This is a genomic window from Acidovorax sp. JHL-3 (assembly GCF_000526295.1).
GTDB classification, from domain to species: Bacteria; Pseudomonadota; Gammaproteobacteria; order Burkholderiales; family Burkholderiaceae_C; genus Acidovorax; species Acidovorax defluvii.
In genome coordinates this window covers 2,835,172-2,950,514 of sequence record NZ_JAFU01000001.1, presented here as the reverse complement: position 1 = coordinate 2,950,514, position 115,343 = coordinate 2,835,172, and the positions used below count along the sequence as shown (strand labels likewise).

Here is a 115,343-nt window from a genome sequence, read left to right as displayed (position 1 = left end):
CCTTTTGCACCGACTCGAAAGCGTTGTTGGCAGCGGCCACGGCGCTCTTCATCACAGCGACGGCAGTTTCAGAGCCGGCGGGGGCGTTCTTTGCAGCGCTGTCCACCAGGGTGGTAAATGCCTTTTGGGCATCGGTGGTTTGCGATTCGAGGGCCTTGCCGAACTCGGCGCCGGTGCCAGAAGCGATGTCATACAGGTGACGGCTATAGGCGGCGGTCTTTTCAGCCAGAGGCTGGAACAGGCCAGCTTGCAGTGCCAGCAGTTCTTGTGCGTCTTTCACGCCCAAGACAGCCTGGGTGTGCTGGGCGGCTTCCGACAGGGCAGCGCGCGAAGCGGTCACGTTCAGTTCAACCAGCTTTTCCACGCCTTCGAACGCCTTGGTGGTCAGGCCGAACAGGGTTTCGATGTTGGCTTTGTGGGATGCCAGGATTTGTTCTGCGGTCAGCGACATGTCATATCTCCTAAAAAATGGAACCCGGATGGGTCAGGGTGGCTTACAGACATCTGCGCTGACCTTGACTCGGTAAAGCCATGTTGCAGTGCAGCATGGGTTGAATTTTAGGGGCTCACCGTTCAATTGCAAGCATTTTTTGTTGCAATGCAGCATATTAGGGGCTACTCCCCAGCGCGGGCGGGATTGCCACAATCGTGTCATGCATGCCTATTACGCAGACCATTTTGTGTTGCCCCTGCCTGATGGGCACCGCTTTCCCATGGCGAAATACCGCCTGCTGCGTGACCGGCTGGAGCAGCAATTGCCTCAGGCGCTGCTCCAGGTGGCTCCCCCCGCATCAGATGCCGAGCTGGCCCTGGCCCACACGCCAGGCTACATCCAGGCGATCGCTGCCGGCACCCTGCCTGCAGCGGCACAGCGAGAGATCGGTTTTCCGTGGTCCGAGGAGATGGCCGAGCGTGCCCGGCGCTCGGTGGGCGCCACCATTGCGGCGTGCCGCGTGGCCCTGCGAGAAGGGTTGGCGGGCAATCTGGCCGGCGGCACGCACCACGCCTATGCCGACAAAGGCAGCGGATTTTGCGTGTTCAACGACGTTGCGGTGGCCGCACGCCTCATGCAGTCCGAATGGCAGCGTGCGTGCGGCGCTGGCACGGCGCAGCCGCTGCGCGTAGCGGTCATCGACCTGGACGTGCACCAGGGCAACGGCACGGCGCATATCTTTCGCGGCGATGCCAGCGTGTTCACGCTGTCGCTGCACGGGGCGCGCAACTTTCCGTTTCGCAAGGAGGCGGGCGACCTGGATGTGGAATTGCCCGATGGCTGTGCGGACGATGAATACCTGCAGGCGCTGGAGCAGTCGCTGGATTTGCTGGACCAGCACTTTGCACCCGGGCTGGTGCTGTATCTGGCGGGTGCTGATCCCCATGTGGGTGACCGGCTTGGCCGCCTTGCCCTGAGCCACGACGGGCTGGAGGCCCGTGACCGCCGGGTGTTCGACTGGGCGTGGCAGCGCCGCGTGCCACTGGCCTTCACGATGGCCGGGGGCTATGGCCGTGACATGGCCGACACCCTGCAGGCGCAGCTGGCCACCTGGAGGGTGGCCCTGCAATACCACGCGCGCTGGCAGAATGGGCGGCCATGACCACTGCCACCACTTCCCTGGCTGCTCAGCCTGCCCAGCCAGCGCGCCCTGCGCCGCAACCGCGCAGCGCCTATCGGGCCTTCCGCCCCATCAGCACCCGCTGGATGGACAACGATGTCTACGGCCATGTGAACAATGTCGTGTATTACAGCTGGTTCGACACGGCCGTTAACGCCCACTTGATAGAGCAGGGCGTGCTGGACATCCACGCCGGTGAAACCATTGGCCTGGTGATCGAAACCCAATGCAATTATTTTGCCCCACTGGCGTTTCCGCAGACGGTGGAGGCGGGCATCCGTGTGGCGCGGCTGGGGGGCTCCAGCGTGCGTTATGAGGTGGGGTTGTTTGCCCAGGGCGAGCCGTTGTGCGCCGCCGCCGGGCATTTCATCCATGTTTATGTGGACCGCGCCACGCGCCGTCCTGTGCCGGTGCCCGACCCGCTGCGTGCCGTGCTGCAGGCGCTGGTGGTTGCCGTTTGAAAAAATTGCTATATAAAGCATAGCTGCTTGCGCTTTATGTGCAAGCGCTAGAGGCATCTTTGACACATATCTGGCAACCGGGGGCGTTCAGTGTCTCTGAAGGGTGGCTGTACGCGCCTGATGGCCTACACTTTGGGCTCCCTGGTCTCACCAGCGATGGTTTCTGCACCCCCGGGCCGCCCCGCCGTGGCCCCGTTCCACCATGATCATTACCAGCCTGCTCGACACCGATCTGTACAAGTTCACCATGATGCAGGTGGTGCTGCACCAGTTTCCGGGGGCGCAGGTTGAATACAAATTCAAGTGCCGCAACCCCGGCGTGCAGCTGGCGCCTTTTGTGGCCGAGATTCGGGCAGAGATCCGGTCGCTGTGCAGTCTGCAGTTTCAGGATGACGAGCTCGCTTACTTGCGCTCGCTGCGTTTCATCAAGAGCGATTTTGTGGATTTTCTCGGCCTGTTCCGGCTGAACGAGAAATACATCACCGTCACGCCGCAGCCCTCGGGTGAGATCGACATCACCATCCGCGGGCCCTGGCTGCACACCATCCTGTTCGAGATTCCGGTGCTGGCCATCGTGAACGAGGTGTACTTTCGCAATACGCAAAAGGTGCCTGATTTCCCCGAGGGCCGCCGGCGCCTTGACACCAAGATTGCGCAGCTGCAAGCCGAGGGCCTGGCCGACCTCAAGATTGCCGACTACGGCACGCGCCGGCGCTTCAGCCGCGCATGGCACGAGGAGCTGCTGCGCGTGCTGGTGGCCCGCCTGGGCACGGGCGACCGCCGCCCGGGGGCACCGCCTGGTCCGGGCCAGTTTGCGGGCACCAGCAATGTGCTCTATGCCATGAAGCTGGGCGTGACGCCGCTGGGAACCATGGCGCACGAATACCTGCAGGCCTGCCAGGCGCTCGGCCCGCGCCTGCGCGACAGCCAGGTGTTCGGCTTTGAAATGTGGGCCAAGGAATACCGGGGCGACCTGGGCATTGCGCTGTCCGACGTGTATGGCATGAGCGCCTTTCTGCGCGACTTCGACCTGTATTTCTGCAAGCTCTTTGACGGCGCCCGGCATGACAGCGGCGACCCGTTTGCCTGGGGCGAGCGCCTGCTCGACCACTACCGCAAGAACCGCGTGGACCCGCTGACCAAAACACTGATCTTCAGTGACGCCCTCACGGTGCCGCGCACCATCGAGCTGTACCAGCAGTTCCGGGGGCGCTGCCAGCTGGCGTTTGGCATTGGCACCAACCTCACCAACGACCTCGGTTACGAGCCGCTGCAGGTGGTCATCAAGATGACGCGCTGCAACGACCAGCCGGTGGCCAAGGTGTCTGACGCGCCCGGCAAGGGCATGTGCGATGACGAAAAATACCTGGCCTACCTGCGCCAGGTATTCGAGATTCCCTCGGTGCCCTGATGACGTAAAACACGCTGCCCACTCCGTGCGTGGCCAAAGCCCACGCTCAACAAGAACGAAAGAAGGAGACAAATCCATGAAGATTTCACGCTGGTTGACCTCGATCGCCCTGTTCGCGTTGCCTGGCCTGGCCTTTGCCGCCGACCTTGATGGCGGCAGCATTTCGATGTTGTGGGGCGTGCCGTTTGCCGGCCTGTTGCTGTCGATTGCGCTGGTGCCCCTGTTCGCCCCCATTTTCTGGCACCACCATTTTGGCAAGGTGGCGGCGGCCTGGGGGCTGGCGTTTCTGGTGCCGTTTGCCGTGGTGTTTGGCCCCGGGGTGGCTGGCGCCAGCTTCGTGCATGCGCTGCTGGCCGAATACATTCCCTTCGTCATTTTGCTCACCGCGCTGTTTGCGGTGTCGGGTGGCATCTACATCCGCGGCAACCTGCATGGCAGCCCGGGGCTCAACACGGCCATCCTGGCCATTGGCGCCGTGCTGGCCAGTTTCATGGGGACTACGGGGGCATCGATGCTGCTGATTCGCCCCCTGATCCGCGCCAACGACAACCGCAAGCATGTGGCCCATGTGGTGGTGTTCTTCATCTTCATCGTGTCGAATGCGGGTGGCTCGCTCACGCCGCTGGGTGATCCGCCGCTGTTTCTGGGCTTTTTGAAAGGCGTGGATTTCTTCTGGACGGTAGGGCACATCTACCAGGAGACGCTGTTTCTGGTAGGCGTTTTGCTGGTGCTGTTTTATGCGCTTGACAGCTGGTACTACCGCCGCCACAAAGAGGTGACACCGCAAGACCCGACGCCCGACACCCGCGATATTGGTTTTGATGGCAAGGTCAACTTTGCCTTGCTGGGTGGGGTTGTGGCGCTGGTGCTGCTCAGCGGATTCTGGAAGTCGTCCGTGGTGTTCAACATCGCGGGTACCGAGGTGGGATTGCCCGGCATCGTGCGCGATGTGGGCCTGGTCATCGTCACGCTGGCCTCGCTCTGGCTCACGCCGAAAAAAGTCCATGCCGACAACCAGTTCGGCTGGGGCCCCATGCAGGAGGTGGCCAAGCTGTTTGCGGGCATCTTCCTGACCATCATTCCCGTGATCGCCATGCTCAAGGCGGGCCTCAACGGGCCGTTTGGCGCCATCGTGGCCGCCGTCACGCGGCCTGACGGATCGCCCGATCCGGCGATGTATTTCTGGGCCACCGGTGCGCTGTCTTCGTTTCTGGACAACGCCCCCACTTACCTGGTGTTCTTCAATACCGCCGGGGGCGATCCGGCCGTGCTCATGACCACGCTGGCCCCCACGTTGGCCGCTATTTCGGCAGGCGCCGTGTTCATGGGCGCCAACACCTACATCGGCAACGCGCCCAACCTGATGGTCAAAGCCATTGCCGAAGACCGCGGCGTGAAGATGCCCAGCTTCTTTGGCTACATGCTGTGGTCCGGTGGCATCCTCGTGCCCTTGTTCATTGTCATGACCTTCATCTGGTTCAAGTGAAGTACATCCCCCTGAGCGACTTTGCCGCTTCCCCCTTCTCTCGCATCGCTACGCGCTGCGGGAAGGGGGACGCCGCCCTCGCTGCAGGGCGGCCCTTGCTCGGCGGCCCCGGCCTGGATCGCGCCAGTTTCATCAGCTGTGATTGACGCACAACACATTGGAGAAGAAAAATGAGCAAGCCCCGCATCCTGGTTGCCCGCGCGATTTTTCCTGAGGTGGTGGAGCGCCTGGCGCAGCATTTCGAGGTCGAATCCAACCCCGATGATGTGATCTGGTCTCCCCACGAGCTGGCCGCGCGGCTGGCCGACAAGGACGGCGCCTTCACCACCGGCAGCCAGCGCATCGACGCCGCCCTGATCGCTGCCGCGCCGCGCCTGAAAATCGTGGCGAACATGGCTGTGGGCTACAACAACTTTGATGTAGATGCCATGACCGCCGCCGGCGTGCAGGGCACCAACACCCCCGACGTGCTGACCGAAACCACGGCCGACTTCGGCTTTGCGTTGCTCATGGCCACGGCCCGCCGCCTGACCGAGAGCGAACATTTCCTGCGCGCCGGCAAGTGGACCACCTGGCGCTACGACATGTTTGCGGGCAGCGACATCCACGGCAGCACGCTGGGCATCATTGGCATGGGCCGCATCGGGCAGGGCATTGCCAAGCGCGGGGCGCACGGCTTTGGCATGAACGTGGTCTATCACAACCGCTCGCGCCTCGCGCCCGCGCTGGAAGCCGAATGCAAGGCCCGCTATGTCGAAAAAGACGAGCTGCTGCGCACGGCCGACCATGTGGTGCTGGTACTGCCCTACACCCCCGCATCGCACCACACGATTGGCGCGGCCGAGCTCGCGCTGATGAAGCCCACGGCCACGCTCATCAACATTGCGCGCGGCGGTATCGTGGACGACGCGGCCCTGGCCGTGGCGCTGCGTGAACGGCGCATTGCGGCGGCGGGCCTGGATGTGTTCGAGGGCGAGCCCAGCGTGCACCCCGATCTGCTGACGGTGCCCAATGTGGTGCTCACGCCGCACATCGCCAGCGCCACCGTGCCCACGCGCCTGGCCATGGCCAACTTGGCGGCCGACAACCTGATCGCCTTCTTCGCCGGGCGCGGCCCGCTCACGCCGGTGAACCAGCCGGCTGCGATGCGATCTGCCTGAAATTTGAATCAAATTGGCCTCTAGCGCTTATGGGATAAGCGCAAGATGCTATAAATATAATAGTGAATGCCTTGACTGCTGACACGCTTGTTTTGTTGGCCGCGCTGGCCCTGGTGCTGCTGCTTTTGGTGCTGCTGCTGGTGCGCCGCCCCCGTGTGGACCTGCCGCCCGAGTGGCTGGCACGGCTGCAGGCCCTGGAGCAGACTGGCCAGGCCACCCAGCTGGCAGTGGCCAAGAACGATGGCGCCATGGATGCGCTGGCCCACCAGATCAGCGGTTTCACGCAAACCACGCAAACCACGCTGGAAACCCTGCGCCACGCCGTGGACGAGCGCCTGGCCCAGGCCGTGACCGAATCGCGCAACAGCCGCGCCGAACTGCTCGCGGCCTTCGGGGTGTTTGAAGGGCGGCTGGAACAGCGCCTGTCGGCGTTCGACGCGGCCCTGAGCCAGCGGCAGACAGCGCTCGATGCCTCGCTGGCCCAGCGCTTCGATGGCCTGCAGCATGCCGTAGCGGGGCGCCTGGAAGAAAGCAGCAAGGCGCTGCTGGCCCACCTGGCGCAAGGCCAGACCGATGCTGCAACGGCGCGCACCGAGCTGTCGGCCACGCTGGTGGGCTTTCGCACCGAACTCACTACCACCACGGCGGCGCTGGCTGCCGAAAGCGTCAAGTCGCGCGAGGCCATGGGCGAGGGCGCGGCGCTGTTTGAAAAGCGCATTCAAGAGCGTTTCGAGGCACTGACGGCGTCCACGCGCCTCACGCTCGACTCGCTCAAGACCGACATCCAGGCCCAGCTGGGCACCATGTCGAATGCGCTCAAGGACCAGCTCGAAGGCAACAGCTACCAGATCAAAAACCAGTTCTCGGTGCTGCAAGACGCTGTGTCGCAGCAGCTCACCGGCCTGGTGCAGGGCAGCCAGCACAACGCCGAACAGCTGCGCACCGCGCTCAACGAGCGGCTTGGCGCCATCCAGGCTGACAACGCGACCAAGCTCGAAGAAATGCGCCGCACCGTGGACGAAAAGCTGCACGCCACGCTGGAGCAGCGCCTGGGCGAATCGTTCAAGCTGGTGAGCGACCGGCTGGAGCAGGTGCACAAGGGCCTGGGCGAGATGCAGACCCTGGCGGGCAGCGTGGGCGATTTGAAGCGCGTGATGACCAACGTGAAGTCGCGCGGCACCTGGGGCGAGATGCAGCTCGGGGCCATCATCGACAACGTGCTCACGCCCGACCAGTTCGCGCGCAACGTCAAGACCGTGCCGGGCAGCGACGAACTGGTCGAATTTGCCATCCGCCTGCCGGGCAAAAACGACGAGCATCCGGTGTGGCTGCCTATTGACTCCAAGTACCCCGTGGAGCAATACCAGCGCCTCATGGATGCGCAGGACGCCGCCGACAAGCTTGCCATTGTGTCGGCGGGCAACGCGTTCGAGACGTCGATCAAGCTCGAAGCCAAGAAGATCTTTGCCAAATATGTGTCGCCCCCGCACACCACCGACTTTGCCGTGCTGTATTTGCCCACCGAAGGCCTGTTTGCCGAAGTGATGCGCCGCCCCGGCCTGGTGGAGGCCGTGCAGAACGACTGCCGCGTGATGATCACCGGCCCGGCCAACCTGGCCGCCATGCTCAACAGCCTGCAGATGGGCTTCAAGACGCTGGCGATTGAAAAGCGCTCGTCCGAGGTGTGGAGCCTGCTGGGCATGGTCAAGACCGAGTTCGCCAAGTTTGGCGATGTGGTCGAGGCCACCAAGAAATCGATCGACGCCGCCGCCAAGAAGTTTGACGAGGTGGGCGTGCGCACCCGCGCCATCCAGCGCAAGTTGCGCGATGTGCAGGACCTGCCCGCGCCCGACACCACCGTACCGCTGGCGGGCGCCAGCACGGCGGCATTGCCCGCGCTGGACCCTGAGGACGATCTGCCCTGAGCCAACCCCGGCACGCGGGGTGGCGACCGAAGATCAGAGCTTGTAGAAAGCCTTGATCAGACCCCAGGCTTCCTGCGGGTCGTCGGTGTAGTGAAACAGTTGCAGGTCTTTGGCCGAGATGGTGCCTTCTTCCACCATGGCGTCAAAGTTGATGAGGCGCTTCCAGTAGTCCACGCCAAACAGCACGATGGGCACCGGCTTGGCCTTGCGGGTTTGCACCAGCGTGAGCACCTCGAACAGTTCATCAAGGGTGCCAAACCCGCCGGGGAAAGCCACCAGGGCCTTGGCGCGCATCATGAAGTGCATCTTGCGCAGGGCAAAGTAGTGAAACTTGAAGCTCAGCGAGGGCGAGATGAAGCGGTTGCCGCTTTGCTCGTGCGGCAGGCCGATGTTCAGGCCCACGTTCAGCGCGCCCGCCTCGTGGGCGCCCCGGTTGGCGGCCTCCATGATGCCGGGGCCGCCGCCCGTGCAGATGTAGATGCGGTCCGCCGGTCGCTGGCGTTCGCTGTGGTCGGCCACCAAGCCGGCAAACTGGCGGGCAAGGTCGTAGTAGCGCGCGTTGCGCACGGCACGGCGCGCGCGCTGCATCTGTTCTTCGTCGCCGCTGGCCTCGGCTTCGCTGAGTAGGGCGGCCGCCTCGTCGGGTGCCACAAAGCGGGCGCTGCCATACACCACCACGGTGTTCTCGATGCCTTGCTCGGCCTGGCCCAGGTCGGGCTTGAGCATTTCCAGCTGGAACCGGATGCCGCGCGTTTCACGGCGGAACAAGAACTCGGGGTCGGCAAACGCGAGGCGGTAGGCATCGGCGTGCAGGGGGTTGTCGTTGTTGGCGTGCGCGTGCAGCTCGGCCCAGGCATCGGCCAGGCGGCGTTCGTTGAGTTGGGTGTTGGCTTCCATGGGGATTCCAGACGTCGCGGCGGGGGCCGGACTGAGAGAGTAGGGTTGTGACAGGGGCCAGCCATTGGAGCGGCGGGCCTTGCAGGATTTTAGGGCCAACAGTGCTGTTGCGCTTTACAGACGTGCGTCATAAGCTATTAAAAAGATAGTAACTTATTGCGCTGCAGGTCAAAATGACCGGGAGGCCGGGTGCGCGCCGCGCTGTGGGCTGGCCCAACGGTCAGGGGCGGCTGGCCAGCGCCAGTGCCACCGTCTGCAGGCCCAAGAGTGTCATGAGCAGCGAGCCCCCCAAGTGCAGCCCGGTGGTGCCGGCTGCCAGCAGGTAGCGCTGCTGCTGCAGCATGGTCACCACCTCGGCCGAAAAGCTGGAAAACGTGGTCAGCGCCCCCAGAAACCCCGTGACCAGCGCCAGGCGCCAGGCGGGGTCGATCTGCGGCAGGGCCTGGAAAGCCGCCACGCACACGCCGATGAGGTAGCCGCCGAGCAGATTGGCCGCCAGGGTGCCCCAGGGCAGCAGCGCGCCGGGCCCGCTGAGCCACACGCCCAGGCGCCAGCGGGCCAGGGCGCCGAGGCTGGCGCCGATACAGATGGACAGAACATGCAGCATGGCGCCATTGTCCACATCCGGGGCGCGCGCCCAGGGTTCTTGCTTTGGTGACATGGGCCCATGGAAGACGAAGGCGCGGGTTTGGTATCGTTCCTTTCGTGTCCATCGTGTGCCATTCAGCGCGGTTTTCTTGCGATGGAGGGCCTCACGCCAATGCATCCTGTGCTCTGATGGACCGATCTTTTTTCTCTGGCTGCGCTGCGCGCTCTAATTGATATAAAAAGTGGCTTTTGCGCATATATGGCAAGCGCTCATAGCTATTAATACGGTAGCAAATCATGACGATTGAACCTTCTTTCTCACCCCGCTGGCAGTTCTGGGTTGATCGGGGCGGCACCTTCACTGACATCGTGGGGCGCCGGCCCGATGGCGGGCTGGTCACGCACAAATTGCTGTCTGAAAACCCTGGGCAGTACCGCGATGCCGCGGTGGCCGGCATTCGCCACCTGCTGGGTCTGAAGCCCGGCGAAGCCGTGGCGCCCGCGCAGGTGGAGTGCGTGAAGATGGGCACCACCGTGGCCACCAATGCGCTGCTGGAGCGCAAGGGCGAGCCCACGCTGCTCATCACCACCAAAGGCTTTCGCGACGCACTGCGCATTGCCTATCAGAACCGCCCGCGCCTGTTTGACCGGCACATCGTGCTGCCCGAGCTGCTTTACAGCCGCGTGATCGAGGCGCAGGAGCGCGTGGGCGCGCACGGCGAGGTGATCGAGCCGCTGGATGAGGAGCACCTCAAAGAGCGCCTGTGGGCCGCCTACGATGCGGGCCTGCGCAGCGTGGCCATCGTGTTCATGCATGGCTGGCGTTACACCGCCCACGAGCAGGCGGCCGCCCGCCTGGCCGAGCAGGCGGGGTTCACGCAGATCAGCACGTCGCACGCCACCAGCCCCATGATGAAGTTCGTGAGCCGGGGCGACACCACGGTGGTGGATGCTTATCTGTCGCCCATCCTGCGCCGCTATGTGGCGCAGGTCGCGGGCGAGATGCCTGGCGTGCCGCTGTTCTTCATGCAGTCCTCGGGCGGGCTGACGGACGCGCACCACTTTCAGGGCAAGGACGCCATCCTCTCGGGCCCGGCGGGCGGCATTGTGGGCATGGCCCGGACTGCGCAGTTGGCGGGGCACGATCGCGTGATCGGCTTCGACATGGGCGGCACCAGCACCGATGTGAGCCACTATGCGGGCGCGTTCGAGCGCGAGTTTGAGACACAGGTGGCTGGCGTGCGCATGCGCGCGCCCATGATGGGCATCCACACGGTGGCGGCCGGTGGCGGCTCGGTGCTGGGCTTTGACGGCGCCCGCTTTCGTGTCGGCCCCGAGAGTGCGGGCGCCCATCCCGGCCCCGCCAGCTACCGCCGGGGCGGCCCGCTGGCCGTGACCGATGCGAATGTGATGGTGGGCAAGATCCAGCCGGCGCATTTTCCGCAGGTGTTTGGCCAGGCGGCCAACGAATCGCTGGATGCTGACGTGGTGCGCGCACAGTTTGGTGCGCTCGCCGTGCAGACCGGGCGAGCGCCTGAGGAAGTGGCCCACGGTTTCATCCAGATCGCCGTGCAGCAGATGGCCAATGCCATCAAGAAGATCAGCGTGGCCCGCGGCTACGACGTGACGCGCTACACCCTGCAGTGCTTTGGCGGCGCGGGCGGCCAGCACGCCTGCCTGGTGGCCGACGCACTGGGCATGGCGCAGGTTTTTGTGCACCCGCTGGCGGGCGTGCTGAGCGCCTATGGCATGGGCCTGGCCGATCAGAACGTGATCCGCGAGCAGACCGTGGAATGCACGCTGGCGCCCGAGGCACTGGCGGGCATCGAAGCCACGCTGGATGCGCTGGCCAGCACGGCGCGCGCCGAGCTGCAGCGCCAGCAGGCGGGCGCTGGCGCGGCGGTGGTGCATCGCCGCGTGCATGTGCGCTACGAGGGCACCGATTCGGCCCTGGTCGTGCCGTTTGGCACCCAGGCCGAGATCACCGTCGCATTCGAGAACGCCTACCGCCAGCGTTTTTCGTTTCTCATGCAGGGCAAGAGCCTGGTGGTGGAGGCCGTGTCGGTCGAGGCCGTGTTGCCCGGCGATGCCCCCATGGAGCCGCGCCACGCAGTGCACCCGCCGCGCGAGGTGCCGCGCCGCAGCACCGTGCGCATGTACACCGTGGGCACCAGCGGTGCCCCCGCCTGGCACGATGCCGCACTGGTGGTGCGCGAAGATCTGCGCCCTGGCGACGTGATCCCCGGCCCGGCCATCATTGCCGAGAAGAATGCCACCACGGTGGTCGAACCCGGCTGGCAGGCGCAGCTGACCGACCTTGACCACCTGCTGCTCAACCGCTGTGCGGCGCGCGCCGTGCATTGCGCGGTGGGCACTACGGCCGACCCCGTGCTGCTGGAGCTCTTCAACAACCTCTTCATGAACATCGCCGAGCAGATGGGGCTGCAGCTGCAAAACACGGCCTACTCGGTCAACATCAAGGAGCGGCTGGACTTCAGCTGCGCACTGTTTGACGCAGCTGGCCACCTCATCGCCAATGCGCCGCACATGCCCGTGCACCTGGGCTCGATGGGCGAGAGCATCAAAACCGTGATCCGCGAGAACCGCGCCACGATGCAGCCCGGCGATGTGTATGTGCTCAACGACCCCTACCACGGCGGCACGCACCTGCCCGACATCACGGTGATCACGCCGGTGTACCTTGCCGACGGCGCGCAGCCCAGCTTTTACGTGGGCAGCCGGGGCCACCACGCCGACGTGGGCGGCATCACGCCGGGCTCGATGCCGCCGTTTTCCACGCGCATCGAGGAAGAGGGCGTGCAGATCCGCAACTTCAAGCTGGTCGAGCGCGGGGTGCTGCGCGAGGCCGAAATGCTGGCCCTGCTCCAAAGCGGTGAATACGCCTCACGCAACCCGCAGCAGAACCTGGCCGACCTGAAAGCGCAGATTGCCGCCAACGAAAAGGGCGTGCAAGAGCTTGGCAAGATGGTGCAGCAGTTCAGCCTGCCCGTGGTGCAGGCCTACATGGGCCATGTGCAGGACAACGCGGAGGAATCGGTGCGCCGCGCCATCACGCGCCTCAAGGACGGCGCGTTCACGCTGCCCCTGGACAACGGCGCGCAGATCAGCGTGGCCGTGAAGGTGGATGCGGCCAGCCGCAGCGCCACCATCGACTTCACCGGCACCAGCGCGCAGCAGAGCAACAACTTCAATGCGCCCACGGCGGTGTGCATGGCGGCGGTGCTGTATGTGTTTCGCACGCTGGTTCAGGATGACATCCCGCTGAACGCCGGGTGCCTGAAGCCGCTGAATGTGATCATCCCGCCCGGCTCCATGCTCAACCCGCTTCCACCGGCCGCGGTGGTGGCGGGCAATGTGGAAACCTCCACCTGCATCACCAATGCCTTGCTGGGAGCGCTGGGCGTGATGGCGGCCAGCCAGTGCACCATGAACAACTTCACGTTCGGCAACGCCAGCCACCAGTATTACGAAACCATTTCGGGCGGCAGTGGTGCGGGCGGCGTGTTCGACGATGCGGGGGCCCTGGTGGGCGGCTTTGGCGGCACCAGCGTGGTGCAGACCCACATGACCAATTCGCGCCTGACCGACCCGGAGATCCTGGAGTTCCGTTTTCCGGTGCGGCTGGACAGCTTTGCCATCCGTGCCAACTCGGGCGGTGGCGGCCGCTGGGCGGGGGGCAACGGCGGGGTGCGCCGCATCCGCTTTCTTGCGCCAATGACGGCCAGCATCCTCTCCAACGGCCGCCACCATGGCGCGTTTGGCATGGACGGCGGCAAGGCCGGAGTGCCGGGCGTCAACAAGGTGGTGCGTGCCAATGGCCGCGTGGAGTTGCTCGACCACATCGGCCAGGCCGAAATGCAGCCGGGCGATGTGTTCGAGATCCACACACCTGGTGGCGGAGGTTTTGGCGCTGCCGCAAGCAAATTTTGATGAAATATGCCGATAGCCCTTGATGGTAAAGCGCTAGCAGCTATAAATTCAGGAGCATTGTGGTGCCGCCTGGCCGCGGCCGCCTGTCACGAATCGCGCTCGATCGAATCGGTGGTGCGGCTCAGGCTCGGGGGCACATCGTTGCCCGCCCGCCGTGCGCGGAACAAGGCCGCGCGCATGAGGAAAATGTTGGTCACGGGCACCGTGATGGCTACGAACAGTGCGATCAGCAGGGCGTGTAGCGCCAGGCCTTGCCCCTGCAGCGAGAAGTAAACGATGGTGCCGTGCATGATGCACCAGCAGCCCATGGTGGCAATGATGGACGGCGCGTGCACGCGCTCGAAATAAGTTTTAAGGCGCAGCAACCCCCACGAGCCCAGCAGCGCAATGGTTGCGCCCGTCAGCACCAGCGCCGCAATGGTGATTTCTGCCCACAGCGGCAGGGCAGCCCCGGTCATTCGATCACCTCGCCGCGCAGCAAAAATTTGGCCATGGCCGTCGTACCGACAAAACTGAACAACGCAATCAGCAGCGCCCCCTCGAAATACGCGTTGCTGCCGTAGTGAATGCCCAGCACCAGCGCCAGCAGCATGCCATTGAGGTACATGCAGTCCAGCGCCAGCACACGGTCTTGCGCCGAGGGGCCCTTGAGCAGCCGCACCAGCGCAAGCACCATCGCCAGCACCAGCATGCTCAGGGCAATGGGCAGGGCCCAGGAAAGGATGGGGTAGGTCATTCAAAAATCTCCATCAGCGGGCGCTCGTAACGCTGCTTGACGTGGTCGATCAGGGTTTGCGGATCGTCCACCTCCAGCGCGTGCAGCATGAGCATGGAGCGGTCCAGCGACAGCTCGGCCCAGGCGGTGCCGGGTGTGATGCAGACGATCATGGCCAGCACGGCCAGCGCATTGGGGTCGCGCAGTTCCAGGGGGATGTGCACAAAGGCCGCAGCATGGCGTGGCCGCCTGGGAGCCAGCAGCAGGCGCGCCACGGCCAGGTTGGACGCCACGGTGTCGGCCACCACCGTCAGACCCAGCCGCAGCACCGTGCCGGGGCGGCGAATGCGCACCGGCAGGGGCCGCAGCCCGCGCGTGAGCAGGGGCACCAGCCACGCCACCACCAGTGCCAGCAGCAAATTGCCGGGGCTGAGCGACTGGTTCAGCAACAGCCACAGCACGAACAGCGCGGCCGACAGCAATGGCGCGGGCAGCAGGCGTTTCATGGGGCCTCCTTGGGCGGATGGGCATTGCCCGGCGTGGTCGGGCCGGGGATGGGTTGTGCCTGCATCACGGCGCGGATGTAGGTTCCTGGCGAATGCAGCGCATCGGCCGTGGCCTGCGTGAACTGCATCAGGGGGCCCGCCATCACGGTCAGCGCGACGCACAGGGCCAGCAGCACGGCGATGGGCAGCCCCTCCAGCACACGCAGCTGGGGTGCCACGCGAACGTGGGTGGACCAGAAATGGCGAATGCCGACCCGCGTGAGGGCAATCAGTGCCAGCAGACCGGTGGCAATCATCAGCACAAACAGCGTCCAGCCCGGCGCGCCCGGCTGGGTGCCGGCCGAAGCGGTCAGGCCCAGCGGGTTGAGCAGGGCGCTGAGCATGGCGAACTTGCCCACAAACCCCGACAGCGGTGGCAGACCGGTAATGACCAGCGTGCAGACGATAAAGGCCAAGCCCAGCAGGGCGGCAGCGGCGGGGATGACACGGCCAATCAGCACCTCTTCGTCTTCGTCGAGGTTCAGTCCCTCGGTGGGAACGAGCTCGGCGTTGAGAAAGGGCGCGTTGTCGCTTCGCTCGAACGGGGCGTAGCTGGCACCGTCATTGCGCCAGCGGTCGATCAGGTCAGCCGTCAGGAAAAGGGCGCTGACGGCCAGCGTGGAACTGGGCAGGTAATACAGCAGCCCGGCCGTGAGCAGGTTCTGGCCAAATCCCGCCGCGGCCAGCAGGGTGCCTGAAGAAAGGATGGCGGCAAACCCGGCCAGATGCGTGAGGCGCTGCGAGCCCAGCATCCCCACGGCGCCAAACGCCATGGTGACCATGCCGCCACCAATCAGCCACAGGCTGCCAAACAGTGCGGAGGCGCCGGCTTCGCTGCTGAACAGCAGGGTCCACAGCCGCAAAATCGTGTAGACACCCACCTTGGTCATCAGCGCAAACAGCGCGCCCACGGGCGCCGTGGCGGCACTGTAGGCTGGCACGAGCCAGAAGTTGAGCGGCCACACCGCCGCCTTGATGAGAAAGGCCGTCGCCAGGATGGCGGCGGCGGCGTGCAGCAGGCCACGGTCGGCGGTGGCCACCAGTGGAATGACCTGCGCCAGATCGGCCATGTTCAGCGTTCCGGTGATGCCGTACAGCATCGACACGCCCACCAGAAACAGCGAGGACGCCGCCAGATTGATGGCGATGTAGTGCAACCCCGCCTGCACGCGCTGCCGACCCGATCCATGCAGCAGCAGGCCATAGGAGGCCGCCAGCATGATCTCGAAGAACACGAACAGATTGAACAGGTCGGCCGTGAGAAAAGCGCCCGCCAGGCCCATGAGCTGGAACTGGAACAGCGGGTGGTAGTGCACACCAGCACGGTGCCAGCGGGCCCCCGCAAACACGATGGAGGCCAGCGCAACCACGCTGGTCAGCACCAGCATCATGGCCGACAGGCGGTCCAGGGCCAGCACGATGCCGAACGGCGCCTGCCAGTTGGCCGCCAGGTACACACCCATGCTGCTGGTGGCGCCGGGCTGGTTGGCCCACAGCAGCAGCGCCAGCGAAACCAGCAGCCCGAGCGCCGTGGAAAGCACATTGACGACGAGCTTAAGGAGCCGCTGTTCCTCGCGCATCAGCAGCATGAGCGCACCGGTGAGCAGTGGCAGGGCAATGGGGGCGAGCATCAGGTGCGGCATCAGCGCCGAGGCGCCTTGCTCCACCAGTGTGATCAGGCCCTGGCTCATCGGACGGCCCCGGTGCACAGGGCTGCCGCCAGGGCATGGCGCGGCGCGGGCGGGCAGCGCGAAAGGTGGGGCAGGATGGTGCTCATGGCATTTCCTGCACATCACGCGCGCTGTGGCCGTCCACATGGTCGGTGCCCGACATGCCGCGCGAGGCCAGCAGCACCACCAGGAACAGGGCTGTCATGGCAAAGCCGATCACGATGGCGGTGAGCACGAGCGCCTGCGGCATGGGGTCGGCATAGTGCGCCAGATCGTGCGGCAGGCCGGGCTGGAGCACCGGCTCCTTGTCGATCGCCAGGCCCAGGCGCCCCATGCTGAAGATGAACAGATTGACGGCATACGACAGTAGCGACAAGCCCATGATGACCTGGAAGGTGCGCGGGCGCAGCAGCAGCCACACGCCCGAGCCCGTGAGTACGCCAATGGCAATGACCAGAACGATTTCCATCAGCGGTTGACCTCCGGTGGGGGTGGGTGGGCGCCATCATCTTGCTCCGCCTCTTCTGCCAGGCGGGCGTGGTAGCGGTGGCCGCGCACCGATTGGTGGGCAATGGCCGTCAGGATCAGCAAGGTGGACCCCACCACCAGCGTGAACACGCCGATGTCAAAAAACATGGCACTGGCGATGTGGATGTCGCCCAGCAGCGGCAGGCTCAGGTGAAAGGTGTGGCTCGTGAGAAACGGGTAGCCCACCACGATCGCCCCGAGCCCTGTGGACAGGGCGAACAGCAGCCCGGTGCCGATCCAGCGCCGCGGGAGTAACGGCATGTGGGCCTCTACCCAGTGCGTGCCCGAAATGATGTATTGCAGCAGCAGCGCCACCGAAAGCACCAGGCCCGCCACAAACCCCCCACCGGGCTGGTTGTGCCCGCGCATGAACAGGTAAAACGACACCACGGCTGCAAAGGGCAGCAAAAGCCGCACCAGCACCGCGGGCACCATCAGATAGCCCACGGCGGTGTCGGTGGCGTGGCGTGGGTTGAGCAGGTCGGTCTGCAGATCGGCGGGCATGAAGCGCTGCTGTTCGGGCAGGTCCATGGTTTCGCGCGCGGGGCGAAAGCGCCGCAGCAGTGCATACACCGTGAGGGCCACCACGCCCAGCACCACGATTTCGCCAAAGGTGTCAAAACCACGGAAATCCACCAGCATCACATTGACCACGTTGGTGCCACCGCCCTGGCTGAGTGCGTTTTCCAGGAAGAACGTGGATGTGCTGTCGGGAAAAGGGCGGCTCATCATGGCAAAGGCCAGCCAAGCCATGCCGCCCCCTGCCGCCAGCGCCAGCGCCATGTCGCGCTGGCGGCGCCACCGGGTGGTGGCCTGCTCGGCGGAGGTGGCAACGCGCAGGGTTTCATCGCGTTTGGGCAGCCAACGCAGGCCCAGCAAAATGAGCACCGTGGTCACGATCTCGACCACCAGCTGAGTCAGCGCCAGGTCGGGTGCCGAAAACCACAAAAACGTGATGCTGGTGCAAAGCCCTGCTCCGCCCGCCAGTGTGAGCGCTGCCAGGCGGTGGTATTTGGCCTGCCAGGCGGCTGCCACGGCGCATACCATGCCCACGCCCCAGAGCAGCACGAACGCGGGCGATAGCGGCAACATGCTTCGTTGGCCCAGTTGCATGCCCTGGCTCCACAGGGGCAGGGCGCCAGCAACCAGCGCTGCGCCAACCAGCCACAGCATCTGCCATTGCAGGCGCTGGGTAGACAGCATGCGCCGCCCATGGCGCCCCATCTGCGTAATGAAAGCCAGCGAACCATCAAACAGGCGCCGCCCCCGGATGTGGCGCATGAGGGGTGGCGCATCCACCCGGCCGGCAGCGCGCAGCGCCCGCAACGCCGTATACATTGCGATCCCGCCGCCCAGGGCCAGCAGGCTCATCACGAAGGGGGTGTTGAAGCCATGCCACACGGCCAAGCTGAAGGCTGGAAGCTCTCCGCCCACCACAGGCCTTGCGGCGGCATCCAAGAATCGGCCCACCGACCAGGCAGGCAGCATGCCCACCACCAGGCACACCAGCACCAGCAACTCCACCGGCACGCGCATCCAGTGCGGCGGTTCGTGCGGTGTGCGCGGCAGGTCGGTGGCTGGTGGGCCAAAGAACACATCGACCGTGAAGCGCAGCGAATACGCCACGCTGAACATGCCCGCCAGGGTGGCGGCAATTGGCAGCATGAAGGCCACCAGCGGTGTGGCATCCAGGAACACCGTCTCGGTGAAGAACATCTCCTTGGACAGGAAGCCATTGAGCAGCGGCACCCCCGCCATCGCGGCACTGGCCACCATGGCCAGCGTGGCGGTGACCGGCATCATGGATCGCAGGCCCGACAGGCGGCGGATGTCACGCGTGCCGCTTTCATGGTCCACAATGCCGGCGGCCATGAACAGCGACGCCTTGAAGGTGGCGTGGTTCATGATGTGAAAGACCGCCGCCACGGCGGCCAGCGGGCTGTTCAGGCCCAGCAGCAGGGTGATGAGGCCCAGGTGCGAAATGGTCGAGTAGGCGAGCAGCCCCTTCAGGTCGTTGTGGAACATTGCCGCATAGCCACCCACCAGCAGCGTGGCCAGGCCGGTTCCGCCCACCAGCCAGAACCACGGCTCCGTGCCACCCATCACGGGCCACATGCGGGCCAGCAAAAAAACACCGGCCTTGACCATGGTGGCCGAATGCAGATACGCCGACACAGGCGTGGGCGCGGCCATGGCATGTGGCAACCAGAAATGGAACGGAAACTGCGCGCTCTTGGTGAAAGCGCCCAGCAGCAGCAATACAAGGGCCGTGAGGTACAGCGGGTGATCGCGCACCTGCTGGCCGGCAGCAAGCACATGATCGAGGTCGTAGCTGCCCACAATGTGGCCGATGACCAGCATGCCCCCCAGCAGGCACAGGCCGCCCGTGCCGGTGACGGTGAGCGCCATGCGCGCGCCGCGCCGCGCATCGCGCCGGTGGTGCCAGTAGCCGATCAGCAAGAACGAAAACAGGCTGGTCAGTTCCCAGAAGAACGCCAGCTGAATGATATTGCCCGCCAGCACCACGCCCGCCATCGCACCCATGAAGGCCAGAAAAAACGAGAAGAAGCGCGGCACCGGATCGGCGGGCGACATGTAGTAGCGTGCATACAGCACCACCAGCGTGCCGATGCCCAGCACCAGCATGCAGAACATCCACGCAAAGCCATCCATGCGGATGACCAGGTTCAGGCCCAGAGCGGGCAGCCATTCAATTTCCTGGCGCAGCACGCCGCCGTCGGCGATCTGGGGAAAGTAGAGCGCGGTCTGCACAGTACAGAACAGCGCAATCAGCCCTGCCACGGTCGATTCGGTGTTGCGGGCGTTCGCAGGCAGAACCGCCGCAAGGAAGCTGCCGATGAAGGGGAGAAGAATGAGGGTGATCAGGGGCATGCGCCGGCAATTTTACGGGGCGGTCTGCGCCGGTCGTTGAAAAGACCATGCCTGCCCGGGCGTTTGTCCGGGGTGCCGGTCCCAAAAAGAAAACCCGCCGCAGCGGGCTTGGCGTATGCGTGGGGTGCTTATTTTTTGGGAGCGCTCGCAGCCGCTGCGGCAGGTGCAGGGGTGGGGGTGGGGGTGGGGGTGGGGGTGGGGGTGGGGGCGGGCGCCTTGAAAGTGCGGCCATTCACCCTCATGCCCTCGGCAGAAAATTTGCCAGCACTGGTTTCGCCCACGCCGCGCACCCGTTGGATGAAATCGTCCCAGTCCTTGAACGCACCGTGTTTGCGCTCTTCGATGATTTTTCCGGAGAGGCCGGGCCCGATGCCTTTGATGCCGTCCAGTTCTGCGGCCGTGGCCTTGTTCACATCGACCGCTGCAAACGAGGCGGCGGCATACAGCATGACAAGGGTGGTCAGTATTTTTTTCAGCACGGATGAACTCCTGGTAGTTGATGCGACGCGATGAAATCGCCCAGGCATCATAGCGAGGCAACTGCGGCTTTACGTGCGGCCTGCCGGCACCTGCGGGTCAGATAGTGAACCCTTTGCGTTCTCAGAGTTCTTCCACCCGGCGGGCGGGGTAGCTGTCCCAAGTCTGGCAGCCCGGGCATTGCCAGAAATGCTGGCGTGCCTCGAAGCCGCAGGCGGCGCAGCGGTAGCGCGTGAGCGGCTTGACGGCGTGGTCCAGCGCCCGCTGGATCTGCGGATGGAACTCTTCGTGCTCGAGTTTTTCTTCTGCCAGCCACTTGGCTGCTGCCACCAGGGATTGCTCTTTGTCCAGATGCCGGACATACCATTGCCGTGCCGTGGCCGCATCGGTGGGGTTCAGTGCCTGTAAGGCCACGATGCCCTCCAGCACATCCAGCGATGGCGCCTGGGCGTAATGCGCTTGCAGCAATGCCTGCATCTCCGGCGCCTGGCCCGCTGCGATGGCGGTTTCCAGCATCAGGGGAGTGGCCAGGGGCACTGCGGCAGGGGCCTGCCGGCTGAGCGCCTGGAGTGTGCCCAGGGCGGCACCACTGTCGCCCATCATGTGCTGCAGCCGGGCAAGGTCGATGCGGGCGCGCGCCGCCTCGGGCGCGGTGGCCACCGCCTGGTTCAGCAAGGCCAGCGCGCCGGGGCGGTCGTTGTTGGCGATGCAGGCTTGCGCCTGCTCGCACAGGTAGTGCGCCTGCCGGGTGCTGAAATCACCTTGATGTGCATCGTGCATCTTGCGGGCAATGCCTGCGGCATGGGGCCAGTCGCGCGAGCGCTCGTAAATGGCCAGCAAGGCAAGGCGGGCCTGGCCCTCAAACGGTGTGCCTTCCAGCTGGCTCAGGGCTGCTTCGGCCCGGTCCAGCAGCCCCGCTTTCAGAAAATCGAGCGCCAGGGCATATTGGGCACGCTCCTGGTCCGCACGGGACAGGTCGCCGCGGGACAAAAGGTGCTCATGCACCCGCACCGCACGGTCGTATTCGCCCCGCCGACGAAACAGGTTGCCCAGCGCAAAGTGCAGTTCGGATGTATCGGGATCGTTCTGTACCGCTTCAATAAAGGCATCGATGGCCTGGTCCTGCTGCTCGTTGAGCAGAAAGTTCAGCCCCTTGAAATAGGCCTTGGGAGCACGGCGGTTTTCCGCACGCAGCTGGCGCAGGTCAAAGCGGGAGGCGAGCCAGCCCAGCACAAAGGCCAGGGGCAGGCCCAGCAAAATCCAGCTGATATCAAATTCCATGGGGTGGCAGCAATTCGGCAGACGATGAGGCAGCCGCTGGAGCGGGCGCGGTGGGCGCGGGCGACAGCTTGGTTGAACTATCGGCGCGGCGCGCTGCCCGGCGGTGCTTCCACCAGCGGGGCACCATGCCCAGTACGCCCACCACCAGGCCGGCAGAAAACGCGGTCAACACCACCAGCACCAAAGGCGCCCGCCACTGCGTGCCAAAGAAAAAATGCACGGTGGCGTCTTGCTGGTTGTTTAGTGCGAACGCAAACAGCGTAAAAAAAATGGCTGCCTTGAGCAGCCACAGGAGGTATTTCATGGAGCTCCCCGGTGGTGGGGAGATTCTAAGAGCTTGGCAGTACGGCCCAGCCGTAGCAGCGCTGTGCGTGGTTCATTCATTGATTTGCATGATTTATGCCGTCAGCCCTTATGTATAAAGCGCTAATAGCTATTGAACTAATAGCAACCGGTATTCAAAGACTTGTTTCCAGCTCGGCGGTTCGCTGGTCTACCGCCTCGCGAAGTGCCTTGCCCGGTTTGAAATGCGGCACGCGCTTTTCCGGAATGGCCACGGCTTCGCCGCTGCGCGGGTTGCGGCCCATGCGTGGCGGACGATGGTTGACCGAGAAACTGCCAAAGCCCCGGATCTCGATGCGGTGCCCATGCACCAGGGCATCGCCCACCGCGTCCAGTATGGTCTTGACGGCGAATTCGGCATCGCGGTGCGTGAGCTGACCAAAGCGGGCGGCCAGTTCTTCGACGAGGTCGGAGCGGGTCATGGAGTCTTGGGGCATGGCAGGAGAATCAAAGGCTGAAAGAGAAGCGGGCGCACAAGGCGCCCGCTGTCTGACCGTCTAGGGAGCCTCTGCACGAGTCATCGCGTCGTGTGCATCTGCGGACTCGGGCGGTCTGCGTTGTCGCAAATGCTCGCAATAGCCAGGCTATTGCTGCGCTTTGCGCCTAGCAGGCCACCGCGATCCGCAGCGCACACTTGCCGCTCGATTCGAGCAGATGCTCCCGGGTCAGTGCTTTACTTTTCCGAGTTGTCCAGCTTGGCGCGCAGCAGGGCGCCCAGGCTGGTCGTGCCGGCGCTTTCGCGGCTCGACTGCTGGCTCAGGTTGGCCATGGCGCCTTGTTCGTCGGCCATGTCCTTTTGCTTGATCGACAGCTGGATGTTGCGGGTCTTGCGATCCACATTGACCACCACAGCGGTGACTTCGTCGCCTTCCTTGAGCACGTTGCGGGCATCTTCCACGCGGTCGCGGGAGATTTCCGAAGCGCGCAGGTAGCCCACGATGTCTTCGCCGAGGTCGATTTCAGCGCCACGGGCGTCCACGGTCTTGACCTTGCCGGTCACCGTCTGGCCCTTGTCGTTCACGGTCACAAACGTGGTGAACGGGTCGCCATCCAACTGCTTGATGCCCAGGGAGATGCGCTCGCGGTCCACGTCCACGGCCAGCACGATGGCTTCGACTTCTTGGCCCTTCTTGTAGTTGCGAACAGCGGCTTCGCCGGTTTCGTTCCACGACAGGTCGGACAGGTGCACCAGGCCGTCGATGCCGGCAGCCAGACCCACGAACACGCCGAAGTCGGTGATCGACTTGATAGGACCCTTGACGCGGTCGCCGCGCTTCGTGTCCTGTGCGAATTCTTGCCATGGGTTGGCCTTGCACTGCTTCATGCCCAGGCTGATGCGGCGCTTGTCTTCGTCGATTTCCAGAACCATGACTTCGACTTCGTCGCCCAGCGAAACCAGCTTGGCGGGAGCGATGTTCTTGTTGGTCCAGTCCATTTCAGACACGTGCACCAGGCCTTCGATGCCGGGTTCGAGTTCGACGAACGCGCCGTAGTCGGCAATGTTCGTGATCTTGCCGAACAGACGGGTCGATTGTGGGTAGCGGCGGTTCACGCCCATCCATGGGTCGTCGCCCATCTGCTTCAGACCCAGCGAGACACGGTTCTTTTCGGTGTCGAACTTCAGGATCTTGGCAGTGATTTCCTGGCCAGCAGTCACCACTTCGGATGGGTGACGCACGCGGCGCCATGCCATGTCGGTGATGTGCAGCAGGCCGTCAATGCCGCCCAGGTCCACGAACGCACCGTATTCGGTGATGTTCTTGACCACGCCCTGAACGATGGAGCCTTCCTTGAGGGTTTCCATCAGCTTGGCGCGCTCTTCGCCCATGGAGGCTTCCACCACAGCGCGGCGGCTCAGCACCACGTTGTTGCGCTTGCGGTCGAGCTTGATGACCTTGAATTCCATGGTCTTGTTTTCGTACGGCGTCAGATCCTTGATCGGACGCGTATCGATCAGCGAACCGGGCAGGAATGCGCGGATGCCGTTGACCAGGACCGTGAGGCCGCCCTTGACCTTGCCGCTGGTCGTGCCAGTGACGAATTCGCCGGATTCGAGGGCCTTTTCCAGGCTCATCCACGAAGCCAGACGCTTTGCGGTGTCGCGCGACAGGATGGTGTCGCCGTAGCCGTTTTCGATGGAGCCAATGGCCACCGACACGAAGTCACCCACTTGGACTTCGACTTCGCCCTTGTCGTTCTTGAACTCTTCCAGCGGCACGTATGCTTCGGACTTGAGGCCGGCGTTGACCACGACGAAGTTGTGCTCGACGCGCACAACTTCAGCGGTGATGACTTCGCCTGGGCGCATTTCCGTGCGCTGCAAGGATTCTTCAAAAAGGGCGGCAAAAGATTCGGACATGTGTTTCCTTGCCACAAACAGGATTCCAGTAGCACCATTGCTACTGTTTTTATAGCTGCTTGCGGTGGTTTTTTGCGGTAAAACCGCGGGTTAGGTTATCGATCCAGGCAACCTGTGCGCTGGCGCGCGAGAGGGGTTGCATGGGCCTGTTGCAAGGCCTTGCAGTCTTGCCTGCGGGGCCCCTTTTTTAGGAAGGCCCCACACGTTTCAGCGTTGCGCAGTCACTGCGAAAGGCTGGCGCTCTTGCCACCATGACAACACCTGGTTGACGGCTTCATCAATCGTCAAGGTGGAGTTGTCCAGGACCAGAGCATCTTGCGCAGGCTTGAGGGGTGCAACGCTGCGGGAGCTATCCCGGGCATCACGCGCCTCCAGATCTGCGCGAAGGTCGTCAATACTAGCCGAAAAACCCTTTGAAATCAACTGTTTATGGCGGCGTTCTGCGCGGCAGGAAGCACTGGCCGTCAAAAACACCTTCAAAGGAGCGTCCGGGAAGATCACGGTGCCCATGTCCCGGCCATCGGCCACCAGCCCCGGCAGGCGCTGGAAGCCGTGCTGCAGGTCGACCAGTGCGGCGCGCACGGCAGGCAAGGCGGACACGCGCGAGGCGTTCATTCCGGCTTCTTCGGTGCGTATAGCGTCGGTCACGTCGTCGGCCCCCAGCAGTATGCGGCCTGCCTCAAACCGCACGGGGAGGCTGCGTGCAAGCGTGGCAATGGGCGCTTCGTGGGCGGCATCAATGCCCAGTCCCGCCCGCAGCGCAGCCAGCGCGGTGATGCGATACATGGCACCGGAGTCCAGGAATTCGTAGCCCAGGCGCTTGGCCACGGCCTCGGCCACCGTGCCCTTGCCGGAGGCCGTTGGGCCATCGATGGTGATCACGGGAACATGGCGGGGCAGGGCGTGGACCACCGAGAACAAAGCCTCGAAGTAGTCCGGAAACGTTTTGGCCACGCATTTGGGATCTTCGATGCGCACCGGCAGGTCGGCCGGGTTGAAGGCTGCCAGTGAGAAGCACATGGCCACGCGGTGGTCGTCGTAGGTGTGGATGCTGGCGGCTTTCCAGCCGGATGGCGCCCCCGCGCTCCCTGCTGAGGATGGTTCGCTTCCCCCCGAAGAAGCGCTAGCACATCGGGGCGGCCCGGCGGTGCCCGTGCCCGTTGTCGGCGGCGTAACCCGGATGAAGTCCGCACCTTCTTCCACCGTGGCACCGAGCTTGCGCAGCTCGGTGGCCATGGCGGCGATGCGGTCGGTTTCTTTCACACGCCAGCTGGCGATGTTGCGCAGCGTGGTGGTGCCTTCAGCATAGAGCGCCATGACGGCGAGTGTCATTGCGGCATCCGGGATATGGTTGCAGTCCAGATCAATGGCCTTGAGGGGCCATGCACCGCGTTCGATCTGCAGCCAGTTGGGGCCGCCCGTGACCACGGCTCCCATGGCCCGAGCTGCATCGACAAAGCGTATGTCGCCCTGGATCGAATCCAGGCCAACCCCCTGAATTTTGATGCCATTTTGGCCTTCAGTGCTTGATACAATTGCGCCAAGCGCTATGAAATAGCTAGCGGATGATGCGTCCGCTTCTACATGGATGTCGTCGGGAGACTGGTAGCGGCTGCCTGCAGCAATCGTGAACCGCTGCCAGTTCTGGTGTTCGACCACGATGCCAAAGCGCGCCAGCAACTGCAGGGTGATGGCGATGTAGGGCTTGGATATCAGCTCCCCCACCACGTCGATCGCGATGCTGTGCGTGCCAGCCGCCAGCGGCAGCGCCATGAGCAGGGCGGTAAGGAACTGGCTCGATACGTCGCCGCGCACGCGGATGGGCGAGGCAAGCGCCAACGCAGGCACGCCGTCCGCATGGGCGATGCGCAGTGGCGGATAGCCATCGTTGCCCAGGTAGTCAATATGGCAGCCCAGCTGACGCAGCGCATCGACAAGATCGCCAATCGGGCGCTCGTGCATGCGCGGCACCCCGGACAGCTCGAACTCGCCGCCCAGCAGCGCCAGCGCTGCCGTGAGAGGGCGCATGGCCGTGCCGGCATTGCCCATGAAAAGCTGAGCGGGCGATTGGGGCGATCGGTCACCCAGACCCGTGATGCGCACGGTGCTGCCTGCATCTTCGACCGTGCAACCGATCTGACGCAGCGCATCAAGCATCACGCGCGTGTCGTCGGAGGCCAGCAGGTCGTGCACGGTGGTGGTGCCACGGCTTAGCGCAGCCAGCAGCAGCACGCGGTTGGAGATGCTTTTGGAGCCGGGAAGGTGCACGCAGCCCCCGGCAGTGTCGAGCGGGGGCAGATCGAGAAAGGCGGTGCTGAACATCTATCGGTTTCTGGACGTGCGCTGTGCGCCCATGCGCCAGTGGGCGCGGGTTTCGCTGGCCAGGGTGAGCATGTCTTCCAGTCGCTGTGCATCGCCTTTTTCCATGGCCTGCTCAAAGGTGTGCAGGGCCTGCTGGAACAGGCGCGACTGGGCCAGCAACTCTTCACGGTTGGACAGCAAAATGTCGCGCCACATCTTGGGGTCGCCCGCAGCGATGCGGGTGAAGTCGCGAAACCCCGGACCTGCCAGCGACAAAAAATCATCGCCGTTTGATTGCCCGGTGATGCTGTTCATCATGGCAAACGCCAACAGATGCGGCAGGTGACTGATGGCCGCAAAGGCCGCATCGTGGGACTCGGGGGACATGCTGGTCACCCGGCAACCCAGCGCGGTCCAGACTTCTTCGGCTTTCTGCAACTGCGCTGTGAGGGTTCGCTCTATAGGGGTGAGGATGACCTGACGGCCACTGTAAAGCTCGGCGTCGGCGTGTTCCACACCGGAAACCTCGCGCCCTGTAATAGGGTGGGCCGGCACAAACGATCCCAGCTGGTCGCGCAGCGAGCGCCGGGCCGCCTGCACCACGTCGGCCTTGGTGGAACCCACGTCCATGATCAGCATTTGCGGAGTGACAAGGTGCTTGATGGCCTTGAGCGTGGCCTCCGTGGCGGCGACTGGCACGGCCAGCAGCACAATGTCGGCCCCTGCCACTGCCAGCAAGGCCGATGGCGCCTCGACGTCAATCACGCCCAGCTGGCGGGCGCGGTCGGTGGTGGAGGGCGATTTGCTGTAGCCCACCACCCGTTTGACGAGGCCTGCCTTTTTCATTGCCAGAGCGAAAGAGCCTCCCATGAGGCCGCAGCCGATCAGTCCGAGTTGTTCAAACATGGCGGCCTCTCATGCTGAAACGGGGTAGGTTCCCAGAACCTTGTAGAACGCGCACAGACTGCGCAGCTCTTCCAGAGCCCGCGCCACATGGGGGTGTGCGGGATGCCCGTCGAGGTCGATGTAGAAGTAATACTCCCACTGGCCGGTGCGCGCGGGGCGCGACTCAAAGCGTGTCATGGAGACACCATGGGTCTTGAGCGGCACGAGCAAGTCATGCACGGCGCCGGGCCGGTTGGGAACCGACACGATCAGGCTGGTGCAGTCCTTGCCGGAAGGCGGCGGAGTCTGCAGCGTGTCGGGCAGGCAGATGATGGCGAAGCGCGTGCGGTTGTAGGCGTCGTCCTGTATGGCGTGGGCGACGATGTGCAGGCCAAACTGCTGGGCCGCGCGCTCGCTGGACAAGGCGGCCCACGCGGGGTTGGTGGTGGCCAGGCGCGCGCCCTCGGCATTGCTGGAAACCGGGCGTCGCTCGGCATGCGGCAGGTGCTTGGACAGCCAGGCCTGGCACTGTGCCAGCGCTTGCGGATGGGCCAGCACCACGTCGATCCCGTCGAGCGAATTGCTCGTGCGCAGCAGGTTGTGGCGCACCAGCAAGCTCACCTCGCCGACCACATGGGTGGGCGTGTGCAGGAACATGTCGAGCGAGCGCGTGACCACGCCTTCGGTGGAGTTTTCGACACCCACCACGCCATATTGGGCGCTGCCGGCGGCAGTGGCATGAAAAACTTCATCGAAGTTGGCGCAATACATCAGGTCTGCGGCGCCGCCAAAGAACTCGATGGCCGCCTGTTCGCAGAACGTGCCTTCCGGGCCCAGCACGGCCACGCGTTGCGGCGATTCAAGCGCCAGGCAGGCGGACATGATTTCGCGCCAGATGGCGGCCACGTGGGCGCCCTTGAGCGGCCCGGGGTTGGCGGTCTGGATCTTCTCGATCACCTGCGCCACGCGGTCAGGGCGGAAGAAGGGCGTGCCTTCGCGTTTTTTGATTTCACCCACCCGCTCTGCCACCAGTGCGCGCTGGTTCAGCAGCGTGAGCAGTTGCTGGTCGATGTTGTCGATCTGCACGCGCAGGCTGGCGAGTTCGGGTGAGGCTTGCGGATTGTTCATGAATGACTGAGGCGTTCGCGGGGCGTGCGTCTGAACGGGTGTTCAGGCGTTTTTTTGTTCAAATTCTCGCATGTAGTCCACCAGCGCCTGCACGCCTGCCAGCGGCATCGCGTTGTAGATGCTGGCGCGCATGCCGCCGACCGACTTGTGCCCCTTGAGCTGCAGCAATCCGCGCTCCTTGGCGCCTGCCAGGAAGGCATCGTTGCGGCTTTCGTCCCGCAGGAAGAAGGGCACGTTCATGCGCGAGCGGCAGTTGGCCGCCACCTTGTTCACGTAGAACTGCGACTGGTCAATGGTGTCGTAGAGCAGGCGAGCCTTGGCGATGTTGCGCTGCTCCATTGCCGCCACACCGCTGTGGCTGCCTTCGCGCTGGCGCTTGAGCCACTGGAAGGTCAACCCCGCCACGTAGATGCCCCAGGTCGGGGGCGTGTTGTACATCGACTGGTTGTCGGCCACGGTTTTGTAGTCGAACGCGCTGGGGCACGAGGGCAGTGCGTGGCCCAGCAGGTCTTCGCGCACGACCACCAGCGTGAGGCCTGCGGGTCCCAGGTTCTTCTGGGCCCCGCCGAAGGCCAGGCCCACGCGCGACCAGTCCACGGGGCGCGAGGCCACATGGGACGAAAAATCGATCACCAGTGGGGCATCGCTGCCCAGCGCCTTCAGATCGGGCAACTGGTGGAATTCGATGCCATTGATGGTTTCATTGCTGCAGATGTGCAAATAGCTCGCTCCGCGGCTGATTTTCCATGCAGCCGGATCGGGCAGGGTCGTGAAACCAGCATCTTCCCCCGATGCGATCACGTTCACTTCAGACGCGTATTTGCGCGCTTCCTTTTGCGACTTATGGCTCCAGCTGCCGGTCACCACAAAATCGACGGCCCCAGCGCGCGACAGATTCATTGGCACGATGGCGTTTTCAGCCAGGCCGCCGCCTTGCATGAACAAAATCTTGAAATTGGCAGGCACCGCCAGCAGTTCGCGCAGGTCGGCTTCGGCCTGTTCGTAGATGGACAAAAACTCCTTGCCGCGATGGCTCATCTCCATCACGCCCATGCCGCTACCGTTCCAGTCCAGCATTTCGGCTGCAGCTTGTTCGAGGACTTCGTTGGGAATGGCGGCAGGGCCTGCCGAGAAGTTGTACGGGCGTGTCATTAAATATAGGTCAAAATGGCTGCTAGTGCTTACCAGTTAAGCGCTAACAGCTATTGTTTTTGTAGCATTCAATGCGCGACGAATCGTGCGCTGCTGAAATCAAGCGTCTGGCGAATCTGGAGCTTCGGGCGCAGCGGTGGCGCCACCGTCCGCGCCAGCGTCTCCATCAGTTTCGGCATCGGCCATGTTCGCGTCGTTTTCGACAATGCGCTGCAGGCCGCTGAGCTGGGAGCCCTCGTCCAGCGCAATCAGCGTCACGCCCTGCGTGGCACGGCCGAGTTCACGGATTTCGGACACGCGGGTGCGCACCAGCACGCCCTTGTCGGTGATCAGCATGATCTCGTCGTCGGCATGCACCAGCGTGGCGGCCACGACCTTGCCGTTGCGCTCGCTTTGCTGGATGGCAATCATCCCCTTGGTGCCACGGCCGTGGCGGGTGTATTCGGTGATGCTGGTGCGCTTGCCGTAGCCGTTGATGGTGGCCGTGAGCACACTTTGGGTTTCGTCTTCGGCCACCAGCATGGCGATCACGCTCTGGCCGTCTTCGAGCATCATGCCGCGCACGCCACGCGCCTGGCGGCCCAGCGGGCGCACGTCGTTTTCGTCGAAACGTACGGCCTTGCCACCGTCGGAAAACAGCATCACGTCGTGCTGGCCATCGGTGAGCGCAGCGCCGATCAGGTAGTCGCCGTCATCCAGGTTGACGGCAATGATGCCGCCCTTGCGCGGGTTGCTGAATTCGTCCAGCGCGGTCTTCTTCACGGTGCCCATGCTGGTGGCCATGAACACGTAGCGGTCGGCCGGGAAGGTGCGCATGTCGCCAGTGAGCGGCAGCACCACGTTGATTTTTTCACCGTCTTGCAGCGGGAACATGTTGACGATGGGGCGGCCACGCGATCCGCGCGAGCCGGCGGGCACTTCCCACACCTTGAGCCAATACAGGCGGCCCCGGTTGGAGAAGCACAGGATGTAGTCGTGCGTGTTCGCGATGAAGAGCTGGTCGATCCAGTCGTCTTCCTTCGTGGCTGTGGCCTGCTTGCCGCGCCCGCCGCGCTTTTGCGCGCGGTATTCGCTCAAGGGCTGGCTCTTGATGTAGCCGGTGTGGCTGAGCGTGACCACCATGTCGGTGGGGGTGATCAGGTCTTCGGTGGAGAGGTCCTGCGCGCTGTATTCCACCACGCTGCGGCGGGCGCCCAGCTTGTGCTGGCCGAATTCCTGCTTGATGGCGGTGAGTTCGTCGCCAATGATGACCGATACGCGCTCGGGTTTGGCCAGGATGTCGAGCAGGTCTTCGATGACCGCCATGACTTCCTTGTACTCGGCCACGATCTTGTCCTGCTCCAGACCGGTCAGGCGCTGCAGGCGCATTTGCAAAATTTCCTGGGCCTGCGTGTCCGACAGGCGGTACAGGCCGTCCTGGCCCATGCCGAATTCCTTTTCCAGGCCCTCGGGGCGGTAGTCATCGGCGTTGATCATCCCCCCATCGGCGCGGGTGCGCGTGAGCATTTCGCGCACCAGCTTGCTGTCCCACGAGCGTGTCATCAACTCCGCCTTGGCAACGGGCGGCGTGGGCGATTCGCGGATGATGCGGATGAAGTCGTCAATGTTCCCCAGCGCAATGGCCAAGCCTTCAAGCACATGGCCACGATCGCGCGCCTTGCGCAGTTCGAACACGGTGCGGCGCGTGACCACTTCGCGGCGGTGCTGCAGAAAGACACTGATCAAATCCTTGAGATTGCACAGACGCGGCTGGCCGTCGATCAGCGCCACCATGTTCATGCCGAAGGTGTCCTGCAGCTGCGTCTGCTTGTACAGGTTGTTGAGTACCACCTCGGGCACTTCGCCGCGCTTGAGTTCGATCACCAGGCGCATGCCTGATTTGTCCGACTCGTCCTGGATGTGGCTGATGCCTTCGATCTTTTTCTCATGCACCAGCTCGGCCATGCGCTCTTGTAGCGTCTTTTTGTTGACCTGGTAGGGCAGTTCGTCAACGATGATGGACTGGCGCTGGCCGCGGTCGATGTCCTCAAAGTGGCAGCGCGCACGCATCACCACCTTGCCGCGACCGGTGCGATAACCGTCCTTTACGCCATTGATGCCGTAGATGATGCCCGCAGTGGGGAAGTCTGGCGCGGGAATGATCTCCATCAACTCGTCGATGGTGGTTTCGGGGTTGCGCAGCATGTGAAGGCAACCATCCACCACCTCGTTGATGTTGTGCGGCGGAATATTGGTGGCCATGCCGACGGCAATACCTGCCGAGCCATTGACCAGCAGATTGGGCAGTTTGCTGGGCAGTACCAGCGGCTCTTTCTCGCTGCCGTCGTAGTTGGGGCCGAAATCGACGGTTTCCTTGTCGATATCGCCCAGCATTTCGTGCGCGATTTTCGCCAGGCGAATTTCGGTATATCGCATGGCTGCAGCGCTGTCACCATCCACCGATCCGAAGTTGCCTTGGCCATCTACCAGCATGTGGCGCAGCGAGAAATCCTGGGCCATGCGAACGATGGTGTCATACACCGCAGAGTCGCCGTGCGGGTGGTATTTACCAATCACGTCGCCCACGATACGGGCCGACTTTTTGTAGGGTCGATTCCAGTCGTTGTTGAGCTCGTGCATGGCAAAGAGCACGCGCCGGTGTACGGGTTTGAGGCCATCCCGTGCATCGGGCAAAGCTCGCCCCACGATAACGCTCATTGCGTAGTCGAGATAACTGCGCCGCATTTCCTCTTCGAGGCTGATCGGCAGGGTTTCTTTGGCAAACTGGGTCATTGGGAGGCGGCGGTGACGGCAAAGGAAAGCCATTTTAGGGGCAAGAGCGTGTAGCGCCTTAGCAACATATCGTGGCAATTGGGCTTTTGTCCTACGGAACCTAATGCACAGCCCCCGCACTTGCCCTGTTACGTATGGCACAATCGATTGAACGTTTTTGGTGATGGTCACCGATGACGTCCTGATTCGCAGCGCGGCTGCGGCTTTTTCCCCAAGAGGAGAACCATGAAGAAACTGAACAAAGTGGCGATGTTGTTTGCCTCCGCAGCGCTCGCAACCGCCGCTGGCGCACAAACCGTTGACAACTGGAAGAATGGCTCCGGCGAGCTGGTCTGGAAAAACGGCACCAATGAGTACTGCTGGCGCGATGCCTTCTGGACGCCCGCAACGGCTGCTCCAGGATGCGACGGTGCGTTGGTTGCTGCTCCTGCTGCTGCTCCTGTCGCTGCTGCACCCGCAGCTGCTGCACCTGCTGCCAAGCCTGCTCCAGCACCCGCCGTGGCCACCAAGGTGACCTACGCTGCTGACGCATTCTTTGACTTCGACAAGTCCGTGCTGAAGCCCGAAGGTAAGGCCAAGCTGGATGACCTGGCCTCCAAGGTCAAGGACATCAACTTGGAAGTCATCATAGCCGTGGGTCACACCGACTCCGTCGGTTCTGACGCCTACAACCAGAAGCTGTCCGTGCGTCGTTCCGAAGCAGTGAAGGCCTATCTGGTCTCCAAGGGCATCGAAAAGAACCGCGTGTACACCGAAGGCAAGGGTGAAAAGCAGCCTGTGGCTGACAACAAGACCAAGGAAGGTCGCGCCAAGAACCGCCGCGTCGAAATCGAAGTGGTTGGTACCCGCGCTACCAAGTAATCTTCGGATTGCTCAGAAAAAGGCCCCGAGATCGGGGCCTTTTTTTACGTCTGTCCGTTCGTTCTCCGTGGCTTGATGGAAAATGGCGATCATGAGTGAAACTGTGAATGCTGATCCCGCCGAATTGGCTAAATTTTCTGAACTAGCCCATCGATGGTGGGACACTGACAGCGAATTTCGTCCGCTGCACCAGATCAATCCGCTTCGACTCGGCTGGATTGATGGCTTGGCAGGCCTGTCTTCCAAGGTGGTGCTCGATGTGGGTTGTGGCGGAGGCATTCTGTCAGATTCCATGGCACGCAAGGGGGCCAATGTCACCGGCATTGATCTCTCCACAAAAGCACTGCGCGTAGCCCGGCTGCATGCTTTGGAGGCGCAAACTTCCAACCTCCAGTTCCGGGAAGTGAGTGTTGAAGCCTTGGCAGCAGAACAGCCGGCCAGTTTCGATGTTGTGACATGCATGGAAATGCTTGAGCATGTGCCAGACCCCGCGTCCGTCGTTAAGGCTTGCGCGCAGCTGGTTAAACCGGGGGGATGGGTCTTTTTTTCTACCATCAACCGTAACCCGAAGGCATTTGCGCTGGCCATCGTGGGGGCTGAGTACATTTTTAACATGCTGCCACGCGGTACGCATGAATACGCCAAACTGATTCGTCCAAGTGAACTTGCTGCCAGTTGCCGCGCAGCTGGTTTGGACGTCACGCACACCTGCGGCCTGGAGCACAATCCGCTCACGCGTCGCTATTGGCTGGGTAATGACACTAGTGTCAACTACATGTTTGCCACACGCCGTGGTGTTTGAAGCGCTGTATGTTTTCTGACGTTCGTGCCGTGTTGTTTGACTTGGATGGCACCTTGATCGACAGCGCACCTGACCTCGGTGCTGCCGCAGACAAAATGCGCACCGACCGGGGGATGCCCTCGTTGCCAGCAGAGCGTTATCGCCCAATGGCTGGTGCTGGGGCGAGGGGCATGCTGGGCGAGGCTTTTGGCATGACGCCCGAGCACCCAGACTACGAAGCATTGCGTGAAGAGTTTTTCGTCAATTACGAAACTCGAATGACCCATCTGACCACTGTTTTTGATGGCGTCGGTCATCTGATTGTGCAGTTGCTTCAGCGGCAACTGATGTGGGGCGTGGTCACCAACAAATCGGCCCGTTTTACGGAGCCGCTCACGTTTGCCATGCCGCTGTTTGCTACTGCTGGGGCGGTTGTGAGTGGAGATTCAACACCTCACGCCAAGCCGCATCCTGCTCCGCTCCTGGAAGCTGCATCGCGTCTGGGATTGAATCCTGACCGCTGTATTTATGTGGGCGACGATCACCGAGATATCGTCGCGGGGCTTGCTGCCGGAATGGGAACCGTAGCGGCGACGTATGGATATCTGGGGGATAGGGCTGATCCCCTGCAATGGGGCGCCCACGCGGTAATTAATTCACCGCTTGACCTCTTGCAATTGCTTGAGAAGGCCTAAAATACGCTTTGTAGGGGCTGTCCTGGTTTCGACGTGGGTTCGGAATCGGTGTGGTGCATGTCGAGCTTGAGTCACGCTCGTAAATCTCGATTTAAAAAACTAACTGCAAACGACGAACGTTTCGCACTCGCTGCTTAATTGCCAGTGAGCCTTGCAACAGTTGGCCGATGGGCTGGGCAAGGGGGTTCTGAGCAATCAGCGCCTCCCGGCTGCAAGGATAATTACATGGGCTGGCTCTGATCCGGGTACCTTGGGTTGGGGTGAGAAAATAGGGTGCTGGCGGCCGGTGTAGCGTGCGACTGCGCGACAAAGGTGGCGAGACTTAAATCAGACCGCTAAACATGTAGATCTGCCCGATGAAGGCTTGCGGACGCGGGTTCAATTCCCGCCAGCTCCACCACTATTTGAAAAACCAACCGTTCTCGGTTGGTTTTTTTTCGCCCGTTCCCCCCAGTGTTGGCGCGGGTTTGGGCCTTGCTGCGACGGACGCTGCCGCCCCGGACAGCCCCGTTTCGGGCGGTTTTTCGTTCTCAGTTCCCGCCCATTCTCTGTTTCTGCGAAGGACGTCGCCGCGCCCGAGCAAGCATTGACGCGGGTTTCTGGCTCCTTGTTCGTCACGAAAACCGCCTTCACGCTGGCGACTCGACCCCAGACCGCGCTACCCGTTCACGATGGGACGAACCTCCCAGGTTACAGCGATCTCCGGTCGGTAGACCGCCTCGTTGCCGTGCTTGATGGAGTCCTTCAGGTGTTGGGCCAGCGGCTTGTCGTACTTGTCGATCTGCTTGATGGCCCGGTCGACGGCGTTGCGGAACGCGTCGCGGACGTTTTTTCTCCTGTCGGCGACCTTGCGCAGCTTGCCTCCCTTACCTTGGGCTCCCGTCACTGCCGCCACGAGTTGGGCCATTTCGATCTGGATTTCCTCGAGGCGCTCATGGTCGCCGTCTGCCTCGGCATCTGCCTTTTCGCTGACCAGTTCGTTGAATCTGCCACGGTACTGCTGGATCGCCTTTCTGTCGGCCACCACGCCTGCATCACCCAGCGGCACCCCGACAGAGACTTGATACCCCTCTTCGATGTCGTCGTGATCCAGTCCGGTGTTCGCAGCGGACTCAATGATCCCGATTTCGCTCCCGCAAACGACCTCAAAAACCGAGGTCTCTCGGGCGGGATGTGCAAGCAACAGGTTGATGTACTCGGCCCCTTTGTCCACGCCCTGGATCAGGATGGGGTGTCGCCCACGCCCTTGGAAACGTGCCTCCCAGACGTTGCCGCGCTTTCGGAAGATGTTGTCCGGCATCTTTTCTGCCGACGCGACGGCGGGTACCGAGATCACAGAACCTGACTCGTAGACCGTCCGAAGCAGACAGTCACCCGGGAGCGTGCGTTCCCGAATCGCGGTGATGTTCCGGGAAACCAACTCATCAAGGGCCCCGGTCACCTCGGTGGCGTGCCGCTTGTACAGGTCGAACACGCGTTGCGCCGCCTGAGCTGTGCTGCCGTCGAGGTACCGAAAAACCCGACTCACCTCGGCGTAGCTGCTGATGAACTGGGTCACATCGGTCAGCGACTTCACCTGATTGGCCCGTTCGAGGTAGGCCGCCGCCATGATCTTGTCGTCGCCCTTGTTGCGACTCTGAGTAAAAACGTCGACCTTGTAGTGGTCAGCAGGGTCGTACTGGTCGGCCTTTGCCGCGACCACGGCAAACCGGCGGTCGATGCACTGCGAGCAGCCGCCGCAATGGGTGTGCTGGTTCGTCATCTCCCAGGTGTGGGTGCAGGTCATCGAGTGCGCGATCAGATCGGCGCATCCAGCCTTGGTGATGACCTCGACGACATCTGCCTTGGTCTTCCAGATGAACGGGTTCTCGATGGTGAAGGGCTCGCCCGCCACCAGGGAGATGATCTCTTGGAAGCCCTTCATGACCTTGGGGTGCGTCGTTCGCGTGGCGCGGCCACCGGCGACTTGGGCGCACACCGGCAGATTCAGGCTGATGACCCCGTTTTCGTAGAAGCGAACGCTCTTGAGGCCGAGCATCTTGGCGATGGTTGCGCCAATCGACATGTACAGGAAAGATCGGCTGCGCTGGGTGTACTCGTGGTTCAGCCCTTTGGTCTTGTGAACACGGACGCTGATGTGGTGTGGCGCGTTGTCCCCGGCCTTCGCCGCCAGCAGCGTTTCCATATTTCGGTGGCGGTTGTTCAGCTTCGGTGTCGACTTGTGCGTCACCAGCACCACACGGCGCTTCTGCGTCAGGATTTCCTCAATCGCGCCACCCAGGGAGTCCAGGCCACCGGAGAACATCACCACCTGCTCGGGACGCCCGAATAGCTGCTGGGTGTCGTTGAATTCAAGGTATTCCTGGATCGTGTGATCCTGATCCATCTGGACGAAGTCGAACTGGTAGTTGTCGTCGGACAAAAAGCCCAAGGTCGACCGCAACGTTGCAAGGACATTCTCAGAGCGCCAGAACTCAAGATTGCGGACAGGTACTGTTGGCGCCGATTCAAAATTGAGCCACCGTGCCGATTGAATTTTGAGCCAGGGCTAATGGCCAACCTGTGAAGGTCGGCTGTGGATAAGTGTAGTGCCTTGGGTCGGTTTTGGTCTCCTTGGTGATCGAGCTCGGTGGTCGTCCGTTGAGGGCAAGCCGCGCAGGGCGAAGCCCGTAGCGGCTTGCCCTTGAACCGCTCAGAACGGCTCAGCCTTCTTGGCCTGTTCGCGTGCCTTGATGCGTTTCTTGGCCACGGCTGTGCTGTGCATGAACCTGTGGGACTCGTTGCCCGTCTCGACGATGTGGCAGTGGTGCGTGAGTCGATCCAGCAGTGCCGTGGTCATCTTGGCGTCGCCGAACACGCTGGACCATTCCTTGAAGTCCAGGTTGGTGGTGATCATCACGCTGGTCTGCTCGTAGAGCTTGCTCAGCAGGTGGAACAGCAAGGCGCCGCCTGCCTGGCTGAAGGGCAGGTAGCCCAGCTCATCAAGGATGACCAGGTCCATGCGCTGCAAGCTCGCTGCGATGCGGCCTGCCTTGCCTTGGGCCTTCTCCTGCTCCAGTGCGTTGACCAGATCCACCGTGGAGTAAAACCGCACGCGTGAGCCATGGCGCGTGATGCCCGCCACGCCGATGGCCGTGGCCAGATGCGTCTTGCCCGTGCCGGGGCCACCCACTAGCACCACGTTGTGCGCCTGCTCGGTGAACGCCATGCTGGCCAACTGCTCGATGAGCTTTTTGTCCACGGGCGAGCATTCGAAGTCGAAGCCCGCCAGGTCGCGGTGCACGGGGAACTTCGCCGTGTGCATCTGGTAGCTCACTGAGCGCATGGCCCTGTCCGTGACTTCCGCTTGCAGCAGGTGCTCCAGCAGCCAGCGCGAGCTCTCCAGCGTGGCGTGGCCGCGTTGCTTGACCAGGTCCTCCCAGGCCCCGGCCATGCCGTACAGGCGCAGCTCTTTGAACTCCTTGTCCAGCTCACGCATGATCGGCCTCCTGCATGTCGCTGCCAGCGCGCAGGCGGTCATAGCGCGCCGTGTCGGCCAGGGGTGTCTGGCTCACTTGCAGGTTGGTCGCAACCGTCTCGGGCAGGGGCTGCGCTTGCAGGCGGCCGAGCACGTTGATGACGTGCTCGGTGCTCACCCGCCCCGATGGCGGCGCACTCTCCAGGGCCAACTCCACCGCCACCAGCACGGCGTCCAGCCCTTGCTTGGGCACCTCGGCCAGTACCTGCGCCATCACCCTGTCGCCCCCCTCCTGGTGCAGCAAGCCTTTGCGCATGCGCTGCAATGGCTCGGGCAGGTCTGCAAAGGGCGCGCCGTTGCGCAGCGCGCCCGGCTTGCGCTCGATCAGCGGCACGTAATGCTGCCAGTCGTAGCGGGTCTGGTTGCGATCGCTCAGGCGCTCGTGCGTGGCCACCATAGCATCGCCGGCCACCACCACGATCTGCGCCGGGTACAGGTGTGTGCTGACCATTTGCCCCGCCCATTCGCAGGGCACCGAGTAGCGGTTGCGCGCCACCGTCACCAGGCAGGTGCTGCTCACCTTGGCCGGGTTCTCAACATAGCCATCAAAGGCCACCGGCATCGGCATCAGGTGGCTTTGCTCCAGCTCCAGCATCTCGGCGATGCTGAACGCTTTGTGCTGCGGGTGGCGCAGCTCTCGCCACAGAGCCCGGCAGCGCTCGCCCAGCCACGCATTGAGCTCGGTAAAGCTGCCAAAGCGCCGTTGCCCCGCCTCCACCCAGATGCGACGGCGGCTGTCTTGCACATCCTTCTCCACGCGCCCCTTCTCCCAGCCGCTGGCACGGTTGCAAAAATCAGGGTCGAACAGATAGTGCGCGCACATGGCTGCAAAGCGCGCATTGACCACGCGGCCTTTGCCCTTCTTGACTTTGTCGACCGCCGTCTTCATGTTGTCGTAGATGCCACGGCGTGCCACGCCACCCAGCGCTGCAAAGCTGCGGGTGTGCGCATCGAACAGCATCTCGTGGCCTTGGCTGGGGTAGGCCACCAGCCAGAAGGCCCCACTGGCACACAGCTTCATGTGCGAGACCTGCATGCGGTAGTACACCCCGCCCACCAGCAAGCCGTCTTCGCTCCAGTCGAACTGGAAGGCCTCGCCAAGCTCGAAGGTCAATGGCACGAAGGCCTTGCAGGCCGCCTGTTGGCCTTCACCTTGGCGCCACTTGCGGATGAAGTCCGTCACCCGCGTGTAGCCACCTTCGTAGCCCGCTGCCTTGATCTGCGTGAACAAGGCCTTGGCCGTGCGCCGCTCCTTCTTGGGCCGCTTGGCATCGGCCTTCAAGGCTTGCTTGAGCTCCGCCTCGTGCGCCGACAGCTTGGTCGCCTTCGCCGCCTCCCGGCGGTACTTGGGCTCGACCGGCTGCGCCTCGTCCAGCCACTTGGCCACCGTGTTGCGAGACAGGCCCGTGGTCCTCGATATCTCCCGCTTCGTCTTCTTGTCCCGGCGGTGCATCCGCCGTATCTTGCCAATCATGTCCATGGTGATCACCCTCTTCATTCCCTTGCTGCACAAAACAGCAGGGTAGGTAAAACACCTGGCTCAGTTTTAGGTCGGCATCACACCAAAAAGTGGCTCAGTTTTCGGTCGGCGTCAACAGCACCCTCCAGCAGTACGCCGGGCGCCTGCACCGTGAGCACGCCTCCAAGGCCGACGTGCGGATTATTGACTTCGTGGACACCGGTCACCCGGCGCTTCTGAGGATGTGGGACAAGCGGCAGGCCGGTTACAAGGCGATGGGATACCGATTGGGTCGTGACATGGCTGTGACTGAATGACGGCTGCAAATTTCCTCTCAAACCCGCAGCAACCCGCACCAGTGCTCATAAGCTCGGGAGGCCAGTCAGCAGGTGGTCAACCGTCCGCCACCATAATTTGAAATCCCAACCCTTATCGGTTGGGACTTTTTTGCGCGTGCCCTTTGTGGTGGCGCGGTTTCGCGCTTTGGTCTCTTGGGCATCGCCCTCAGGAAGCCGTCGTTCCGGGCATGTAATCTGCCGTTTTTCTCGCTGAGTTCTCCGTTGCCTTCTTGAGAAATTTTTTCTGTAACCGTTACTTTTGGGGCTTCCGTTCTGCGCAGTGCTCTCGGGGGTGCTAGGATTAAAAGCTCCCTCCATTTGGGAGGGCGGTGCCAATCATGCAGACAGCGGGGGGAGCCGCATACGATGAGCGATGCGGTTTACTACTACATGCCCCTTTTCAAGCAGGGTGTGTCCGTTCAGTTTGGGCAGAGCCGGGAGACGGTAAGCCATGTTGTGATCCGGCGCAATGCCATGCGCGTCTATCTGGTGGGCCACGAGACTCCCGTGCATCCCGACATGTTGACCCTGGAGCCCACCGCGTTTTCGCTCACGCGTGTCCTGGATAGCTTCTGAAGGAGTGCTTTCACTGTTGGAGTGGCGTCAATATTGCTCGAAGTGCACCTGCGGTTTATTGGCGCTGGGCCATAGATTCACCTAGTTGAATAGGTCGTGCCGCGGCCCAATGGGCGTTGAACTGCAGCGGCCCCTTCGGAAATAGCATCACCACGGTAGATCCCAGTAGAAAACGACCCATCTCTTCGCCTTGCCGCAGGGCCACCTGACCTGGCGTGTAGCCCCATTGACGCAGCTGACCAGTGCGCGGAGGATTTACTTGGCCATGCCACACGGTGGCCATGCTGCCCACGATGGTGGCGCCCACCAGCACCAGCACAAATGGCCCATGTGCCGATTCAAAAACGCACACGACGCGCTCATTGCGTGCGAACAGGCCAGGCACGCCACGCGCAGTGGTGGGGTTCACAGAAAATAGGTCACCCGGCACATGCACCATGCGCGTGAGCTGACCCGCGCAGGGCATGTGAATACGGTGGTAATCGCGTGGGCTCAGGTACAAGGTGGCGAAGTGGCCGTGGTCAAAGCGCGCTGCAAGCAGCGCATCACCACCGATCAGCGCTGTTGTGGAATAGCGGTGGCCTTTGGCCTGGAAAACCTGGTCTTTATCGATGCTACCGAATTGGCTGATGGTTCCGTCCACCGGGCAGATCAGATCGGCCGATGCCAGCGGACGTACGCCAGGTTTCAAAGAGCGTGTGAAGAAGTCGTTGAACGACGCATAGCTGGCGACGTCGGGGTTGGCAGCCTCCGCCATGTTCACGTCGTAACGTGCCACAAAGCGGCGTATCACTGCCGTGGTCAAACTTCCTAAATGTGCAGAGGCAAATTTGCCAGCCAGGGTGGTGAGGGCCCGCTTGGGCATGATGTATTGCGGCAAAACTGCCAAGCGATCAGACACGGACGAACCCTCAAGGACGAAAGCGGCTGATTCTATCGGTCGCATGCCGTGGCATGTTGTGCTGCGCACCCACCGACTGTGGCGGATGCAGCAAGAGAGGGATTTGACCTTTGCCGGGCGGTCTGTCTTGGCGACATAGGCAGGACGGGGACATCGCGCTACAATTGTCAGGCTCATGCACAGCGCCTCGCCTGTCCATTGAAGCCGTCTCACCGGCCTCTTTTCTGATCTGCACCCCGGGTGCAGCGACTCCCCCGCCCGCAAAGCACCGTGCTCCGAGCCCCCAGAAGGCACGGTGACGGCGGTTGTGGATGCACGATGTGCCGGCGCATCAACCACAGAATATTTGTTTTTAAGAGATACACATGGCCAAAGAAGAACTGATTGAAATGCAAGGCTCCGTGACGGAAGTTTTGCCCGACTCGCGTTTTCGCGTAACCCTGGAAAACGGCCATCAGTTGATTGCCTACACCGGTGGAAAGATGCGCAAGCACCATATCCGCATTCTGGCGGGTGACAAGGTCTCGCTGGAACTGTCGCCTTACGATTTGACCAAGGGCCGCATCACTTTCCGCCATCTGGCCGGTCGTGGCCCTGGTCCTTCGAGTCGTTGATTCTTTGCCGGTGACCTCAGTGGCTGGAGAGATGTAAAAAAAGAAATGCATCAGACTCCAAACAGCTCTGAATTCCGGGATAGAATACGAGCTGTCGGAGCGTAGCGCAGCCTGGTAGCGCATCTGCTTTGGGAGCAGAGGGTCGCGAGTTCGAATCCCGCCGCTCCGACCATTGTTCAAAGGACTTGCAGCAAACGCTGCAAGTCCTTTTTTGTTGCCTGTCAGATACCCAACTTGGCAGACTGAGCGCTATGTTGCGATTCGGCGCAGCTATGCTGCCGAGTGCAATGCCGCGACACCCATGACCGTTCATCACCCGCTCTCCACCGCCACCAGTCCCCACGCTCGCTATGACAGCGTGGATGCCCTTCGGGGCTTTGCCATGCTGTGGATGACTGTTTTCCACTTTTGTTTCGATCTGAGCCATTTTGGCTATTGGCCACAGAGTTTTCGTGCTGATCCTTTTTGGACTCTGCAGCGCACCGCCATCGTGAGCCTCTTTCTTTTCTGTGCTGGTCTCGGTCAGGCCATCGCCTTACAGCAAGGGCAGGGGTGGGTGCGGTTTGGTCGGCGCTGGCTCCAGATTGCTGGCTGCGCCGTGCTGGTGACGGTCAGTTCGTGGGTGATGTTTCCGCAAAGCTTTATCTATTTCGGTGTGCTGCATGGCATGGCGGTCATGCTGGTGGTGGCCCGGTGCACCGCGGGCTGGGGGCGCTGGCTTTGGCTGGCGGGAGCCATTGCACTGGCGCTGCCGTGGTGTGCAAAGCTGCTCCTGTCGGGTGTGGATGCTGAGTGGGCGCCGCTGTTGAATGGGCGCGCTTTGAACTGGCTTGGCCTGGTGTCCCGCAAGCCGTTTACAGAGGACTACGTGCCGGTGCTGCCCTGGCTGGGAATCATCTGGTGGGGTCTGGCTGCTGGGCAGTGGATGCTGTCCCGACCGGTATCGTTGGTGCCGCTGGGTGTGCCGTTGTTCTTGCGGCCACTGGCATCTCTCGGGCGGTGGAGTCTGAGCTACTACATGGTGCATCAGCCAGTCATGATCGGTGGCCTGATGGTGCTGGGCTGGGTGCTCAAGAGATAAGGCCCTGCGAGGCGCGCTGATTTCCAAGGGAAGCGCGAAAGGCGCTTTCACCATAAAAAAACGCGGCCTGGACCGCGTTTTTCTATTGTGGAGCCTGCGTTCAGTGCGAACGCATTCAGGCACTTTTTATTCGACCTTGGCCTTGGCGCGCAGTTCTTCCTGGAACTTGGCCAGCTTTTGCTGCTGCAGTTGCTGCGCAACTTGCGGCTTGACCTCGTCCAGCTTGGGCAACTGGGCTTGGCGCATGTCGTCCAGGCGGATCACGTGCCAGCCAAACTGGCTCTTCACAGGGGTCTCGGTCATCTTGCCCTTGCTGAGCTTGATCAGGGCTTCCGTGAATTCGCTCACATAGCTGGCGGGGTTGGCCCAGTCCAGATCGCCGCCCTTGGCGCCAGAGCCTGGGTCTTTGGACTGCTTCTTGGCGATATCTTCAAACTTGGCACCCTTTTTGATGGATGCAATGATGGCTTTGGCATCCGCTTCCTTGTCCACCAGGATGTGGCTGGCCTTGTATTCCTTGCCGCTGTTGTTGGCCACGAACTTGTCGTACTCGGCCTGGATTTCAGCGTCGGTCACGGGGTTGTTCTTCTGGTAGTCGGCGAACAGTTCGCGGATCAGGATGGTTTGGCGGGCCAGCTCCATTTGCGTTTTGTAGTCGGCAGATCCTTCGAGGCCGCGCTTTTGGGCTTCCTGCAGGAAGATTTCGCGGGCGATCACTTCTTCCTTGATCTGACCTTCCACTTCAGGGGTGACGGGGCGGCCGGACCGCTCTACCTGCTGGCGCAGAACTTCGGCGCGCTCTTTGGGCACGGCCTTGCCATTCACGATGGCAAGGTTCTGGGCGGATACGGGCAGGGCCATCGTGCCCAGCACGGCAGCGGCCACGAGGCCGGACAGGAGCTGTTTCTTCATGCGGAATCCAAAAAGTGAGAAAGTGATTACAGGCCGAAGGCCGGCAACAGTAAAGATGGGGGCCGGGTCAGAGAACTTCAATGACGATGGCGTGAACGCCCTGGTCAATAAATTCTTGCAGCGCATCATACACAAGGCGATGCTGCGCAACGCGGCTTCTTCCGGTAAACAAAGGTGACGCAATGCGCACCCTGAAATGGGTGCCGAAACCCGTGCCGTTGGCGCCCGCATGGCCTGTGTGGGCGGCACTTTCATCTACTACCTCCACCACGGTGGGGTTGAGCTTTTCAGCCAGGCGCTGCTGCATGACCTGGGCCAGGGCGGGAAGCGGGATCGTGGTCATGCTTGTGGCCCCTTGGTGTCTTCGGTGTCCTTCATGTAGCGGCTGAGATACAGCGCTTGCGCCAGCACAAAAACAAACATCAGCCCCATGCCACCGAAAAGCTTGAAGGTGACCCAGGTGTCGGTATCAAAGTTGTAAGCCACCCAGAGGTTGAGCACGCCCATGACGGCAAAGAAGCCCGTCCAGCTCCAGTTCATGGTGCGCCATGCTGATTCCGGCAAGTCCATCTGAGCGCCCATCAGGGACTTGAGCAGGTTTTTGCGGAAAAACAGCTGGCCGCCCAGCAGTGCGCCACCCATCAACCAATAGAGCACGGTGGGCTTCCACTTGATGAAGGTGTCGCTTTGCGACAGCAGCGTGGCGCCTCCGAAGAGCACGATCACCCCGAGGCTGAGCCATTGCATGGGTTCGACCTTGCCGTGCTTGAAATGCAGGTAGCCGATCTGCACCACCGTGGCGGCAATGGCCACGGCTGTGGCGATGTAGATACCCCAGATCTTGAATGCCGCGAAGAACAGGAAGATGGGAAAGAAGTCGATCAGTAGTTTCATGTCGCCAGAGGTTGGGGTGACGGCCTGGGCCGGTTCAAGGGGTCTTCTGTGTGAAGTCGAGTGAGGCGGAGTTCATGCAGTAGCGCAGGCCTGTTGGTGCCGGGCCGTCTTCGAAGACATGGCCCAGATGCGCCCCGCATTGTGCACACACGGTTTCGGTGCGCACCATGCCGTGGCTGCGATCGACGATGTCTGCAATGGCTCCGGGCACTGCCTGCGAAAAGCTCGGCCAGCCGCAGCCGGCATCAAACTTGGTGCCCGCATCAAACAACTTGGCGCCGCAGCAGATGCAGTGGTAGGTGCCGTCTGCCCAGTGTGCTTCGTATTTGCCGGTGAAGGGGCGCTCGGTGGCCGCATGGCGTGTAACCTGCAGCGCGCCGGGCTCGGCACCCTTTTCCTGGAGCAGCGTTTGCCATTCGGCGTCGGTTTTCTGGATGGGGTAGCTCATGATGAACAGCTGATCTCGATGGATGAGGCCCAGTCGGGCGGGAAGTCTGCCCAGGCGTCGTGGCCGGGATGCTCGTCAAACGGACGCTCCAGCAGGCGCTGCAGGGTTTGGAATTCGGAGAAATCACCAAGTTTCGCAGCCCGGATGGCCTGCTCGCCCAGGTGGTTGCGCAGCACGAACTTGGGATTGTTGTTTAGCATCAAATCGGCCGCTATCCCTTTATTTGTAAGTGCAGTTAGCTCACTATATGATAGCAACCACTGGTCCCAGCCCGCACGGTCGGCAAACAGGTCGCGCACCAGTTCAAAATGGTTTTGCGCGACGGCGTGCGACAGGCGGCGCCAAAAGATGGTGTAGTCCACTCCGTTTTCTGCCAGCAGCAGCAAGATCCCGTCGATCAATTCGGCATCGTCGGCACGCTCGCCGGCAAGGCCCAGCTTGGCGCGCATGCGGGCCATGAAGTCGGTGGAAAAAACGGTTTTGTACGACGCAAGGGCCTCCCGGGCCAACTCTTCGTCGCCGATCAGCGGCATCAAGGCCTGGGCCAGGCAATGCAGATTCCAGTAGGCCACGTTGGGCTGGCGGTTGAAGGCATATCGGCCCTGGGTGTCGCTGTGGTTGCAGACGTGGCCGGGCGCAAAGGCATCCAGAAACTGAAAGGGGCCGTAGTCGATGGTCAAACCCAGAATGCTCATGTTGTCGGTGTTCATCACACCATGACAAAACCCCACGGCCTGCCAGTGCGCCATCAGGGTTGCCGTGCGCTCGCTCACGGCCTGCAGCAACGCTGCATAGGCGTTGCCACCAGGCTGCCCGGTGGTGCGGCGGGCCGGGTAATACCGGTCGATCACATAGTCGGCCAGCGCGCGCAGCTCGTCCACCTTGCCACGGGCGGCGAAATGCTCGAAATGGCCGAAACGGATAAAACTCTGCGCCACCCGGGTCACCACGGCAGCGGTTTCAATTTCTTCGCGGCGCACGGGCGCCGGTGACCCTGTTAAGCACAAGGCCCGCGAGGTGGGGATGCCGAGCGCGTGCATGGCTTCGCTGCACAGGAATTCGCGGATGCTCGAACGCAGCACGGCGCGCCCATCGCCCATGCGCGAGTAGGGGGTTCGGCCGCTGCCTTTGAGCTGCACCTCCAGCCCGCCCATGGTTTCGCCCAGCAGGATGGCCCGCCCGTCGCCCAGCTGCCCGGCCCACACGCCAAACTGGTGGCCGCTGTAAACGCTGGCCAGGGGGCTGCTGCCGGGCAGGCGGGCATTGCCCGTGAACGCATGCAGCGCTTCGTCCGACGCCATCCAGTCTGCATCAAGCGCCAGCAGTTGCGCCACGCCGGTGCTGGTGCCTATCCAGTGCGGTTGGGGCAGGGGGGTGGGCTCCAATGCGGTGAAAAACGTGGGCCCCAGGCTGGCGAACGCACCCTGGCTGGTCCATTCCAGAGGCGAGGTGGCAGTGCTGGTGGCAAGCGGGTTCATCGGTGCATTGTCTCGCAGCCACGATGCCCCGGCCCTTGCAGGGCCATGCCCGCGCAGCGGATTTGGCGTTGGGTGGCGCAGCCCTTCAATGGGCCTTGTGACTTGGGGGAGGCTTCATCTGCGTATTGTGTGACTTGGCGTCTGACACAGCGACTCAGGCAGCACGATCTGAAAAATGGGCAAGCAGCCTGAGGCGCTGGCCCCGCCCGCCAACTGTCTGGCGCGCGACAGGTGTTGGCGCGAAGAAGGCAACGCTGCACACTGTGGCCCAGGCCGTGGGGCGCGCGAGGCCTTGCATCCATCTCAATCGGCAGCGGGCACCTAGGCGGCGGGCGATCGGTTGCAGGGCCGCGCACTGAGCCGGTTTGCGCACACTGGCCACGGTAGGATAAGGATTCCAATCAACATGATATTCAAGGAGCACACATGCTGGGCCTGATGCAAAGTCAACCACTGCTGATTTCTTCGCTGATCGAGTTTGCCGAACGGCACCACGGCGATGCAGAAATCGTCTCACGCAGGGTGGAAGGGGATATTCATCGCTACACCTACCGTGACCTTGCACGCCGTGCCAGGCAGCTGGCGAATGTGCTGGACGGCATGGAGCTGCAGTTCAGCGACCGCGTGGCCACGCTGGCGTGGAATGGCTACCGCCACATGGAGATGTACTTTGGTGTGAGCGGATCAGGCCGTGTGCTGCACACCGTCAACCCGCGACTGCATCCTGATCAGATCGCCTGGATCGTCAACCATGCCGAAGACCAGGTGATGTGCTTTGACATCACCTTCCTGCCGCTGGTGCAGGCGGTGCACGCACGCTGCCCCACGGTGAAAAAATGGGTGGCGCTGTGCGATGCCGACAAGCTGCCAGCCGACTCGGGAATCCCGGGTCTGGTGAGCTACGAGACATGGATTGGCGGCGCATCCACCGACTACGCCTGGCCCGTTTTTGACGAAAACTCGGCATCCAGCATGTGCTACACCAGCGGGACCACCGGCAACCCCAAGGCGGCGCTCTACAGCCACCGCTCGACCACGCTGCACGCCTATGCCGCAGCGTTGCCCGATGTGATGAACCTGTCCGCGCGCGATGCCGTGCTGCCCGTGGTGCCCATGTTTCACGTCAATGCCTGGGGCATTCCCTATTCGGCACCGCTCACCGGCTGCAAGCTGGTGTTTCCGGGGCCGGCCCTGGATGGCAAGTCGGTGTATGAGTTGATCGAATCGGAAGGGGTGACCTTTGCCGCAGGTGTGCCCACGGTCTGGCAGATGTTGCTGAACCACGTCAAGGCAGGTGGTTTCAGGTTCAGCACCCTCAACCGCACGGTGATTGGTGGTTCGGCATGCCCACCCGCCATGATCCATGCATTCCAGGATGAATTTGGCGTGTCGGTCCTGCACGCCTGGGGCATGACGGAGATGAGCCCGTTGGGTACGCTGTGCACGCTCAAAAACAAGCATCAGGCATTGCCGCGGGATGAACAGATGAAGGTCCTGCAAAAGCAGGGGCGCGCCATTTATGGCGTGGACATGAAGATTGTGGACAGCTCCGGTGCCGAGCTGCCCTGGGATGGCAAGACCTACGGTGACCTGCTGGTGAAGGGGCCATGGATCGTGGCCGATTACTACAAGAGCGAAGGCGGCAGCCCCCTGATCGCGGATGCGCAGGGGCGTGGCTGGTTTCCCACCGGTGACGTGGCAACCATCGACGCAGATGGCTTCATGCAGATCACCGACCGCAGCAAGGACGTCATCAAGTCTGGCGGCGAGTGGATCAGCTCCATCGACATCGAAAACATCGCCATGGCGCACCCCGCCATTGCCATGGCGGCCTGTGTCGGCATGCCGCATCCCAAGTGGGATGAGCGTCCGATCGTCGCGGTGGCCCTCAAGCCCGGCGCCGAAGTGAGCCGCGAGGAACTGCTGGCCTTTTACGAAGGCAAAACCGCCAAGTGGCAGATTCCTGATGACGTGGTGTTTGTCGATGCCATTCCCATCGGGGCCACGGGCAAGATGCTCAAGGCCAAGCTGCGCGAGCAGCTCAAGGGTTACAAGCTTCCCGGCCTTTGATTTCGGGCGGGTGTGGCGCTCGGGGGAGCGCTGCATCCGCGGCATGCCAGTCGCATGGGTGATAGCTGCTAGGGGCAATCCCTGAGCGGTGGTTGGTGGCAACGCGGTACGCTGCGTTCGGTTGATTCAACAGGAGACAAGACAATGAAATTTGCTATCAAAGCAGTAGCTGCATCCGTTATTCTGGCAAGCGCTGGTGGCGCTTTCGCCCAAAAAGGCGAAACCGTCAAAATCGCCTGGCTAGACCCGCTCTCGGGCCTGATGGCTGCGGTGGGTACGAACCAGCTCAAGAGCTTTCAGTTTCTGGCGGAAGAGTTCAACAAAAAGAATGCAGCCGGCGTCAAGTTTGAAATCATCGGCATCGACAACAAGCTGAGCCCGCAGGAAACCACCAGCGCCCTGCGTTCCGCAATGGACCAAGGTGCCCGCTATGTGGTGCAGGGCAATGGCTCTGGCCCGGCTTTGGCCATCATTGACGCGCTGGAAAAGCACAACGCCCGCAACCCTGGCAAGGAAGTGCTGTTCCTCAACTATGCCGCGGTGGACCCGGACCTGACCAACAGCAAGTGCAGCTACTGGCACTTCCGCCTGGATGCCGACACCTCCATGAAGATGGAAGCGCTGACCACCTACATGAAAGACCTTCCTGAAGTCAAGAAGGTCTACCTGATCAACCAGAACTACTCGCACGGCCACCAGGTTTCCAAGTTCGCCAAGGAAATCATGAAGCGCAAGCGCCCCGACGTGCAGTTTGTCGGCGACGACCTGCACCCGTTGGCACAGGTGCGCGATTTCTCGCCCTACATCGCCAAGATCAAGGCCTCGGGCGCCGACAGCGTGATCACCGGCAACTGGGGCTCCGACCTGGCGCTGCTGATCAAGGCCGCCAACGACGCGGGCCTGAACAACGTCAACTTCTACACCTACTACGGATCCGTATCCGGCAGCCCGACTGCCATGGGCGCTGCCGCTGCTGGCCGCGTGTACATGGTGGCTTATGCCCACATGAACCTGCCAGGGCCCCTGAACCAGATCGTGGTGGACTACAAGAAGAAGTTCAATGACGACATGTACACCGGCGCCGTGTACCACGCCTTCTCCATGCTGACGGAAGCCTTTGCCAAGACCAAGTCCACCGACCCGGTGAAGGTGGCGGCCACCCTGGAAGGCATGAAGTTCAAGAGCTTCAACGGCGAGGTGGAGATGCGCAAGACCGATCACCAGCTGCAGCAAGGCCTCTTCGTCTCGAAGTGGGAGAAGACGGGTGGCAAGTACACGATCGACTCTGAAAACACGGGCCACACGTTTGTTCCTGTGAAGTACTACGAGCCCTATGTGGCCAGTACGCCCACTTCGTGCCAGATGAAGCGTCCTTCCTGAGACCACTTTTTGAACGCAGGAGGCCCGACGTCCCTCGGGCCTCTTTTTTTGACCCAGAAATGAAGAATTTCAATGAATCTTGAGTTTTTCGTGATCTCTTTGCTGAACGGCGTCAGCTACGGGCTGCTGCTGTTCATGCTGAGCTCAGGCCTCACGCTGATCTTCAGCATGATGGGTGTGCTCAACTTTGCGCACACCAGTTTTTACATGCTGGGCGCCTATTTCGCCTACACCATTTCCAGCGTGGTGGGGTTCTGGCCCGCGCTGCTGCTTGCTCCCCTCGCAGTAGGCGCCCTGGGGGCCATTTTTGAACGCTACAGCCTGCGCCGTGTGCACAAGTTCGGCCATGTGCCCGAGCTGCTGGTGACGTTCGGGTTGTCTTACCTGATTCTGGAGCTGGTGCAACTGGTGTGGGGGCGGTCCACGGTCCCTTACGGGTTGCCCACGCAGTTGCAGGGGCCCTTGTTCACGCTGTATGGCACGCAGTTTCCCAAGTCGCGATCGTTCGTCATGCTGGTGGCCCTGCTGATGCTGGTGTCGGTGTGGCTACTGCTGACGCGCACCCGCATTGGTCTGGTGATTCAGGCCGCGCTCAAGCACCCCGAAATGGTGGAGGCGCTGGGCCACAACGTGCCCCGTGTGTTCATGCTGGTGTTTGGCGGCGGTGCGGCCCTGGCGGGGCTGGCCGGGGTGATTGGCGGCAACACCTATGTCACCGAGCCGGCCATGGCAGGCTCCGTGGGTTCCATCATCTTCGTAGTGGTGGTGGTGGGTGGCATGGGATCGCTGGCGGGTGCGTTTTTGGCGTCGCTGCTGATTGGCCTGGTGCAGACGTTTGCCGTGGCTATTGATTACTCGGTGGCATCTGCACTGCAAGGCATGGGCGTGGCGGTGTCTGAAAGCACCTTTGGCTGGCCTTTGCTCAAGCTCACGGTTTCGCAAGTGGCGCCCATCCTGCCGTATCTGTTCCTGGTTCTGATTTTGATTTTCCGCCCCAAGGGTCTGCTGGGAACACGGGAAGACTGAGGCTATGAAGACCACCACATCATCTATTTCTCCGGCCACGCAATACCACCGGTTCAAGCCGTGGAACGTGGGCCGCTTGGTCATCTGGAGCCTGTTTGCGGTCATGCTCATCGTTGCGCCCATGCTGTTTCGCAGCGGCCTGGCGTTGACCATGCTCTCGCAGATCGGTTATCTCATCATCATCTGCCTGTCTTACAACATGCTGCTCGGCCAGGGGGGCATGCTGAGCTTCGGTCATGCGGTGTATACCGGCCTGGGGTCGTTTCTTGCCATTCACGCGATGAACCTGGCCGGCGAGGGTGCGCTGCCTGTGCCTCTGGTGCTGATTCCTCTGGTGGGCGGCCTGGCGGGCATGTTCTTTGCCATCCTGCTGGGGTTCGTGACCACCAAGAAATCGGGAACCACCTTTGCCATGATCACGCTGGGCATCGGTGAGCTGGTGGCTTCGATGGCGTTGATGTTCCCCGAGTTTTTTGGCGGCGAAGGTGGCATCACCACCGACCGGGTGTATGGCAAACCGTTCTTTGGCATCACGTTCGGCCCCGCCATTGAGGTGTATTACCTCATCGCCGTGTATTGCTTTGTCTGCACCGCTGCCATGTTCGCCTTCACGGGCACGCCGCTGGGGCGCATTCTGAATGCCGTGCGCGACAACCCCGAGCGCGTGGAATTCATTGGCTACAACACCCAGCGCGTGCGCTATTTCGCGTTCATCATTGCGGGCTTCTTTGCCGGCATCGGGGGCGGGCTGGCGGCGATCAATTTCGAGATCGTCACGGGGGCCGACAGCGTAAACGTGCTTCGCTCGGGTGGCTACCTGCTGTTCACCTTTCTGGGCGGTGCCACGTTCTTTTTCGGGCCCATCATCGGCGCAGTCTTGCTGGTGTTTGCGTCGGTGCTGCTTTCTGAGCTTTCCAAGGCCTGGCTGCTGTACCTGGGGCTCGTCTTCCTGTTCATGGTGATGTATGCGCCCGGCGGCATTGCCAGCCTGATCATGATGAATCTGCGCCTGGCGAAGTTCGGTAAGTTGCGCGGCCTGTGGCCCTCTTATCTTGCGCTGGGCGGCACCGCACTGGTGGCCGTGCTGGGTGCGGCCGCCATGGTGGAGATGACCTACCACCTCCAGCTCAATGCCGCCTTGGGGCCTGATCTCAATTTCCTCGGGGCCACCTTGCAGGCCAACTCGGTGGGCAGCTGGTTTGGCGCAGGGTTTGTGTTGCTCACAGGGCTTGGGTTGTTCGAATTGTGTCGGCGCCAGTTTGTGCAGCAATGGGGGGCGATCCAGGAAGAGATCGAACACGAAATCAAGCGGGGGGAGGCGCTGTGAACATGGCGACAAACGCACCTTGTGCGCTCGAACTGCGTGATCTGCGCAAGAGTTTTGGCAAGACAGAAATCATCCGTGGCGTGAACCTGGCCGTGCAGCCTGGCGAACGGGTCGCCATCATCGGCCCCAACGGCGCGGGCAAGTCCACACTGTTCAATCTGATCAGCGGGCGCTTTGGCCCTACCAGCGGCGAAGTGCTGCTCAATGGCCAGCGCATTGATGGCAAGGCGCCTTACGAGATCAACCGCATGGGGTTGTCGCGCAGCTTCCAGATCACCAACATCTTCCCCAAGCTGAGCGTGTTTGAAAACCTGCGCTGCGGAGTGCTCTGGAGCATGGGCTACAAGTACACCTTTTTGCGGTTTCTTTCGAACCTTGACGACGCCAACGAGCGCGCCAAGCAGCTCATGGAAATGATCAAGCTCGACAAGAAGCGCGACACCCTGGCCGTCAACCTCACTTATGCCGAGCAACGCGCGCTGGAGATCGGCGTCACCATTGCCGGTGGGGCCAACGTGGTCTTGCTGGACGAGCCCACGGCCGGCATGAGCCGCAGCGAAACCACGCGCTTCATTCACCTCATCAAGGAAGTGACCGAAGGCCGCACCTTGCTCACGGTGGAACACGACATGGGTGTGGTGTTCGGCCTGGCCGACAAGATCGCCGTGGTGGTGTACGGCGAGGTCATCGCCTTTGACACCCCCGACAAGGTGCGCGCCAATGCGCGCGTGCAGGAGGCCTACCTGGGCTCCGCCGTTGCCGATGCGCAGGCGGGAGGACACTGACATGCTCACCATTGAAAACCTCCACGCCTACTACGGCAAAAGCCATGTGCTGCATGGTGTCTCCTTTGATGTCCAGCCCGGTGAAATCGTGGCCCTGCTGGGGCGCAACGGTTCGGGGCGTTCCACCACAGCCAAGGCCATCATGGGGCTGGTGGACTGGGAAGGCTCGGTGCAATGGAAGGGGCAGTCGCTCACCGGCAAGAAAGCCTACGAGATCGCCCACCTGGGCATTGGTTATGTGCCCGAAAGCCGAGACATATTCCCCAACCTCACGGTTCACCAGAATCTGCTGCTCGGGCAAAAAGGCAAGGGCAAGGGCAGCCGGTGGTCTTTTGACGACATGTACGGCATGTTTCCTCGCCTCAAGGAGCGCCAGCACACTGAAGCCGGCGTGATGTCGGGCGGCGAGCAACAGATGCTGACGCTGTGCCGCACGCTCATGGGTGACCCCGATCTCATCATCATCGATGAACCCACCGAGGGTCTGGCTCCCAAGATCGTCGAGTTGGTGGGGCAATACCTGCAGACCATCAAGGCACGCGGTATCTCGGTGCTGTTGATCGAGCAAAAACTCACCATCGCCATGACCATTTCTGACCGCACGCTCGTCATGGGACACGGGAGCATCGTTTTTCAGGGCACACCAGAAACCTTGCGGGCTGACAACTACGTCCGCAAAGAGTGGCTTGAGGTCTGACGCTCGTATCGGCAGGGCAGCAGGGTGGCTTGCACGAGGTTGCCGTTGATGTGCACTGCGCCCTGTTCCGGTGGCTGGTTTTGCCTTGGCGTGGAGGGCTTGTGCTCTTTTGTCCCGCCCGGGACAAAAGAGCACAGCCAATGCCGGCAGAACTCTCTACAATCAAAATCGCACGACCGTTCTTTTTCTAATTTCCAAGGAACAACAGCATGACCGCTGAATACAAAGTCCACGGCCCCGTTGCCGTGATCACCCTGGCCAATCCTCCCGTCAATGGCCTCGGCCTGTCCACCCGTCAGGGCATTGTGGACGGTCTGAACCGTGCCAATGACGATGCTGCGGTGACGTCCATCGTCATCACCGGCGCGGGTGGTGCGTTTTCTGGTGGCGCCGACATCAAGGAGTTTGGTACCGACAAATCCCTGCAAGAGCCCAACCTGCACTCCGTGATTGCTGCGGTAGAGAATTCGCCCAAGCCCGTGGTGGCCGCAATTCACTCGGTCTGCATGGGCGGTGGGCTTGAGCTGGCCCTGGGCTGCCACTACCGCGTGGCTGCTCCCGGTTGCAGCGTGGCACTGCCCGAAGTCAAGCTGGGCATCCTGCCTGGCGCTGGCGGCACGCAGCGCCTGCCCCGCGTGCTGGGCGTGGAAGCGGCTTTGAACATGATCGTCAGCGGCGAAGCCATCAAGAGCGAAATGATCGGCATGCTGCCGGGCCAGAAGCTGTTCGACAAGCTGGTGGCCTCGCCCGAAGAGCTGGCCGCCGAGGCCTTGGCCTTTGCACAAAGCGTGGCCGATGTGCGCCCGCTGCCGCTGGTACGCAACCTCCCTTGCAAGCACCCCCAGGGCGACGCGTACTTCCAGTTCGCGCGCAACATGGTCAAGGGCATGAGCAAGAACTTCCCTGCACCCGCCAAGTGCGTGGACGCCGTCGAGGCTGCCACCAAGCGCAAATTTGCCGATGGCCTGCTGTTCGAGCGTGAGCTGTTCATCAACCTGATGTGGACGCCCGAGTCGCGCTCGCTGCGGCACCTGTTCCTGGCCGAGCGCGCTGCGAGCAAGATCCCTGATGTGCCTTCGGATACCCCCAAGCGCGATATCAAGGCCGTGGCCGTGATCGGCGCCGGCACCATGGGCGGCGGCATTGCCATGAACTTCCTGAACGCCGGCATCCCCGTGAAGATGCTGGAGATGAAGCAGGAGGCGCTGGACCGTGGCATCGCCACCATCCAAAAGAACTACGAAACCCAGGTCAAGAAGGGCAAGCTCAAGCAGGATAAATACGAGCAGCGCATGGCCCTGCTGAGCACCACGCTGAGCTACGACGACCTCAAGGACGCCGACCTCGTGATCGAGGCCGTGTTTGAAGAAATCGGCGTCAAGGAAGCCGTGTTCAAGGAGCTCGACCGCGTGATGAAGCCCGGCGCCATCCTGGCCTCCAACACCTCCACGCTGGACGTGAACAAGATTGCCCATTTCACCAAGCGTCCGCAGGACGTGGTGGGCCTGCACTTCTTCAGCCCCGCCAACGTGATGAAGTTGCTCGAAGTGGTGCGCGGCGATGCCACCGCCAAGGACGTGCTCGCCACCGTGATGGCTATTGCCAAGAAGATCAAGAAAACCGCCGTGGTGTCCGGCGTGTGCGACGGCTTCATCGGCAACCGCATGATCGAGCAATACGGCCGCCAGGGTGGCTTTTTGCTCGACGAAGGCTGCACGCCCGAGCAGGTGGACAAGGCGATGGAAAAATTCGGCATGGCCATGGGCCCGTTCCGCATGGGCGACCTGGCCGGCAACGACATCGGCTGGGCCATCCGCAAGCGCCGCTACACCGAAAAGCCCGACATGAAGTACAGCAAGACCGCTGACCTGCTGTGCGAGAAGGGCCGTTTCGGCCAGAAGACCGGTGCGGGCTGGTACGACTACGTGCCCGGCAAGCGCGACGCCATCCCGAACGCCGAAGTGGTCAAGATGATCGAGGACCACCGCGCTTCGCTCGGCATCACGCCCCGCAAGATTTCCGACGAAGAAATCGTGCAGCGCCTGGTGTTCGCCCTGGTCAACGAAGCCGCCTACATCCTTGAAGAAGGCATTGCCAACAAGGCCAGCGACATCGACGTGGTCTACATCTTTGGCTACGGCTTCCCGGTGTACCGTGGCGGCCCGCTGAACTACGCCAACGAAGTCGGTCTGTTCAACGTGGTGCAGGCCATGAACCGCTTTGCCAAGAACCCGCTGGACGACGCTGCGTTCTGGAAACCCGCCCCGCTGCTGGCCAAGCTGGCCGCTGAAGGCAAAACCTTCAACTAAGCGACCAGCCACACCACCGAACAAGGATCCAACATGACATCCGCAGTAATCGTATCGACCGCACGCACCCCCCTGACGAAGAGCTGGAAGGGCGCCTTCAACATGACCCACGGCGCCACACTGGGCGGCCACGTCATCGAGCACGCCATCCAGCGCGCCGGCATTGACGCAGCCGAAGTGGACGACGTCATCATGGGCTGCGGCACCCCCGAGGGTGCCAGCGGCGCCAACATCGCCCGCCAGGCCGCCCTGCGCGCCGGCTGCCCCATCACCGTGTCGGGCATGACGGTGAACCGCTTCTGTTCGTCCGGCCTGCAGACCATTGCCCTGGCGGCGCAGCGCATCATCGCCAACGAAGGCGATGTGTACGTGGCCGGTGGCCTGGAAACCATCTCCTGCACCGCGCAGGAAATGAACATGCACATGCTGCAGGAAACCTGGCTGATGAAGAACAAGCCCGAGGTGTACTGGTCGATGCTGCAAACGGCCGAGCAGGTCGCCAAGCGCTACAACATCAGCCGCGAAGCCATGGACGAATACGGCGCCTCCAGCCAGCAAAAGGCCAGCGCAGCGCTCGAAGCCGGTCTGTTCAAGGACGAAATCGCTCCCATCACCGTGACCATGGGCGTGGCCGACAAGGTCATGGGCCTGACCACCAAGCAGGTCACCGTGAGCGACGATGAAGGCATCCGCGCCGGTACCACCTACGACGGCATCAAGGGCCTGCGCTCCGCCTTGCCCGGTGGCCTGATCTCGGCGGGCAACGCCAGCCAGTTGTCGGACGGCGCCGGTGCCGTGGTCGTCATGCACGAAGACCTGGCCGCCAAGAAGGGCCTCAAGCCCCTGGGCCGCTTCCTGGGCTTTGCCGTGGCCGGTTGCGAGCCCGACGAAATGGGCATCGGCCCCGTGTTCGCCATCCCCAAGGTGCTCAAGCGCCTGGGCCTCACGATGAACGACATCGACCTGTGGGAGCTGAACGAAGCCTTCGCCGTGCAGGTGCTCTACTGCCGCGACAAGCTGGGCATTCCTGCCGACAAGCTCAACGTCAACGGCGGCGCCATCGCCGTGGGCCACCCCTTCGGCATGAGCGGCCAGCGCCTGACGGGCCACGCCCTCATCGAAGGCAAGCGCCGTGGTGCCAAAAAAGTCTGCGTGACCATGTGCATTGGTGGGGGCATGGGTGCTGCCGGCGTGTTTGAAGTGCTGTAAGCGCTGACGACGGCAACGCTGAAAACAGAACGCCCCGCGCAGGCCGCAAGGTCTGCGCGGGGCGTTTGCTATTGAGCTGATAGCTTGTCGCGCTTGTTGGACGGGCGTCAGAGGCCTAAAACACTGTATTTTTGGCTGAATTGGTCTATCCGAAAGCACCAGAGTGGGGCGAACTCTGCAAAACCGATCTCGGATGCCAAGGCATGAATGACAACCGCCGTCTGGCTCTATGAGCGTTAGCGTACAGAGCAACTGCAGCGCAGCCGCTAAGGTAGGGCTGCGGGTCAGCGCCTCCCTGGCGATGCACCGCCATTCATCCCATTCACGCGAAGGAAAATCCCATGAACAGCATCATTTACATCGTCGGCCTGGTCGTTGTCGTGCTTTTCGTCTTGTCCTTTTTCGGCCTGCGCTGAGACATCGATAGGCTGGCCGCAGCAGCCAACAGGAGCACGGACAGGAGATTCAGCAGCTTGAGCCATGGTCTCAGAATGATTCGGGTCGTGCGGACGCCCGGCGAGACGGGTTGCCAGTGGACGGCCCGGAGGTGACAACACCCCCGGCCGCGTCGCGCAGCTGACATGCACGACCGGGTGCCCCATCCATAATTTGGGCATGACGACCTCCCTGCGCTCCACCCTCGATTTCCTGCTTTACAACTGGCTCCAGGCCGAATCGCTCAGCGCGCGCGAGCGCTTTGCCGACCATTCGCGCGAGACGTTTGATGCGGTGCTCGACACCTGCGAGCGCATTGCGCGCGAGAAGTACGCGCCGTTCAACCGCACGGTGGACACGCAGGAGCCGCATTTCGACGGCGAGCGCGTCACGCTGCCGCAGGCCACCAAGGATGCGTACGACGCCTACGCTGCCTCGGGCATGCTCAGCGCCGCGCAGGATTACGACATTGGTGGCATGCAGTTGCCCTACACGGTGGATGCGGCGGCCAATGCTTTTTTTGCCGTGGCGTCGATCAGCATCAGCTCCAGCCTGCTGAGTGTGGGCAACGCCAACCTGCTCATGGTGCATGGCACCGATCTGCAGAAGAAGGTGTTTGCGCTCAACGAGTTTTCGGGGCGCTTCTCGGGCACCATGTGCCTTTCTGAGCCGCAGGCGGGTTCCAGCTTGAGCGACGTGGCCACGCGCGCAGTTCCTGACGAGGCCCCTTCGGTAGCCGCGGACGGCTCGGTGCCTTGGGATCAAGAGCCACTGGGTCCGCGCTACCGCCTCACGGGCAACAAGATGTGGATTTCGTCGGGCGAGCATGACCTGTCGGAGAACATCGTCCACCTCGTGCTGGCCAAGATTCCGGGGCCGGATGGCAAGCTGGTGCCGGGCACGCGCGGTATTTCGCTGTTCATCGTGCCCAAGAAGCTGGTGGATACCGAAGGCAACCTCACCGGCGTGCGCAACGACGTGGCGCTGGCGGGCCTGAACCACAAGCTGGGCTGGCGCGGCACCACCAACACGCTGCTCAACTTTGGCGAAGGCAAATACCCGGTGGAGGGCAGGGCGGGGGCCGTGGGCTACATGGTGGGCCAGCCGGGCAAGGGCCTGGCGTGCATGTTCCACATGATGAACGAGGCACGCATCGGCATTGGCATGGCGGCCACCATGTTGGGCCTGGCGGGCTACTACGCCAGTCTCGACTACGCCAAAAACCGCCCCCAGGGCCGGCCCGTGGGGCAGGGCGGCAAGGATGCCGCGCAGCCCCAGGTGCGCATCATCGAGCACGCCGACGTCAAGCGCATGCTGCTGGCGCAAAAGAGCTATGGCGAAGGCGCGCTGGCGCTCAACCTGTTCTGCGCCCGTCTGGTGGACGAGCAGCACACGGGCGCGCCCGAGGCCGCCGACGAGGCGCGCCTGCTGCTGGAAGTGCTCACCCCCATCGCCAAAAGCTGGCCGAGCGAGTTCTGCCTGGAGGCCAATTCGCTGGCCATCCAGATCCACGGTGGCTACGGCTACACGCGCGATTTTCCGGTGGAGCAGTATTGGCGCGACAACCGCCTGAACATGATCCACGAGGGCACGCACGGCATCCAGGCGGCCGACCTGCTGGGCCGCAAGGTGCTGATGGAGAACGGCCGGGGCATGCAGCTGCTGTCCGCGCGCATGCAGGCCACCATGGCGCAGGCTGTCGCCGTGCCTGAATTGGCAGCCTATGCGGCGCAGCTGGGCGATGCCTTGCAGCAGGTGGGCGCTGCCACGCAGGCCGCCTGGGCCACCGGCAACCCGGCTGAGGCACTGGCCAATGCCGTGCCCTACATGCAGGCCTTTGGCCACACCGTGCTGGCCTGGGTGTGGCTGGATGTGGCGCTGGCCACGCTGCGTGCAGATGCTACGCTTTCAATAGCTGCTAGCGCTGGTCGAATGGGCGCTGCACGCTATTTCTATCATTATGAGCTGCCAAAAATTGGCGCCTGGCTGAATGTGGTGAACAGCCGCGATACCACCTGCGCCGCGCTCAGCGAAGCGGCGTTTTAGGCTGCTGACAGCTCACATACCAACGTTGCGTGGTCTGCGCGCTGTGGTGCATACCGACAGCAGCCAGCCCATGCCGATGGCCAGCAGCACCGAGGTGATTTCAGCGGTGCGGGTGGGCAGATAGCGCTGCGTCCATTCGCACGCCAGTGCAAGCACCGCCGTGCAGATGGTCATGCCCACCAGCAAGGCGCCGTTGCGCACCGTGCTCCAGAGGATGGCGCCAAAGCACAGGCATTCAAACGCCCGCGCGGTGATTGCAGACTGCACCCAGGTCGAGAGCGTGGAAGCAAACGGCATCCATTCCATGTCGGCCGGCGGCGTGCGCCACGCCCAGGGCCAGATCGCGTCGAGCAGGTAGGTGGCCAAGGCCACCCATGCCGTGGCCGCCCAGCGTGCCCCCGGCGCCCACGTATCCAGCCAGCGCCACAGCAACCAGCCGCCCCCAATGCCCAGCACCACCGCCATGCCCGGCGACTGACCCACGACCACGAATTTGCCTGCCAGCACCGCCAGTGTGGCCAGCAGGGCCAACGTGTGTGTGCGGTGCGCCAGATGGGCGGTGCGGGCCAGGTGCGCAATGGCAGACAAGCCAATCACCGCTATGCCCACATGCAGCAGCATGCGCCGCGGCTGCCACAGGTCTTGCTGCCACAGCGACTTGACGTTCTGCGCCACCGAGGAAACGTCCAGCGTGGGAATCAGCGGATACAGCTCTGCCACCCACCACAGCGCGATCAGCACCAGCGTGAACTGGTCGGCATCGGCCCAACCCTGGTGCCGGTTCAGCAAGTGACCCACACGCCACCGTGCGGCAAACCCGGCGCCCCAGCCCAGCGCATAGCCCGCCATGTTGAAGATGACATCTGAAAGTGCAGGGGTGCGGGGCAGGAATTTTTGCAGCCATTGCAGCGCGCTGGCCAACACTATCGCCGCCACCAGCCACGCGGCAAAAAACACCCACTTGCGCGGACGCCCCTGCCCAGCCCAGCCCAGTAGCCCACCCAGGGGCACAAACAATGCGATGTTTTCGATCAGGTCCACCAGACCGATGCGGCCGCTCCAGATGAACGCCTGTGGCGCAGTGAAGTTCCACTGGAAGGGAAACAGCGAGCCATACGCAACGAGCAATACAACCAGCGCCAGCGCGACCGGGAGGCCTCGCGAGCGATCATCGACAGATTTCATGGGCGCCTCGGGTCACTGAATCCGGGATCACACCATACAACACCCTGCAGTGGGCCTTGCTCTGGCCGCACTCGACTCGGATGCTTTGAAAAATATAGCTGTCAACGCTTGCTGGATGGGGGTTGCACGCTATTTTTGCCCTGATGGCTGCCGAGAATTGTTGACGGCCTGCCACGGGTGCGCGCGCCCGACGATGTCTCGCGCGCCGGGCGCTCAGGCAATCGATCAGCGCTGTTGGCGGCGGCGAATCGATGCAAGCCCTGCGAGCGCAACTCCGAGCAGTGCAAGCGAGCCGGGCTCGGGCACATTGTTGGGATCTTCAGGGTTGTTGGCCGAGCGGCCGAAGCGCAGGTCGTCAAACCCAAGAATGTCGTTTGTCGCATTGAAAGTCACGCTGGAGATCAGCTGACCGTAGTCAATGAAACCAATGAAAGCGCCGCCACCGTTGATCGCCGAGGGCATGTTGATGGTCTGTGTGACCGAGGAACCATCCACGTACGTGATGGTTTGCTGCGGAACCAGATTGGTCTGCAGGCCGTTCACGAAAAAGCCGAAAGCATCCACTGCGTTGACGAAGGAAAAAGTGACCGAGCCGCCACTTACGGTCCGAAACAGTGCGCCACCCGCAGTGGTATTGAATCCGCACACGGCGCCACATCCGGGGGTTCCGGTGTTGGTCGTGCCGCCGGTGATGGTGAGGTTGGCGGGCAGGGGGGATTCGAAATCCACGGTGTTCAGGGCCCCAGCCACCGAAAGGAACGATGCCGCGGCTGCGGTCGAGTTCACCATTTGCGCGAGCGTGGTCACGTTGTTGTCTGCAGCCAGATACGTCACGGGCGCAGCGTGCACAGCAAGGCAGGCACCCGACAGGATGCCTGCGATAGCGAATTTTTTTGTCATCGACATGGTGGGTTCTCCTGGATGGTTTTCTGAAGCCACTGTTACAAAGCACGCTTTGTGCCAATAAAAAAAGTCTTTATGAATCAATGGTTTGCTATCTTTTCAGCCGCCAGTAACGTCTCAGCTGTAAATAAATTCGACAGGTCAATCGGGTGATTACGCCGAGCATCTCATCCGTGTCCTCCAATCGCGCAGGCGACAGACCACGCCGCTACGTCAACGCACAATGCATCGCGACGCAGTGCCAGACCGGTTGCTGGCAGCGACCCCATTCAATTCAGGAGACAACGACATGACCCGCACCATCCAGCAATTGTTTGACCTCACCGGCAAAACGGCCCTTGTCACCGGTGGCTCGCGCGGGCTGGGCCTGCAGCTGGCGCATGCGCTGGGCGAGGCCGGTGCCCGGATCATGCTGAGCTCGCGCAAGGCGTCTGATCTGGAAGAAGCCACGGCCGACCTGCAGGCTGCCGGCATTGATGCGCGCTGGATTGCCGCCGATTGCTCGCAAGAAGCCGACATCCGGCGCCTGGCCGATGAAACGCTGGAGCGCATGGGCCATGTGGATATTCTGGTCAACAATGCCGGCGCCACCTGGGGAGCGCCCGCCGAAGACCACCCCCTAGAGGCCTGGGACAAGGTGATGAACCTCAATGTGCGTGGCTACTTCATCCTGAGCCAGCACATTGCCAAACACACCATGATCGCGCGGCGCAGCGGCAGCATCATCAATGTGGCGTCCATCGCGGGCCTGGGCGGCAACCCGATTGGCATGAACACCATTGCCTACAACACCTCCAAGGGCGCAGTCATCAATTTCACGCGGGCGCTGGCCGCCGAATGGGGCAAGTACAACATCCGCGTCAATGCCATCTGCCCGGGGTTCTTTCCCAGCAAGATGACGCTGGGCACCCTCAAGGCCATGGGCGAAGAGGCACTGGCTGCCCACGCCCCGCTGGGCCGGCTGGGCGACGACGAAGACCTCAAGGGTCTGTGCGCCCTGTATGCCTCGGATGCGGGCAAGCACATCACGGGCCAGTGGCTTGCGGTGGATGGTGGCGTGAGCGTGGTCACGGGCGGATGAGCGTGCAGGGCGCCGCTTTTGGGGCGGCCCGTTGTGTGCCGGGCTGCCCGAATGGCCCGGACGCTGCCGTCCTGCAGGTTGCCGCCGTGCTGGCCAACCGCCCCTGTCGCCCCCAATATGGCCACATCAGCCTTGCAAGACTATGCTTGCTGCCTTTTTGTAAACCCTGGAGTTGCCTGTGTTGAATTTTGGTGCCGAAATCCCCTTTGTCAGCCATCTTGGTTTCACGCTGCACCGCATGGCGGGGGGCGAGTCGGAGCTGCATTACGAGGCACGCCCAGAGCACCTGAATTCGTTTGACGTAACCCACGGCGGTGCATCAATGACCTTGCTGGATGTGACCCTGGCCACGGCAGCGCGCAGTGACACACCCGAATTCGGCGTGGTCACCATCGAGATGAAGACCAGTTTCATGCAGCCCGCGCGTGGGCCGCTGGTGGCCAAGGGGCGGTTGATCCACCGCACCGCCAGCATGGCTTTTGCCGAAGGCACGGTGTATGACGCCGAAGGCCGCATTTGCAGCCACGCCACGGGCACGTTCAAGTATGTGCGGCGCCAGCCTGCCGACGCCGCAGCGGGGCCGCGGGCCATTTCAACCGATTGAAGCGTGCCGGGGCGCAGCGCTGTGCCGACACCAGTTTTTTGAATCAAAACGGGCTCTAGCGCTTTATGGTAAAGCGCTGGTAGCTATCAAAATGGTAGTAAAAAGGAGACTCTCATGCCAAGCAATCAACAAATCGTTCTCGACAACCGCCCCCAGGGTGAAGCCGTGGCCAGCAACTTCAAGCTGGTTGCCACCGACACCCCCGCGCTCAAGGAGGGTGAGGTGCTGGTGCGCCACCATTTCCTCAGCCTGGACCCCTACATGCGCGGCCGCATGAATGAGAGCAAGAGCTACGCCGCGTCGCAGGGCCTGGGCGAAGTGATGATTGGCGGCACCGTGGGCGAAGTGTTGGAGAGCAAGCACCCCAAATATGCCGTGGGCGACAAGGTGGTGGGCATGGGTGGCTGGCAGGAATACAGCGTGGTCGATGGCAATGCTGTGGGCGCGCTGCGCAAGGTGGACACCACGCATGTGCCGCTGTCGCACTACCTGGGCGCCGTGGGTATGCCCGGCGTGACGGCCTGGTATGGCCTGGTGAAAATCATTGCGCCTAAGGAAGGTGACACCGTGGTGGTGAGCGCCGCCACCGGCGCTGTGGGCAGCGCGTTTGCGGCCCTGGCCAAGGCGCGCGGCTGCCGCGCCGTGGGCATTGCCGGTGGTGCCGAAAAGTGCAAGTACGCGGTTGAAGAGCTGGGCTTTGACGTGTGCATTGACTACAAGGAACACAGCGACGTGCGGGCCATGTCCAAGGCCCTGAAGGAAGCCTGCCCCAACGGCATCGACGGCTATTTCGAGAACGTGGGCGGCTGGATCATGGACGCCGTGATGCTGCGCATGAACGCCTTCAGCCGCGTGGCCCTGTGCGGCATGATCGCTGGCTACGATGGCGCGCCCTTGCCCATGGCCAACCCGGCGCTGATCCTCATCAACCGCATGAAGATCGAAGGCTTCATCGTCAGCGAGCACATGGAAGTGTGGCCCGATGCCCTGAAAGAGCTGGGCACCCTGGTGGGCACGGGCAAGCTGCGCCCGCGTGAAACCATTGCCCAGGGCATTGCCGCCGCGCCCGAGGCCTTTTTGGGCCTGCTCAAGGGCAAGAACTTTGGCAAGCAACTCGTCAAACTCATCTGATCCACGTTGATATTTTTGACCTGAGAGGCTGAGCGCAAAATGCCCGACCTGCCCCCTGCGTTGCACTGGACCTGGGCCCGTTTCGACGACCTGGGTGTGCACGCGTTGCACGATGCGCTGGCCTTGCGCTGCAAGGTGTTCATCCTGGAGCAGGGCCCTTACCAGGACCCCGATGGCGCCGACAAGCACGCGTGGCATCTGCTGGGCTACGACAGCGCGGGCGCACTGAAGGCCTGCCTGCGCGTGGTAGACCCGGGGGTGAACTACCCCGAGCCCTCCATCGGCCGTGTGGTCACGGCCCCCGAGGCCCGCGGTGGCGGCACGGGCCGGGCCCTGATGGCGCAGGGGCTGGCCCGCTGCAACCAGGTGTGGCCGGGCAGGGCGGTGCGCATCAGCGCGCAGGCGCATCTGCAGCGCTTTTATGGCAGCCTGGGGTTTGTGGCGGTGTCCGATGTGTACCTCGAAGACGACATTCCCCATATCGAGATGCTGTGGAGCCCGCCCTGAGCAGCGCAAAGCGCTGATGCCCCGCACGGCCCCGCCTGTTTCAACCACTGCACTGGAGACAACCCATGTCTGCGTTGATCCTGCACCACTATTCCTCATCGCCGTTTTCCGAAAAAATCCGGCTGGTGCTGGGTTTCAAGCAGTTGCCCTGGAAGTCGGTGATCATCCCCAGCATCGCGCCCAAGCCCGACGTGCTGGCCCTCACCGGTGGTTATCGCAAGACGCCCTTTTTGCAGATCGGTGCCGACATCTATTGCGACTCGGCCCTGATCTGCCAGGTGCTCGAACACGAGCACCCCGAGCCGGTGCTGTATCCGCCGCATCTCAAGGGTGTGGCGCGGGTGTTTGCGCAGTGGGCCGACACCACGCTGTTCTGGGCCGCCATGGCCTACAACCTGCAGCCGCGCGGCGCGCAGGCACTTTTTGCCAATGTGGCGCCCGAGGCGGCCCAGGCCTTTGGGGAAGACCGCCGCCAGATGAGCACCGGCATGCAGCGCCTGCGCCCGCCCGATGCCACGGCGGCCTACCGCTCGTATCTGCGGCGCCTGGCGCACATGGTGGAAGAGCACGATTTCACGTTTGGCACCGAGCCCTGCGTGGCCGACTTTGCCGCCTACCACCCCCTGTGGTTCACACGCCAGTGTGTACCGGTGATGGCCGACATCTTTCAGGCCACGCCAGCCGTGCTGGAGTGGATGGACCGGGTGGCGGCACTGGGGCATGGCCGCATGGAGAAATTCAGTGCGGCAGATGCCATCACCGTGGCCGCAGGGGCCGAACCCATACCGGTGGTGGACGATATTTTTCAGGACGAGCATGGCATCGCGCTGGGCAGCCGGGTAACCATTGCCGCCGAGAGCTTCGGTACCGAGCCCACCGAGGGCGAGCTGATTGCCGCCACGCGCACGCGCTACACCGTGCGCCGCACCGATCCGCGTGCCGGCACGGTGCATGTGCACTTTCCCCGCATCGGCTATGTGCTCAAAGAGGTTGCCTCTTGATTGAGCAGCGCCTCTACCGCCTCTCGCGCACTGCGCAAAAATCCGGACGGCACCTGCGCGCCGTGGCCGCCTTTGCACGGTGTCCGCCGGTTGAGCGCACACCGTTTTGAAGTGCAAGGCCCCGAATCATCTACACACCAAAGGAGACACACACATGATCGATAACTTTGCTGGCAAGACCGCCGTACTCACCGGTGCGGGCTCGGGCTTTGGCCTCGAATGCGCACGCATTGGCGCCCGCCTGGGCATGAACCTGGTACTGGTGGACGTGCAGCAGGATGCGCTGGACGCCGCCGCCGCCGAGATGCGCGCCGCCGGGGCCCAGGTGCTGGCCCAGCGCGTGGACGTGTCGAACGCCGCCCAGATGGAGGCTTTGGGCGCCGCCGTGCTCGAGCGCTTTGGCGCACCCCACCTGGTGTTCAACAACGCCGGTGTGGGCGCGGGCGGCCTGGTGTGGGAAAACTCGGTGAAGGACTGGGAATGGGTGCTGGGCGTGAACCTCATGGGCGTGGTGCACGGCGTGCGCGTGTTCACCCCCATGATGCTGGCCGCCGCCAAAAAAGACCCCGCGTGGCGCGGTCACATCGTCAACACCGCCAGCATGGCGGGCTTGCTGGCAGCGCCCAACATGGGCATCTACAACGTGAGCAAGCATGCGGTGGTCAGCCTGTCGGAAACGCTGTACCAGGACCTGTCGCTGGTCACCGACCAGATCAGCGCCAGCGTGCTGTGCCCTTTCTTTGTGCCCACGGGCATCAGCCAGAGCCACCGCAACCGCCCCGGCGACCTGCCTGCCGACAAGCCCACCAAGAGCCAGCTCATCGGCCAGGCCATGAGCGACAAGGCGGTGGGTAGTGGCAAGGTCACGGCTGCCGAGGTGGCGCAAAAGGTGTTTGATGCCGCTGCTGCGGGCCAGTTTTACATCTACAGCCACCCCAAGGCCATCGCCTCGGTGCAGACGCGCATGGAAGACATCATGCTGGGCCGCAACCCCACCGACCCGTTTGCGGGCAAGCCCGAGCTGGGCGCGCAGCTGCGGGCAGCGCTCCGGGCGGATTGATGGCGTGGGCAGGCAGCCCGGTGATAAAAATTTAAGTAAAAATGGCCTTTAGCGCTTATGGGGTAAGCGCTAACAGCTATTAAATAAATAGCAAATGCCAGCCTGTCCAGAATCCACTTGGCCCGAGCCAGACACCCCTTTGGGCCATGGCCACGCATTGTTCGACACGGCCATCGGCACCTGCGGCATTGCCTGGGGCCCTGGCGGCATTGTGGCGGTGCAGCTGCCCGAAGTGGATGCGCGGGCCACGCGGGAGCGCATGTTGCGCAGCCCTGGTCTTTTGCACTGCACCGAATCGGCCGAGCCACCCGCCGCGGTGCGCAGCGCCATCGCAGGCATTCAGGCGCTGCTTTCAGGGCAGCCGCGCGACCTGCGCGAGGTGCCGCTCGATATGACCGGCATCTCGCCGTTTCACCAGCAGGTGTATGCCATTGCCCGCGCCATCCCGCCGGGCAGCACACGCACCTATGGCGAGGTGGCGCAGCAGATCGGCAGCAAGGGCCTGGCGCGTTCGGTGGGGCAGGCGCTGGGCCTGAACCCGTTCGCTCCCGTGGTGCCGTGCCACCGGGTGCTGGCGGCGGGCGACCGGCCCGGCGGTTTTTCGGCCGGTGGCGGCGCGCTGACCAAGCTGCGCATGTTGCGCATCGAAGGCGCTTGCCCGGGTGGTACGCCCTCGCTGTTTGATTGCGGGGGATGGCCTGCATGACGCCCTACGGCCCGTGATGGCGCGGCCTCGGGCGGTCTGATCTGGGGGTGGCAGTGCGGCGTTGTCCAGAGCCCTGGGCGGTGGGCCGCGCAAGCCCGTGCCACGGCGCCGCCCCGGAGACAGCACGATGGCTGTGGCGGGGCGAGAATCGCTCAACATGTTTTTTTACCGTTTTTTGACAATTGCACTATTCCCGGACCTGGCCGTGGCCATCAGTTTCGTCGCCGGTGCGAGGCGTTCGTCAGCGCTTGCAGTCGTTAGAGTCTGTTCAAAGTCTTTTCATGGTGCCCGCCCTGGCACCGGGATGGGCGCGGTGCAGCGGAGCCTGACCTGATGGACCGCGTAAACCCCGCTGCCCATGTCGTTACCCAAGCCACCACCGGGCCAGCCGATGGGCTGCCCCAGCCGGCGCGCAACCGGGCCATGCTGGTCATCATTCTGGGCATCACGATGGCGGTGCTCGATGGCAGCATCGTCAACCTGGCCCTGCCGGGCATTGCGCGCGAGCTCAATGCCAGCGCCGCCCAGGCCATCTGGGTGGTCAACGCATACCAGATCGCCACGCTCGTCATGTTGTTGCCGCTGGCATCGCTGGGCGAGCGCCTGGGGTACCGCCGTGTCTATCTGGTGGGCATGGCGCTGTTCACGGTGTCTTCGGTGGGGGCCATGCTGGCCGATTCGCTGGGCACGCTGATTTTTGCGCGGGCGGTGCAGGGGCTGGGTGCGGCCGGCATCATGAGCATCAATGCCGCGCTGGTGCGCCTGACCTATCCGCGTGCGCAACTGGGCCGCGGCCTGGCCATCAATTCCATGGTGGTTGCCCTGGCGGCGGTGGCCGGCCCCTCTGTGGCGGCGGGTATTTTGTCGTTGGCGCCATGGCAGTGGCTGTTTGCGCTCAACCTGCCGCTGGGGGCCTTCACGCTGTGGCTGGGCTGGCGTGCTTTGCCCTTCAATCCACCCAGCGCGGTGGCGCCACCGCGCCCCGCTGCCCTGGATGTGGCGCTGAACGTGCTGATGTTCACGCTGATTTTTGTGGGCGGTGAGCGGCTGGTTGCCAGCGGCAGTGCCGGGCGGGGCGTGACCTCGCTCGAGGCGTGGGGCGTGCTGGCGGCCGGGGTGGCTGTGGGCGGTGTGTATCTGCGTCGCCAATGGCACCTGGCCGCGCCCCTGTTTCCGGTAGATTTGCTGCGCATACCCGTGTTTGCCTTGTCGATGGGGGCTTCGGTGGGGGCGTTTTGCGCCCAGACCCTGGCCTATCTGGCCCTGCCGTTCTTGCTGCTGGATGGGTTGGGTCGCAGCCCCCTGGAGGCGGGGCTGTTGATCACGGCCTGGCCCGTGGCCATTGTGGTGACGGCGCCGCTGGCTGGCCGCCTGATTGGCCGCTACGCCGATGGCTTGCTGGGAGCCATCGGCATGGCGGTTTTTGCCTGCGGCCTGTTGCTGTTGGCCGCTTTGCCGGCCAACCCGTCCCCTATCGACATGGTCTGGCGCATGGCCTTGTGCGGCGCCGGGTTTGCGCTGTTCCAGTCGCCCAACAACCACACCATCGTCACTTCGGCCCCGCTGCACCGCAGTGGCGCAGCCAGCGGCATGCTGGGCACGGCCCGGTTGACCGGACAGACGCTGGGCGCAGTGATGCTGGCGGGCATTTTCTCGCTCTGGTCCTCACACGATGGGCAGGCCGAGATGGTTGCGCTGGTCTGTGCCGCCGCCTTTGCCGCGCTGGCGGCCGTGTCCAGCGCACTGCGGTTGCGCACAAGCCACTGACGAGCTATTGCCAAGGGGAGAGAGTCCTTTGGGGTGGTGACTGGGCCCAGCCAAACAGCCCTTGCAATGCGGTAGTTTTTATTTGTAATTTTTGAAACGTATACAAATTTGCATATTTAGGTGTGGATGTTTGCTGCTGTTTCTTTTAGTGTCAGCATTTAAGGATGACCTGCATAACCCCCTGCGGTCTGTGATGGCGCGGTCTCTGGCGGTCCACTGCGTTGCTTTTCTTGCCAACAGCCGAGCTATTGGCCGCAAAAGAACGCCTTGTGGCCCATCCTGATCCGCACTACCACCGACTCGCGAGGGTCATGCACGTCGTCCCTAACGGAAAAATGCTGTGCGCAGCAGTACCTCTTTTTGCGGTTTCTGCGCTCCCCTGGAGGTTTTATGGCCATCTTTCCCCCCGAGCCCCGCATGGCTGGGGTTACTTCCAAGCTGCAGGATGTTGGTGCCAGTGAGGGGCGCTTTGGAGGACATGGCGGCGCGCCTTCTGTATGGCCCGATTTCCTGAAAGGACAAGCGGATTGCCCGGTGCGGGTGTTGCTGGTGGACGACGATGCGCACATTCGCCTGGTGATTGCGCAAGAGCTCATGTCGGACCCGCGCACTCTGGTGGTGGCACAGGCGTCCAGTCTGCGCGAGGGGCGCAAGGCAATCAAGCAGCACGAGTTCGACGTATTGCTGGTGGATTTGCACCTGGGTGATGGCGAGGGCTTCGAATTGCTGGATTACATGAAAACCGTGCGCCCGTCGGCAGAGGCCGTGGTGATTTCGGTCATGGAAAACGACGATGAGGTATTGCGCGCATTTGAGCGGGGCGCAACAGGGTATCTTGGTAAAAATTCGTGGTTTGGCAACTACCCGCAGGCCGTGCTGCAGGTGGTGAATGGCGGGGCATCCATCACGCCCAACCTGGCGCGGCGCCTGCTACAGCGGTTTGACAAGACCCATGTGGACCAGCCCGCGCGCCACGAGTCCGTAGAGGTTGACCGCTTGTCAGATCGCGAGAAGGAAGTTCTGCGCATGGTGGCCAGCGGTTACACCAGTGCGGAAATTGCCACGAATCTGCTGATCAGCGGTATGACGGTTAACACCCACATTCGTAACATCTATCGCAAGCTGCAGGTGCGCACACGCGCCCAGGCCGTGCGGTTTGCTTCGCTGCGGGGGCTTTTTTAGGCGCATCGGTTGCCAGGGCCGCCGCTCATTGTGCAGACATGTTTCGTACCAGCCCACCGCGTTTCGCTTTGGCCTGCCTGGCATTGTGGGTGGTGCAGCTGGTGTTGAGCCTGCTGCTGGCCTGGCATTGGTGGACCCTGAGCTCATCCTCCATGCAGTGGGTCCTGGCCATGCAGATCGTCACCGGAGTCTTGCTGGGGCTGTTGATCTTGATACAGCTGCCCCGCGCCCTGCAGTGGCGGCCACGCCGCAATCCACGTCCCAGCGCAGAACTGCAGGCCGAGCGCCAGCGCATTGCGCGGGAGCTTCACGACAACATCGGCTCCCAGTTGATCAACACCATGGTTTTGCTGGACCCTCAAGTGCCCGCCCAGTCGCAGGCGCTGCGGGCGCTGGAACAGTGCATGCTGGATCTGCGCCTTGTCGTGGATTCGATGGACAGTGGCACCGACTCGTTGATTGATCGCCTGGCGCGGCTGCGCCACCGTATGCAGCCGGTGCTGGACCGGCGCGGTATCAACATGGCGTGGCATGTTCAACCCGCAAGCGACGCGGATATCCTGGATGCCGTGCGTGCCCAGCACATGGTCGCCATCGTGCAGGAGGCCCTGAGCAATGTGCTGCAACATGCGCAGGCCACGCAGGTGACGGTGCGCCTCAGCCATAGCCAGGATGGCGAGCAGGGCAGGTGGCAACTGGATATCTGCGACAACGGGCGCGGCGTGTCGCAAGCATCGATGGCCGCACGCGCCCCATCGTCGGGGTTTGGCCTGGAGGGAATGCACGCCCGTGCGCGGCAGATCGGCGCGGTGCTGGAATTGATGCGGCCCGACGAGGGGGGCACCTGCATCCGCGTGGTGCTCCCTGACAGCAGCGGCCCCCACCCCATGCACCCAGAGCAACACAGCTCGTCGTCCCTGCTGGATGGCGGGTGAAGAGGGTGGCGGCCCCCTGCTGGTGGGGTGTTGATGAAAATACATGCCAAAATGGCATCAATCCCTTTTGTAGAAAGCGCTAATAGCTATTAAAAAAATAGCATTTTAAGCCGAGTCACCCAGCCACATCAGCCCGGCGCGGGTTCTCGCGTGTGGCACACTCGCCCGCTTTTCCCGTCTACGTGCCAGCAGGATAGAACGCAATGCAAAAGATCGTCCGGCAGATTGCCGAAGAAATCCGGATCACAGAGCAACAGGTCAAGGCCGCCATCGAGTTGCTGGATGGCGGCGCCACGGTGCCTTTTATCGCGCGCTACCGCAAGGAAGTGACCAACGGTCTGGACGATATCCAGTTGCGCGAACTGGAAGCGCGCCTGTCCTACCTGCGCGAGCTGGAAGACCGCCGCGCCGCCGTGCTCAAGAGCATTGACGAGCAGGGCAAACTGACCGATGCGCTGCGGGTAGCCATTGCTGCAGCACCCACGAAGCAGGAGCTCGAAGACCTGTATTTGCCCTTCAAGCAAAAGCGCCGCACCAAGGGCCAGATGGCGCGCGAATTCGGCATCGAGCCGCTAGCTGACAAACTCTTTGCCGACCCCACGCTGGACCCTGCGGTGGAGGCAGCAGCCTTCACCAAGCCGCCTGAGGTGCTAGACGACGGCAAGACAGGCGCCGATTTTTCTACCGTGCCTGCGGTGCTCGATGGCGTGCGCGACATCCTCTCCGAGCGCTGGGCCGAGGACGCGGTGCTGGTGCAATCCTTGCGCGAGTGGCTGTGGGCCGAGGGCCTGCTGCGCAGCAAGAAGGTGGACGGCAAGAATGAGAACGACCCCGAGGTCTCCAAGTTTCGCGACTACTTTGAATACGACGAGCCCATCGGCCGCGTGCCCTCGCACCGTGCGCTGGCGGTGTTCCGGGGCCGAGGTCTGGAGATTTTGGAGGCCAAGCTGGTGCTGCCTGAGCCGCAGGCGAATTCCACGTCCCAGCCCGACCCGCGCCAGCCCAGCATCGCCGAGGGCAAGATCGCCCTGCACCTGGGCTGGAGCCACCAGGGCCGCAAGGCAGACGACCTGATCCGCAAGTGCGTGGCCTGGACCTGGCGCGTCAAACTCAGCCTCTCGACCGAACGCGACCTGTTTGCCCGCCTGCGCGACGATGCCGAAAAAGTGGCGATCAAGGTGTTTGCCGACAACCTGCGCGACCTGCTGCTGGCAGCGCCCGCCGGCCCGCGCGTGGTGATGGGGCTGGACCCCGGCATCCGCACCGGCGTGAAGGTGGCCGTGGTGGATGCCACGGGCAAACTGGTGGAGACCGCCACCGTGTACCCGCACGAGCCACGCCGCGACTGGGAAGGCGCGCTGCACACGCTGGCCAAGCTGGCCGAAAAGCATGGCGTGAACCTGATTGCCATTGGCAACGGCACCGCCAGCCGCGAAACCGACAAGCTCGCCGCCGACCTCATCAAGCTCGCAGCCAAGGTGGACCGCGTGATCGAAAAAGTGGTGGTGAGCGAAGCCGGCGCTTCGGTCTACTCCGCCAGCGAATACGCCTCGCAAGAGATGCCCGACGTGGACGTGAGCCTGCGCGGCGCTGCCAGCATTGCGCGCCGCCTGCAGGACCCGCTGGCCGAGCTGGTCAAGATCGACCCCAAGAGCATTGGCGTAGGCCAGTACCAGCACGACGTGAACCAGAGCGAGCTGGCGCGCACGCTGGGCACGGTGGTCGAAGACTGCGTGAACTCCGTGGGCGTGGACCTGAACACGGCCAGTGTGCCGCTGCTTTCGCGCGTGTCGGGCCTGTCGGGCAGCGTGGCCAAGGCCGTGGTGCGCTGGCGCGAGGCCAATGGCGCCTTCAAGAGCCGCAAGCAACTGATGGATGTGGCGGGCCTGGGTGCCAAGACGTTCGAGCAGAGCGCGGGCTTCCTGCGCATTCGCGGCGGCGACAACCCGCTCGACATGACCGGCGTGCACCCCGAGACCTATCCGGTGGTCGAACAGATCATGGAGAGAACGGGCAAGCCCGTGGTCGAGCTCATGGGCCGCGCCGACATGCTCAAGACCCTCAAGCCCGATCTGTTTGCCAACGAAAAATTTGGTGTCATCACCGTCAAGGACATTCTGGCCGAGCTGGAAAAACCCGGCCGCGACCCGCGCCCCGACTTCAAGGTGGCGCGCTTCAACGATGGCGTGGAAGACATCAAGGACCTCAAGGAAGGCATGATCCTGGAGGGCACGGTGAGCAACGTGGCCCAGTTTGGCGCCTTCATCGACCTTGGCGTGCACCAGGACGGTCTGGTGCATGTGAGCCAGCTTGCGCACAAGTTTGTGAACGACGCGCGCGAAGTGGTCAAGACCGGCGACATCGTCAAGGTCAAGGTCATGGAGGTGGACGTGGAGCGCAAGCGCATCGGCCTGTCGATGAAGCTGGGCGATGCGCCACCACGCCAGGGCGGCGACCGGGGCGCGCCGCGTGATAACCGCTTTGAAGGGGCAGGGCGCGGCTACCAGCAGCCCCAGCGCCGTGCGCCCGAGCCTGCACAGTCGGCCATGGCTTCGGCCTTTGCCAAGCTGCAGCAGCCCAAGAATCGGTAACAGCCGGGTACATAATCGTCCGCATCTCAACTGGAGGCGCTGTACCCATGGAGCTGAATGCCCTGCTGGCCCACCCCGTGGCGCTGCCCAGTCTGCCGCGCGCCGTTGCGTTGCTGATGACTGAGCTGGCCCACGACGAGCCCAGCCTGCGTCGGGTGGCCCAGCTCATCGGCACGGATCCGGCACTGGCCGCCCGCCTGCTGGAGCTTGCCAACACGCCTGCTTTTCAGATGCAGCGCCAGATTGCCGGCATCCCCGAGGCGTTGGCGTTGCTGGGCGTGGTGCAGTTGCGGTCTCTGGTCAGTTCTGCGCCACTGGGCACTACTTCGCGATCGGTGCCGGGCGTCAACCTCCAGCAGTTCTGGCGCTACAGCCTGAACACCGCCAAACTCGCCCGGTCACTGGCGGGCCTTGTGCACCACAACCAGATCGCAGCCTATACGGCGGGGTTGCTGCACGCGGTGGGCGAGCTGCTGCTGCACCTGGCCGATCCTGAAACCGTTTTGTCGATCAACACCCTGGTCTCGCCGCTGGATCTGCGGCGCGCCAAGATCGAGCAGCGCATTCTGGGCTACTGCTATGGCAACGTCAGCGCCGGGCTGGCGCAGCGCTGGCAGTTTCCCGATGTGGTGGTGGAAGCCCTGCAGCACCAGAGTGCGCCGCTGGACAACAACGTCTATGAGCCGCTGGCGGGCGTGATCCACCTGGCGTCGTGGCGCGCCCGTGCCCGCGAGGCCGATCTGGGTGAAAAGGAAATGGCCGTTTCCTTCCCGGGCGAGGTGGGGCTGATGCTGGGCCTGGACATCGACATGGTGCTTCAGCAAGACCCGATCGACTGGACCGCACGGCCCGAGGCCTCTGATTACGTGGTCTGAGAAACTGAGTGCCGGTTGGCGACCACACGGCCAGTTGGCGCGGTGAGTCGGCAAAGGTGGGATGAAAAATGCAGCCAGCATGTGGCGGCCAACAGGTTCCATGGCCGTCACGCCGCGCGTGCGCGGATTGCGGGGCGGTTTGGGCACATTGCTTTGCGACAATGGCCTCCATGAAAGCCCTGCACATTCACGCCGGCCCACGGGCCCGCCAGCACCTTGAACAACATGGCCTGCAGTCGGCCGATGTGCACGTGATTCCCGCTGCGGCGGGCGGCCCCAAGGGCTTGGTCCTGGGGCCGCTGGATCGTTTCATTTTTGGTGAGTGGCTGGCGAAGTCAGAGCACCCGGTGCATCTGGTGGGCGCCTCGATTGGCGCCTGGCGCATGGCTGCGGCGTGCCTTGATGCGCCGGTGGCGGCCCTGGAGCGGCTGGAGCATGACTATGTTCACCAAAGCTACGACCTGCCTGCCGGCCGCAAGCGGCCTGCAGCGGCCCATGTGAGCCAGCGCTTCGCGCAGACCCTGGCGTCTTTTTATGAGGGGCGGGTGCACGAGGTGTTGCAGCATCCGCGCTACCGCCTGCACATCGTCACTTCACGCGGGCGCCGCCTGCTGGGGCGTGAACACCCCGTGGCCACGCCCGTGGGTTATCTGGCGGCTTTTTTGACCAACGCGTTGCACCGCAAGGCGATGGGGGCCTGGCTGGAGCGCGTGGTGTTCTCGTCGCCGGATGCGGATGGTGCCTGCGCCGCATTGCCCTTCGGGGTCGGTGACTACCGAACCCGCCAGGTGCCGTTGAACGCCGCCAACTTCATGTCGGCGCTGCAGGCCAGTTGCTCGATTCCGTTTGTGCTGCAGGCGGTGCATGACATTGCGGGTGCCCCGCGCGGTGCGTATTGGGATGGCGGTATTACCGACTACCACATGCACCTGCGCTACGGAGTTGAAGATAATATTGCTATAAATAGCATAGCTGACTGCGCTTATTTATCGGGCGCTACAGGTCAAAAGCACCATAAAAACTTGCCTGGGCATCGTGCCACTGGCGCCGGGCTGGTGCTGTATCCGCATTTCCAGCACCGGGTGGTGCCGGGCTGGCTCGACAAACGCCTTCCCTGGCGGCACAAGACCACGCCTGCGCTTGATTCCATGGTGTTGCTGTCACCCAACCCCGAGTGGGTCAAAACCCTGCCCAACGCCAAGCTGCCGGATCGCAATGATTTCACGCATTACGGCACTGACACCACGGCACGCGCCCGCGCCTGGCTGGCCGCCACCCGCGCCAGCCAGCAGCTGGCCGATGAGTGGGGGGAGTGGCTGCACAGGCCCGACTTGGGGGCGGTGCAGCCTTTGTAGTGTGAAGATATCGAGCCCACGCACAGGGCTCACCGATCTCAAAGCGCCTGGGTCAGCATCTCGCGGTATTCGTCGGCCGTGGCCACGCGCGGGTTGGTCTTGTGGCAGTGGTCGGCCATGGCTCCCTTGATGATGTCATCGAACATCGCCTCGGTCACGCCCATGGCGGCCAGGCCGGTGGGCAGGCCCAGGCGGGCGTTCATGTCGCGGATGGCTTCGGGGATTTCGCCTGCGCTGGCCAGTCCCATGGCGTGGGCCATGCGCTCCAGTCGCCGGTCTTTTTGCACCGATGGCGCCTGTGCGTTGAAGTGCACCACGGCGGGCAGGAACATGGCGTTGAGGGTGCCGTGGTGCAGGCGCGGGTTCACGCCGCCCAGGCTGTGGCTTAGCGAATGCACGGCACCCAGGCCTTTCTGGAATGCCATGGCGCCTTGCATGCTGGCGCTCATCATGTTCAGGCGCGCCTCGCGGTCGGATCCATCACGCGTGGCCTTTTCGATGGCAGCCCAGCCGCGTTCCAGCCCGTCGAGCGCAATGCCATCGGCCGGCGGGTTGAACGCGGCCGACATGAAGGTTTCCATGCAGTGCGCGATGGCGTCCATGCCGGTGGCGGCCGTCAACAGGGGCGGCAGGCCCAGCGTGAGCTCGGGGTCGCAGATGGCCGCCTTGGGCACGAGGTTCCACGAGTGAAAGCCAAGCTTGCGGTGGTCATCCACGATGATGATCGCGCCGCGCGCCACCTCGCTGCCGGTGCCGCTGGTGGTGGGCACGGCAATCAGGGGTGCTGCGCGGTCGGTGATGCGCGGCGAGCCGCCCTCGATGGTGGCGTAATGGGTGAGCGGCCCCTCGTGCGTGGCGGCAATCGCAATGCCTTTGGCGCAGTCGATGGCCGAGCCACCGCCCACGGCGATGAGGCCGTCGCAGCCCTGGGCCTGGTACACCTGCACGGCGGCGCGCACGGCGGCTTCGGTGGGGTTCGATGGCGTCTGGTCGAACACCGCCACGGTCATGCCGGACAGGGCGTCCAGCGCTTTTTGCAGCACGCCCGCGGCTTTCACGCCAGGGTCGGTCACGACCAGCGGGCGCGTGATGCCCACGCGCTCGCACTCTTGCTTGAGCAGCTGGACGGCGCCGTATTCGAACTGGATCTGGGTAACGTAGTAGATGAAAGCCATGGCGATGGGTGAAGTTGCGTTTACGATTGCTCCAAACACTTTACAACCCGGAGACACCGATGGCCACGAAGCAAACCCTCATTGCGCTGGCGTTTTCCGTCGCGTTGGCGACAGCCGCACAAGCCGAATGCCTGACCGATGCGCAGGCCGCCGACATGGTGGCCCACTACGTCGCCAGGACACCAGCGGCCAATCCCGAAAACCTGTCGGATGCGGATGGTGCCTGTTCGCGCGCCAAACTCAATCAATTGCTCGCGCAGCGAGTTGGCAAGGTGATTGGCTACAAGGCCGGCCTCACCAACCCGGCGGTGCAAAAACGCTTCAACACCGACAAACCGGTGTGGGGCAAGCTCTATGAGGGCATGGTTTTGCAAAGCGGTGCCACGGTCGATGCCGCCTTTGGCGCCAGGCCCCTGTACGAGGCCGACATGCTGGTACGCGTGAAAAGTGCCGCCATCAACCACGCCAGGACACCCATGGATGTGCTGGAGGCCGTGGACCAGATCATCCCCTTCATCGAGTTGCCCGACCTGATGGTGCAGGCACCACCCAGGCTCAATGGCGCGGGCGTGAGCGCCATCAACGTGGGCGCGCGGCTGGGCGTAGCGGGTAGCCCGCTGGCCGTGCCTGCCTACCGTGGCGAACGCTATGCCTTGCTGCAGGCCTTGGCTGAAATGAGTGTGTCCCTGACCGATGGCACGGGTGCCCGTCTGGGTGGCGGCAAGGGCAGCGACATCCTGGGCCATCCGCTCAGCGCCGTGGTGTGGCTGGCCGGTGCGCTGGCCCAGGAGGGCTTGGCGATGCAGCCAGGTGACCTGATCAGCCTGGGCTCTTTCTCGCCACTGCTGCCGCCCAAGGCGGGCCTCTCGGTAATGGCCACCTACGACGGTCTGCCGGGCGCCGCACCGGTGCGCGTGACGTTCAAGTAATCCACGCTTGGGGCGGTGCGCACCATCGCCACTGTCCTCTTCCCCTGTTCTGCGCCGAGACTCCGACCGTTGACCGATCTGCACATTCACCACACCCGTCTGACCCCCCAGATGCGCAGCGTGCTTGAGCGCATGGCCCGCGCTGGCCACGCGCCGCTGCATACGCGTTCACCCCAGGACGCTCGCGTTGCCTACGAAGCCGGTGCCGGCGTGCTGGAGGTGCCCAAGGCAACCCTGGCGCGGGTGGAAGACCTGCACATCCCTGCCCGCGATGGCCATGCGATGGCCGCCAGGCTGTATGCACCAAGCACCGACGCGGGGTTGCCACTGCTGCTGTACATGCATGGCGGCGGCTTCACCATTGGCAGCATTGCCACGCACGACATTCTTTGCCGCGAGCTGGCGCGCCTTGCTGGCTGCATGGTGGTGTCGCTGGACTACCGGCTGGCGCCGGAGCACCGCTTTCCCGCGGCCAGCAACGATGCGTGGGATGCCCTGCAATGGCTGGCAACCCATGCAGAAACCCTGCGCGCAGACCCAGCACGGCTGGCTGTGGGCGGCGACAGTGCAGGCGGCACGCTGGCCTCGGTGAATGCCATCCTGGCGCGAGATGCGGGCCTGCCGCTGGCGCTGCAACTGCTGATCTACCCTGGTTGCGCGGCCCACCAGGACACGCCATCTCATGCCACCTTTGCGCGCGGGCTGGTGCTGGAAGAGCCCGCCATCAGCTGGTTCTTTGGCAACTATGTGCAAAGCCGCGCCGAGCGCGAGGACTGGCGTTTTGCCCCGCTGCATGCACCCGATGTGGACGGTGTGGCACCCGCCTGGATCGGCCTGGCCGAATGTGACCCGCTGGTAGACGAGGGCGTGGACTACGCCGACAAACTGCGCCTGGCCGGTGTGCCGGTGGACCTTGAGATCTACCGCGGCGTGACCCATGAGTTCATCAAGATGGGCCGCGCCATTCCCGAGGCGCGCAAGGCCCATGCCGACGCAGCCCGCGCGCTGCGCCAGGCGTTTCATCTGGAGTAAAAAAATCATGCAACGCAGTGACTTCCGCTGTGTCCACCGCCTGCGCGTGCGCTGGGCTGAGGTGGACATGCAAAAGATCGTGTTCAACGCGCACTACCTCATGTACATCGACAACGCCATGTCCGACTATTGGCGCGCGCTGGCCTTGCCCTATGAAGCGAGCATGCTGGCCCTGGGCGGCGAGATGTATGTGAAGAAGGCCACGGTCGAATACCACGCCTCGGCGCGCCTGGATGACACGCTGGATGTGGGTTTGCGCTGTGCCCGCGTGGGCAACTCGTCCAGCCTGTTCGAGGCGGGCATCTTCAGCGGCGACCAGCTGCTGGTGTCGGGCGAACTGGTTTACGTGTTTGCCGACCCCGCTACTCAAACCTCGCGCCCCGTGCCGCCGGCGCTGCGCGCCATTTTTGAAGGGTTCGAGGCCGGTGCCGACATGGCCGAGGTGCGCACCGGCGACTGGAATGCCCTGGGCCGCGATGCGGGTCGCTTGCGCACCGCTGTGTTTGTGCGCGAGCAGGGCATTGCCGCCGACCTAGAGGCCGATGCACTCGACGCTTCGGCGCGCCATGCTGTGGTTTACAACCGCCTGGGCATGCCGGTTGCCACGGGGCGGTTGCTGCAGCAGTCGCCAGGGGTGGGCCGCATTGGCCGCATGGCGGTGGACCGCTCGGTGCGCGGCGCGCAGTGGGGGCGGCAATTGCTGCAGGCGCTGGTGGATGCCGCCCGTGCGCGTGGTGATCGCGAGGTGCAGCTGCACGCCCAGCGCAGCGCTGAGGGGTTTTATCGCCGGGCAGGGTTTGCTGTGGTGGGCGAGCCCTATGAAGAGGCTGGCATCGCCCACATTGCCATGGCGCGCAGCCTGTAATTGGCTGCCGCAAAATAACTTGTGCTTCGCGTTGGACGTTTGACGCCGGACGCCTGATACCGGGCGCCTGACGCAGTCAAACGCCAGACGCCGTCATCCAAAAAGCGCCCGCCAGGCAGTCAGCGCTGCAGGGCGGGCATTGGGTCACACCTTCTCAAGCGCCTGCGCCAGGTCGGCCTGCAGGTCGCTGATGTGCTCGATGCCCACCGACAGGCGCACCATGTTCTCGCTCACACCGGCCTTGGCCAGCTCGGCCGGATTGAGCTGGCGGTGCGTGGTGGAGGCCGGGTGGGTAGCCAGCGACTTGGCGTCGCCAATGTTCACCAGGCGGGTGAACAGCTGCAGCGCATCGAGGAAACGGGCGCCTGCGGCACGCGGGTCGGCGTCGCTGGCCTTCAGGCCGAACGACAGGATGCCCGATGCGCGCCCGCCCATCTGCTTTTGGGCGAGTGCGTGGTCGGCGTGGTCGGGCAAACCAGCGTAGCGCACCCATTCGACCTTGGGGTGGCTTTGTAGGTGTTTCGCCAGCGCCAATGCGTTGTCGCAGATGCGGTCCATGCGCAGCGGCAGCGTTTCGATGCCCTGCAGCGTGAGCCAGGCGTTGAACGGCGACAGCGCCGCGCCCATGTTGCGCAGCGGCACCACGCGCGCGCGGCCAATGTAGGCTGCAGCACCCAGCGCCTCGGTGTAGACCACGCCGTGGTAGCTCACGTCGGGCTCGTTCAGGCGCTTGAAGCGCTCCTTGTGCTCGGCCCACGGGAACTTGCCGCTGTCGACGATGATGCCGCCGATGCTGTTGCCGTGGCCGTTCATGTACTTGGTGAGCGCGTGCACCACGATGTCGGCACCGTGCTCGATGGGGCGGCACAGGTAGGGGCTGGGCACGGTGTTGTCCACGATCAGTGGCACACCATGGTCGTGCGCCACCTTGGCCAGCGCGGCGATGTCGGTCACGTTGCCCAGGGGGTTGCCGATGGATTCGCAGAACACGGCCTTGGTGCGTGCGTCGATCAGCGCAGCAAAGCTGGCCGGGTCGCGCGGGTCGGCAAAGCGCACCTCGATGCCCTGCTGCGGGAAGGTGTGCGCAAACAGGTTGTAGGTGCCGCCATAGAGCGTGCTGGCCGAAACGATGTTGTCGCCGGTCTCGGCAATGGTCTGGATGGCCGCCGTGATGGCCGCCATGCCCGAGGCCATGGCCAGCGCGGCAATGCCGCCCTCCAGTGCCGCGACGCGCTTTTCGAGCACGTCGTTGGTCGGGTTCATGATGCGTGTGTAGATGTTGCCGGGCACCTTCAGGTCGAACAGGTCGGCACCGTGCTGGGCGCTGTCAAACGCGTAGGCCACCGTCTGGTACAGCGGCACGGCGGCAGACTTGGTGGTGGGGTCGGGGGAGTAGCCGGCGTGGACGGCAAGGGTTTCGATGTGCATGGTTGGCAGTCTCTCTGTTGTGAAATGTTGTCGATGACCCGCGATGGCGGGGCGCCAGCGCACATTCTTGCACCGGCGGCCGTGGCGCCCCACCGAATCGTTTGCTATGTGCTTATGGGGCGGGGTCGTCGATGGCGCTGCCGCTGGCCCGGCGTTTGCGCCGCCACGCCTTCTCCAGCTCGACCACGCAATACACCACCAGCGCCGCTGCCACGCAGATGCCCAGCTCGCCCAGGCTCAGCGGCTCGGTTCTGAAAATGGGGTTGAGAAACGGCACGTAGATGGTGGCCATTTGCAGCGCAAACGTCAGCAGCACGGCGCCCAGCAGGGGCCGGTTGCTGGCCAGCCCCAGACGCCACAGCGGCTCGCTTTCGGAGCGGATGGCCATCACATGGGCCATCTGCGCAAGCGTGAGCACGGTGAACACCATGGTCTGCCAGTGCGCGTGGCCGGTGTGCAAGGCCCAGGCCTGCACGGCCAGGCACAGGCCAGCGATCAGCAGGCCCATGCCCAGAATGTGCTGCCACATGCCCTGGGCAAACAGGCTCTCGTTCGGCGGGCGGGGAGGGCGTTGCATGATGCCGCGCTCGGCCGGTTCGGCCGCCAGGGCCAGGCCGGGCAGGCCGTCGGTTACCAGGTTGACCCACAGGATGTGGATGGGCAGCAGCGGAATGGGCAGCAGCAGCAGCGGGGCCAGGAAGATGGTCCAAATCTCGCCCGAGTTGCCCGTCATGGCGTAGCGCACGAACTTGCGGATGTTGTCGTAGATGCGCCGACCCTCTTTCACCGCCGCGACGATGGTGGCGAAGTTGTCGTCCAGCAGCACCAGGCTGCTGGCCTCGCGTGCCACGTCGGTGCCGCCCTTGCCCATGGACACGCCAATGTCGGCGCGCTTGAGGGCCGGGGCGTCGTTCACGCCGTCGCCCGTCATGGCCACGAAATGGCCCTGGGCCTGCAGCGCCTCGACGATGCGGATCTTCTGCGCCGGGTCCACGCGGGCATACACATGCACCTGCTCCACGCGTGCGCGCAGTGCAGCGTCGTCCAACTGGGCCAAGTCGGCGCCGGTGAGCACGGGCGCATCGGCATGGGCCACGATGCCAAGGCGGTGCGCGATGGCGCGCGCCGTGGCGGGGTGGTCGCCCGTGATCATCACAGGGGTGATGCCCGCGCTCATGCAGTCGCGCACGGCGGCCTGGGCTTCCGGGCGCGGCGGGTCGATAAGGGCGATCAGGCCCAGCAACTCCAGCAGGCTTTCCACATCATCCAGGGCATTGGTATCGGGCAGGCGCGCGTGGTTGCGCCGGGCCAGGGCCAGCACCCGCAGGCCCTGTGCGGCGAGCTGGTTGGCCGTGGCCAGCACGGCGGCGGTGTCCAGCGGCTGCCCGCCTTCGGGTGTCCACTGCGCCGTGCAGCGCGGCAGCACCGACTCGGGGGCGCCCTTGGTGTAGGCCACGAAGCCACTGCCGCCATTGCCGCAGCGGTGAAAGGTGGTCATGCGCTTGCGGTCGGAGTCGAAGGGCTGTTCCTGTACGCGCGGGGTGGTTACATCGAGCTGTGCCTTGTCCAGCCCGCCTGCATGGGCGGCCAGAACCAGGGCGGTTTCTGTGGGGTCGCCCTGCCAGTCGGTCGGGTTGGCGCAGGGGCTGGGGGAAATGGGGGCGCCATCGTCATCGCTGCGTGCGTGGCGCGCGGCATCGTTGCACAGCGCAGCGGCGCGCAGGGCTTCTGCATGTACGGGGCCGGGCAACGGGTCGCCAGGTGCCCAGCGCTGGCCCTGTGCCAGCAGCAGTTCGGCGTGCATGTGGTTCTGGGTGAGGGTGCCGGTCTTGTCTGAGCAGATGGTGGTGACCGAGCCCAGTGTTTCCACCGAGGGCAGCCGGCGCACCAGTGCCTTGACCGCCACCATGCGGCGCGCGCCCAGCGCCAGCAGCACCGTGACCACGGCGGGCAGCGCTTCGGGGATGGCCGCCACGGCCAGGCTGATGGCGGTGAGGGCCATCAGCAGCGGGGATTCCCCGCGCAACACGCCCACCGCAAAAATCACGATGCAGATGGCGATGACCCCCAGGGCCAGGCGCTTGCCGAAGGCCGCCAGGCGCAGCTGCAGCGGCGTGCTGCGGTCTTCGCCGCCCAGCAGGCGGGCCACCTTGCCCAGCTCGGTGTGCATGCCGGTGGCCACCACCAGGCCCCGCGCGCGGCCGTGGGTGGCTGTGGTGCCCTTGAAAGCCATGTTGACGCGGTCGCCCAGGGCACTGGTGTCTTGAGCGGCCAGGGTGTCGGTCTGCTTGGCCACGGTGACCGATTCGCCCGTGAGGGCCGATTCGTCCACCTGCAGTTGCGCGATCTCGATCAGGCGCAGGTCGGCCGGAATCTGGTTGCCCGCCTCCAGCAGCACGATGTCGCCGGGTACCAGCACGTTGGCGGGCACCACCTGTACTTCGCCGCCGCGCAGCACGGTGGCATGGGCCGCCGACAGCTGGCGCAGCGCGGCCATGGCCTGGTCTGCCCGCCAGGCTTGCACGAAGCCGATGATGGCGTTGAGCACTACGATGACCAGGATGACCAGCGTGTCGGTGAGGTCGCCGATCACGCCCGAGATCACGGCTGCGCCCAGCAGCACCAGCACCATGAAGTCCTTGAACTGGTCGGCCAGCAGCGCCAGGGGGCCACGCCGTGCGTGGTCCTGCAGTTCGTTGGCGCCGTGCTGCAGTGCGCGCTGCGTGGCCTCTTCATCGTGCAGGCCGGTAGCGGGATTGACCTGGTAGGCCTGGGCGAGCTCGTGGGCGTCGCGCAGGTGGGCATCTGCTCGGGGGGCGTTGGCAGGGGTAAGGGGGTCGGTCGTCATGCAGTATTTCTGTTGGGGCGATGAACGATGCCGTGGGGGCTCACGCGCGGGTGGGGGTGTTCACAAGGAGGTCCCACCTTAGCCCAAACACATGTCATGCTTTGCAACTGAGCCGATGCGGGACGTCCCCGGTGGATATATGTGCTATATAAAACATAGCTGCTTGCGCTTATCCAGTAAGGACTAGAGGCCTATTTGACCAATAAATTTGGCCCGCCGGACCCGCATGGCCCATTCAGCTATCGCGCGGTCACGGTCGTCAGGGAGCCTTGTGGGGCCTGGTCTTGTAGAAGGCAACCGGCGCTTCGGGCACCTGCTGGAGCACGGCGCGCTTGATCTTGCCCATGACATGCATCTCGCAAGGCTTGCAATCGAAGCGCAAAGTGAGCTTTTCCTTGCCATTGATCAGTTGCAAGGGCTCGGCCCGAATGGTGCCCTGCACGCCCGTGACGCCCTTGGCCTGCTTGGGGCAAAGGCTCATCGAATAGCGCACGCAGTGCTTGGTGATCATGAGGCTGACCTCGCCTTCCTCCTCATGCGCCTCGTAGGCCGCAGCGATCACCTTCACGCCATGGCGCACGTAAAAATCGTGTGCCTTGTGGTTGAACACGTTGCCCAGAAAGCTCAGCGTGTCTTCGGGGTAGGGCGCGGGCGGCTCCACCGGGGCGGCGCGTGGCAGGCGTACAAAGCCCTTGCTGCGCGATGCCTCCAGGTCGCTGAGCGCCTCGCGGCGCAAGGCGTTGAGCGCCGAGGCGGGCACAAACCAGGGCTGCGAGAGCTGCAGGGCAAGGTCGTTGACTGCAAAAATCGTGGCACCAAACCGGCCTAGCTGTTCGCGCAGGCTGGCTTCGGCCCGGGCGGCATCGGTGGCGCTTTGGTGGGCGTGCTGAATGCGCGCGCTGCCCGTGTAGCCGTCTTCGTCGGTCAGCGTGAGGGCCAGGCCGCCGGGTTGCTCAGTCAGCTGCACCCACAGGCCGATTCGCCGGTCGCTCGATTTCTTGTCGAGCACGCGCACCCAGTCCATGTCACGGTTGCGGTTGATCTCGGTGCCCTTGCGCAGGTCTTTGAAGCCCTCCATCGGGTCTTTGGGAAACACGCGCCACTGCGTGGTGCTGCGCGGCGAGGCCGGCTCGGCCCGGTTGATGGCCATGCCCACCAGCTCCTTGTGCAGGTCGTAGTAGCACAGGCCGTCGCCGTTGTGCAGGATGGTGGCGGGGTTGCTCACTTCCAGCTCCACAAAGTCGGGGCCCACCTTGGTGACCCAGCCAATGGCCTGGCCGGGGTTTTTGGGGGTGTCAAAGGCGCCGATGTCTTCCTTGCGGCCGTTCACAAAGTAGTCGGTGAACTCGCGGTTGAAGTTTTGCAGCGGGTCGGGCGTGAACGTGAAGGTGGTGCGCCCGCTGGACGAGCGCGACAGCGGGTGGCCCGAGGCCTCGCGTTCCTCGATGATTTCGTCCAGCAGCGTGCGGTAGTGGGCGGTGATGTTCTTCACATAGCCCATGTCCTTGTAGCGCCCCTCGATCTTGAAGCTGCGCACGCCCGCGTCGATGAGCGCGCGCAGGTTGTCGCTCTGGTTGTTGTCTTTCATCGAGAGCACATGCTTGTCGTGCGCGATGAAGCGGCCTTGCGCGTCGGTCACCTGGTAGGGCAGGCGGCAAGCCTGGCTGCAGTCGCCCCGGTTGGCGCTGCGGCCCGTTTGCGCGTGGCTGATGTTGCACTGGCCGCTGTAGGCCACACACAGCGCACCGTGGATGAAGAACTCGATGTTGGCGCGGCCGGGGGCATCGACCGGGCCCAGCGCCTTGTGCACGGCGGCAATCTGCTGCACCGTGAGTTCGCGCGCCAGCACGATTTGCGACAGGCCTGCGTCCTGCAGAAAACGCGCTTTTTCGGGTGTGCGAATGTCGGTCTGGGTGCTGGCGTGCAGCTGGATGGGGGGCAGGTCGATCTCCAGGAGGCCCATGTCCTGGATGATGAGCGCATCGGCACCCGCCTCGTACACCTGCCAGGCCATGCGGCGCGCTGCCTCCAGCTCGTCATCGCGCAAGATGGTGTTGAGCGTGATGAAAATGCGGGTGTTGAAGCGGTGCGCGTGTGCAATCAGGCGCTCCAGATCGCGGATGTCATTGCCCGCGCCGGCACGGGCGCCAAAGGCGGGGCCACCGATGTACACGGCATCGGCGCCGTGGTTGACGGCCTCGATGCCGATGTCGGCGTCGCGGGCGGGGGAGAGCAGTTCGATCTGGTGGGGCAGCAAAGACATGGGGCAATTATCCCAGCGCCGGTTGCCGGGCGTGGCGGCCGGCACGCACAGGCTTGAGGTACTGCTGGCCGTGACTGCGACAGACGCTGCAGGTGAGCCCTTTGCAACCGACAAATCCATAAGCGAAATTAATTCACCAGAAAAATCCATGCTTGTTTGCCCATGCTGTGGCTGCGGCCAGACACGGGCGTACGATGCGGGGTTTTGCGCCCCTGTGGGGTGCTGTTTTTCTTCAATATTGATGGAAATGGAGCCGTGATGTCTGCTTACCGCCTGCGTTTTTCCCTGCAATGGACGGCCGCTGCCGCCCTCGCCGTGGCCTGTGGCGCCACGCTGGCCCAGGACGTGCAAACCGTCAAGATCGGCCACGCTGGCCCCATATCGGGTGGCATTGCCCACATCGGCAAAGACACCGAAAACGGTGTGCGCATGGCGGTGGACGACCTGAACACGCAGAACCTGGTCATTGGTGGCAAAAAGATCAAGTTCGTGATCGCCGCCGAGGACGACGCCGGTGACCCGCGCCAGGCCACCGCCGTGGCACAAAAGTTGTGCGACCAGAAGGTGGCCGGTGTAGTGGGCCACCTGCAGTCGGGCACGTCCATTCCCGCATCGTCGATCTATGACAAGTGTGATCTGCCACACATCACGGCATCGGCTTCCAACCCTGACCTGACCAAGCCCGGCTACAAGACGTCGTTCCGCCTTATCGCCAACGACAACGCCCTGGGCGCGGCGCTGGCCCTGTTTGCGGCAGATGCCCTCAAACTCAAGAGCGTGGCCATCATTGACGACCGCACGGCCTACGGCCAGGGCGTGGCCTCGGTGTTCAAGGCCACGGCGCTGCAAAAAGGCCTGAAGGTGGTGGCAGAGGAGTTCACCAACGACAAGGCCACGGACTTCATGGCCATTCTCACGGCCATCAAGAACAAGAAGCCCGACGCCATCTTTTACGGCGGCCTCGATGCACAGGCGGGCCCCATGCTGCGCCAGATGGAGCAACTGGGCCTGGGCGACGTGAAGTATTTCGGCGGCGATGCACTGTGCACGCCCAAGCTACCCGAGTTGGCCGGCAAGTCGCCAGCTGTCAAGAATGTGACCTGTGCCACCGGTGGCGCATCGGTGGACAAGATGCAGGGCGGCGCCGATTGGAAGAAGCGTTACGACGCCAAGTTCCCCGGCCAATTCCAGATCTACAGCCCCTATGCCTACGATGCCGCCATGGTGCTGGTGGATGCCATGAAGCGCGCCAACTCGGTGGACCCGCTGGTCTTCGGCCCTTTCCTGAGCAAGACCCAGTACAAGGGTGTGACGGCCAACATCAGCTTCATTGCCAAGGGTGAGCTGGCGGCGCCTGCTGTGACGCTTTATACCTACAAGGATGGCACCCGCGTTCCGCTGAACTGATACAGGCTGGATACAGAGCAGGGCATCGCGGCGCGGGCCGGGCCCTGCCCGGGGCGTGCGGGTGAACGGGGGGCCCTTGCGGCAAAAACCACGGATTTGCCACTACAGTGGGGCCCATGTATCTGCCGCCCCAGTTTCATTCACACGACCCGGCCCATGCCCGCGCCCTGATGCGCGAGCACCCGCTGGCCAGCCTGGTGTCCACCGACGATGAAGGGTTTCCCTTCGTCACCCACCTGCCGCTGCATGCGCAGGAGCGGGGCGACACGCTGGTGCTGCTGGGCCATTGCGCCCGGCCCAACCCGCACTGGCGCTATCTGCAGGCGCGGCGCAAGGCGCTGGTTACTTTCATGGGGCCGCAGGCCTACCTTTCGCCGTCGGTGTATCCGGATCTCGCCCGGGTACCCACCTGGAACTATCTGGCCGTTCACTGCCGCGTGCAGGCCCGCCTGATCGAGGAACCCGCTGCCAAGGATGCGCTGCTCAAGCAGCTGATTGGCGACCACGAGCCGCCCTATGCGGCGCAGTGGCGCGGCCTGGGCGAAGCGTTTGCGCACAAGATGCTTGCGGGCATCGTGGCGTTTGAGCTGGAGGTGGTGGAGCTGCAGTGCAAGCTCAAGCTCAACCAGCACCGGCGTGAATCCCATGCCGCCATGTACGCACAGTACCGGCAAGGCGATCCCGATGCCCAGGCGCTGGCGCAATGGATGGAACGGCTGGGCATGGTGCCCGAGTCTGCAAACAACCCGGAGGTCTGACATGCGTGGAGTATTTGGATTGGTGGGCCTGGTGGTGGCGTTGGCCATTGTGGGTGTTCTGGCCAAGAAGCAACTGGCGTCCACCCGCACGCCGGTGCCTTCGTTGCAACAGCCTGCCGCGTCAAGCGGCGCTGGTACCCCGGCGCCGACGGGCACTGTGCGCGAGCAAAGCCAGCAGGTGCAGCAGCAGGTCAAGCAGCAGATGGAAGGCCTGATGCAGCAAGCCCGGCCCATGCCCGATGATTCCAAGTAAATATTGAACAAAATGGCCTGTAGCGCTTATGGATAAAGCGCTAAGAGCTATTAAATATATAGCAATGCAATTGGAGCAAGACGCGCACTGGATGCGCCAGGCGCTGGCCGAGGCACAGGCCGCAGCGCTGGCGGGCGAAGTGCCGGTGGGGGCGGTGGTGGTCAAGGATGGCCAGGTGATTGCCACGGGCCGCAACGCACCGGTGTTGGGGAACGACCCCACCGCACACGCGGAAATCGTGGCGCTGCGCGCAGCGGCGCAGCATCTGGGCAACTACCGGCTCGATGGCTGCACGCTCTATGTCACGCTGGAGCCCTGCGCCATGTGCAGCGGCGCCATGCTGCATGCGCGCGTGCAGCGCGTGGTGTTTGGCGCACCAGACCCCAAGACGGGCGCCGCGGGCTCGGTGCTCAACCTGTTTGGGCATGCCGAGCTGAACCACCACACTGACGTGCAGGGCGGGGTGCTCGCGCACGAGTGCAGCGCGCTGCTAGGCACTTTTTTTCGTCAACGGCGCACCCAGCAACGCGCCCAGGCCTTGGCGCGCCATCCGCTGCGCGATGACGCCCTGCGCACGCCCGATGCGGCCTTTGCCGATCTGGCCGGTTACCCCTGGGCGCCGCATTACATCAGCGACCTGCCCAGCCTGGCGGGGCTGCGCATGCACTACCTGGACGAGGGGCCGCAACAGTCGCCGCGCACCTGGCTGTGCCTGCATGGCAACCCGAGCTGGAGCTATCTCTACCGCCACATGCTGCCCGTGTTTCTGGCGGCGGGCGACCGCGTGGTGGCGCCCGACCTGATTGGTTTTGGCAAAAGCGACAAACCCAAGAAAGATGGTTTTCACCAATTCGCATGGCACCGCCAGGTACTGCTGGAGCTGGTTGACCGGCTGGATCTGCGCAACACGGTGCTGGTGGTGCAGGACTGGGGCGGGATTTTGGGCCTGACCTTGCCCATGGACATGCCCGGGCGTTTTGCGGGCCTGCTGGTCATGAACACCATGCTGGCCACGGGCGATGCACCGCTGCCGCCCGGCTTTGCGCAATGGCGCGAGATGTGTGCCAAAAAACCGCTGTACAGCGTGGCGCGCCTGTTTGCGCGCGGCAACCCGCACCTGACCAGCAGCGAATGCGCGGCCTACGATGCGCCGTTTCCCGACCGTGGCTACCGCGCCGCATTGCGCGCGTTTCCGGCACTGGTGCCCGGGCAGGCAGACGCCGAGGGGGCGGCCGTGTCACGGGCGGCACGCGATTTCTGGCAACACGACTGGCAGGGGCGCAGCCTGATGGCTGTAGGCGTGCAAGACCCGGTGCTGGGCATGCCCGCCATGCAGGCGCTGCAACGCGACATTCGGGGCTGCCCGCCGCCCATCGTTTTGCCACAGGCGGGGCACTTTGTGCCAGAGCACGGCCAGGCCCTCGCCGTGCAGGCTGTGGAATACTTCAGGCCCTGATTGCGCAGCCTGCCAGGTTGTGCCCCCCATTCTTACGGAGCAGGCCGCTGCCTGGCCTGAACGCTTTGCCCCACCACCACGACCCGTCGCACTGCGAACACGACCACGGCCCCCAACACATCTACATCTACTCGCCCGCTGGCGCCATCCGCGACAAGGCCGCGTTCAAGCGCGGCATTGCGCGCCTGAAGGCCATGGGCCACGAGGTGGAAGTGGACCCCGATGCCCAGGCCGTGCACACGCGCTTTGCCGGTGATGACGCCACGCGCCTTGCCGCCATTCACCGCGCAGCGGCCAGCGGGGCCGACGTGGCGCTGATCACGCGAGGGGCTTATGGCCTCACGCGCATCCTCCCGGGCATCCGCTACAAGGCCGTGGCCAAGGCCATCGATGGCGGCATGAAGTTTGTGGGCCTGAGCGATTTCACGGCGTTCCAGAGTGCCATGCTGGCGAAGACCGGTGCGGTGACCTGGGCGGGCCCCGGGTTGATCGGCGACTTTGGTGTCGAGGGCGAGCCCGACGACATCATGCTGGCCTGCTTTGATGACCTGCTGACGGGCCACGGCGAGGGCGCTGGCTGGCGCATGGCGCGTGAAAAACCGCAAGCCGACGGCAAGCCGGCAGTGGCCGACATGTACGTGAAGAACGCCACCCTTTGGGGCGGTAACCTGGCTGTGCTGACGGGCCTGGTGGGCACGCCGTATCTGCCCACGGTGCGTGGCGGCATCCTGTTCGTGGAAGACGTGGGCGAGCACCCCTACCGCATCGAGCGCATGCTCACGCAACTGCTGCACGCGGGCATCCTGGCCCAGCAGAAGGCCGTGGTGCTGGGTCAGTTCACCAACTACAAGCTGGCGCCCCACGACAAGGGGTTCAAGCTGCAATCCGTGGTGGACTGGCTGCGCACCCAGATCAAGGCGCCCGTGCTTACCAATCTGCCATTCGGGCATGTGCAAACCAAGGTGTTGCTGCCGGTGGGGGCGAAGGTGTCGCTGTCAGTGGAAGACCGCGATGCGCTGCTCTACTGGGGACACCAGCACTGATGGCAGATTAAGAGCGGCTAACAAAACTCTTCTGGCGTCGTTGCAGCGTCTTGTCGTACTACTCGTACTGCCTGCGACGCTGCGCCTAGCCAGAACCGCTTCGCTGAGTTTTGTTAGCCGCTCTAAAGATTAGCGGGCCTGGATGCCCCGCCCAGCGTGCGGGGCAGCTGCCCCTGAAACAGCGGTGTCAATTGGGTCAGCGTGGCATTGGCGACGGCCTCGCCCCGCAGCGGCACCAGCATGGCGCGCAAATCCATGCGCAGGTACCACAGCGCTTCGATATCGCTCGCGTAGCGCAGGCGCATGTTCATGCGGGCGACTTCGCTGCCACCGAGGCCCACCAGGCACTGGATCATCGCGCAGCGAACTTCTTCGAGACCATGGTTGCGCACCCATGAAGTCGACGCAGGAGCATCGCGGCCCAGCAGGCCGTGCAGACTGTTGCGAAGATTGGGTTTGTTCCAGCGCATGAAGAAATGGCAGGCTGTCTGCGAGTGGCAGGACGGGCCAAGTTACGCGGGAGCAAGGCGGCGCGCAAGGGGTGTGCTCCTCTTTTTGCAGAAAGACAACACGCCACGGCCACTTTTCTCCACTTTACACGGGGTGGGGGCTGTTTTGGTGGGGGGCACAAGAGGCTGGACGGGCGATGGTTGGATTTTTGCGAACGACCGTGTCATTTAGCGCGTGCGCTGCAGCAGGGCTTGCACTAAACTGATCTGGATAAAGGCAATAAAGGGCGTGAGTTCATGAGTGTTCTGTCGACGGTCGTGTTTGCGGATATTTCAGGCAGCGCGTCGTTGTATGAAACCCTTGGCAATGAACGAGCCACCGAGGCCGTCACCCAGGTCACCCAGTGGATTGGCGGCACCATCGAAGCCCATCGCGGCCGCATCGTGAAGAATCTGGGCGACGGTGTACTGGGAATTTTCGGAGACGCGGCAAGCGCTGTCTCGGCCGCTGCGGCCATGCTGCGCGGACACCAGGAACGACTGAGCCGATGGCCCCTGCCGCTGCGCATGAATATCCGCGTGGGCGTGGCCAGCGGCGATGTGGTGGATGTGGACGGAGATTGCTATGGCGATGCCGTGAATGTCGCTTCCCGATTGTGTGAGCGCGCCGGGCCCGCAGAAATCTGGGCCACGGAAGCCGCGGTGCTGCTGTCGGGCGCCGCACCCTCGGTGTGGTACCGCAAGCTGGGCACGATGGGAATTCGCGGCAAATCCGAAAAACTGATGCTCTACCAGGTGGAGTGGCGTGAAAACGAAGAGCCCGACTCGTTGACCATGCAGGCCGCGCTGGTCAGCCAGTTCGCACCCGTGGACTCGGTCCTGGGGCAGATCCAGTTTTCGTGGCACGGCGTCGACCTGTCCTTCACCTCTGCCGAGGCACCCGTGCACATTGGCCGCGCCACCGATGCGCGCGTGTGCATCAACGACCCCCGCGTTTCACGGCTGCACGCGCGCATCGATTGGCGCGGCAGCGGCTTTGTGCTGACCGACATGAGCAGCTTTGGCACCTGGGTGCGCTTTGATGGCAGCGATGTCCCCGTGCAACTGCGCCGCGATGCCTGCAACCTGCATGGCACCGGCGAGATGGCGCTGGGGGTTTCGTTTGCTGATTCGAGTGCTCCCGTCGTCAAATTCCAGGTGGCCGGAGGCTGCGCGCACCTCGGTTGATTGCCCGCGCGCCCCGCGCCATGCGCTGGCAAAGGGTCGGGTCACACCGCACCGGCCAGGGCAGCGCCCATTTCCAACAAAAGCTTGAGGAGACATACACCATGGTGTGGGCACAACGCGCATTCGTCGCACTGGTAGCAGGGGCCTTGCTGGCGGGGGGCGGCATGGCCGTGTATGTGCAGCGTGCTTTTCCGGCGCTGGATGGGCGCTTGGCGGTACAAGGGTTGCGCCATGGCGTCAGCGTGCAGCGCGATTCAGCCGATGTCACGCACATCCAGGCGCAGTCTGCGCAGGATGCGTGGTTTGCCATGGGTTACGTGCACGCGCAAGAGCGCACCTGGCAGCTCGAATTCAACCGCCGGGTCATGCATGGCGAGTTGTCCGAAGTTTTTGGCCCTGCCACGCTGGAGACCGACAAGCTCATGCGTGCGCTCGACATCATGGGCCATGCACGCCGGCAATATGCCGGGCTGCCCGCCCACGCCCGCGAGGCGCTGCAGGTCTACAGCCAGGGCATTCATGCCTTCCACAAAAACCTGCCGCAGGCATTGCCCCCCGAGTTTCATGTGCTGGGGGTAAAGCCCGGCGGCGCCACCGGTGCTGTCTGGCAGCCTGAAGACAGCGTGGGCTGGGCGTTGATGATGGCGCTGGACCTGGGCGGCAACTGGGGCAACGAGTTTGCCCGCCTGTCGGTGGCCAGAACGCTGGACACCGGGCGCCTGTGGCAGCTGATGCCGCCCTATCCGGGCGAGCCCCCTGCGGCGTCGGCCGATCTGGCCAGTTTGTACCGGCAACTGGGCATCTACCGGGATGCCGCAACGCCAGCTAACCCCACCGACACCCTGGGCGGCAAGCCCGAGGCCACAAGCGCCGCGCCGCAAGGGACCGGGGGCGTGTTTTCGCGCCAGGTCAGCCAGGGCATGCTGGCCTGGGCACAAGACCTCACCCGCAACGCCGGCACCTCTGAAGGCAAGGGCAGCAACAACTGGGTGCTGGCAGGTTCGCGCACGGTCAGCGGCAAACCCTTGCTTGCCAACGACCCCCACCTGGGCCTGAGCGCGCCGGCCATCTGGTATTTTGCGCGGCTCAAGGCGCCGTCGGGCACCGCTGCCGATGGCACCCCCATTGGTGCCCTGGATGTCATCGGCGCCACCTTGCCGGGGCTGCCCTTTGTGGTGCTGGGCCGCACCGACAGCGTGGTTTGGGGTTTCACCAACACCGGCCCGGATGTGCAAGACCTGTATCTGGAGCAGATCAACCCCGCCGACCCCGGCCAGTACCGCACGCCCGAGGGCTGGATGCCCTTTGCGCAGCGCACCGTGACCATTCGCGTCAAGGGCCAGCCCGATGTGGTGCTGCCGCTGCGCACAACCCGCCATGGCCCGGTATTGAGCGACGTGCAAAAGCCGCACGCCGAGGTGCTGGACCTGCGCAAATATGTGCTGGCGCTGCGCTGGAGTGCGCTGGATGCCGACAACCAGACGGTGCTTGCCGGGCTGCAGACCAACCAGGCAAAGTCGGTGGATGCGCTGTTTGAGGCGCTGGAGCCCTACCACTCGCCCATGCAGAGCGTGGTGGCCGCCGATGTGCACGGCAGCATCCGCTTCAAGGCCATGGGCAAGGTGCCTTTGCGCCACGCGGACAATGACATTCGCGGCGTGGCGCCGTCGCCCGGCTGGGATGCGCGCTACGACTGGCAAGGCTGGTTGCCCTCTGCCCAGGCGCCCCAGGGCGATGGCGGCAGGGGCTGGGTGGCCACCGCCAACCAGCGCGTCACTGCGCCCGACTACCCGCATTACCTCACGCAAGACTGGGCGTTGCCATACCGTTTTGACCGCATTGCCCAGCTGATCGAGGCGACCCCCCGGCACGATGGGGCCAGCATGCAGGCCATCCAGGCCGATGTCTTGTCGCTGGCCACGCTGCGGTTGCTGCCCCATGTGCGCAAGGCCTCGCCACAGCATCCGCTGGCGGTACAAGTGCAGGCATTGCTGCACGATTTTGACGGCGTCATGGATGCCCACCGGGCCGCCCCGCTGGTGTTTGCCGCGTGGACGGACGAGCTGGCACGGGGCGTGATTGCCCCCCACATAGGGGAAGATCGCTTCAAGGCCACCTACGGCAAGCGTGACTACCGCGCCGCCCTGGAAGGAATTCTGGAGCGCGACGATGTCTGGTGGTGCCAGCCGCTGTCGTGTGCCGACCAGTCGGCAGCCGCGCTGGTGCGTGCACTGGATCGCCTGCAGGCCGACTATGGCCCCGACCCGGCTCGCTGGCGCTGGGGCGATGCCCATCCTGCGCTCAGCAGCCACCGCCCCTTCGGCAACGTGGCGCTGCTGGCACCTTACTTTGATGTCAACGTGCCTTCGCCCGGCGATGCCTACACGGTGAATGCGGGGCAATACAACGCGGGTGACGCCAGGGGCGCTTTCGTGAACCGCCATGCGGCTTCGCTGCGCGCGGTGTACGACCTGGCCGACCTGGAAAACTCACGCTTCATCTACCAGACGGGCCAGAGCGGGCTGGTGTTCTCCCCACGCTACCGCGACATGCGTGCCACTTGGGCGCAGGCGGGTTACCGCAACCTGCAACGGCAGCCTGCACGCATGCAGCACGATTTGCGGCTGGTGCCCGCGCCATAGCGTCTCTTGCCTCGAAAAAGGCAGGACGAGTACGTGAAAGGGTGCCCAGACACAGCGCAGGCCAGCCAAGGGCGCAAATGGCGGCGGGACGGGCCTGGAGCGACCGGGGAACGCCGCTCAGCACCGCCCTCGCGGCAACCCTGCCGGGTCAACGTCTTGATCGTCTGAATATATGAAAAAAAATGGCTCTAGCCCTTTATGGATAAGCGCTAGCAGCTATAAATATGGAAGCAAATGGTTCGGTGTCGGGCAGCACGTAGGCCACGCCGCTGGAGCGCCCAAACAAGGGATCGATCCACTGGTTGTAAAACGCCGCGGGCGCATTGATGCAGCCATAGCTGATCCGTTTGTCCTGCGCGCTGCGGCTGGCCAGACGTTGCAGGCGCCGCTCGGAAGCGCTGACGCTGCGCACGCGGTGCAGCGAAACCGCCGATTCGTAGTCAATCCACACGATGTCTTCGCCGCGCAGGTTGCGGCCAGGCTCGGTCACAAAACGGCCGGCAGGGGTGGTGCGTTCTTCGGGGCGAACCTGGGCCAACGGGCGCTGGCCGATGCCGGGCACCGAATGGTCGCCGCGCGCCGCACCCAGCAGCACCGGGGCAGAGCCCAGCCACCGCGCCTGTGCCGAAAAAACGTGGATGCGGGCGGCCAGTTTGTCTACCACCGCAAAGGGCAGGCCTTGGTTGTCGCCGGTTCCTTCGATCCAGCGCACCAGCTGGCGCACCAAAGGGCTGGTGCCAGCAGCAGGGTGGCCGTCTGCGAGCGGCGTTGCGGGCAGGTTTGCCGACGCTGCGTGGCCTGCCGGGGCCATCACTGTGGCAATCCATGCACCTGCACCACACAGCAAGGTGCGGCGGTTCCGCGGCAGGGGATTCAGGGGTGGGCAAGAACGAGGCATAGCGCCTGCCATCGTATCGTCTTGGTGCGCGCCGATGGCTGCCATCGCGGTGAAATCATTCCATCTGTGCGGGGTGTGTGCACAAAATGCACCCTGGCCAAGGGTGATCCGCAGAGTCGTGAGGCGTGTGAAGATTTTCTCGCTGCAATTGTTTTCTTTGCAGATGAAAAAATGAGCCAAAACAGGCTTTAGCCCTTATTCCGTAAGCGCTGGTAGCTATCAAAATAAGAAAACCCGCCCAGGACTGCCGAGGCAACCCGAAGGCGGGGAGGGGTGGCAAGCGGGCCTTGGCAATACCGGTGTGCGTGGCACCCGCCAGCGCCCAGCGGTGTTGTCAGCCAGCAGCCGCGGGCGATCAGGGCTTTGGCGGTGCGTACTTGCCCAGTTCCATCTTGGCGATGGAGTTGCGGTGCACTTCGTCCGGGCCATCGGCAAAGCGCAGTGTGCGTGCCTGGGCGTAGGTAAAGGCGAGCGGGAAGTCGTCACTCACGCCGCCGCCGCCGTGCGCCTGCATGGCCCAGTCGATCACGTCGCAGGCCATGGTGGGTGCCACCACCTTGATCATGGCGATTTCGGTGCGTGCGACCTTGTTTCCGGCGGTGTCCATCAGCCACGCGGCCTTGAGCGTGAGCAGGCGGGCCATGTCGATCTTGCAGCGCGCCTCGGCAATGCGCTCTTGCGTCACGCCTTGCTGCGCCACCGTCTTGCCAAAGGCCACGCGCGCCATGGAGCGCTTGCACATGAGTTCCAGTGCGCGCTCTGCCAGGCCGATCAGGCGCATGCAGTGGTGGATGCGTCCGGGGCCAAGGCGCCCTTGTGCGATTTCGAAGCCACGGCCTTCGCCCAGCAGGATGTTGGAGGCTGGAACGCGCACGTTCTCGAACAGCACCTCGGCGTGGCCGTGGGGTGCGTCGTCGTAGCCGAACACATTAAGTGCACGCACGATCTTCACGCCGGGTGTGTTGGCGGGCACGAGGATCATGCTCTGCTGCGAGTGGCGTGGGGCGTCCGGGTTGGTCTTGCCCATGGTGATGAACACCGAGCAACGCGGGTCCATGGCACCCGATGTCCACCATTTGCGGCCGTTGATGACGTATTCGTCCCCCTGGCGCTCGATGCGGGTGGCGATGTTGGTGGCATCGCTCGAAGCCACGTCGGGTTCGGTCATGGCGAAGGCGGAGCGGATCTTGCCCTCGAGCAGCGGCTTGAGCCAGCGGGCCTTGTTTTCCGCGTCACCGTAGCGGGCGATGGTCTCCATGTTGCCGGTGTCGGGGGCCGAGCAGTTGAAGACTTCGCTCGACCACAGCACGCGGCCCATGATTTCGGCCAGGGGGGCGTATTCCTGGTTGGTCAGGCCCGCACCGTGGTAGCCCGATGCCTCGGCCGTGTCCACGGGCAGGAACAGGTTCCACAGCCCGGCGGCCTGGGCCTTGAGCTTGAGGTTTTCGATGGTCTGCAGCGGCGTCCAGCGCTTGCCCACGGCCGTGTTGGCGGCCAGCTCGGCGGCGTAGGCTGCCTCGGCCGGGTAGATGTGGTCGTCCATGAACTGGAGCAGCTTGGCCTGCAGTTCCTTGGTCTTGGGGGAGTAGTCAAAGTCCATGGGGGGTCTCCGTCAAAAAAATCGATCGTGGGTTTAGCTGCGCTGGGCGAACGACCAGGCCAGCTGGGCCATGGGGCGCGCCGTATCGCCCGAGGCCTTGGCCTGCGCGCTGGAGGCTGTGCCCGCCTCCACCCGCTTGGCGATGCCCTGCAGGATGGCGGCGATGCGGAACATGTTGTAGGCCATGTAGAAGTTCCAGTCGGCGCGCAGCGCCTCGGGCGTGGTGATGCCCGTGCGCTCGCAGTACAGGCGGATGTAGCTGTCCTCGTCGGGAATGCCCAGCGCCGCTAGGTCTTGGCCCGCGATACCCCGGCCCATCGCGGCAGGGATGTGCCAGCTCATGCAGTGGTAGCTGAAATCGGCCAGGGGATGGCCCAGGGTGGACAGCTCCCAGTCGAGCACAGCAACCACGCGCGGCTCGGTCGGGTGGAACATGAGGTTGTCGAGCCGGTAGTCGCCATGCACGATGGAGACCTTGCTTTCGTCACGGGCGCTGGCGGGCATGTTGGCGGGCAGCCACTGCATGAGCTTGTCCATCTCTTCGATGGGTTGGGTGATGGAGGCCACATACTGCTTGCTCCAGCGCCCGATCTGGCGATCAAAGTAGTTGCCGGGCTTGCCATAGCTTGCCAGGCCCCTGTCGGCAAACTTCACCGAGTGCAGGGCCGCAATCACGCTGTTCATTTCGTTGTAGATGGCACTGCGCTCTGTCGGCGTCATGCCGGGCAGGGACTGGTCCCACAGCACACGGCCCTGCATGCACTCCATCACATAAAACGCGCGGCCAATCACCGATTCGTCTTCGCACAGCACATGCATGCGTGGCACTGGCACATCGGTGCCATACAGGCCGCTCATCACCGCAAACTCGCGCTCGATGGCATGGGCCGATGGCAGCAGCTTGGCCACAGGGCCGGGCTTGGCGCGCATCACATAGCTGGCGCCGGGGGTGATGAGCTTGTAGGTGGGGTTGGATTGCCCACCCTTGAACATCTCGACCGTCATGGGGCCGGTAAAGCCCTCCATGTTGCGGGTGAGCCATGCGGTCAGGGTGTCAATGTCGAATGCATGCTGCTCCGAGACCGGGCGCGTGCCAACGAAGTGATCAAAGTTGCTCATAGTTCCAAAAGGTAGTCGCACTGAGAGGGCGTGGTTGCCGCACCGCAGGCGCAAGAAAATGGGGCCTGCAGCAGCCCAGGGGCGCTGTGCTCAGGCGTCGGCTTCGGCGATCCGCATCAGCGCCTGGCGGTCGCGCACCACCAGGCCGCCCGGCTCGATGCGGATGGCATCTTCGCGTTCCATGGCCTTGAGTTCCTGGTTGACCCGTTGGCGTGATGCACCCAGCAGTTGCGCCAGTTCTTCCTGTGCCAGCTGCAGGCCAATGCGCATTTCGCTGCCGTCCGACAGGCTGGGAATGCCGTAGCTGCGCACCAGGTGTACCAGCTGCTTGGCCAGGCGTGCGCGCAGGGGCAGGGTGTTGAGGTCTTCGACCAGGCCGTAGAGTTGCCGGATGCGCCGCGCGTGCAGGCGCAGCATGGCTTCGTAGAACTCGGTGTGCGCCGCAAGAATTTTCTTGAAGTCGGCCTTGGCCACGCACAGGATGGTGGTGTCGCCATGTGCATAGGCGTCGTGCGTGCGCCGGTCGCCGTCGAAAATGGCCACGTCGCCGAACCAGATGCCCGGCTCCACATAGGTCAGCGTGATCTGCTTGCCGGAGATGGAGGTGGAGCTCACCCGCACCGCACCGCGCGCGCAGGCAATCCACTCCTCGGGCGGGTCGCCGCGGGCGGCTATGAGGCCGCCATCCTTGAAGCGTTTGACGTAGGCACATCGCAGGATGTCGTGTCGAAGGGATGGTGAGAGGGATGAAAACCAGCGACCTGAGTTGATCGCTTCACGTTCTTCGATAGTAAGAATCGGGTCGTCCATGGCCTGTCTTTTGTGTGACTTGAAACAGAACCATTGTCGCGTGAGGGACGGGCACTTACTGTCAGGGTTGTCACCTGCGTGTCTGCTGCCTTTGCCCAAAGCAAAACCCCCGAAACCTTGTGGGGCGCCGGGGGTGCGTGGGTGGGCGGTGAAGTGGGCAGCTATTCGTATTGCGGGGTGTGCTTGTCCAGAAATGCCGCGATGCCCGCACCGGCATTGGCGTGGTGCAGATTTTTGACAAAGTGGTCCCGTTCGCTTGCCAGGTGTGCGGACAGGGTGTTGCGGGGCGCATCGCTCACCAGTTCCTTGATGCTGGCCAGCACGTTGGGCGCCCGCGCATTGAGCTGCTCTGCCAGCGCCAGCGCGGTCGCCAGGGCACTGCCGGGCTCGGTCACGCGGTTGACGATGCCCAGGTCGTGCAGGCGCTCGGCAGTCAACCGGTCGCCGCACATGAGGATCTCGGTGGCCAGCTGGCGCGGCAGCGCCTGCGACAGGCTCCAGCTGGCGCCGCCATCGGGCGACAGGGCCACGTTGCTGTAGGCCATCACAAACACCGCATTGCGGGCCGCCACCACCAGGTCGCATGCCAGTGCCAGCGAAAAGCCGGCGCCTGCCGCAGCGCCTTCGACTGCTGCAATCACCGGCTTGGGAAAAGTACGAATGGTCTCGATCCAGCTGTGCAGGCCTTCGATGCTTTGCGCCTGCACCTGCGGGTCGGCCTGGCGGCTGGCTTGCAGACGCAGCAGGTTGCCTCCTGAGCAAAACACGCCTGCGGCCCCGGTGATGACAACACTGCGCACCTCGGCGCTGCTCTCGGCCACGTTGAGTGCCTCGATGCCGGCGGCATACATGGCGGGGTCGATGGCGTTGCGCAGCTCCGGGTTGCTGAGCGTCAGAACCAGGGTCTGGCCCTCGCGGGCGGCTTGAAGTTGTGCGGGCATGGGGAGTTTGCAGGCGGTAGGGTTGGGTGCTTCCTCAATGCTCTTCAACGTGTGCCAGGCTCAGGCCGATGGCCCCGCGCCGGCGCAACCAGGGGCTGGGGCGGTACCGTGTGTCGCCATACACCGTTTGCATGTTGAACAGCACTTCGAGGATGTTGGTGGGGCCCCAGCGGTCGCCCATGGCCAGTGGTCCGAGTGGGTAGCCAAGCCCCAGCGTGACAGCGGTTTCCAGGTCACGCGGGCTGCAGATCTGCTGCTGGCAGATGTCGCTGGCAATGTTCACGATGGTGGCCACCACGCGCTGGGTGACAAAGCCACCGCTGTCCCGGATCACGCTAACGGCCTTGCCGTCGCGGGCAAAAAGGGCGTGTGCAGCGTCCCGAATATCCACGCGCGTGGCCGGATTGGTGGCCAGCACGCGCCGCCGGGTGGCAGCATCGTCAATGAGCATGTCGATGCCGATGGTGCGGGCGGGATCGAGCCGTTCCACGACCGCGACGGTGGTGATGTCAAAACCCAGCGGTGCCACCAGCGAGATGGCAGTCTGCGACGGTGATGCGCCCGTTTCAATGGTGGCGCCCAGGTCCTTGAGCAGTTGGTAGAGCTCGGCGCGCCGCGCCGCGCGTGTTGAAACCCACACCGGTGGAATGCTGGCAACTTCGGGAACAGCGGGTTCGGCAGGAACCTGCGCCACGCCGTTTTCGTAGCGATAAAACCCTTCGCCCACCTTCTTGCCGAGTATTCCGCCCGCCAGACGCTGCGCAGTGATCACGCTGGGGCGAAAGCGCGGTTCTTCGTAATACTGGTGGTAGATCGACTCCATCACGGGGTGGGAGACATCCAGGGCCGTTAAATCCATGAGTTCGAACGGCCCCAGCTTGAAGCCCACCTGGTCGCGCAGGATGCGGTCGATGGTGGCGAAATCGGCCACGCCTTCACCGACGATGCGCAGCGCTTCGGTGCCAAATCCACGCCCCGCATGGTTGACGATGAATCCTGGGGTGTCTTGCGCCTGCACCGGTGTGTGCCCCATCTGACGCGCATAGTGGGACAGTGACTCGCACACTGTGGGGGCTGTCTTGAGCCCGGCAATCACTTCCACCACCTTCATCAGCGGCACGGGGTTGAAGAAGTGAAAGCCCGCCAGCCGTTCGGGCCGCCGCAATGTGGCCCCGATGGCGGTCACCGCCAGTGAGGATGTATTGGTGGCCAGCACGGCGTGTGGCCCCACCACGGCCTCCAGTTGGGCAAAAAGAGCCTGTTTGGCATCCAGACGCTCCACGATGGCTTCGATGACGAGGTCGCACGACGCCAGGTCGGCGATGGTGGCGACGGGCTCAAGCAGGTTGCCCCAGCCCTGGGCCTGTTCATCGGAAATGCGTCCTTTGTCTTGCAGGCGCTGCCATTGGGCCTGGATGCTGCCGCGCGCCGATGCTGCGGCGTCCGGTTGCATGTCGAGCAAGAGAACCCGACTGCCGGCCTGGGCCGCTATCTGTGCAATGCCTCGGCCCATGGCGCCCGCGCCTACGATGCCCACGATGGGAAACTGATTTTTCATGGCGGCATTATGGCGTTGGCGTTTAGTGACACTTGTGTGCAAAAATGACCACACCAAAAAAAGAAATTTTTGTGAAATTACGTAACGTTATTTTTGGGGCCGGGTGTTTGGTGGTCGTTGGCAGTGCCGCAGCCATTTCGCTGGGGCAAAGCCGGGGGGCCGTCATCCTTGGTGCTCCGGTCGATCTCGTCTTTGATGTGCAACCCGACGAGGGGGCAGATGTTGCTTCGTCCTGTGTCACGGCAGATGTGGCGTTTGGCGACACACCTGTTGCCGAGTCCCGGGTGCGGGTGTCTGCGTTGCCCGAGTTGCCGGGCCGCTCCCCTGCGGTGCGTTTGCAGGTGGCGGGTTCGGTGAATGAGCCCGTCATCTCTGTCACGGTGTCGGCTGGGTGCGCGGGCAAAGTCACCCGCGCCTACATTTTTCTGGTCGATCCGCCCGTTGCCTACGTGCCCGGTCGCGTGGTGAACATTGACCAGCTGGCGTCGGCCCCCCCCGCATCAGGCCGCGATGCTGGCGCAGCTGCAGGTCGCCTCACCTCGCCGCCCGCCGTGCGCCGCAGCGTGCAAGCGCCGGCCGATCCCAGCGCACAGGCCGACGTCGCCACTCCTGCCCCTCGCAAGCCACAGGCCGCCAAGCCGAGAGCTCGCGTCGCACCGCCGCGCACGCCGCGGGTGGCTGCGCCCAAAGCACCTGCACGCGAGGTGAGCGCTGCCAAGGTGGCTGCCCCGGCCCCGGCGCCAGAGCGATCACGCCTGGTGATGGAACCGCTGGATGCCTTGGCCGACCCGTCTGTTGCCTTGCGTCCTTCGGCTGACATGGGGGCCTTGCCGACTCAGGCGTCGGCCTCACAACGGCTGGAAGCGGCAGCGGCCTGGAAGGCCATGAACATGGCACCCGATGCGGCGCAGCGAGATGACGAACGCGTGCGTGTGCTCGAAGCCGAAATGGCCGCCTTGCGTGCCAAATCCGCCTCCGACCAAGCCAGCTTTGCTGAATTGCAGCAGCGACTTGCCTTGATCGAGAGCCAGCGCTTTCCTGCAGGGCTTGTTTATGCGCTGCTGGCTTTGCTGGCGTTGGTATCGGGCCTGCTGGCCTGGGTCTGGAGCAGGGCGCGCCGTGAATCCCGGCTGGCCATTCAGGCCTGGCGCGATTCAGTCGCGTTGAGTGCCAGGCACGGCGATGCCGGTCATCACGATCCCCATGATCTGGTGCCGCACCCCCACGATACTTGGACACCTGAGGATTCGTCGCAGTTTGCGGAAGACACGCATATCCAGTCAGGATCGCAGCCCCTGCAGCCTGTCGTGGCACCCGCGCAAGCAACGCCTGAGCGCGCGCAGCAACCCCTAGCGGTGGCAGAAACCGGGCCACGTGCTGATAGCTTCTCGCATATCGTCAACCCCGAAGCCCTTTTTGACCTTCAGCAGCATGCCGAATTCTTTGTTTCGGTAGGGCAACACGATCAGGCCGTTGAGGTGCTCAAGAAGCACATTGCAGCCCACCGCCAAACATCGCCATCGGCTTATCTTGAGCTCTTGCGGCTGTACCACACGCTGGGGCGCTCGGACGATTTTGCCCAGCTGCGCGATCAGTTCTGCAGCCACTTCAATGCGCAGGTGCCTGAGTTCTCGGCGTTCAGCCGCCAGGGCCGACCTCTGGAGCATTACCTTGATGCACTGGCCGCCATCGAAGCAGAGTGGACCTCGTCCTCCGTGCTGCAGTTGCTCGAAAAGTATCTGTTCCGCAGGGCGGGGGATGCATCGGTTGCACCGTTTGATCTGGCGGCATTTGACGATCTGTTGCTGTTGCTGGCCATTGCGCAAACCACGCCGGCAAGCGCTCGTGGGGCAGCGCCTCCGCGCATGCGCACAACACCACTTGCTTCGCCGCTGGATGCTCTGGACGGCGCAGTGTCAGAGCCGTTGCACGTTAAATCGCCTTCGGCTGCGGTCCCCGTTGTCGATCTGCCCCTGGATTCGCTGACTGCCAGCCTGGAGTTTGATTTTGGCCATCATGCGCCCGCAGCGCCCGAACTTTCTAGCAACGCAGTCCTGAAGCCCGGCGCACCAACAGAGTCCCATGAGCTGGACCTGGATTTGTCCGATCCTCCGCATCTCACGCTCAGCGATCTGCCTCCCGTTCCGGTCACGGTGGCGCCGCGTCCAGACCAGCCGATTGGCTTTGGCATGGCCAACGATCTGGTGGAAGTGCGCCTTGAACTCGAAGAGCTCGAACAACGCAAACCCGAACCCAAGGTGTGAACCGAACCCGGGGCGCTGCGGTGCCAGGTCGCTCTCGGTCATGCTGACGGGAGAACCACCTCCGCTACCGACGCTTGTGCGGTGTGGTGGGGGTGTTGCAGCCACCGGCAAATCCCCGGCAGCCTGGACGCTGACCCATTTACGCTGTCCCAGCGCCAGGGCGCTACGTTGTGGCCATGCGTGCCATTAGCTGGCGCGCAGCCTTTTCGGGGTTGGGTGCGTTGACCAGCGCCCGCACCACCGCGATAGAGCCCACGCCGGTGCCCAGCACTTCGCCAAACTGATCAGCGCCAATGCCTCCAATGGCCACCAGTGGATAGCCTTGCATCAGGCGCGCATAAGCCGCCAGGCGGCCTATGCCCTGGGGCGCCGTCGCCATTTTTTTGAGCGTCGTGGGAAACACCGCCCCCAAGGCGACATAGCTGGGGCCCACGGCGTCGGCGCGCACCATTTCTGCGTAGCCGTGCGTGCTCACCCCCAGCCGCAGGCCCGAGGCCTGCAGGGCTTGCAACTCGCTGGGTTGCAGGGCGTCGAGGTCTTCCTGCCCGAGGTGGACGCCATAGGCCCCAGCCTCAATGGCCTGGCGCCAATGGTCGTTGATGAACAGCAGCGCCTGCGTGCCTTGCACCGCCTGCACGGCTGCTGTCACCTCGCGCGCCACGGCGGCGCAGTCGTCTGATTTGAAACGCAGCTGCACGGTGGGTACGCCGGCCCGCGCCATGCGCCCCACCCACACCGCATCGGGCAGCACGGCATACAGGCCCAGCTGCTGCGGACAAGACGCAAAGGCGCTACGCCGTGGCGCTGGCTGCAGGCCAAAATCCTGCGGCTCATCAGGCCATGGCGTGGGCGCAAAATGGCCCATGCGCGCGCTGCGTGCCTGCCATGCGTGGGCCACGCACTCTGCATCGTGCGCAATGAACCCGAGTGCGCTGCAAGCCTGAAGCGCAGCCTGGTACACCGGATCTGGCGATGTGGGCGCTGGCGTGGGCTGCGCCGCAAAGCCGGGAAACGCGCTGGCATGGTGCTGCAGGATTTCTTGCAGCATGGCGTGGACATCACTCATGGGCGTCATTCGTGGGCGTGGTGCCAGAAGGGGGTGCCAAGCACGGGGGTGCTGGCCTGGGCGGTGTCCTGGGCTGCCATGGCGCCGGCCTTGCGGGCAGATCGCCCCGCCTGCACCGCGTCGGCAAATGCCCCGGCCATGGTGACGGGGTCTTGCGCCAGTGCAACGGCAGTGTTCAGCAGAACGCCGTCATAACCCCATTCCATGACCTGGCAGGCGTGCGAGGGCAGGCCCAGGCCTGCGTCCACCAGCAGCGGCACATCCAGGCGCTCGCGCAGCAACTGCAGCGCATAGGGGTTGACGGGGCCGCGCCCGGTACCAATGGGTGCAGCCCAGGGCATCACGGCCTGGCAGCCTACGTCCACCAGGCGCTGGCACAGCACGAGGTCTTCGGTGCAATAGGGCAGCACCTGAAAGCCGTCCTTGATGAGTTGCGCGGCAGCTTCCACCAGGTTGAGCGTGTCGGGCTGCAGCGTGTAGTCGTCGCCAATCAGCTCCAGCTTGATCCAGGGGGTGTTGAACACCTCGCGCGCCATATGCGATGTGGTGATGGCCTCTTGCACGCTGTGGCAACCGGCGGTGTTGGGCAGGATGGGCACATTCAGGCGGCGCAGCAGCTCCCAGAAGCTGTTGCCCGCCTCGGCACCAAGGCTGCCTTGGCGGCGCAGCGATGCCGTGAGCATGGCCGGGCGTGCGCGCTGCACTGCGGCTTCCAGCACGCTGGGCGATGGATAGCGTGCCGTGCCCAGCAAAAGGCGGCTGGAAAAAGATTGGCCATAAAGGACCAGCATGTCGTCGGAATTGGAAGAGGTCATGGCATGCGGTGGCATCAGCCACCCGTCACAGGAGAGATGATTTCCACCCGGTCGTCGGCCTGCAGCAGTTGTTCGGCGTAGTGGGTGTTGGGCACAAAAACGGTGTTGACCGCTACCGCGAAGGGCGGACGCGCCGCCACGGCGGCAATGGCATCGGCCAGCGTGGCGCCGTCGGGCAGTTCGTGGGATGTCTGGTTGATCAGAATGTTCATGGCAACGCGCGGCTATCGTCTCCGGTGGGCAGGGCAAGATCAAAGCGGGAGGCCAGCGGCGACTGGCCCGTGGCCATGATCTCCAGCACCACGTCGAGCATGGCCGGGGCGATCATGAAGCCATGGCGGTAAAGGCCGTTCACTTCTAGCACCCGGGGTTGCGATTGGCGCACGGCGGGCAGATTGTCGGGCAATGTGGGTCGGCACTGGGTGGCGATTTCCACAATGCGGGCTTCGGCAAAGCCGCTGTGCACGGCGTAGGCGGCGCTCAGCAGCTCCAGGGTAGACCGCACGCTGGCGGGCGACAGGTCGTCGGATTCGATTTCCGTGGCGCCAATCACAAACAGATGGTCTTCCTTGGGCGCAATGTAGATGGGGTAGCGCGGGTGCACCACCCGGGTGGGGCGCCGCAGTGTGACCTCAGGCGCGTGCAGGCGCACCACTTCGCCCCGCACGCCGCGCAAGTCCCGCCATTGGCCGCGCGCGCCCAGACCGCGGCAGTCGAGCAGCCAGTCGGCCTGCCCGGGTGTGCCGGGCGAAAACTCGCCAGGGTCGCACGGGGTGTGCCAGTGGCAGCGCACCTGCAGGCGATCCATCTCATGGGCCAGGGCGGCCAGCAACTGGCGGTTGTCCAACTGGCCTTCGCCGGGCAGGTACAACCCTTGCATAAAGCGGTGCGCCAGGGTGGGCTCGGCAGCAGCCACACCGGCGCTGTCGAGCACCTGCATTGCGGGCAGATCGGGAATGGTGGTCTGGGTGGTTTCCAGCAGGCGCTGCAGCCGATGGGCTTCGGCGGCGTCCTGGCGGTGCCAGACGATCAGCGTGCCATCTTGCTGAAAGAACACCGGCTGCTCCAGCGCAGCCAGCACCTGGGGCCAGCGCGTGAGGGAGTATTGGCCCATGCGCACCACCCCCGGTTCTGTCACGGCCGACTCGGCCAGCGGGGCCACCATGGCGGCAGCAATGGGCGCCGCGGCATGCTCGGCGGCCGGGCCACCGCTGTCGAAAACTTCGACAGTGTGGCCCTGGCGGGCCAGTTCAACAGCCAGAAGCCGGCCCATCAGGCCGGCACCCAGAATGACAATGGAGGAAGGTTGGAGTTTCATGCGTCCTACTGTGGGCAACAGGAGGACAAAACGGGGCTGTGCCGTTACTGGAAACTCCCCACGCCAGCATGACCTGGATCGGGTAGCGGAGCCCAGCACCCGCAGGTGCTGTAAAAACTTGTCGTTTCGTGGCTCCAGGGTCTTTCTCAGTCGCGCGCCACACTGGCGGGACACCCCTGTTTCGTCCGTAAGCCAGAATTACAGCATATCCCTTTGCGCGTCGGATTGACCTGGCGCATAGGCCATAATTTTTGCCATGACAACTCCAACCAGCTTCGCCTCTCCGCAACCGCGCTATGTGCGCGTGCTGTCCATCGCCGGTTCCGACAGCGGCGGCGGCGCGGGCATCCAGGCCGACCTCAAAACCTTCAGTGCCCTGGGCTGCTACGGCATGACGGCCATCACCGCCATCACCGCGCAGAACACGCTGGGCGTGACGGGCATTCACGGCGTACCGCCCGACATGCTGCGTGCGCAGATCGACGCCGTAGCGCAAGACATCGGCGTGGACTCCGTCAAGATCGGCATGCTGGCGTCACCCGAGGTGGTGCGCGTGGTGGCGCAGGCCATCCGCACCCACCGCCTTCCCCATGTGGTGCTCGACCCGGTGATGGTGGCCACCAGCGGCGACCGGCTGATCGCCAGCGAAACGGTGCAGGTGCTGGTGAACGAGCTCTTTCCGCTGGCCGCCGTGGTCACACCCAATCTTGACGAAGCCGCGCTGCTGCTGGGCCGCGAGATTGAAGGCATCGACGACCTCGACGACGCGGCGCGTGACCTGCTGGCCCTGGGCGCACCCGCTGTGTTGCTCAAGGGCGGGCATCTGAAAGGCGAGCGCGTGGTGGACCTGCTGGCCACGCGGTCGGGCCTGCGCCAGCGCCTTGAAAGCGCCCGCATTACCACGCACAACGGCCATGGCACGGGCTGCACGCTGTCGTCGGCCATCGCCGCATTTTTGGCGCAGGGTCTCCCACTGCCGCAGGCCGTGGAAAAAGCCCGGGCCTACATCCTGGGCGCCATTGCTGCCGGTGCCGATGTGCATACAGGCCAGGGCCACGGGCCACTAAATCATGGTTATGCGCCCATAGTGCAGCGGGTGCTGCAAGATTGAGTTCGAGTCCTGCGTGGCCCGTTAAGAGCTGAAGCGCTAAAGAGGTCCTCAAACCACCTGCGCGAAATTGCTGCGCAAGTAGGCAATGATTTTTTCGGAGTCGTAGAGCCAAAGGCTGTTGCCAGCTTCGTCCGTGATCTTCAGGCAGGGTACCTTGGTGTGGCCACCTTGCTGCGTCAATTCGGCTCTGGCGGGTCCTTCCGGCTGAGCGTCCACCTGGGTGATTTTCAGGGACAGGCGACGCATTTCCTGGCGCACTTTGATGCAAAAAGGGCAGGTCTTGTATTGGTACAGGGCGAGTGCGCGGCACGATTGGTCCACCGAATCTTGTCCGGCAGTGGAACGCACCATGCCCTGGGGACGCGTCAAGGTCTCCTTGAGCTGCATCACAGGGCCCAACACAATGCGCAGGGTCTTGAAAAAGGATCGAACTAAAAATTTCATGGGCCATTTTAGGCAAGCAGAGAGCTGCCCCTTTGTGGGCAGACCATGGGCTGCCCTTGCTCGAGTTCGCTCAGCGCCGAGGGCGCGTTGCGAACGCCAGCACAAAACACAGCACCAACGTGGGCAAAGCGGCGCCCAGCACTGTAGAAACCATGGGCAGCAGGTGGTAGAAAGAAACTCCTGCCAACCAGATGGCAACAGGCAAGGGGTTGACCTTGCGTGCCTGCGCCAGCAATGCGGGCGCATTGGTGCCAAAAGCCAGGCGCCCCAGGATGACGCCGAACAAGGGCACAAACACCGAGCTCAGCAGCAGCAAAAACGGCTCCAGGCTGTGCATGGGCAGCACCAGCGCCAGAGCGGTGCACAACGCTGTCATGGCCAGGCCCCAGCGGCGCACGCTCCAGCGTGGCAGCAGGCTGTGGGCCGATACGGCGCCCGAATAGGTGTCGCCATAGGCGTTGTCCACCTCGTCAATCAGGATCAGCGATAGCGCAATCAACCCGCCCTGGGCCAGCAGCAAGGCCTGCACCAGATCTTTGCTGGGCAAGGTCAGTGCCACCAGCACACCCAGCGCATAGCACCACAGGTTGGCCAGCGCATAGCCCAGCCAGGTGCCGCGCAAGGCCGCGCCGCCGTTTTTGCCGTGGCGGGCGTAATCGGCCACCAGGGGCAGCCACGAGATCGGCATGGCAATCACCAGATCCAGCGCGGGCAGTACGCCCATGCCGCCTTCGCCTTTGCGGTTCCACAGCGCTTCAAAACCCTGGGCCTGCGCCAGCGACAAAAATTGCCAGCTCAGCCACAGAAGCGACACCACCACCAGCGGCAGCGCCACGCGCGCAATCACCTTGCGCACCAGCTGCACCATCGAGCCGCTGATGAGCAGCATCACCACGCCGCCCCAAAGCAGCGTGGCCAGCACAGGCCAGTGCGCGCCTGCCATGGTGGCCGATTGCTGACCGATGGCTACCGTGGCATCGCGCATCACCACCAGCTCAAACGTGCCCCAGCCCATCAGCTGCACGATGTTCAGGATGATGGGAAGCCCCGCAAAGGTGCGGCCATACACCGCATGCATCAGGCCCGCACTGGCCAGCCCGCTGTCGCAGCCCAGCTTGGCCACCCAGCCCAGCAGGCCGGCACCCAGGATGGAGCCCGCCGCGATGGCCCACAGGGCCTCTTGGGTGCCCAGCGCGGGCATCAGGTACGCGCCCACTTGCATCACCAGCAGGCCAACGCCCAGGCTGAACCACAGCGACGCGTGGTCATGCCAGGCAAAGACGCGCCGCTCGCTCGAAACGGGTGTCAGCGCCTCGTTGGCAGATGGGGTGTGGGTGCTCATGCGGGTTCCTTGGCAGTGCGGTGCGTTGCAGCGCAAGGAAGACCCGGGCCAAGCGCGGTCAAGGGCGTGGAATGGCGGACGGGCTTCCCTGCGCGAGGATGATCTCAGTCAGGTTCAAAGGGACTCTCTCAGCCCGTGCAGCGTTGGCGCTGCGGGGCACCCCTAGCGGTGCAGCGCCTTGCGGCGGTGCGGGGCGGATTCTAGCGGGGTGGGGCAGGGCGCAGGCTGGAGTGCAGGGAGACTATCCAGAAATCTCGGTTCCCGAGGCGAACTCATCCGGCCTGCAGAAGGCGCTGCTATCAGGGTCGCGCCCCATCTGCCTGGCGGTGCGGAGTCCGAAAGAGACCCCTTCGAGCCAGAAAACCTCAGGCTGCGTCCGACCGCCGGTCCTGCTCTCTTGCCTGGTAAAAACGACTCTTTTGTGCGTACATCTCCTGATCCGCGCGATGCACCACGGCTTCCATGAACGCTCCTTCCTGAGCGCACGCAGATCCCATGGAAACCTGGATGGTGTGCCCGGGATAGAACTGGTTGTTCAACTCCAGAAGAGACAAAATTCGCTCTTGCATCGCCTGGGCGCCGCGCTCATCCGTTGCGGGTAGCAGCACCATGAATTCATCGCCGCCGATCCGGGCTGCGCAAGCCGGCGCATCCACCGCCTTGGCAAGCACCTCGCCCACGCGGCGCAGCATGGCATCCCCTGCGGCATGGCCGTGCTCGTCATTGACGGTCTTGAGGCCATTCATGTCGATGGCGATCACTGAAAGGGGCCATGGCCCCTTGCGCGACAGGCGGTTCAGCTCTTCCATATAGAAAGCGCGGTTGCGCAACTGGGTCAGCACATCATGCTTGCCCAGGTATTCCAGATAGGCCTCGGCTTTCTTGCGCGCGGTGATGTCCACCAGGGACAGCAGAACCAATCCCCAGTTCTCGGCATGGCTGCTCATGACGGCGAACTCCAGGTGGATGTGCAGTACGTCACCCGAGAGGGCATAGTTCACCACTTCGCGCTGCTGCACCAGCTTGCCTTCCCACAAGTCCTGCAACTGCTCGGCAAAGGATTCGTACATTTCCCCCCGAAAAACCCGTGAGAGGGTCTGCAGCAGTTCTGGCTTGCCGCTTGCGCCAAACATCTCCAAGGTGCGGCGATTGACGTCGATCACGCGGATTTCCTGCATGCAGCGCGTGACGAATTCCGGATGCACTTTCAGAAAGGTTCTGAAGTCGCGGATGCCCCGGGTGCGCACTTCATCGAGCAGTCGCTTCACCTCGCTGAAGTCTTCTACCCAAAGCGATACGGGCGAGTGTTCGAACAGGTCCCGGGTATATCGCTCGCTGCGCTGCAGCTGTTCCGTGCCCCGAACCTCGGTTGTCACATCCTCCAGTGACACCAACACCCGGCTCCAGCTGTCCTCATAGCCGGGAAGCACCCGGGCGCGGACCTGAACATCCAGCCGTCGCCCGTCCAGGGCATAGTTCACTGACCGGGTCTCGAAACCCTGCTGGCCTTCCCACAGCGCAAGTAGCTCTGCCACGATGCTGTCGAGCATGTCCCCACGGAAAACCTCATGCAGCCGACTCTGCAGGGTTTGCTGATCCGCAGCCTTGAACAAGTCGAGGGTGTACTGATTGACCTGCACCACCTTGTAGGACTGGCTGCAGCGTTGCAGCCGCTGCGGATCTTCTTGCAAGAAGGCGAGCAGATCGGTGACGCCGTCCGCACGCCACTGGTCAAACAATTGTTTCAGCCCGCTGTAATCTTCCATCCACAGCGATACAGGGGCAAGGTTGAACATGTCTTCAAAGTCGAGACCTGTTGCAAGAGATTGGGTTAGCACTGACACCTCCAGCGGGCATTATTGCCTACGCCAGTCCCGCAAAATGCGCTCTCTCAACGGGTCACAGGAGATCGAGGCAGCTTCAGCAGCATCGGAGTGATCCGCTGGGTTAGTTCGCCTCGACTCTGAGCAGCTTTTGCAACTTCTCGCTGCTGGTCGTGTACTCCAGCGGCAGCTTGTGCCCCGCCAGCCACTCGGCCGCGCCAAAGGCGGCGAGCGCGGCTTCGTGGAAGCCGCTCAGAATGAGCTTGCGCTTGCCGGGGTAGGTGATGGCGTCGCCCACGGCGTGGATGCCGGGCACGCTGGTGGAGAAGGTGGCGGGGTTGACCACGAGCTGCTTGCGCTCTAGCTGCAGGCCCCATTCGGTGATAGGGCCCAGGCGCGGCACCAGGCCCAGGCGCACCAGCAGCAGGTCGAGCGGAAGGCGCAGCGGCTGGCCCTCGGGCGTGGTCAGCTCCAGCGCGGCCAGGCGCCCCTGTTCTTCGACGATGCCGCTGGCCACGCCGATGGCAACCTCGATGCGGCCCGAGGTGCGCAGGGCTTGCAGTTGCTCCAGCAGTGTGGGCGGGGCGTCGAACACGTCGCGACGGTGCTGCAGGGTGGTGTGTGCGGGGCGCTGCGCCTCGGGGGCGGTGGCGCAGTCAATGGCCTGCTGCACGGCGGGTTCGTCGCCGCCGTGCACCACCACGCGCTGGCCGGCGAGGTTGGTGCTGTCGTCCAGGCGGTAGCGCAGCTGGGTGCCTTCGTAAGCCTCCAGGCCAGGCAGCTTGAGGGCGCGTGGCATGAAGGCACCTACGCCGGCGGCGATGAACACAGTGCGCGCCAACAACCGGGTGCCCTGCGCGGTGCCAACGAGGAAGCCGCCGCCTGGTTGGGTCTGCACGGTGTTCACCTGCTGGCCCAGGTGGAACGTGGGGCCAAAGGGCTTGATCTGCGCGCACAGCCGCTGCACCAGTTCGTGCCCGGTGCAGGCCTCAATGGCGGGAATGTCGTAGATGGGTTTGTCGCCGTACAGCTCGGCGCACTGGCCGCCGGGGTGGGGCAGGGCGTCGATGACGTGGGCGCGCAGGCCGTGCAGGCCCAACTGGAACACCTGGAACAGGCCGACAGGCCCCGCACCGATGACGACGGCGTCAGCGGCGGTGGGGGCCAGGAGGGCAGTGGCGGTGTTCACGGGATGGGG

General features: G+C 63.5%; 97 protein-coding genes, 1 tRNA gene, 1 other RNA gene and 1 riboswitch (1 of these 100 running past the window's edge). Of the genes, 50 read left to right on the top strand and 49 right to left on the bottom strand.

What is annotated here, in order from left to right; translation table 11 throughout:
- Positions 1 to 451, bottom strand: partial view of a phasin family protein gene (locus tag K226_RS0113700; RefSeq protein WP_024815360.1) — the 5' portion only. The gene continues 98 nt to the left of window position 1, outside the view; 451 of the gene's 549 nt are visible here — the first part of the coding sequence; the start codon lies at positions 449 to 451; its stop codon lies off the left edge, out of view.
- Between the two features lie 202 nt (positions 452 to 653).
- Here K226_RS0113700 and K226_RS0113695 point away from each other — a divergent pair, with 202 nt between their 5' ends.
- From K226_RS0113695 to rmuC, 6 genes are all read left to right on the top strand, one after another.
- Complete coding sequence (locus K226_RS0113695) at positions 654 to 1,595, top strand: histone deacetylase (RefSeq protein ID WP_024815359.1); 942 nt, start codon at positions 654 to 656, stop codon at positions 1,593 to 1,595.
- Positions 1,592 to 2,074 (top strand): thioesterase family protein, encoded by a 483-nt coding sequence (locus K226_RS0113690; protein ID WP_024815358.1) that lies wholly within the window; start codon positions 1,592 to 1,594, stop codon positions 2,072 to 2,074. The genes K226_RS0113695 and K226_RS0113690 overlap by 4 nt, the downstream gene beginning before the upstream one ends.
- A 202-nt stretch (positions 2,075 to 2,276) precedes the next feature.
- Positions 2,277 to 3,485: a nicotinate phosphoribosyltransferase gene (gene pncB, locus K226_RS0113685; protein WP_024815357.1), complete on the top strand. Its 1,209-nt coding sequence runs from the start codon at positions 2,277 to 2,279 to the stop codon at positions 3,483 to 3,485.
- 76 nt (positions 3,486 to 3,561) lie between these two features.
- Entirely contained in the window at positions 3,562 to 4,971 is a 1,410-nt protein-coding gene (locus K226_RS0113680; RefSeq protein ID WP_024815356.1) for a sodium:proton antiporter, read from the top strand.
- 170 nt (positions 4,972 to 5,141) lie between these two features.
- Entirely contained in the window at positions 5,142 to 6,131 is a 990-nt protein-coding gene (locus K226_RS0113670) for a D-glycerate dehydrogenase (RefSeq protein WP_024815355.1), read from the top strand.
- 71 nt (positions 6,132 to 6,202) lie between these two features.
- Positions 6,203 to 8,056 (top strand): DNA recombination protein RmuC, encoded by a 1,854-nt coding sequence (gene rmuC, locus K226_RS0113665; RefSeq protein WP_024815354.1) that lies wholly within the window; start codon positions 6,203 to 6,205, stop codon positions 8,054 to 8,056.
- A 33-nt stretch (positions 8,057 to 8,089) separates the two neighbouring features.
- Here the strand turns inward: rmuC and K226_RS0113660 are convergent, their stop codons facing one another.
- Together K226_RS0113660 and crcB are read right to left on the bottom strand one after the other, a co-directional pair.
- A complete protein-coding gene (locus tag K226_RS0113660; RefSeq protein ID WP_024815353.1) occupies positions 8,090 to 8,953 on the bottom strand; it encodes a TIGR00730 family Rossman fold protein in 864 nt (287 codons plus the stop codon).
- Positions 8,954 to 9,173: 220 nt separating this feature from the next.
- On the bottom strand, positions 9,174 to 9,560 hold the full coding sequence (gene crcB, locus K226_RS0113655) for a fluoride efflux transporter CrcB (protein WP_024815352.1): 387 nt from the start codon (positions 9,558 to 9,560) through the stop codon (positions 9,174 to 9,176).
- Between the two features lie 278 nt (positions 9,561 to 9,838).
- Here crcB and K226_RS0113650 point away from each other — a divergent pair, with 278 nt between their 5' ends.
- Entirely contained in the window at positions 9,839 to 13,492 is a 3,654-nt protein-coding gene (locus tag K226_RS0113650; RefSeq protein ID WP_024815351.1) for a hydantoinase B/oxoprolinase family protein, read from the top strand.
- A gap of 86 nt (positions 13,493 to 13,578) precedes the next feature.
- On the opposite strand, the gene mnhG is transcribed toward K226_RS0113650, so the two are convergent.
- The 16 genes from mnhG to gyrA form a co-directional block, all read right to left on the bottom strand.
- Positions 13,579 to 13,950 (bottom strand): monovalent cation/H(+) antiporter subunit G, encoded by a 372-nt coding sequence (gene mnhG, locus K226_RS0113645; RefSeq protein WP_024815350.1) that lies wholly within the window; start codon positions 13,948 to 13,950, stop codon positions 13,579 to 13,581.
- Positions 13,947 to 14,228 carry a K+/H+ antiporter subunit F gene (locus K226_RS0113640; protein ID WP_024815349.1) on the bottom strand — a complete coding sequence of 94 codons (282 nt, stop codon included), beginning with the start codon at positions 14,226 to 14,228 and terminating at the stop codon, positions 13,947 to 13,949. Before K226_RS0113640 ends, mnhG begins: the two co-directional genes overlap by 4 nt.
- Positions 14,225 to 14,713 (bottom strand): Na+/H+ antiporter subunit E, encoded by a 489-nt coding sequence (locus K226_RS0113635; protein ID WP_024815348.1) that lies wholly within the window; start codon positions 14,711 to 14,713, stop codon positions 14,225 to 14,227. Before K226_RS0113635 ends, K226_RS0113640 begins: the two co-directional genes overlap by 4 nt.
- Positions 14,710 to 16,443: a monovalent cation/H+ antiporter subunit D gene (locus tag K226_RS0113630; RefSeq protein ID WP_238324231.1), complete on the bottom strand. Its 1,734-nt coding sequence runs from the start codon at positions 16,441 to 16,443 to the stop codon at positions 14,710 to 14,712. The genes K226_RS0113635 and K226_RS0113630 overlap by 4 nt, the downstream gene beginning before the upstream one ends.
- Positions 16,444 to 16,525: 82 nt before the next feature.
- A complete protein-coding gene (locus K226_RS0113625) occupies positions 16,526 to 16,891 on the bottom strand; it encodes a Na+/H+ antiporter subunit C (RefSeq protein WP_024815346.1) in 366 nt (121 codons plus the stop codon).
- Positions 16,891 to 19,842, bottom strand: coding sequence for a monovalent cation/H+ antiporter subunit A (locus tag K226_RS0113620; RefSeq protein WP_024815345.1), 2,952 nt, complete (start codon positions 19,840 to 19,842; stop codon positions 16,891 to 16,893). The genes K226_RS0113625 and K226_RS0113620 overlap by 1 nt, the downstream gene beginning before the upstream one ends.
- A 128-nt stretch (positions 19,843 to 19,970) precedes the next feature.
- Positions 19,971 to 20,321, bottom strand: coding sequence for a helix-hairpin-helix domain-containing protein (locus K226_RS18980; RefSeq protein WP_024815344.1), 351 nt, complete (start codon positions 20,319 to 20,321; stop codon positions 19,971 to 19,973).
- A gap of 121 nt (positions 20,322 to 20,442) precedes the next feature.
- On the bottom strand, positions 20,443 to 21,600 hold the full coding sequence (lapB, locus tag K226_RS0113610; protein WP_024815343.1) for a lipopolysaccharide assembly protein LapB: 1,158 nt from the start codon (positions 21,598 to 21,600) through the stop codon (positions 20,443 to 20,445).
- Positions 21,590 to 21,904, bottom strand: a complete 315-nt coding sequence (locus tag K226_RS0113605) for a lipopolysaccharide assembly LapA domain-containing protein (RefSeq protein WP_024815342.1) — start codon at positions 21,902 to 21,904, stop codon at positions 21,590 to 21,592. The genes lapB and K226_RS0113605 overlap by 11 nt, the downstream gene beginning before the upstream one ends.
- A gap of 154 nt (positions 21,905 to 22,058) precedes the next feature.
- Positions 22,059 to 22,379, bottom strand: a complete 321-nt coding sequence (locus tag K226_RS0113600; RefSeq protein WP_024815341.1) for an integration host factor subunit beta — start codon at positions 22,377 to 22,379, stop codon at positions 22,059 to 22,061.
- Between the two features lie 236 nt (positions 22,380 to 22,615).
- Positions 22,616 to 24,316: a 30S ribosomal protein S1 gene (gene rpsA / locus K226_RS0113595; protein ID WP_291324728.1), complete on the bottom strand. Its 1,701-nt coding sequence runs from the start codon at positions 24,314 to 24,316 to the stop codon at positions 22,616 to 22,618.
- Positions 24,317 to 24,508: 192 nt separating this feature from the next.
- Entirely contained in the window at positions 24,509 to 26,623 is a 2,115-nt protein-coding gene (locus K226_RS0113590) for a bifunctional 3-phosphoshikimate 1-carboxyvinyltransferase/cytidylate kinase (RefSeq protein WP_024815339.1), read from the bottom strand.
- Positions 26,624 to 27,508 carry a prephenate dehydrogenase/arogenate dehydrogenase family protein gene (locus tag K226_RS0113585; RefSeq protein ID WP_024815338.1) on the bottom strand — a complete coding sequence of 295 codons (885 nt, stop codon included), beginning with the start codon at positions 27,506 to 27,508 and terminating at the stop codon, positions 26,624 to 26,626.
- Between the two features lie 9 nt (positions 27,509 to 27,517).
- On the bottom strand, positions 27,518 to 28,615 hold the full coding sequence (gene pheA / locus K226_RS0113580; protein WP_024815337.1) for a prephenate dehydratase: 1,098 nt from the start codon (positions 28,613 to 28,615) through the stop codon (positions 27,518 to 27,520).
- A 42-nt stretch (positions 28,616 to 28,657) separates the two neighbouring features.
- Complete coding sequence (serC, locus tag K226_RS0113575; RefSeq protein WP_024815336.1) at positions 28,658 to 29,767, bottom strand: 3-phosphoserine/phosphohydroxythreonine transaminase; 1,110 nt, start codon at positions 29,765 to 29,767, stop codon at positions 28,658 to 28,660.
- A gap of 99 nt (positions 29,768 to 29,866) precedes the next feature.
- A complete protein-coding gene (gyrA, locus tag K226_RS0113570) occupies positions 29,867 to 32,539 on the bottom strand; it encodes a DNA gyrase subunit A (protein ID WP_024815335.1) in 2,673 nt (890 codons plus the stop codon).
- Between the two features lie 225 nt (positions 32,540 to 32,764).
- Between gyrA and ompA the strand changes: the two genes are divergently transcribed.
- From ompA to ssrA, 4 genes are all read left to right on the top strand, one after another.
- Complete coding sequence (ompA, locus tag K226_RS0113565; protein WP_024815334.1) at positions 32,765 to 33,400, top strand: outer membrane protein OmpA; 636 nt, start codon at positions 32,765 to 32,767, stop codon at positions 33,398 to 33,400.
- 91 nt (positions 33,401 to 33,491) lie between these two features.
- Positions 33,492 to 34,202, top strand: a complete 711-nt coding sequence (gene ubiG / locus K226_RS0113560) for a bifunctional 2-polyprenyl-6-hydroxyphenol methylase/3-demethylubiquinol 3-O-methyltransferase UbiG (protein WP_024815333.1) — start codon at positions 33,492 to 33,494, stop codon at positions 34,200 to 34,202.
- A gap of 8 nt (positions 34,203 to 34,210) precedes the next feature.
- Positions 34,211 to 34,876, top strand: coding sequence for an HAD family hydrolase (locus K226_RS0113555; RefSeq protein WP_024815332.1), 666 nt, complete (start codon positions 34,211 to 34,213; stop codon positions 34,874 to 34,876).
- 13 nt (positions 34,877 to 34,889) lie between these two features.
- Positions 34,890 to 35,276: a transfer-messenger RNA gene (gene ssrA / locus K226_RS19555) on the top strand.
- A 258-nt stretch (positions 35,277 to 35,534) separates the two neighbouring features.
- On the opposite strand, the gene K226_RS0113550 is transcribed toward ssrA, so the two are convergent.
- The 3 genes from K226_RS0113550 to istA form a co-directional block, all read right to left on the bottom strand.
- Entirely contained in the window at positions 35,535 to 37,298 is a 1,764-nt protein-coding gene (locus tag K226_RS0113550; RefSeq protein WP_238324230.1) for a 7-cyano-7-deazaguanine synthase, read from the bottom strand.
- A 270-nt stretch (positions 37,299 to 37,568) separates the two neighbouring features.
- Positions 37,569 to 38,354 (bottom strand): IS21-like element helper ATPase IstB, encoded by a 786-nt coding sequence (gene istB, locus K226_RS0113545; RefSeq protein WP_024813819.1) that lies wholly within the window; start codon positions 38,352 to 38,354, stop codon positions 37,569 to 37,571.
- Positions 38,347 to 39,873, bottom strand: coding sequence for an IS21 family transposase (istA, locus tag K226_RS0113540; protein ID WP_024813818.1), 1,527 nt, complete (start codon positions 39,871 to 39,873; stop codon positions 38,347 to 38,349). The genes istB and istA overlap by 8 nt, the downstream gene beginning before the upstream one ends.
- A gap of 89 nt (positions 39,874 to 39,962) precedes the next feature.
- Here istA and K226_RS0113535 point away from each other — a divergent pair, with 89 nt between their 5' ends.
- Positions 39,963 to 40,169, top strand: coding sequence for a hypothetical protein (locus K226_RS0113535; RefSeq protein ID WP_024815330.1), 207 nt, complete (start codon positions 39,963 to 39,965; stop codon positions 40,167 to 40,169).
- Between the two features lie 387 nt (positions 40,170 to 40,556).
- Positions 40,557 to 40,766, top strand: coding sequence for a hypothetical protein (locus tag K226_RS0113530; protein ID WP_024815329.1), 210 nt, complete (start codon positions 40,557 to 40,559; stop codon positions 40,764 to 40,766).
- Between the two features lie 55 nt (positions 40,767 to 40,821).
- On the opposite strand, the gene asd is transcribed toward K226_RS0113530, so the two are convergent.
- On the bottom strand, positions 40,822 to 41,667 hold the full coding sequence (gene asd, locus K226_RS0113525) for an archaetidylserine decarboxylase (protein WP_024815328.1): 846 nt from the start codon (positions 41,665 to 41,667) through the stop codon (positions 40,822 to 40,824).
- A gap of 365 nt (positions 41,668 to 42,032) precedes the next feature.
- On the opposite strand from asd, the gene infA reads away from it, so the two are divergent.
- The 3 genes from infA to K226_RS0113510 all read left to right on the top strand — a co-directional run bounded on the left by infA (position 42,033) and on the right by K226_RS0113510 (position 43,362).
- Positions 42,033 to 42,281, top strand: a complete 249-nt coding sequence (gene infA / locus K226_RS0113520) for a translation initiation factor IF-1 (RefSeq protein WP_024815327.1) — start codon at positions 42,033 to 42,035, stop codon at positions 42,279 to 42,281.
- A 95-nt stretch (positions 42,282 to 42,376) separates the two neighbouring features.
- Positions 42,377 to 42,453 (top strand) — tRNA-Pro (locus K226_RS0113515).
- 129 nt (positions 42,454 to 42,582) lie between these two features.
- Positions 42,583 to 43,362, top strand: a complete 780-nt coding sequence (locus tag K226_RS0113510) for a heparan-alpha-glucosaminide N-acetyltransferase (protein ID WP_024815326.1) — start codon at positions 42,583 to 42,585, stop codon at positions 43,360 to 43,362.
- A 126-nt stretch (positions 43,363 to 43,488) separates the two neighbouring features.
- On the opposite strand, the gene K226_RS0113505 is transcribed toward K226_RS0113510, so the two are convergent.
- The 5 genes from K226_RS0113505 to K226_RS0113485 form a co-directional block, all read right to left on the bottom strand.
- Positions 43,489 to 44,274 carry a peptidylprolyl isomerase gene (locus K226_RS0113505; RefSeq protein WP_024815325.1) on the bottom strand — a complete coding sequence of 262 codons (786 nt, stop codon included), beginning with the start codon at positions 44,272 to 44,274 and terminating at the stop codon, positions 43,489 to 43,491.
- Positions 44,275 to 44,341: 67 nt separating this feature from the next.
- Positions 44,342 to 44,617, bottom strand: a complete 276-nt coding sequence (locus K226_RS0113500; RefSeq protein WP_024815324.1) for a BolA family transcriptional regulator — start codon at positions 44,615 to 44,617, stop codon at positions 44,342 to 44,344.
- Positions 44,614 to 45,168: a septation protein A gene (locus K226_RS0113495; RefSeq protein WP_024815323.1), complete on the bottom strand. Its 555-nt coding sequence runs from the start codon at positions 45,166 to 45,168 to the stop codon at positions 44,614 to 44,616. The genes K226_RS0113500 and K226_RS0113495 overlap by 4 nt, the downstream gene beginning before the upstream one ends.
- Positions 45,169 to 45,202: 34 nt before the next feature.
- The gene (gene msrB / locus K226_RS0113490) at positions 45,203 to 45,616 is read right to left on the bottom strand and encodes a peptide-methionine (R)-S-oxide reductase MsrB (RefSeq protein ID WP_024815322.1); all 414 of its coding nucleotides are present in this window, start codon (positions 45,614 to 45,616) and stop codon (positions 45,203 to 45,205) included.
- Positions 45,613 to 47,094 carry a YdiU family protein gene (locus K226_RS0113485; RefSeq protein ID WP_024815321.1) on the bottom strand — a complete coding sequence of 494 codons (1,482 nt, stop codon included), beginning with the start codon at positions 47,092 to 47,094 and terminating at the stop codon, positions 45,613 to 45,615. Before K226_RS0113485 ends, msrB begins: the two co-directional genes overlap by 4 nt.
- 426 nt (positions 47,095 to 47,520) lie before the next feature.
- Between K226_RS0113485 and K226_RS0113480 the strand changes: the two genes are divergently transcribed.
- The 9 genes from K226_RS0113480 to K226_RS0113440 all read left to right on the top strand — a co-directional run bounded on the left by K226_RS0113480 (position 47,521) and on the right by K226_RS0113440 (position 60,378).
- Complete coding sequence (locus K226_RS0113480) at positions 47,521 to 49,164, top strand: 3-(methylthio)propionyl-CoA ligase (RefSeq protein WP_024815320.1); 1,644 nt, start codon at positions 47,521 to 47,523, stop codon at positions 49,162 to 49,164.
- Positions 49,165 to 49,308: 144 nt separating this feature from the next.
- Entirely contained in the window at positions 49,309 to 50,544 is a 1,236-nt protein-coding gene (locus K226_RS0113475) for a branched-chain amino acid ABC transporter substrate-binding protein (RefSeq protein WP_024815319.1), read from the top strand.
- Between the two features lie 72 nt (positions 50,545 to 50,616).
- A complete protein-coding gene (locus tag K226_RS0113470) occupies positions 50,617 to 51,570 on the top strand; it encodes a branched-chain amino acid ABC transporter permease (RefSeq protein ID WP_024815318.1) in 954 nt (317 codons plus the stop codon).
- Positions 51,571 to 51,574: 4 nt separating this feature from the next.
- Entirely contained in the window at positions 51,575 to 52,897 is a 1,323-nt protein-coding gene (locus K226_RS0113465; protein ID WP_024815317.1) for a branched-chain amino acid ABC transporter permease, read from the top strand.
- Between the two features lie 2 nt (positions 52,898 to 52,899).
- Entirely contained in the window at positions 52,900 to 53,682 is a 783-nt protein-coding gene (locus tag K226_RS0113460) for an ABC transporter ATP-binding protein (protein WP_024815316.1), read from the top strand.
- A gap of 1 nt (position 53,683) precedes the next feature.
- Positions 53,684 to 54,379 carry an ABC transporter ATP-binding protein gene (locus K226_RS0113455; protein WP_024815315.1) on the top strand — a complete coding sequence of 232 codons (696 nt, stop codon included), beginning with the start codon at positions 53,684 to 53,686 and terminating at the stop codon, positions 54,377 to 54,379.
- A gap of 209 nt (positions 54,380 to 54,588) precedes the next feature.
- Positions 54,589 to 56,688: a 3-hydroxyacyl-CoA dehydrogenase NAD-binding domain-containing protein gene (locus tag K226_RS0113450; protein ID WP_024815314.1), complete on the top strand. Its 2,100-nt coding sequence runs from the start codon at positions 54,589 to 54,591 to the stop codon at positions 56,686 to 56,688.
- Between the two features lie 33 nt (positions 56,689 to 56,721).
- Positions 56,722 to 57,897: an acetyl-CoA C-acyltransferase gene (locus tag K226_RS0113445; RefSeq protein ID WP_024815313.1), complete on the top strand. Its 1,176-nt coding sequence runs from the start codon at positions 56,722 to 56,724 to the stop codon at positions 57,895 to 57,897.
- 615 nt (positions 57,898 to 58,512) lie between these two features.
- A complete protein-coding gene (locus tag K226_RS0113440; RefSeq protein WP_024815312.1) occupies positions 58,513 to 60,378 on the top strand; it encodes an acyl-CoA dehydrogenase in 1,866 nt (621 codons plus the stop codon).
- Between the two features lie 12 nt (positions 60,379 to 60,390).
- Here K226_RS0113440 and K226_RS0113435 read toward each other — a convergent pair whose 3' ends face one another.
- Both K226_RS0113435 and K226_RS0113430 read right to left on the bottom strand, forming a co-directional pair.
- The gene (locus K226_RS0113435; protein WP_024815311.1) at positions 60,391 to 61,563 is read right to left on the bottom strand and encodes a VanZ family protein; all 1,173 of its coding nucleotides are present in this window, start codon (positions 61,561 to 61,563) and stop codon (positions 60,391 to 60,393) included.
- 225 nt (positions 61,564 to 61,788) lie between these two features.
- Positions 61,789 to 62,469 (bottom strand): PEP-CTERM sorting domain-containing protein, encoded by a 681-nt coding sequence (locus tag K226_RS0113430; protein ID WP_238324229.1) that lies wholly within the window; start codon positions 62,467 to 62,469, stop codon positions 61,789 to 61,791.
- Positions 62,470 to 62,755: 286 nt separating this feature from the next.
- Here K226_RS0113430 and K226_RS0113425 point away from each other — a divergent pair, with 286 nt between their 5' ends.
- The 13 genes from K226_RS0113425 (at position 62,756) to K226_RS0113365 (ending at position 77,261) form a co-directional block, all read left to right on the top strand.
- Positions 62,756 to 63,547, top strand: coding sequence for an SDR family oxidoreductase (locus tag K226_RS0113425; RefSeq protein WP_024815309.1), 792 nt, complete (start codon positions 62,756 to 62,758; stop codon positions 63,545 to 63,547).
- A 178-nt stretch (positions 63,548 to 63,725) separates the two neighbouring features.
- Complete coding sequence (locus K226_RS0113420; protein WP_024815308.1) at positions 63,726 to 64,151, top strand: PaaI family thioesterase; 426 nt, start codon at positions 63,726 to 63,728, stop codon at positions 64,149 to 64,151.
- Between the two features lie 114 nt (positions 64,152 to 64,265).
- Positions 64,266 to 65,282 carry an NADP-dependent oxidoreductase gene (locus tag K226_RS0113415; protein ID WP_024815307.1) on the top strand — a complete coding sequence of 339 codons (1,017 nt, stop codon included), beginning with the start codon at positions 64,266 to 64,268 and terminating at the stop codon, positions 65,280 to 65,282.
- 39 nt (positions 65,283 to 65,321) lie between these two features.
- Positions 65,322 to 65,789, top strand: a complete 468-nt coding sequence (locus K226_RS0113410; protein ID WP_035241073.1) for a GNAT family N-acetyltransferase — start codon at positions 65,322 to 65,324, stop codon at positions 65,787 to 65,789.
- 65 nt (positions 65,790 to 65,854) lie between these two features.
- Complete coding sequence (locus K226_RS0113405; protein ID WP_024815305.1) at positions 65,855 to 66,790, top strand: glutathione S-transferase family protein; 936 nt, start codon at positions 65,855 to 65,857, stop codon at positions 66,788 to 66,790.
- A 154-nt stretch (positions 66,791 to 66,944) separates the two neighbouring features.
- The gene (locus K226_RS0113400; RefSeq protein ID WP_024815304.1) at positions 66,945 to 67,850 is read left to right on the top strand and encodes an SDR family oxidoreductase; all 906 of its coding nucleotides are present in this window, start codon (positions 66,945 to 66,947) and stop codon (positions 67,848 to 67,850) included.
- Between the two features lie 94 nt (positions 67,851 to 67,944).
- Entirely contained in the window at positions 67,945 to 68,556 is a 612-nt protein-coding gene (locus K226_RS0113395; protein WP_024815303.1) for a methylated-DNA--[protein]-cysteine S-methyltransferase, read from the top strand.
- 333 nt (positions 68,557 to 68,889) lie between these two features.
- Entirely contained in the window at positions 68,890 to 70,323 is a 1,434-nt protein-coding gene (locus tag K226_RS0113390) for an MFS transporter (protein WP_024815302.1), read from the top strand.
- Between the two features lie 390 nt (positions 70,324 to 70,713).
- Positions 70,714 to 71,505, top strand: a complete 792-nt coding sequence (locus tag K226_RS0113385; RefSeq protein ID WP_024815301.1) for a response regulator transcription factor — start codon at positions 70,714 to 70,716, stop codon at positions 71,503 to 71,505.
- Positions 71,506 to 71,543: 38 nt separating this feature from the next.
- Positions 71,544 to 72,440, top strand: a complete 897-nt coding sequence (locus K226_RS0113380) for a sensor histidine kinase (protein ID WP_024815300.1) — start codon at positions 71,544 to 71,546, stop codon at positions 72,438 to 72,440.
- A gap of 203 nt (positions 72,441 to 72,643) precedes the next feature.
- The gene (locus K226_RS0113375) at positions 72,644 to 75,031 is read left to right on the top strand and encodes a Tex family protein (protein ID WP_024815299.1); all 2,388 of its coding nucleotides are present in this window, start codon (positions 72,644 to 72,646) and stop codon (positions 75,029 to 75,031) included.
- Positions 75,032 to 75,078: 47 nt separating this feature from the next.
- Positions 75,079 to 75,906, top strand: a complete 828-nt coding sequence (locus tag K226_RS0113370; protein WP_024815298.1) for an HDOD domain-containing protein — start codon at positions 75,079 to 75,081, stop codon at positions 75,904 to 75,906.
- Positions 75,907 to 76,076: 170 nt separating this feature from the next.
- Positions 76,077 to 77,261: a patatin-like phospholipase family protein gene (locus tag K226_RS0113365; RefSeq protein WP_024815297.1), complete on the top strand. Its 1,185-nt coding sequence runs from the start codon at positions 76,077 to 76,079 to the stop codon at positions 77,259 to 77,261.
- A gap of 38 nt (positions 77,262 to 77,299) precedes the next feature.
- Here K226_RS0113365 and K226_RS0113360 read toward each other — a convergent pair whose 3' ends face one another.
- On the bottom strand, positions 77,300 to 78,436 hold the full coding sequence (locus K226_RS0113360) for an iron-containing alcohol dehydrogenase (RefSeq protein WP_024815296.1): 1,137 nt from the start codon (positions 78,434 to 78,436) through the stop codon (positions 77,300 to 77,302).
- A gap of 59 nt (positions 78,437 to 78,495) precedes the next feature.
- On the opposite strand from K226_RS0113360, the gene K226_RS0113355 reads away from it, so the two are divergent.
- The 3 genes from K226_RS0113355 to K226_RS0113345 all read left to right on the top strand — a co-directional run bounded on the left by K226_RS0113355 (position 78,496) and on the right by K226_RS0113345 (position 81,262).
- Positions 78,496 to 79,365 (top strand): 2-keto-4-pentenoate hydratase, encoded by an 870-nt coding sequence (locus K226_RS0113355; RefSeq protein ID WP_024815295.1) that lies wholly within the window; start codon positions 78,496 to 78,498, stop codon positions 79,363 to 79,365.
- 111 nt (positions 79,366 to 79,476) lie between these two features.
- Positions 79,477 to 80,397, top strand: a complete 921-nt coding sequence (locus K226_RS0113350; RefSeq protein ID WP_202899905.1) for an alpha/beta hydrolase — start codon at positions 79,477 to 79,479, stop codon at positions 80,395 to 80,397.
- A gap of 7 nt (positions 80,398 to 80,404) precedes the next feature.
- A complete protein-coding gene (locus K226_RS0113345) occupies positions 80,405 to 81,262 on the top strand; it encodes a YbgC/FadM family acyl-CoA thioesterase (RefSeq protein WP_024815293.1) in 858 nt (285 codons plus the stop codon).
- Positions 81,263 to 81,406: 144 nt separating this feature from the next.
- Here the strand turns inward: K226_RS0113345 and K226_RS0113340 are convergent, their stop codons facing one another.
- The 3 genes from K226_RS0113340 to K226_RS0113330 all read right to left on the bottom strand — a co-directional run bounded on the left by K226_RS0113340 (position 81,407) and on the right by K226_RS0113330 (position 87,801).
- Complete coding sequence (locus tag K226_RS0113340) at positions 81,407 to 82,690, bottom strand: O-acetylhomoserine aminocarboxypropyltransferase/cysteine synthase family protein (protein WP_024815292.1); 1,284 nt, start codon at positions 82,688 to 82,690, stop codon at positions 81,407 to 81,409.
- A gap of 112 nt (positions 82,691 to 82,802) precedes the next feature.
- Positions 82,803 to 85,538, bottom strand: coding sequence for a cation-translocating P-type ATPase (locus tag K226_RS0113335; protein ID WP_024815291.1), 2,736 nt, complete (start codon positions 85,536 to 85,538; stop codon positions 82,803 to 82,805).
- Positions 85,539 to 85,797: 259 nt separating this feature from the next.
- Positions 85,798 to 87,801: a U32 family peptidase gene (locus tag K226_RS0113330; protein WP_024815290.1), complete on the bottom strand. Its 2,004-nt coding sequence runs from the start codon at positions 87,799 to 87,801 to the stop codon at positions 85,798 to 85,800.
- Positions 87,802 to 88,059: 258 nt separating this feature from the next.
- On the opposite strand from K226_RS0113330, the gene K226_RS0113325 reads away from it, so the two are divergent.
- The 5 genes from K226_RS0113325 (at position 88,060) to K226_RS0113305 (ending at position 92,718) form a co-directional block, all read left to right on the top strand.
- Entirely contained in the window at positions 88,060 to 89,208 is a 1,149-nt protein-coding gene (locus K226_RS0113325; RefSeq protein WP_081739424.1) for a branched-chain amino acid ABC transporter substrate-binding protein, read from the top strand.
- A 116-nt stretch (positions 89,209 to 89,324) separates the two neighbouring features.
- Complete coding sequence (locus K226_RS0113320; protein WP_024815288.1) at positions 89,325 to 89,966, top strand: FMN-binding negative transcriptional regulator; 642 nt, start codon at positions 89,325 to 89,327, stop codon at positions 89,964 to 89,966.
- A 1-nt stretch (position 89,967) separates the two neighbouring features.
- Complete coding sequence (locus K226_RS0113315; protein ID WP_024815287.1) at positions 89,968 to 90,219, top strand: hypothetical protein; 252 nt, start codon at positions 89,968 to 89,970, stop codon at positions 90,217 to 90,219.
- 64 nt (positions 90,220 to 90,283) lie between these two features.
- Positions 90,284 to 91,675, top strand: a complete 1,392-nt coding sequence (gene tadA / locus K226_RS0113310) for a tRNA adenosine(34) deaminase TadA (RefSeq protein WP_024815286.1) — start codon at positions 90,284 to 90,286, stop codon at positions 91,673 to 91,675.
- Positions 91,676 to 91,740: 65 nt separating this feature from the next.
- Positions 91,741 to 92,718 (top strand): LD-carboxypeptidase, encoded by a 978-nt coding sequence (locus K226_RS0113305; protein WP_024815285.1) that lies wholly within the window; start codon positions 91,741 to 91,743, stop codon positions 92,716 to 92,718.
- A gap of 122 nt (positions 92,719 to 92,840) precedes the next feature.
- Here the strand turns inward: K226_RS0113305 and K226_RS0113300 are convergent, their stop codons facing one another.
- Positions 92,841 to 93,188 carry a hypothetical protein gene (locus tag K226_RS0113300; RefSeq protein WP_024815284.1) on the bottom strand — a complete coding sequence of 116 codons (348 nt, stop codon included), beginning with the start codon at positions 93,186 to 93,188 and terminating at the stop codon, positions 92,841 to 92,843.
- 276 nt (positions 93,189 to 93,464) lie between these two features.
- On the opposite strand from K226_RS0113300, the gene K226_RS0113295 reads away from it, so the two are divergent.
- Together K226_RS0113295 and K226_RS0113290 are read left to right on the top strand one after the other, a co-directional pair.
- Positions 93,465 to 94,394 (top strand): FHA domain-containing protein, encoded by a 930-nt coding sequence (locus K226_RS0113295; RefSeq protein WP_024815283.1) that lies wholly within the window; start codon positions 93,465 to 93,467, stop codon positions 94,392 to 94,394.
- Positions 94,395 to 94,495: 101 nt separating this feature from the next.
- The gene (locus tag K226_RS0113290; protein WP_024815282.1) at positions 94,496 to 97,036 is read left to right on the top strand and encodes a penicillin acylase family protein; all 2,541 of its coding nucleotides are present in this window, start codon (positions 94,496 to 94,498) and stop codon (positions 97,034 to 97,036) included.
- Positions 97,037 to 97,232: 196 nt separating this feature from the next.
- On the opposite strand, the gene K226_RS0113285 is transcribed toward K226_RS0113290, so the two are convergent.
- The 6 genes from K226_RS0113285 to K226_RS0113260 form a co-directional block, all read right to left on the bottom strand.
- The gene (locus K226_RS0113285; protein ID WP_238324228.1) at positions 97,233 to 97,847 is read right to left on the bottom strand and encodes a hypothetical protein; all 615 of its coding nucleotides are present in this window, start codon (positions 97,845 to 97,847) and stop codon (positions 97,233 to 97,235) included.
- Between the two features lie 442 nt (positions 97,848 to 98,289).
- Entirely contained in the window at positions 98,290 to 99,534 is a 1,245-nt protein-coding gene (locus K226_RS0113280; protein ID WP_024815280.1) for an acyl-CoA dehydrogenase family protein, read from the bottom strand.
- A gap of 33 nt (positions 99,535 to 99,567) precedes the next feature.
- Positions 99,568 to 100,653: a phosphotransferase gene (locus K226_RS0113275; protein ID WP_024815279.1), complete on the bottom strand. Its 1,086-nt coding sequence runs from the start codon at positions 100,651 to 100,653 to the stop codon at positions 99,568 to 99,570.
- A gap of 90 nt (positions 100,654 to 100,743) precedes the next feature.
- Positions 100,744 to 101,463 (bottom strand): Crp/Fnr family transcriptional regulator, encoded by a 720-nt coding sequence (locus K226_RS0113270; RefSeq protein WP_024815278.1) that lies wholly within the window; start codon positions 101,461 to 101,463, stop codon positions 100,744 to 100,746.
- Between the two features lie 161 nt (positions 101,464 to 101,624).
- Positions 101,625 to 102,404, bottom strand: coding sequence for an oxepin-CoA hydrolase, alternative type (locus K226_RS0113265; RefSeq protein ID WP_024815277.1), 780 nt, complete (start codon positions 102,402 to 102,404; stop codon positions 101,625 to 101,627).
- Between the two features lie 34 nt (positions 102,405 to 102,438).
- Positions 102,439 to 103,962, bottom strand: coding sequence for a 3-hydroxyacyl-CoA dehydrogenase (locus K226_RS0113260; protein WP_024815276.1), 1,524 nt, complete (start codon positions 103,960 to 103,962; stop codon positions 102,439 to 102,441).
- A 71-nt stretch (positions 103,963 to 104,033) separates the two neighbouring features.
- Between K226_RS0113260 and K226_RS0113255 the strand changes: the two genes are divergently transcribed.
- Entirely contained in the window at positions 104,034 to 106,226 is a 2,193-nt protein-coding gene (locus K226_RS0113255) for a FimV family protein (RefSeq protein WP_238324227.1), read from the top strand.
- Positions 106,227 to 106,389: 163 nt separating this feature from the next.
- Here the strand turns inward: K226_RS0113255 and K226_RS0113250 are convergent, their stop codons facing one another.
- Genes K226_RS0113250 through K226_RS0113235 form a run of 4 tightly spaced genes read right to left on the bottom strand, consistent with a single transcriptional unit; the run spans position 106,390 to position 109,425 of the window.
- Complete coding sequence (locus K226_RS0113250) at positions 106,390 to 107,292, bottom strand: thiamine phosphate synthase (RefSeq protein ID WP_024815274.1); 903 nt, start codon at positions 107,290 to 107,292, stop codon at positions 106,390 to 106,392.
- A gap of 5 nt (positions 107,293 to 107,297) precedes the next feature.
- Entirely contained in the window at positions 107,298 to 108,107 is an 810-nt protein-coding gene (locus K226_RS0113245) for a thiazole synthase (protein WP_024815273.1), read from the bottom strand.
- Between the two features lie 14 nt (positions 108,108 to 108,121).
- A complete protein-coding gene (gene thiS, locus K226_RS0113240; RefSeq protein ID WP_024815272.1) occupies positions 108,122 to 108,319 on the bottom strand; it encodes a sulfur carrier protein ThiS in 198 nt (65 codons plus the stop codon).
- Positions 108,316 to 109,425: an FAD-dependent oxidoreductase gene (locus tag K226_RS0113235; RefSeq protein WP_024815271.1), complete on the bottom strand. Its 1,110-nt coding sequence runs from the start codon at positions 109,423 to 109,425 to the stop codon at positions 108,316 to 108,318. Before K226_RS0113235 ends, thiS begins: the two co-directional genes overlap by 4 nt.
- Positions 109,426 to 109,681: 256 nt before the next feature.
- Between K226_RS0113235 and thiD the strand changes: the two genes are divergently transcribed.
- Positions 109,682 to 110,536 carry a bifunctional hydroxymethylpyrimidine kinase/phosphomethylpyrimidine kinase gene (gene thiD, locus K226_RS0113230; protein ID WP_202899888.1) on the top strand — a complete coding sequence of 285 codons (855 nt, stop codon included), beginning with the start codon at positions 109,682 to 109,684 and terminating at the stop codon, positions 110,534 to 110,536.
- 48 nt (positions 110,537 to 110,584) lie between these two features.
- Here the strand turns inward: thiD and K226_RS0113225 are convergent, their stop codons facing one another.
- The 4 genes from K226_RS0113225 to K226_RS0113210 all read right to left on the bottom strand — a co-directional run bounded on the left by K226_RS0113225 (position 110,585) and on the right by K226_RS0113210 (position 115,334).
- On the bottom strand, positions 110,585 to 110,980 hold the full coding sequence (locus K226_RS0113225; protein ID WP_024815269.1) for a glutathione S-transferase N-terminal domain-containing protein: 396 nt from the start codon (positions 110,978 to 110,980) through the stop codon (positions 110,585 to 110,587).
- Positions 110,981 to 111,050: 70 nt separating this feature from the next.
- A complete protein-coding gene (locus K226_RS0113220) occupies positions 111,051 to 112,322 on the bottom strand; it encodes a cytosine permease (RefSeq protein ID WP_024815268.1) in 1,272 nt (423 codons plus the stop codon).
- Positions 112,323 to 112,390: 68 nt separating this feature from the next.
- Positions 112,391 to 112,496, bottom strand: a riboswitch (TPP riboswitch).
- Between the two features lie 191 nt (positions 112,497 to 112,687).
- Complete coding sequence (locus tag K226_RS0113215; protein ID WP_035241063.1) at positions 112,688 to 114,118, bottom strand: GGDEF domain-containing protein; 1,431 nt, start codon at positions 114,116 to 114,118, stop codon at positions 112,688 to 112,690.
- A 151-nt stretch (positions 114,119 to 114,269) separates the two neighbouring features.
- On the bottom strand, positions 114,270 to 115,334 hold the full coding sequence (locus K226_RS0113210) for an NAD(P)/FAD-dependent oxidoreductase (protein ID WP_024815266.1): 1,065 nt from the start codon (positions 115,332 to 115,334) through the stop codon (positions 114,270 to 114,272).
- Between the last annotated feature and the right edge of the window lie 9 nt (positions 115,335 to 115,343).

Coding starts and splice junctions, on each gene's coding strand:
- infA (WP_024815327.1), top strand. CDS start 42,033: ATGGCCAAAGAAGAACTGATTGAAATGCAAGGCTCCGTGACGGAAGTT.
- K226_RS0113510 (WP_024815326.1), top strand. CDS start 42,583: ATGACCGTTCATCACCCGCTCTCCACCGCCACCAGTCCCCACGCTCGC.
- K226_RS0113605 (WP_024815342.1), bottom strand. CDS start 21,904: ATGAAATACCTCCTGTGGCTGCTCAAGGCAGCCATTTTTTTTACGCTG.
- K226_RS0113325 (WP_081739424.1), top strand. CDS start 88,060: ATGTCTGCTTACCGCCTGCGTTTTTCCCTGCAATGGACGGCCGCTGCC.
- K226_RS0113690 (WP_024815358.1), top strand. CDS start 1,592: ATGACCACTGCCACCACTTCCCTGGCTGCTCAGCCTGCCCAGCCAGCG.
- K226_RS0113280 (WP_024815280.1), bottom strand. CDS start 99,534: ATGGACTTTGACTACTCCCCCAAGACCAAGGAACTGCAGGCCAAGCTG.
- ubiG (WP_024815333.1), top strand. CDS start 33,492: ATGAGTGAAACTGTGAATGCTGATCCCGCCGAATTGGCTAAATTTTCT.
- K226_RS0113620 (WP_024815345.1), bottom strand. CDS start 19,842: ATGCCCCTGATCACCCTCATTCTTCTCCCCTTCATCGGCAGCTTCCTT.
- K226_RS0113505 (WP_024815325.1), bottom strand. CDS start 44,274: ATGAAGAAACAGCTCCTGTCCGGCCTCGTGGCCGCTGCCGTGCTGGGC.
- K226_RS0113465 (WP_024815317.1), top strand. CDS start 51,575: ATGAAGACCACCACATCATCTATTTCTCCGGCCACGCAATACCACCGG.
- istB (WP_024813819.1), bottom strand. CDS start 38,354: ATGCGTGAGCTGGACAAGGAGTTCAAAGAGCTGCGCCTGTACGGCATG.
- K226_RS0113630 (WP_238324231.1), bottom strand. CDS start 16,443: ATGAGCCAGGGCCTGATCACACTGGTGGAGCAAGGCGCCTCGGCGCTG.
- K226_RS0113450 (WP_024815314.1), top strand. CDS start 54,589: ATGACCGCTGAATACAAAGTCCACGGCCCCGTTGCCGTGATCACCCTG.
- K226_RS0113225 (WP_024815269.1), bottom strand. CDS start 110,980: ATGAAATTTTTAGTTCGATCCTTTTTCAAGACCCTGCGCATTGTGTTG.
- K226_RS0113415 (WP_024815307.1), top strand. CDS start 64,266: ATGCCAAGCAATCAACAAATCGTTCTCGACAACCGCCCCCAGGGTGAA.
- crcB (WP_024815352.1), bottom strand. CDS start 9,560: ATGCTGCATGTTCTGTCCATCTGTATCGGCGCCAGCCTCGGCGCCCTG.
- gyrA (WP_024815335.1), bottom strand. CDS start 32,539: ATGACCCAGTTTGCCAAAGAAACCCTGCCGATCAGCCTCGAAGAGGAA.
- K226_RS0113320 (WP_024815288.1), top strand. CDS start 89,325: ATGTATCTGCCGCCCCAGTTTCATTCACACGACCCGGCCCATGCCCGC.
- K226_RS0113640 (WP_024815349.1), bottom strand. CDS start 14,228: ATGACCTACCCCATCCTTTCCTGGGCCCTGCCCATTGCCCTGAGCATG.
- K226_RS0113455 (WP_024815315.1), top strand. CDS start 53,684: ATGCTCACCATTGAAAACCTCCACGCCTACTACGGCAAAAGCCATGTG.
- thiS (WP_024815272.1), bottom strand. CDS start 108,319: ATGAACATTCTGATCAACCAGACATCCCACGAACTGCCCGACGGCGCC.
- K226_RS0113625 (WP_024815346.1), bottom strand. CDS start 16,891: ATGGAAATCGTTCTGGTCATTGCCATTGGCGTACTCACGGGCTCGGGC.
- K226_RS0113405 (WP_024815305.1), top strand. CDS start 65,855: ATGTCTGCGTTGATCCTGCACCACTATTCCTCATCGCCGTTTTCCGAA.
- pheA (WP_024815337.1), bottom strand. CDS start 28,615: ATGAACAATCCGCAAGCCTCACCCGAACTCGCCAGCCTGCGCGTGCAG.
- K226_RS0113270 (WP_024815278.1), bottom strand. CDS start 101,463: ATGGACGACCCGATTCTTACTATCGAAGAACGTGAAGCGATCAACTCA.
- K226_RS0113435 (WP_024815311.1), bottom strand. CDS start 61,563: ATGAAATCTGTCGATGATCGCTCGCGAGGCCTCCCGGTCGCGCTGGCG.
- K226_RS0113365 (WP_024815297.1), top strand. CDS start 76,077: ATGAAAGCCCTGCACATTCACGCCGGCCCACGGGCCCGCCAGCACCTT.
- K226_RS0113360 (WP_024815296.1), bottom strand. CDS start 78,436: ATGGCTTTCATCTACTACGTTACCCAGATCCAGTTCGAATACGGCGCC.
- K226_RS0113340 (WP_024815292.1), bottom strand. CDS start 82,690: ATGCACATCGAAACCCTTGCCGTCCACGCCGGCTACTCCCCCGACCCC.
- tadA (WP_024815286.1), top strand. CDS start 90,284: ATGCAATTGGAGCAAGACGCGCACTGGATGCGCCAGGCGCTGGCCGAG.
- istA (WP_024813818.1), bottom strand. CDS start 39,873: ATGGACATGATTGGCAAGATACGGCGGATGCACCGCCGGGACAAGAAG.
- K226_RS0113635 (WP_024815348.1), bottom strand. CDS start 14,713: ATGAAACGCCTGCTGCCCGCGCCATTGCTGTCGGCCGCGCTGTTCGTG.
- K226_RS0113345 (WP_024815293.1), top strand. CDS start 80,405: ATGCAACGCAGTGACTTCCGCTGTGTCCACCGCCTGCGCGTGCGCTGG.
- K226_RS0113290 (WP_024815282.1), top strand. CDS start 94,496: ATGGTGTGGGCACAACGCGCATTCGTCGCACTGGTAGCAGGGGCCTTG.
- K226_RS0113680 (WP_024815356.1), top strand. CDS start 3,562: ATGAAGATTTCACGCTGGTTGACCTCGATCGCCCTGTTCGCGTTGCCT.
- K226_RS0113215 (WP_035241063.1), bottom strand. CDS start 114,118: ATGTTCAACCTTGCCCCTGTATCGCTGTGGATGGAAGATTACAGCGGG.
- K226_RS0113355 (WP_024815295.1), top strand. CDS start 78,496: ATGGCCACGAAGCAAACCCTCATTGCGCTGGCGTTTTCCGTCGCGTTG.
- msrB (WP_024815322.1), bottom strand. CDS start 45,616: ATGAGCTACCCCATCCAGAAAACCGACGCCGAATGGCAAACGCTGCTC.
- K226_RS0113220 (WP_024815268.1), bottom strand. CDS start 112,322: ATGAGCACCCACACCCCATCTGCCAACGAGGCGCTGACACCCGTTTCG.
- K226_RS0113235 (WP_024815271.1), bottom strand. CDS start 109,425: ATGAAACTCCAACCTTCCTCCATTGTCATTCTGGGTGCCGGCCTGATG.
- K226_RS0113380 (WP_024815300.1), top strand. CDS start 71,544: ATGTTTCGTACCAGCCCACCGCGTTTCGCTTTGGCCTGCCTGGCATTG.
- K226_RS0113395 (WP_024815303.1), top strand. CDS start 67,945: ATGCCAGCCTGTCCAGAATCCACTTGGCCCGAGCCAGACACCCCTTTG.
- K226_RS0113425 (WP_024815309.1), top strand. CDS start 62,756: ATGACCCGCACCATCCAGCAATTGTTTGACCTCACCGGCAAAACGGCC.
- lapB (WP_024815343.1), bottom strand. CDS start 21,600: ATGGAATTTGATATCAGCTGGATTTTGCTGGGCCTGCCCCTGGCCTTT.
- K226_RS0113410 (WP_035241073.1), top strand. CDS start 65,322: ATGCCCGACCTGCCCCCTGCGTTGCACTGGACCTGGGCCCGTTTCGAC.
- K226_RS0113445 (WP_024815313.1), top strand. CDS start 56,722: ATGACATCCGCAGTAATCGTATCGACCGCACGCACCCCCCTGACGAAG.
- ompA (WP_024815334.1), top strand. CDS start 32,765: ATGAAGAAACTGAACAAAGTGGCGATGTTGTTTGCCTCCGCAGCGCTC.
- K226_RS0113495 (WP_024815323.1), bottom strand. CDS start 45,168: ATGAAACTACTGATCGACTTCTTTCCCATCTTCCTGTTCTTCGCGGCA.
- K226_RS0113315 (WP_024815287.1), top strand. CDS start 89,968: ATGCGTGGAGTATTTGGATTGGTGGGCCTGGTGGTGGCGTTGGCCATT.
- K226_RS0113660 (WP_024815353.1), bottom strand. CDS start 8,953: ATGGAAGCCAACACCCAACTCAACGAACGCCGCCTGGCCGATGCCTGG.
- thiD (WP_202899888.1), top strand. CDS start 109,682: ATGACAACTCCAACCAGCTTCGCCTCTCCGCAACCGCGCTATGTGCGC.
- K226_RS0113330 (WP_024815290.1), bottom strand. CDS start 87,801: ATGTCTTTGCTGCCCCACCAGATCGAACTGCTCTCCCCCGCCCGCGAC.
- K226_RS0113295 (WP_024815283.1), top strand. CDS start 93,465: ATGAGTGTTCTGTCGACGGTCGTGTTTGCGGATATTTCAGGCAGCGCG.
- K226_RS0113370 (WP_024815298.1), top strand. CDS start 75,079: ATGGAGCTGAATGCCCTGCTGGCCCACCCCGTGGCGCTGCCCAGTCTG.
- K226_RS0113485 (WP_024815321.1), bottom strand. CDS start 47,094: ATGAACCCGCTTGCCACCAGCACTGCCACCTCGCCTCTGGAATGGACC.
- mnhG (WP_024815350.1), bottom strand. CDS start 13,950: ATGACCGGGGCTGCCCTGCCGCTGTGGGCAGAAATCACCATTGCGGCG.
- K226_RS0113300 (WP_024815284.1), bottom strand. CDS start 93,188: ATGCGCTGGAACAAACCCAATCTTCGCAACAGTCTGCACGGCCTGCTG.
- K226_RS0113590 (WP_024815339.1), bottom strand. CDS start 26,623: ATGTTCAGCACCGCCTTTCTCGATCTGCCCCCGCTCGACACTGCCGGG.
- K226_RS0113470 (WP_024815318.1), top strand. CDS start 50,617: ATGAATCTTGAGTTTTTCGTGATCTCTTTGCTGAACGGCGTCAGCTAC.
- K226_RS0113500 (WP_024815324.1), bottom strand. CDS start 44,617: ATGACCACGATCCCGCTTCCCGCCCTGGCCCAGGTCATGCAGCAGCGC.
- K226_RS0113440 (WP_024815312.1), top strand. CDS start 58,513: ATGACGACCTCCCTGCGCTCCACCCTCGATTTCCTGCTTTACAACTGG.
- K226_RS0113385 (WP_024815301.1), top strand. CDS start 70,714: ATGGCCATCTTTCCCCCCGAGCCCCGCATGGCTGGGGTTACTTCCAAG.
- K226_RS0113600 (WP_024815341.1), bottom strand. CDS start 22,379: ATGCCCCAAGACTCCATGACCCGCTCCGACCTCGTCGAAGAACTGGCC.
- K226_RS0113285 (WP_238324228.1), bottom strand. CDS start 97,847: ATGGCCCCGGCAGGCCACGCAGCGTCGGCAAACCTGCCCGCAACGCCG.
- K226_RS0113530 (WP_024815329.1), top strand. CDS start 40,557: ATGAGCGATGCGGTTTACTACTACATGCCCCTTTTCAAGCAGGGTGTG.
- K226_RS0113555 (WP_024815332.1), top strand. CDS start 34,211: ATGTTTTCTGACGTTCGTGCCGTGTTGTTTGACTTGGATGGCACCTTG.
- K226_RS0113245 (WP_024815273.1), bottom strand. CDS start 108,107: ATGACCTCTTCCAATTCCGACGACATGCTGGTCCTTTATGGCCAATCT.
- serC (WP_024815336.1), bottom strand. CDS start 29,767: ATGACACGCCCGTACAACTTCTCGGCAGGCCCTGCCGCCATTCCCAAC.
- K226_RS0113260 (WP_024815276.1), bottom strand. CDS start 103,962: ATGAAAAATCAGTTTCCCATCGTGGGCATCGTAGGCGCGGGCGCCATG.
- K226_RS0113475 (WP_024815319.1), top strand. CDS start 49,309: ATGAAATTTGCTATCAAAGCAGTAGCTGCATCCGTTATTCTGGCAAGC.
- pncB (WP_024815357.1), top strand. CDS start 2,277: ATGATCATTACCAGCCTGCTCGACACCGATCTGTACAAGTTCACCATG.
- K226_RS0113695 (WP_024815359.1), top strand. CDS start 654: ATGCATGCCTATTACGCAGACCATTTTGTGTTGCCCCTGCCTGATGGG.
- K226_RS0113400 (WP_024815304.1), top strand. CDS start 66,945: ATGATCGATAACTTTGCTGGCAAGACCGCCGTACTCACCGGTGCGGGC.
- K226_RS0113390 (WP_024815302.1), top strand. CDS start 68,890: ATGGACCGCGTAAACCCCGCTGCCCATGTCGTTACCCAAGCCACCACC.
- K226_RS0113480 (WP_024815320.1), top strand. CDS start 47,521: ATGCTGGGCCTGATGCAAAGTCAACCACTGCTGATTTCTTCGCTGATC.
- K226_RS0113250 (WP_024815274.1), bottom strand. CDS start 107,292: ATGAGTGATGTCCACGCCATGCTGCAAGAAATCCTGCAGCACCATGCC.
- K226_RS0113350 (WP_202899905.1), top strand. CDS start 79,477: ATGCGCAGCGTGCTTGAGCGCATGGCCCGCGCTGGCCACGCGCCGCTG.
- K226_RS0113670 (WP_024815355.1), top strand. CDS start 5,142: ATGAGCAAGCCCCGCATCCTGGTTGCCCGCGCGATTTTTCCTGAGGTG.
- K226_RS0113375 (WP_024815299.1), top strand. CDS start 72,644: ATGCAAAAGATCGTCCGGCAGATTGCCGAAGAAATCCGGATCACAGAG.
- K226_RS0113650 (WP_024815351.1), top strand. CDS start 9,839: ATGACGATTGAACCTTCTTTCTCACCCCGCTGGCAGTTCTGGGTTGAT.
- K226_RS0113265 (WP_024815277.1), bottom strand. CDS start 102,404: ATGCCCGCACAACTTCAAGCCGCCCGCGAGGGCCAGACCCTGGTTCTG.
- K226_RS0113430 (WP_238324229.1), bottom strand. CDS start 62,469: ATGTCGATGACAAAAAAATTCGCTATCGCAGGCATCCTGTCGGGTGCC.
- K226_RS0113275 (WP_024815279.1), bottom strand. CDS start 100,653: ATGAGCAACTTTGATCACTTCGTTGGCACGCGCCCGGTCTCGGAGCAG.
- K226_RS0113460 (WP_024815316.1), top strand. CDS start 52,900: ATGGCGACAAACGCACCTTGTGCGCTCGAACTGCGTGATCTGCGCAAG.
- K226_RS0113585 (WP_024815338.1), bottom strand. CDS start 27,508: ATGTTTGAACAACTCGGACTGATCGGCTGCGGCCTCATGGGAGGCTCT.
- K226_RS0113335 (WP_024815291.1), bottom strand. CDS start 85,538: ATGACGACCGACCCCCTTACCCCTGCCAACGCCCCCCGAGCAGATGCC.